A 115,343-nucleotide genomic window follows, 5' to 3' on the forward strand; every position below is an offset into this window, starting at 1 on the left:
GCCGCCGGGGCGGCAGCCTCGGACGCCTCGGACGCCTCCCGCCAGCGGGCCACCGAGGAGGACGGGGCGCTCGCGCTGGTCACCGGGCTCGCTGCCAACCAGTCGTTCGCCGACGGGAAGCCGGTGGCCACGGCGGATCTCGTGGCGCGGTAGCCGGGGAGTTGGGTCCGACGCGGCTCATCCCGCCCCCGGCTGAGGCAGGATGAGCCGCATGGACACGGAAACGATCAGAACACCCGGCGCGCCCCGCTTCCGGGGTGCCGCGCGGCGCCGCCGAAGACTTCTGCCGGTCTCGCTCGCGGCGGCCGGTCTGCTCACCGCCTGCGGTACGCAGACCTCGTCGGGGGCCGCCGCGGTGCCCGACGAGGCCACGTCCCGCCCGTCGGGCCCGGTCGCCGTCGAATCGCTCACCGTCACTCCGCCCACCGCCTCACCCACCGCTTCCCCGGTCTGCCCCGGCTCGGGGGTGCTGCTGCGGGCCGCGGAGGCCGACGCGGCCATGGGGTTGCGGGTGCAGACGGTCGAGCTGGTGAACTGCGGCAAGCGGGACCGTACGGTGAACGGCCACCCGTCCGTCCAGGTCCTCGACGCGGACCTGGAACCGCTGGAGGTCACGGTCGGCCACGGGACGTCGGGCATCGCCACCATCGGCGGCTTCGAGACCGCCACCGGGCCGGTGCGGCTGAAGCCCGGTGAGCGGGCGGTGGCGCGGCTGGTGTGGCGGAACACGGTGACGGAAGGCACGCGCCCCGCCGCCGACGGGCGCTATCTGCGGATCGCGCCGAACGGCGACGGGATGGACTGGCAGACCGTGCCCGACCACATCGACCTGGGCACCACCGGCAAGCTGGGCGTGAGCGCCTGGGCCCGGCCCACGGCGTCCGCCCCGGCCGGGCCCCGCCCGTAGCCCGCCGGTGGCGCCCGCCGGTGACACCTGGCGCCCGGCGTCCGTCGTCGCGTCAGTCCGGGGCGGACAGCCCCCCGGCCTGGTGGGGCGTCAGCTCCAGTCCCATGTGCTGGGCGAGACCTACGGCCAGGGCCGCCACGGTCGGATGCCGCCAGACGAAGTCGCCCGCGAGCTTGATGTCCAGCCCGGTCTCCAGGCGGACCCGCAGCTCCATGGCGAGCAGCGAGTCGAAGCCCAGCGACTTCAGCGGGGTCTGCGGATCGAGGGTGCTGCTGCTGAGCCGCAGCACGGCCCGGATGTGCTCGGTCAGCCAGGACTCCAGCGCGGTGCGGCGGGCCGGACCGGCCGGGAGGGCGGCCAGCCGGGCGCGGATGTCGTCGCCGCCCTCCCCGGTGGCCGCCGGAGTGCCCTCGGCGGAGGTGAGCGGGGCGAACAGGGAGCTGTGGCGGCCGGCGGCGGGGATCCAGGTGTCCGGTTCACCGGGGAGCACACCGGTCCGCACCCGCCGGTGGGCCAGGAGGTCGCCGAGCGCCCGCAGCCCCTCGTCGGTGGCGATGGTCCGGTAACCGCGGTCGGCGAAGCCGGTGGCCACCCCGGTCTCGCCCCACGGGCCCCAGTTGACCGCGAGGGTGGGCAGCCCGCGCGCCGAGCGCCACGCGGCGAAGTCGTCCAGCCAGGCGTTGGCGGCCGCGTAGGCACCTTGTCCGGGGTTGCCGACGAGGGAGGCCATGGAGGAGTACACCGTGAACCAGTCGAGCCGGTGTCCCTCGGTGGCCTGGTGCAGCCGCCACGCACCGGTGGCCTTCGGCGCCCATACGCGGCACAGCTGGTCCTCGCGGAGGGTGGTGACGGCCGCGTCGTCCAGGACCATGGCGCAGTGCACCACGCCGCGCAGCGGCGCCCGGTCCTCGGCGGTGGCGGCGGACACGAGCCGGCCGGCCGTGTCCGGGTGGCCGATGTCGCCGAGCACGACGCTGATCCTGGTGCCGTGGGCGGAGAGTTCGCCGAGCGTCCGCGCGGCGGCGCCGTCCGGCCCGGTGCGCCCGTTGAGCACCAGATGGCCCGCGCCCCGCCGGGCCAGCCAGCAGGCGGTGGCGAGCCCGAGGCCGCGCAGGCCGCCGGTGACGATGTACGTCGCGCCCTCCCGTACGATCGGCGGCCCGTCCGGCAGCACCGCGTCGGCCTGGCCCTCCTGCGGGATGGTCAGCACCAGCTTGCCGATGTGGCGGGCGCCGGCCATCTGCCGGAACGCCTCGGTGGCCTCGGCCAGCGGATAGGTGGTGCAGCGCAGCGGCTTGAGACGGCCCTCGGCGAACGCGGCGAGCACCTCCCGCAGCATCGTGGCGTACACCTGCGGGTGGGCCAGCTGCACCTCTTTGAGGTCCACGGTGGCGAAAGTGATGTTGTGCCGCAGCGGGGCGAGCCCGAGCGGGGCGTCGGAGAGGATGTCGCGCACGCCGAGTTCGACGAAGCGGCCGAAGGGGCGCAGACACTCCACCCCGGCCCGGATGGCCGCCCCGGCGAGGGAGTTGAGCACCAGGTCCACGCCCTCGCCCCCGGTGGCCTCCTTGACCTGGTCGCGGAAGTCCAGCGATCTGGAGTCCATCACCTGGGCGATGCCCATGGCCCGCAGAAAGCGCCGTTTCTCCTCGCTGCCCGCCGTGGCCAGCACCTCGGCGCCCAGCAGCCGGGCGACCGCGATGGCGGCGAGTCCGGTGCCGCCGGTGGCCGAGTGGATCAGCACCCGCTCCCCCGCCGCCACCCGGCCGACGTGGCGCAGCGCGTACCAGGCGGTGAGGAACGCGATCGGCAGTCCGGCGGCGGTGGCCGGGTCCATGCCCTCGGGGAGGGGGCCGATGCGGTCCGCGGGGACGACGAGGAACGATCCGAAGGCGCCGCCGTGCACATCGGCCGCCACCACGCGGTCGCCGGTGCGCAGCTGGTCGACACCGGCTCCGACCGCGGTGACCTCGCCCGCGCATTCGAAGCCGAGCCGGTAGCGGACGTCCTCGTCGCCGGGGAGCAGGCCCATGGCGGTGAGGACATCACGGAAGTTCAGGCCCGCGGCGAGCACCCGCAGTTCCACTTCGCCGGGTCCGGGCGGGCGGCGGGGGGTGACGGTGAGCTCCAGGCTGCCGAGGTCGCCGAGGCGGCCGGCGCGCAGCCGGAAGCCGTCGGTGCCGCAGCGCACGGTGCGGGCGGCGGCGGTGGTCCGCTCGGTGTCGGTGAGGGGCGCGTAGGCCAGCTGGGCGGCGTAGCGGGCCCCGTCGCGCAGCGCGATCTCGTCCTCGGGGCCGTCGGCGAGGAGTTCGGCGGCGAGGGTCTCGGCGAGCCGGTCCGGGGCGGCCGGGTCGGTGTCCACCGAAGTGGCCCGCAGTTCGGGGTGTTCCAGGGCCAGCACCCGCAGCAGTCCGCGCACCGCGCTCTGTCCGGGGTCCGCCGGATCCCCGGGGGCCACGGTGCGGGCGCCGTGGGTGACCACGTACAGGCGGGGCGGTTCGGGGCAGCCGGCGGTGAGTGCCTGAGCGGCGGCGAGCAGTCTGCGGACGCGGCGCAGCCCGTCCTGGGGGCCGCTGTCGGCGGGGCGCCGGCCGCACAGGAGCACCACGGCGCGCGGCCGGGCTCCGGAGCGGGGCAGCCGGCCGGTGAGGGCGTCCCGGAACGTGTCGAGCCCCTCATCGGTCAGGGGCGCGTCCCACACCCGGGCGGTGGCGCCGGCCGCGCGCAGGGCGTCGGCGACGGGGCGGGCGGTGCGGTCCGCCTCGCCGACGAGCAGCCACCGCCCCGGGGGGCGGGTGGCCGGGGGCCGGGTGGCGCGCCGCCAGCCGATCTCCAGGAACCACCGGTCGGTCTCGGCCGTGCGGGGCGCGGTACTGCCGACGGCCCGCAGGCCGTCGATGGCCAGGACCGGCCGGCCGGCCGCGTCGAGCAGGCGGATGTGGCCGACGAGGGCCCCGGGTCCGGCCTCGGTGAGGCGGGCGTGGCAGTACACGGCGGTCTCGGGGTCCCCGAGGACGCGGACGCTGTGGATCCGGGAGGGCAGCATGAGTCTCCGGTCCTCCTCCTCGAGCAGTCCGGCGACGGGGAGTTGGGCGCACAGGTCGACCAGGACGGGGTGGATGCGCAGGCCGTGGCCGGGGGTGCGGGCGGTTTCGGGGATCCGTACCCGGGCCCAGAAGCTGTTGCCCTGGCGGGAGGTGGACACCTCGGTGAGACCTTGGAAGGCCGGTCCGTGTGCCACGCCCCGGGCCCGCAGTCCGGCGTAGAGGGCGTCGGGTTCGACGGGGAGTGGGTGGCGCAGGGCGAGGGTCTCGACGGAGGCGGCGCGGGAGCGCGGAGGTACGGCGAGCCGGCGCAGTACCGCGGTGGCCTGCCGCACCCAGGCGCCGTCCTCGCCACGGCCGAAGATCTCGCATTCGGCGCGGTCGGTCGCGGCGACGGTGACCGTGGTGGACAGGTCGGTGTGCTCGGCGAGCCGCAGCACTTCGTGGAAGCGCAGATCGGTGACCTCGACCTCGGTGGGCGCGGCGGTGAAGACCTCGCAGGCGGCGGTGAGCGCGAGGGCGTAGGAGGCGGCTCCGGGCAGCACGGGCGCGCCGAGCACCCGGTGGTCGTCGAGCCAGGGCAGGGGGCCGGTGCCGGTGCGGGCGCGCCAGGAGTGGCGGAGGGGGTCGCCGGGCACTTCGGTGTGCGCGCCGGGCAGTGTGCCGTCCGCGGCCGGGTCCGCCGGGGCGTCGGAGGGTACGGCCCCGGTGGTGTCGGCCCAGTGGCGGGTGCGGTCGAAGGTGATGGTGGGGACGTCGGCGAGGGCGGCGTCCGCGTACCGGGCGGACCAGTCGACGGGGACGCCCGCGCAGTGCAGGGCGGCCAGTTGGGTGTGGAAGGTGGCCGGCTCGTCCTCGTCGCGGCGCAGTGTGGGCAGGACCACGGGGTTCTCGACCAGTCCGGTCAGACCGCTGTGCAGGGGGTGGGTGACGACCGGGTGGGGGGATATCTCGACGTACACCAGGCGGCGGTCGGCGGCCGCGGCGGCGACGGCGGCGGCGAACCGCACCGGCCGGCGCAGGTTGGCGCACCAGTAGTCGGCGTCGAAGGCGGGCGGGGTGTGCGGATCGTCCAGGACGGTGGTGTAGAAGGGCACCTCCGGCGGGCGGGGGGTGAGGTCGGCCAGCGCGGTGCGCAGATCGGGCAGGAGCGGATCCACCTGGGGTGAGTGCGAGGCGACGTCCACGGCGATCAGGGCGGCGGGCACGGAGCGGGCCTGCCAGTCGGCGACGAGCCGCTCGACCCGTGCGGTGTCCCCGGCCACGACGGTGGAGCCGGGCGCGGCCATGACGGCGACGGTGACCGCCGCCGCGGCGCCACAGGCGTCGAGTTCGGCCTGTATCTCCTCGGCGCCCAGGCCCACGCCGGCCATCGCGCCGTTTCCGGCGACGCGGGTGAGCAGCGCGGAGCGGCGGCAGATCACCTTGGCTCCGTCGGCCGGAGAGAGTGCCCCGGCCACCACGGCGGCGGCGACCTCGCCCATGGAGTGGCCGATGACGCCGGCGGGCTGGACGCCGTGGGCCCGCCAGGTGGCGGCGAGCGCGGTCTGGAGGGCGAACAGCACGGGCTGCACCCGGTCGCAGCCGGTGACCGGCTCACCGGAGCGGACGATGTCGAGCACCGAGAAGCCGGACTCGGCGGCGATGAGGGCGTCGGCCTCGGCGAGCGCCTCGGCGAAGGCCGGTTCGGTCTCCAGCAGCCGCCGTCCCATACCGGGCCACTGGGAGCCCTGGCCGGAGAACACCCACACCGGCCGGCGGGTGACCTCGGCGCCCACCGCGCCGGTGACCACACCGGGGTGGGCCCGGCCGGCGGCGAACTCCCGCAGGGCGCCGACGAGTTCGGCGCGCGAGGTGGCGGTGACGCCGAGCCGGCCGCGCCCGGCGCTGCGGCGCAGCGCGAGGGTGTGGGCGATGTCGCGCAGCGGGGTGTCCGCGCCGTCGCCCTCCAGCCAGTCCGCCATGCGGCGCGCGGCGCCGGGCAGCGCGGCCGGGGAACCGGCGGGCACGAGGAACACCTGCGGGACCGTGCGGGTGGTGAGCCGGGGCCGCCGCGCCGGGCGGGGCGCGGGGGCGGCGGGAGGTTGTTCCAGCACCACATGGGCGTTGGTCCCGGAGAAGCCGAAGGAGGACACGGCGGCCAGCCGCGGGCCGGTGCGCACCGGCCAGGGGGTGAGCTCCCGGGGAATGAAGAAGCGGGTCCCCTCGGCCGTGATGGCCGGGTTCCAGCGGGTGAAGTGCAGATTGGGCGGGATCAGTCCACGCCCCAGGCACAGCACGGCCTTGATCAGCCCGGTGACACCGGCGGCGGGTTCCAGATGGCCCAGGTTGGTCTTGACGGAGGCGAGGGCGCAGCGGTCGCGGCCGGTTCCGTAGACCTGGGCGAGACTGGCGAATTCGACCGGGTCGCCGACGGGGGTGCCGGTGCCGTGGGCCTCGACCATGCCGACGTCGGCGGGGTCGACTCCGGCGCGGCGGAGCGCCTCCTCGTACAGGGCGCGCTGAGCGGTGGCCGAGGGCGCGGCGAGCCCGTCGGAGTGGCCGTCCTGGTTGACGGCCGAGCCGCGCAGCACGGCCAGGATCCGGTCGCCGTCCCGCAGGGCGTCGGTAAGGCGTTTGAGGACGACGATGCCGCAGCCCTCGCCGCGTACGAAGCCGTCGGCGGCGGCGTCGAAGGCGTGGCAGTGGCCGGTGTGCGAGAGCATGCCCATCCGGTCGAACGAGCGGGTGATGCGGGGTTCGAACATCAGGGTGACACCGCCGGCCAGGGCCAGATCGCATTCGCGGGTGCGCAGCGCCTGGGCGGCCAGGTGGACGGCGACCAGGGAGGACGAGCACGCGGTGTCCAGGGCGACGCAGGGGCCGTGGAGGCCGAGGAGATAGGAGATCCGGCCGGCCGCGACGCAGTGCGCGTTGGCCAGAGCGGAGCCCTCGAGCGCACGGGGGTGCCGGTCGAGGCGGTGCATGTAGTCGTTGTAGCTGAGCCCGGTGAAGACGCCGGTGGCGGTGGAGCCGAGCCGGTCGGGGGGCATGCCGGCGTGTTCCAGGGCCTCCCAGGCCACTTCGAGCAGCAGCCGGTGCTGAGGGTCGAGGACGTCGGCCTCGCGTCCGGAGACGCCGAAGAAGTCGGCGTCGAAGCCGGACACGTCGCGCAGGTATCCGCCGCGCACCGGCGGTGCGGCCTGGGGCCGGGCGGTCGTGGCGGGCTCGGCCGCCCAGAGCTCGGCGCGCTCCGGCGGAAGGTCGGTGACGGCGTCACGGCCGTCGGCCAGCAGCCGCCAGAGGGCGGCGGGTGAGTCGGTGTCACCGGGAAGCCGGCAGCCCATGCCGACCACGGCGATACGGTCCGGGGGCGGGCCGGAGGCGGGTGTGTGCTCACTCATCGGGGTCTCCATGGGTGGTGCGCGGCCCGGGGTGGGGGCCATGGGGTGGAGATCGCCGGGGGACGGACTCATATGGTGTCCGGGCCACCCAGCAGCATCGCGTGCTTCACCCCACCGATCTGGTAGTTGAAGCTGAGCGCGTAGTCGAAGTCGAGGGGGCGGGTGCGGGTGCCGGGGATGGGGTCGAAGGGGAGTCCGTCCGCGGGCTGTTCGCAGTTGGTGGTGGGGCACACCTCGCCGAACTCCATCATCATGCAGGTCAGGGCGAGGCCGAGGCAGCCGGCGGCTGCTCCGTGGTGGCCGAAGCAGCCCTCCTGGGACGAGATCAGCACGGTGGAGTCGGGGCCGTAGAGCTCGCGTACGGTGTTGGCCTCCAGCGCGGTGACCGCGGCGCCGCCGTCGCTTGCGCCGTTGATGTACGGCACCTGCTCGATCCGCCACCGGTCGCCCAGGCAGGCACGGACCGCCCTGGCGAGCTGGGTGCCGGTGTCGTCGGTGGCGAGCGGGTTGGCCAGGCCGTCGCGGGTGAGGGCGGTGGCGAGCACGTGGCCGTAGAGGTGGGCGCCGCGCCGCTGGGCGTGTTCCCGGCTCTCCAGGACCACGGTGGCGGATCCCTCGCCGTAGTTGACGCAGTCCGCGCGCCGGTCGTAAGGACGCATCAGGGAGCTCAGGGACGGCAGCAGATCGGGCATTCCGGCGGCGTCCATCGCATCGCAGGCGTGGAGCGCGCCGCGCAGCAGCCGCCGGCCCTTGCGGATCAGGTCGAGGCTGGAGACGTCGACGCCGGTCACCACCGCGATGTCGATCTCGCCGGCCGCGATCAGACGGCGGGCGTTGCCGATCTGCACGGCGGCGGACGAGCAGCCGCAGGACACGGTGAAGCAGGGGCCGACGGTTCGGGTCAGCGCCCCTTGGACGACGGCGACGTCGGAGGGTGACACGGACTGTTCGGCCGCGACGAAGATCTCGAGGGCGTCGAAGGCGGACATGGATGCGGCGTCGAGACCGAGCAGTTTCAGATAGCTGTCCACATTGGCGTCCACGCTGCCGCGCCCGACGAGCACCGCCGCCTCGCGCAGGTCACCGGCGTGGACGTCCAGCTCGGCGTCGGCGCACGCCTCGACGAGGGAGACCAGGCCGTACCGATGGGCGTTGGTGTAGTGGCGGGAGAAGAACTCGGGGATATCGGGGAGGCGTTCCTCGAACTGCCCGGCGCTGAGGTCGACCGAGCCGAAGTGGATGCCGTTCCGGACGAGGACGGTGCGGCCGTGGGAGGCGATGTCCCACACCTGGGCCGCGGTGAAGACGGGTTCGGCGCCGCCCGGCAGACAGAAACCCAGGCCGGTGACGACGGCGTCCCGCGCGTTGCCGGCGCCGCCCGGGTCCGGCCGGGGCGCTTTCACCGTGCCCTGCCGGGGCTGGTCCGTGCCCTGCCGGGACTGGTCCGTGCCCTGCCGGGGCTGGAGAGAATCATGACGGTGTTTCCTTTCGCTCACACCGGAGTGCTGAGTCGCCGGTACGGCGAGTGGCCGGATACACGATGGCACCGCCGGTGGGCCGGAATCGGTGCACCGGCGAATTCGGCGCATGCGGCGCGGCATGGGAAGTACGCGAAGCCTTTTCCGTTGCATCGTGAGCCGGTTCCGCCCGGAGCCGCTCATCGTTCGGAAAGGACGGTGGAATAGCTGAGGCTACGCCTCCGGGGTGCGGTCCGGTAGGTGGTGTCGTATCACCGGAGGCGGATTCGGGCGGTCCGGAGCACCGCTGCCGTACCCCCGGAGCCCATGCCGCGCGACCCCGGCGAAAAAGGGGGCTCGTGTTCGGGTGCACGCCCCCTCTTGCGGAACCTTCCTGAAAGAGCGTACGGAAAAGGGCTCCTCGGGCATTGAATGAGCAGGCGTCGGTTCCTGCGCGCGGAAGAGCCTCTGCGCGCAGGGAGCGAAGAACCGCAAAGGACGGCAAAAGATGACACATCAGCCCGTACCGTTCGACGATCTGGACCGGAAGATCGTCGCGGCGCTGGTCGCCAACGCCAGGACGAGTTTCACCGAGATCGGCGCCGCGATCGGACTCTCGGCCTCCGCGGTCAAACGCCGCGTCGACCGGATGCGGGAGACCGATGTGATCACCGGCTTCACCACCACCGTGCGCCCGGCCGCCCTCGGCTGGCGGACCGAGGCGTATGTGGAGGTGTACTGCGACAGCGCGGCACCGCCCCGGCGCCTCGCGGAGGTCGTACGCGACTATCCGGAGATCATCGCGGCCATGACGGTGACCGGCGGCGCGGACGCCCTGCTGCATGTCATGGCCACCGATGTGGAGCATTTCGAGGAGGTGCTGGAGCGCATTCGGGCCGAGCCCTTCATCCGTCAGACGATCAGTTACATGGTGCTGTCCCATCTGCTGACGGGCAGTCCGGAGGCCGGTGCGGCCCCGCCCTCGACCGCGCCCGCGACCGCGACGCAATGAACCGGCGCGGACCCGCCCCAGCGCGCAGCATCGGTGCGCCAACACGCAGTTTTCTTTTCTTGTCTCCCCTCTCCTCCGCTTTCTACCTTTGAGGCATCCCCGGTCGCCCGCGGCAGCGAGAGGAATTCTCCATGTCCCCCACCCGTGTGTCGCGCCCCAGGCGCTTTTTGACCTGTGCCCCCAGATATTTCGATGTGCGGTATGCCATCAATCCCTGGATGCGTGCGGACACCGAGGTCGACACCGACCTCGCCCGAGCACAGTGGGAGACCCTGATCCGCGCCTACCGCGACCACGGCCACCGGGTGGAGCACATCGAACCGGTGGTGGGACTGCCGGACATGGTGTTCGCCGCGAACTCGGCCCTCGTCCTGGAGGGCCGGGTCTTCGGCTCCCGGTTCCACGCACCGCAGCGCCGGCCGGAACAGCTCGCCTACGAGCGGTGGTTCAAGGCGGCCGGGTTCGATGTCCACCCGCCGGAGTCGGTGTGCGAGGGCGAGGGCGACCTGGTGCCGGCCGGGCCCTTCGTCCTGGCGGGCACCGGCTTCCGGACCACCCGGGCGGCCCATCAGGAGGTCCAGGAGTTCTTCGGGGTGCCGACCATCAGCCTGTTGCTGGTGGACCCGTACTTCTACCACCTGGACACCGCGCTGTTCGTCCTCGACGACCGGTACGACGGCGGGAACATCGCCTACTACCCGGAGGCGTTCTCCCCCGGCAGCCGTGAGGTGCTGCGGCGGCTCTACCCCGACGCGCTGATCGCCACCCGCGACGACGCCATGGCCTTCGGGCTCAACGCGGTCTCCGACGGCCGCCACGTCTTCGTCGCCCCCCGCGCCACCGGCCTCATCGACCAGCTCACCGACCGCGGTTACGTCCCCGTCCCCGTCGACCTGTCGGAGCTGCACAAGGCCGGCGGGGGCATCAAGTGCTGCACACAGGAGATTCGCTGATGACCGCCACCCCGCCCGGCACGGCCGGCACGCCCAGCACGGCCACCGCCGCCGCCTCCGCCACCGCTCGCGCGGCGGGCGCCGACCGCCCTGACCTCCCCGCCCGCTCCTCGCGGGAGCTGATCCGCGCCGAGGAGACCTCGCTGGCGCACAACTACCATCCGCTGCCCGTGGTCGTCGCCCGCGCCGAGGGCGTATGGGTCTGGGACGTCGAGGGGCGCCGCTATCTGGACATGCTGGCCGGCTACTCGGCCCTCAACTTCGGCCACCGCCACCCGGCGCTCATCGAGGCCGCCCACCGCCAGCTCGACCAGCTCACGCTGACCTCACGGGCCTTCCACAACGACCGGCTGGCCGGGTTCGCCGAAGCCGTGGCGGAGCTCACCGGGCTCTCCATGGTGCTGCCGATGAACACCGGCGCGGAGGCGGTGGAGAGCGCCATCAAGGTCGCCCGCAAATGGGCGTACGAGGTGAAGGGCGTCGCCCCGGACCAGGCCACCATCGTGGTGGCGGCCGACAACTTCCACGGCCGCACGACGACGATCGTCGGATTCTCCAGCGACCCCGTCGCCCGCGACGGCTTCGGCCCGTTCGCCCCGGGCTTCCGCGTCGTGCCGTACAACGACCTCGCGGCGCTGGAAGCCGCCGTCGACGCGACCACGGCGGCGGTCCTCATCGAACCCATCCAGGGCGAGGCGGGCGTCGTCATCCCCGATGACGGCTATCTGCGGGGGGTGCGCGAGCTGACCCGGCGCACCGGGACGCTGTTCATCGCCGACGAGATCCAGTCCGGCCTCGGCCGCACCGGCACCACACTGGCGGTCGAGCACGAGTCGGTGACGCCGGACGTCCTGCTGCTCGGCAAAGCGCTGGGCGGCGGCATCGTGCCGGTGTCGGCGGTCGTGGCCGACCGGGCGGTGCTCGGGGTGCTGCGCCCCGGCGAGCACGGCTCCACCTTCGGCGGCAACCCGCTGGCCGCGGCGGTCGGCTCGGCCGTGGTCGATCTGCTGCGCACGGGCACCTACCAGCGCCGGGCGGCGGAGCTGGGCCAGGTGCTGCGGGACGGACTGGCCGCGCTGACCGGCAAGGGCGTCGTGGGCTACCGCTGCCGCGGACTGTGGGCGGGCGTCGACGTGGACCCCGCCCTCGGTACCGGCCGCGAGGTGAGCGAGCGGCTGATGGCCGAGGGGGTCCTGGTCAAGGACACCCATGGCTCGACGATCCGCCTGGCACCGCCGCTGACCATCACCCGCGAGGAGCTGGAGTCGTCGCTGGCGGCGCTGGAGAAGGTGCTCGGCTGATCGATCGGTCGCCCGTTGTGGTGCGCTGGGGGGCGCCCGGGTGCCGGGGATCCGCGCTCGGTGGCAGGGCGCGGGAGGTGTCCAGGCACCGAGGCCGCCCAGGCACGGAGCGCGCCCCAGCGCGAGACGTACCCCAGCACGGGGCGTGCGCGCCAGCGCAGGACGTACCCCAGCACGGAACACACCCCAGCGCGGGACATACCCAGCACGGGACGTGCGCCGGCGCGGGACGTGTCCCGCAGGCGCGCGGGGTCCGGCAGGCCGCGCCGCCGGGCCCCGCGCGCCGCCAGATCGCCGCGCCGCTCCCCCGGTACGCGCCACAGGGCACGGTCTGGCCCCGGAGCGCGGCCGGTGGGCGCGAGGGGAGGCAGAGTGGAAGGTGGTGGGACCCGTGGGGTCCGGCAGGCACCGCCGCCGGGCGGGGCGCCGGCCGCGTCCGCCGGGTCCGTGGCCACCAGAAGCGGCCATTCGCAGGTGAGGAGCAGGCCATGGCGCACACAGTGGAGTGGACGGTCCACCTCTACCTCTCCGAGGACGAGGGGAGGACCACGGCGCGCGTGGAGCTGGAGACCGGGGCCACGGCGCTCACCGGCCGGGGACTGGCCCGGTGCAACCCGGACGACGAGGACGTGCCGGTGATCGGCGATGAGCTCGCGGCCGGGCGGGCGCTCAGCGATCTGGGGCAGCAGCTGGTGCACGCCGCCGAGCGGGACCTGGAGAGCGTGGGCGCGCCCCCGGCCTCGCGCAGGCCGCGGCCCGGCTACGGCTGGATCGCCTGAGGCACCGCGGGTACGGCCGGCGCCCGGACGCCCTCGGCGTCGGGCCGGGCGGGCGCCGCCCGGTCGACGTCCTCGGCCGCCTTGGCGAGCAGATCGAGCATGGCCAGTTCGGCGCCGGGCGCGTCGCGGTCCCGTATGGCCTCCAGCACCCGGCGGTGGCTGGGCACGGGGTCGTCGGCGTCGCCGTGGGCGTGCACCGGGCGGTCGCGCTCCCGCAGTCCGGGCTCCAGGATCAGCTCGAGGCGGGCGAGGAGTTCATTGCCGGTGGCGGCGAGCAGCGCGCGGTGGAAGGCGGCGTCCGCCTCCGCCTCGGCCGCCAGATCGCCCCGGGCGCGCTCCATGGCGGCCAGCGCGGTTTCCAGTTCGGTCAGGTCGGCGTCGGTGCGGCGCAGCGCCGCGCGGTGGGCGGCGGCGGGTTCGACGACGGCGCGGATGTCGGTGAGGTCGCGCATCAGCCGCCGGCCGTCCCCGCCGGCCATGCGCCAGCGGATCACATCGGCGTCGAGGAGGTTCCAGGCGGAGCGGGGTCGGACGAAGGTGCCGCGCTTCTGCCGGGCGTCGATGAGGCCCTTGCCCGCGAGCACCTTGAGGGCTTCGCGCATCACCGTAAGGCTGACGTCCAGCTCCTCGCCCAGCGCGCGGACGTCGAGGATGTCGCCCTCGGCGAAGTCTCCGGTGACGACGCGGGCACCCAGCCGCTGGACCACTTCGCCGTGCACGCCTCGGCCGGCATAGGACGCCATGGGGTCTTCTCCTCGGGGAAGGCCGGATGAACGGGGTCGGAAGCCACCCGTCGTCCGTCCACCCTAGCGTCGGCCATTATTTATGGATACATCTTGACAGTCCGTTGACGCCCCCGGACGATGAACCGATCCCTCATCGCCGAGCCGCCGACCACGGGGAGTCCCCTGTGACGCTGTCGCCGCATCTGCCGGACAAACTGACCATCTCGCTGTGGGACTTCAGCTGGTACACCCGCACCGGCCCGGGTGAGCCCTTCGCCGACCTCGACCGCGCCTTCGAGGAGGCCGTGACGCGCGGCTACAACACGGTGCGTATCTGCGCCATGCCGTTCCTCCTCTTCGGCTCCCGGCTCGACACGGCCAAACTGCGGTTTTCGGGGCTGGGCGGCGCGTACGGGCAGCGGATGCGCTGGTACGACGTGGGCGGTGGCGGCGAGATCGACGGACGCGCCCGGCTGCGCGAACTGTTCGAGGCGGCCCTGCGCCATGACTGCTTCGTCATCCTCTCCAGCTGGGAGTACCAGCAGAGCCCGGCGTTCGGCGAGGGCCGCGCCTGGTTCGACGCGCTGATGGCCGTCGACCCCGAGCGGCGCGCCGAGGTGCTCGCGGACGCGCTCGCCGATCTGATCGACTTCCTGGTGATCCACGGTCTGGACGACCGGATCGCCTTCACCGAACTGCACAACGAGGTCCAGGGCAGCCGGCTCACCGACGGGCTTCAGGGCGCGGACAAGGTGGTCGCCCTGCGGCCGCGGCTGGAGCGGGGCATCGCCCGGTTCAAGGAGCGCCATCCCAACCGGCCGGTCACGGTCAACTACGCCAAGGTGCCGGTCGGTTCGCTGCGCGGGGTGCCCCGCGAGGTGGATGTGGCGGTCTTCCACCCCTATGTCTACGGGGTGCTGGACGAGCTGTTGACCACCTTCGCCCTGCGCGACCGGGGCCGCCCGTTCCCCCAGGAGCCGGTCCGCCGGGAGCTGCTGCGCCCCGGCGCCCCCGATCTGGCCGACTGGGCTCCCCCGCCCGGCGATCGCTGGCGGCTGGAGGCCACCACGGTCGGCCCCCGCGAGATCTACGTCCACGACTGGTGCGACCCCGCCCGCTGGGACGCCTGGCTGTACGACCGCTATGCCGTGCACCGTACGGCGATGGACCAGCGGCTGGTCACCTGGATCGAGGCGGCCGCGGACTGGGCGGCCGGAAGCGGGGTCCCGCTGGTCTTCGGCGAGGGCTGGATCGGCTACACCCCGCTGCACGGGACCTTCGAGGAGGGGCCGGTGGGGGCCGCGTTCTGCCGCCGCGCGGTGGCGGAGTCGGCGCGGGTGGGCGCGTGGGGCGCGGTGGTGTGCTCCAACGCCGCGCCCCAGCACCCGATGTGGCAGGACATCGCGCTCCAGCGGGAGTGCAACGCGGTGCTGCGCGGCTGAGCCGTGCGGCCGCCCACCGGCCGCGGACCCGCTGCCCCCTGCGCATCGGTTTGCGAACCGGTGCTCACTCGTGCGCCGCTGGAGCCGCGCTCGCACCGGTAAGCACCCGCCCCGAGGGGTACGGACATCACATCTCCTGTGGCGGTGACGGCGGAAAGGGCCCGGATGTGACGACGTCCCCAGCGGATTCCCCAGACCGTGCCGCCGGGCGGGTCCGGCGCCGTGCGCTGGTGGCCGGTTCGGTCGGCAACCTCATCGAGTGGTACGAGTTCGGTGTCTACGGCTTCTTCGCGACGATCATCGCCGCGAACTTCTTCACCCCCGACGGGGGCAGTGAGCTCGAGGGCCTGGTCAAAACCTATGCCTCCTTCGGGATCGCGTTCTTCTTCCGTCCCGTCGGCGCCGCCGTCTTCGGCCGGGTCGGCGATCGGATCGGCCGTCGGCCCACGCTGATCCTGGTGCTGCTGCTGATGACCGGCGCCACGACGCTCATCGGCGCGCTGCCCACGTACGACACGCTGGGCGCGGCCGCTCCCTGGCTGCTCACCCTGTTGCGGATCCTCCAGGGGCTGTCCGCGGGCGGGGAGTTCGGCGGCGCGGTGTCGATCATGACGGAGTTCGCTCCCCGGGGCAGGCGCGGGCTGTACGGGGCGTGGCAGTCGTTCACCGTGGCGCTGGGGCTGCTGGCCGGGGCCGGTGCGGCGGGGCTGTCGGCCACCGTGATGAGCGAGGAGTCACTGGGCGACTGGGGGTGGCGGGTGCCGTTCCTGCTGACCCTGCCGATCGGGCTGGTCGCCCTGTGGCTGCGGCTGAGGCTGGAGGAGACCCCGGCCTTCCGGGCGGCGGCGGGCAGGGAGGCCACCGCGGCGGCGGGCGGGGAGGCCACCACCGCGCCGGACCCGGTGGCGCCGCCCACCGGGCCGGAGCGGGTGGCGACCCCCCGCGAGGTGGCCGGGGCCGTCGTCCTGGGCGCCGCGCGCATCATGGGCTGGGCAGCGGCCGGTTACACCTTCCTGGTCGTCATGCCGTCGTACCTCCAGGCCACTGTGCACGCCACCTTCCAGCAGGCGCTGGTGGCCACCGTGGTGGCCAACGCCGGCTTCGCGCTCGCCATCCTCCCGGCCGGTCTGCTCAGCGACCGGATCGGGCGGCGGCCGGTGATGCTGGCCGGGGCGGTGCTGGTGGTGGTGCTGGCCTTCCCGCTGCTCCATGTGGTGCAGGAGCCGGACGGTTCGGCGTTCAGACAAGGAGTGGCGGTCTTCGTCGCGGGCGTGGTGGTGGGACTGATGGCGGGCCCGGGGCCGGCCATGCTCGCCGAGATGTTCCCGACCCGGGTCCGCTACACGGGGCTGGGGCTGGCGTACGCGCTGTCCAACGCGGTGTTCTCCGGCTGCGCGGGGCTCATCATCACCGAGGTCGTCAAGCGCACCGGCGAGGTCGACATCCCGGCCTACTACACCGCGGTGACCTGCGCCGTCAGCGTGCTCGCGCTGCTCACCCCGCGTGCGCGGGACCGCCACGGCGCGCCGCGCGGCCGGGCGCGGGCGGCCGACGGGAACCAGCGGCAGGAGGAAACGCCATGCGGGTGATCGGCCTGATGTCGGGCACGTCCCATGACGCGGTGGACGCCGCGGCAGCCGATCTGGTGCTGGACGGCGACACGGTGGTGCTGGCCCCGCTGGGTCTGGTCAGCGAGGCGTATCCGGAGGAGCTGCGGTCGGCGCTGAGCGCCGCGCTGCCCCCGGCGGCGACCACCATGAAGGAGGTGTGCGCGCTGGACACCCGGATCGGCCAGGCGTTCGCCTCGCTGGCGGCCCGCGCCGACCGGGAGCTGTGCGCCGGGCGCGCGGATCTCATCGGCTCGCACGGTCAGACGGTGTACCACTGGGCCGAGGGCGGGCGGGTGCACGGGACGCTGCAACTCGGCCAGCCCGCCTGGATCGCCGAGGCCACCGGCTGCCCGGTCGTCTCCGATCTGCGCGCCCGCGATGTGGCCGCCGGCGGCCAGGGCGCTCCCCTGGTCAGCCTGGTGGACGCCCTGTGGCTGCGCGGGCGGCCCGGTGTCCGCGCCGCCCTGAACCTCGGCGGGATCGCCAACATCACGGTGGTGTCGAGCGCCGGGGATCCGCTGGCCTTCGACACCGGCCCGGCCAACGCGCTCATCGACGCGGCCGCCCGGGACCTGACGGGCGGTCGGCTGGACCATGACGCGGACGGCGCCATGGCGGCGCGCGGCACCGTCCACGGGCCGCTGCTGGAGCGGCTTCTGGCCGAGCCGTACTATGCGCTGCCCGCGCCCAAGACGACCGGCAAGGAGCTGTTCCACGGGTCGTATCTGCGGGCGGCCCTGGCCGCCGTGGGTCCGGTGCGGGACGACGACGTGGTCGCCACCGTCACCGAGCTGACCGCCCGCACCGTCGCCGACGCGGTGCGGTCGATGCACGCCACGGAGGTGATCGCCTCGGGCGGCGGCACCCGTAACCCCACGCTGATGGGGGCGTTGCGCCGGGCGCTGGGCGGCATCGCGCTGCGGACCTCCGACGAACTCGGCCTTCCGGCGGCGGCGAAGGAGGCGTACGCCTTCGCCGTCCTCGCCTTTCTGACCGCCCATGGGCTGGCCGGTACGGCTCCGAGCTGCACCGGGGCCCGCCATCCCCGCGTGCTGGGGTCGATCACACCGGGGCGCCGCGGCCTCACCCTGCCCGCGCCGGGACAGCAGGCGCCCACCCGGCTGGAGATCTTCCGGCGCTGAGCGACGGTGGCCGAATCTCGTCCACCGACGGTCCGACATCGGTGACGGAGTCTCCCTTCTCCTAGCGCGTCCCGACCGCGCCCGAGGTACGTTGGGAGGGTCTGTTAGCGGATGGGGTGAACGCGACTGAGCGACCCCCTGGTTGCCGGCGGGGGGCCGAGGGGGCTGACGGGGGGACGGGGGCACGTGGCGGAATCCGGAACGGGTGTGGGCTTCAGAGGCCGCAGCGGGATCATCAGTCTGGTCGGTGAATGCCTCAGGCTGGGACCCACCGACGAGCGGCCGGTGACCATGCTGCTGGGGCCGCGCGGCAGCGGGGCCAGCGAGGCCCACGGCGCGCTGATGGAGCGGTTCGGCCCCGAGACACCGTTCGCCTATGTCAATCTCGGCGGTGAGCAGTCCCTGCTGCCGCGGTACGCCCTGGCACTGCTCGCCCGCCAGCTGGAGCGCAAGCTTCCGCGCTATCGCCGCTCCCACTTCCCCCGGCTCACCCTCGGCCTGCTGGCCTCCGACCATCAGCTGCGGATGACCAGCCTCGAGGAGGGGCGGCGCACCATCCGGCGCGAGCTGGACGCCTTCCAGGAGCAGGCGGAGGCGCGCTACGGCGACTACCTCGCCGCCTTCTTCGAGGTGGCCGGGGGCGCCGTGGGCGCCCCCGACGGCGCCTCCACGGCGGCGCTCGCGCTGCTGCGGGACGCGCTGCGGCGCGGGCGAAGACGGCTGCCGGGCCGCAAGTTCACCAGCAGCGCCGCCTGGTACGGCGACCATCGGCTGCTGCGCAGCCGGGACCCGTGGGAGGCCCTGGTCGAGCTCAACCTGTGGCGCCACGACGGGGACGAGGACGATCAGGAGCGGCTGGACCGGGTGCTGTTCTCCGCCCTGCTGGAGGACATGCGCAGCAATGTGCGGCACTCGTTCATGCCCCGCTCCTATCTGCTGCTGCTGGACAACTCCCATACGGAGTACGGGCGCCGGTTCCTCGATCTGCTGATCCGCGCCCGCCATGACGACGTCGTGGTGGCGGGCGCCGACTGCGATCCGCTCACCGTCGTGGCCAGCTCCAACCGGTGGCTGCCCCGCTGGGGCCCGGCCACCGGCGATCAGTGGCCCTGGCGGCTGCGCGGCCCGGACCGGGCCTCCCTGGAGGACTGGCGGGAGCACCGGCCGGGCCGGGACAGCGATGACACCTGGTGGTATCCGCTGCGGCTGCGCGACCTCAATCTGGACGAGGTGCGCGTCCGCATCGAGCTGGAGCTGCACCACCACCCCGACCTCGCGCCGTTCACCCGGCTCGCCCCCTTCATCCACCGGCTGACCGGAGGGCTCCCCCGGGCGGTGAGCCAGATCCTGGAGCTGCTCCGGCACTCGGCCGTGCCCACCGAGGACGGCGCCGAGCAGGACCGCTGGCTGCGCACCCTGCCGGATCGCATCCCACGGGAGGGCGAGGACCCGCGGACGCTGGCGGAGGCCGCCCTGGACCATCTGCTGCGCGGTCTGGGCCCCGCGCAGCGGGCGGCGCTGGAGGAGTGCGCCGCGGCGCGCGACCTGTCCATCGGCACCCGGCTGCTGGGCTCGGGCGACTCGCTGTTCGGCGAGGTCCGCGGCCGCTGGCTGTTACAGAGCCCGGGGATGGTGTCCTCGTCCCTCCACCCCTGGCTGCGGCGGCTGCTGCTGTGGCGGCTGGCCGGGCGTCCGGACGACTGGGACGCGGTGCACGAGCTGCTGGCCGAGCACTTCAGGTCCGAGGGCCGCACCGTCCAGGAGATGTACCACCGGCTGGCGGCGGAGCGGATCGACGAGGTGACCGGGTATCTGGTGGCGCGCTTCCCGGCGGTGCCGGCGGCGCAGTGGATCAGTGAGTTCAACGCCATCACGGCCGCCCCCAACCGGCTGGGCCAGGCCGGCGGACCGCTGGAGCTGCTCGCCGGTCTCGCCCCGGACCACCCCCCGGAGGCGGTCACCGCCGCCTCGGTGGTCCGGGAGCTGATCACGGTGCGCTGGGTGTGGAGCGATCCGCTCGCCGACCCCGGGATGCGGTTGAACAACCTGATCGCCGACGGGTTCAACCAGCTGTCCCGGCTGCGCAGGAACGACGTGGTGTCCCTGTTCAACGAGGCGGAGCGGTACCGCCACTGGCGCCATCCGCTGACGTCCACGAGCGAAGGGTGAGACCGGTGCCGAGACTCGAATGGCCGCTGCACATCGTGCGCCGGGTGGTGATCGGCGTGATCGTCGTCGCGGTGCTCGCGGTGGCTGTCCCGCTCACCGTGAACTGGATCGACGAGCGGCAGGCCCGATGCGGCGACGGCGTCGTCAAGGTGGACGACGACGAGTGCGTGGGCGTCACCGACGGCTCGTACGTTTTCGCCCCGCACCTGAAGCCCGTGGAGGAGAAGGTCAAGGCGGAGAACGACCGGGTGGAGAAGAGCGGTGAGAAGTACGTCAGCGTCGCCTACATGACCTCGTTCACGCTGACCGACGACGACAGCAACTCCGCGGAGTCGGTCCGGCACGAGCTGGAGGGGGCGTATCTGGCGCAGTACCGGCACAACCGCGGAGACCTCTCCTCCTCCCCCAAGATCAAGCTGCTGATCGCCAATATGGGCAGCAACGCGGATCACTGGGAGCACACCGTCGATGAGCTGATCGACCGGAAGACCTCGGACGACGAGCTGGTCGCGGTCACCGGGCTGGGCCCCAGCGACACCCAGAATCTCGACGCGCTGAGGCAGCTGTCGGACCACGGTCTCGCCCTGGTCGCCAGCACCATGACGGCCACCAACTTCAAGGACATCAAGGGGTTCGTCCGGGTCACCCCGACCAATGTGGACGAGGCGTACGCCGCCTCCGCCTATCTGAAGAGGGAGAAGGTCCGTACGGCGGTGGTGGTCCAGGACGACGCGTCGGACAACGACTACGCCAAGACACTGGGGGACGCCTTCACCGAGGTCTTCCAGGACATCAAGGGCCACCGGCTGGTGGCGGACCGGATGACCTATGACTCCTCGGTGCGCGGCACCTGGCAGAACGAGCTGCGCATCATGCCGGGGCAGCTGTGCGACCAGAAGCCGCAGGCGGTCTTCTTCGCGGGCCGCGGCAAGCACCTCACCCGGTTCCTGGACGCGATCGCCAACCGTCCGTGCCAGGAGCGCACGTTCAAGGTGATCACCGGTGACGACACCACCAACCTCACCGCCGAGGACCTCGCCCACGCCGCCGAGAGCAAGGTGGAGGTGTACTACACGGGTCTGGCGCACCCCGATATGTGGAACGAGGACCCCACCTCCGTCTCCGGCCCCTCGGCCCGCCACTTCCAGCCGGGCGGGTCGCTGGACACCTGGTTCCCCACCGATCAGCGCCAGGACGGCCAGGCCATCATGGCGCATGACGCGGTGCTCACCGCCGCCCAAGGCATCCAGATGGCGGCGCTGGGCGAGGTGACCGGGGAATCGGTGGCCCGGATGTTCCACCAGATGAACGCCCGTCAGCGGGTGCCGGGCGCCAGCGGGTTCATCTCCTTCCAGAACGACGGCAATCCGCGCAACAAGGCCATTCCGATCCTGCACCTCAACGCCAAGGGGCAGGCTGAACTCGTGGAGGTCTCGGCGCCGCGGGACGAGCCGGCCAGGAAGCGGTGACGGTCAGCCGGCGTCTCCCTTGGGCTTCTCGTCGTCGACGATCTCCGCGTCCACGACCTCCTCGTCGGACGACGAGTGGGCCCGGCCCCCGCCGTCACCGGAGGAGCCGGCCGCGGAGCCGCTCGGACCGCCGCCGGACGAGGACGGCTGGGCCTGGGCGTAGATGGCCGTGCCGATCTTCTGCCCGACGGCGGCGGTCCGCTCGGTGGCCTCGCGGATCGCGTTGGTGTCCTCGCCCTCGAGCGTCTTCTTCAGGTCCGCCACCGCCGCCTCGGCCTCCTGCCGCACGTCCTGCGGCACCTTGTCGGCCTGGTCGCGCAGCAGCCTCTCGGTCTGGTAGACGAGCGACTCGGCCTGGTTGCGGGTCTCGGCGGCCTCGCGGCGCCTGTGGTCCTCCTCCGCGTAGCTCTCGGCCTCCCGCATCATGCGGTCGATGTCGTCCTTCGGCAGCGCGGAGCCACCGGTGACGGTCATCCGCTGCTCCCGGCCGGTGCCCAGGTCCTTGGCCGAGACGTGCATGATGCCGTTGGCGTCGATGTCGAAGGCGACCTCGATCTGCGGCACGCCGCGCGGGGCCGGGGGCAGGCCGGTCAGCTCGAACATGCCGAGCTTCTTGTTGTACGCGGCCATCTCCCGCTCGCCCTGGAAGACCTGGATCTGCACCGACGGCTGGTTGTCCTCGGCCGTGGTGAAGACCTCCGAGCGCTTGGTCGGGATCGTGGTGTTGCGCTCGATCAGCCGGGTCATGATGCCGCCCTTGGTCTCGATGCCCAGGGACAGCGGGGTGACGTCCAGCAGCAGGACGTCCTTGACCTCACCCTTGAGGACACCGGCCTGGAGGGAGGCGCCGATGGCGACGACCTCGTCCGGGTTGACGCCCTTGTGCGGCTCCTTGCCGGTCAGCTCCTTGACCAGGTCGGTGACGGCGGGCATCCGGGTGGAACCGCCGACCAGGATCACATGGTCGATGTCGGAGGTCTTGATCCCCGCGTCCTTGATCGCCTGGTGGAAGGGAGCCTTGCAGCGCTCCAGGAGGTCCTCGGTCAGCCGCTGGAACTGCGAGCGGGTGAGCTTCTCGTCCAGATGCAGCGGGCCCTCGTCGGACGCGGTGATGTACGGCAGGTTGATCGTGGTCTCGCTGGCCGCGGAGAGCTCGATCTTGGCCTTCTCGGACGCCTCGCGCAGCCGCTGGACCGCCATCTTGTCCTTGGACAGGTCGACGCCGTAACCGCCCTTGAAGCGGGTGACCAGATGGTCCACGATCCGCTGGTCCCAGTCGTCGCCGCCGAGGTGGGTGTCGCCGTTGGTGGCCTTGACCTCCACCACCCCCTCGCCGATCTCCAGCAACGAGACGTCGAAGGTACCGCCGCCGAGGTCGAAGACCAGGATGGTCTGGTCGTTCTCCTTGTCCAGTCCGTAGGCCAGGGCGGCGGCCGTCGGCTCGTTGATGATCCGCAACACCTTCAGCCCGGCGATCTCGCCCGCCTCCTTGGTGGCGGTGCGCTGGGAGTCGTTGAAGTACGCGGGGACGGTGATCACGGCGTCCGTGACGTCCTCGCCGAGGTACGCCTCACCGTCGCGCTTGAGCTTCTGCAGCACCCGCGCGGAGATCTCCTGCGCGGTGTAGCGCTTGCCGTCGACGTCGCCGGTGGCCGGGAACCGCCAGCGGTCCTCGCCCACGTGGCGCTTGACCGAGCGCGCGGTGCGCTCCACGTTCGTCACCGCCTGACGCTTGGCGACCTCCCCCACCAGCACCTCGCCGTTCTTGGCGAAGGCCACCACCGAGGGCGTGGTCCGGGCGCCCTCGGTGTTGGTGATGACGGTCGGCTCGCCGCCCTCCAGGACGGATACGACCGAGTTCGTCGTACCCAGGTCAATACCGACTGCGCGAGTCATCTCAGCACTCCTCCCGGTCTGCCTCCCAGTATCCCAAAAGGGGATATTCAGGATGGCGTACGGAAGCGGGCCGGTCTTCAGTCCCGCAGGTGGTCGACCTCGCGCATCTTGTTGGTGGCGTCCAGCGCGGCGACCTTGTAGGACTCGGCGAAGGTCGGATAGTTGAACACCGCGTCCACCAGATAGTCGACGGTGCCGCCGCAGCCCATCACCGCCTGGCCGATGTGGATCAGCTCGGTGGCGCCGGTGCCGAAGCAGTGCACCCCGAGCAGCCGCCGGTCCTCGGGGGAGACCAGAAGTTTCAGCATGCCGTGCGCATCCCCGACGATCTGGCCCCGGGCCAGCTCGCGATAGCGCGACACGCCGACCTCGAAGGGCACCTTCTGCTCCGTGAGCTGGTCCTCGGTGCGGCCGATGAAGCTGATCTCCGGGATGCTGTAGATCCCGATCGGCTGGAGATCGTGGATCGGGTTCACCGGCTCCTGGCAGGCGTGGTACGCCGCGTTCCGCCCCTGTTCCATGGAGGTCGCGGCCAGGGCGGGGAAGCCGATGACATCGCCGACCGCGTAGATGTGGGGGACGGCGGTGCGGTAGTGCTCGTCCACCGCGATCCGGCCCCGCCGGTCGGCGGTCAGTCCCGCCTTGGCGAGGTCCAGCCCGTCGGTGAGCCCCTGGCGCCCCGCGGAGTACATCACCGCGTCGGCGGGGATCTTCTTGCCGCTCTCCAGGATGGTCAGGGCGCCGCGCGGATGGCGCTCGACCGCCGCCACGGTCTCGCCGAAGCGGAAGGTGACGGCCAGGTCGCGCAGCCGGTACCGCAGCGCCTCGACGATCTCGACGTCGCAGAAGTCCAGCATCCCCTCGCGCTGCTCGACCACGGTGACCTTGCTGCCCAGGGCGGCGAACATCGAGGCGTACTCGATGCCGATCACCCCGGCGCCCACGATGACCATGGAGCGCGGCACCCGCTCCATGGTGAGGACGCTGTCCGAGTCCATGATCGTCCGCTCGTCGAACGCCACGCTCGCGGGGCGGGCCGGACGGGTGCCGGTGGCGATCACGATATGCCGCGCGGTCAGCAGCTGGTCATGACCGGTCGCGTCCGTGACGGCCACCGTGTGGTCGTCCACGAACCGCCCGGTGCCCGGGAACAGCGCGACCCGGTTGCGGGACAGCTGGCTGCGGACGACGTCCACCTCACGGCCCACCACGTGCCGGGTGCGGGCCGTCAGGTCGGCGACGGTGATTTCCTCCTTGAGCCGGTAGCTCTGGCCGTACAGATCCCGCTGGGTCAGTCCGGTGAGATACAGCACCGCCTCGCGCAGGGTCTTCGACGGAATCGTGCCGGTGTGGAGGGAGACCCCGCCCACCATCTCCGTCCGGTCGACGACGGCCACCCGGCGACCGAGTTTGGCGGCGGCGATGGCAGCCTTCTGGCCGCCCGGCCCGGACCCGATCACCAGCATGTCAAAGTCGTTCACGGACCGAGTCTGACATCGGACGACGGCCCGCTGGAAGAGCGAGCCACCGGTCAACCGGCCTTCACGGCAGGCGAGTTGGGGCGCGCTATCCGGTGTGGGGCCACAGCCGGCCGTGGGCGTCCCGGGCCAGCGGGGTCACGGACGTCAGCAGGACGAGGCCGACCAGTGCGACGGGCAGGGCGGGCGCGGCCGGCGCGGCCCAGGACACCAGAACCCCGCCCGCCGCCGCGCCCGCCACCAGGGCCCCCAGCAGCGCGGCGCTGAGCCGGCGCACCTTTCCACTGCGCGCCGCGTCGACCAGCAGCCCGGTCAGGATGCCGGTGAGATAGGTGGTGGAGAGGCCGGGCGGCCCGATGGCCCGCACCAGACCGCTCTGCCCGCCCATGGCGAGCGCGGCCACCGCCAGCAACCCCAGCTGCCGGCCGCCGACGGGGTGGCCGCCGGCGGTCGCCCATCCCGCCCACAGCCCGCCGAGCGCCACCAGCTCCACCGCGAGCGCGCACCGGGCCCGCCACACCGGCCGGGGGCCGCGGACGATCCGGCCGCTCAGCAGCGCCCCCGCGATGTACCCGGCCATGGCGACCGCGGAGTCCCGGGCCCGCGCCGGGTCCGGGGACGCGGTCGACATGCCGAGCAGGGAGAGGTTGGCGGTCATGACGCTGGTGAAGACGCCGCCCAGGGCCAGGAAGCTCATCGCGTCCATCGCCCCGGTCGCCACGGTCAGCGCCACGGCGGCCGCCACTCCCCGGGCGTCGCCGGCCCGGCCCGGACGCCGTCCCTGCGCGGTGGGGCCGGTATCGGTCTGATCGGCCATCGGCAACCCTCCGGTCACCCCGGGTGCCCCCGGCGGCGCACCGGAAACAAGCACACCGGACACAGGCGCGCCGAGGCCGGTCAGGAGCCGGCCGGGGCGGCGGAGGCCCGCCGCTGGCGGTGTTTCGCGGCCTTGGCGCTGTTGCCGCACAGCCGCATGGAGCACCACCGGCGCCTTCGGCCCGGCGTGTGGTCGAGGTAGAGCATGGTGCACAGCGAGGAGTCGCAGGCCCGCAGCGCCCCGCGCCGCTCCGGGTCCCCGAGCAGCGCGATCAGGTCGCGGACCACGACCGACTGAAGCTCCCGCCCGGACAGGGGCCGATCGGCTCCGTCGACCACGACACCGGTGCCGGTGGCCCTCAGCCGCGGCTGCGGCGGGGCGGGGCGGGCCCGGTCGTTGAGCAGCGCCACGGAACCGGCGGACGGGGGCCGGCCGTGGACGACCGCCGCCACCACGTCGTACGCGGCCTCGCGCAGCGTCCGCAGTTCGGCGAGGAAGTCATCGGTGACGTCCTGGTCGCGCAGGACCAGCCCGACGCCCGTGCACCACTCCCGCAGCCGGTCGAGGGTGCCCAGCCGCTCGATCGGGACGCTGCTCCGCCGACCGAGGGTCGCGACCAGGTTCAGGGCGAGGCTGCCGGCGTCGAAGCGCAGTGCCCGCAAGCGAACCGTCACCCGCGGCCGCGGGACCGGCTCCGTCGAGGAATCCATGCGCTTATAGTAACCGCCTGAAGGGTTACAAAGCGGCTGAGGGTGAAGGGGACATCATGCGGATCGCGGTCATCGGCGCGGGTGGCGTCGGCGGGTACTTCGGCGCGCGGCTCGCCGCGGCGGGGGACGACGTGACCTTCGTGGCACGCGGCCGGCATCTCGCGGCGATCCAGGAGAAGGGGCTGACGGTGCGCAGTCCGCTGGGCGAGCTGCGGGTGGCGCCCGAGGCGGTGGTACCGGCCGTCTCCGACCTCAAGGCCCCGGACCTCGTCCTGGTGGCGGTGAAGCTGTGGGACACCGAGGACGTCGCCCGGCAGCTGGCACCCCTCGCCGAGCGCGGCGCCACCGTCGTCTCGTTCCAGAACGGCGTTCAGAAGGACACGGTGCTGCGGCGCCATCTGCCGGCCGCATCCGTCCTCGGCGGAGTCGGCTACATCTCGGCGTTCATCGAGGAGCCCGGGGTCGTGGTGCACAACGGCACGCTGCAACGGCTGGTGTTCGGGGAGTACGACCGCGCCGAGTCCCCGCGGGCCCGCCATTTCCTCGACCGCTGTCTGGCGGCGGGTATCGACGCGGAGATCAGCGGCGACATCGAGCGCACCATCTGGGAGAAGTTCGTCTTCCTGGTGGGCCTGTCCGGCACCACATCGGCGGTGCGCCGGCCGATCGGGGTGGTCCGCGCGCACCCGGGGTCGCGGACCCTGCTGCGCGAGGTGATGCACGAGGTGGTCGCCGTGGGACGGGCCAAGGGGGTGGCCCTGGACCCCGGTTTCGCCGACGACCGGCTCGCCTTCTGTGACGGGCTGCCCGCCACGATGACGTCCTCCATGCACAACGACCTCGTCCACGGCAACCGTCTGGAACTCGGCTGGCTCAGCGGAGCGGTGGCCGAACTCGGCGCCGAGCTGGGGGTCGCGACCCCGCGCAACCGGGCCATCGCCGAGATCCTCTCCCCCTACGCGCTGGGCGATCCGGACGCGGCGGGCGGCGCGGAGGTCACCGCAGCAGGGGCAGCTTCCCGATGAGCTTGCTCACCTTGTTCCGCGGGCCGACGAGGCTGATCGCGAGATAGTCCAGGTCCTCGCTCCTGGTGCCGGCCAGGCTCTCGAGGTACGCGTCGTAGACCCGTGAGGTCTGGGCCTGTCCGGGCATGTCGACCAGGAACAGGTCGTCCTTCCCGGTGGCCTTGGCGCGCAGCTCGCGCAGCGCCTGGGGGCCGGCGGCCAGGATCGAGCAGCCGGCCCACGGCAGCCCCGGGTGGCCGGCTCCGGACCCGTCCGTGCCGTCCGGCCCCAGCAGCTCCGGCATCGCCCGGCCGACGGCGGCGGCCATGCAGGCGGCGGCGTTCACCGCCCGGCCCGCCGGCAGTCCCTCGGCCACGACGATCACCCACTTCAGCTTCGCCTGCCGGGTGGACTGGTCGGTGCGCACGTCCTCAACGGACAGCTGGGGAACGGACACGAGCGGCACTCCTTGTCGATGACTAATGTGGTGGACGGTACCCATCCATCCGTGTCCTGGGGTGGCTCGCCGAATTTCCTCAGGCAAAGGAGCACTTTCGTGGAACTTGATGCACTCGACCGTGCTCTTTTGCGGGAGCTGCAGAACGATGCACGCCAGACCAATCGGGAGCTGGCCCTGCGGACGGGGGTCTCGCCGTCGACCTCCCTGGAGCGGGTCCGGGCACTGCGGGAGCGCGGCATCATCAGCGGGTACCACGCCGCCGTCGACCTGGAGACGGTCGGCCGTCCGGTCCAGGCGCTGATCTCGGTGCGGATCCGCCCGCCGTCCCGGCCGGTCATCGAGGGCTTCCGCGAATGGGCCGCCCGGCTGCCGGAGACCATCGGCCTGTTCGTCACCTCCGGCGCCCATGACTTCCTCATCCACGTGGCGGTGCCGGACACGGGCGGGCTGTACGCGTTCGTGATCGACCGGCTCACCGAGCGCCGCGAGGTGGCGGATGTGCAGACCACGATGGTGTACGAACACACCCAGTCACGGTGTATCGACCCGGCCCCGGCCGAGCGCCCCGCGCCCTCCCACCGCAGGCGCTAGGGCGTGTGGGGAAAGTAGCGCCGTCCACGCCCGGGGGTGCGTACGCCGATGGCGGTCAGGAGCCCGTCGCCGCCGTCGTCTTCTCCGGCCGCGACTCGGGGGTGGCCGGCGCGTGGCGCACCCACAGCGGCCGCAGCCGGCGGGTCAGCAGATAGAGCACCGCGGCGACGGCCGCCGCGACGAACATGCTCAGATCTCCCGCGTGCGGATGGGCCGAGGCGAACGCCCCGGTGTAGAGGTCGGACCGCCAGAACGGCACCGAGGCCAGCACCCCGCCGCCCCAGGCGACGATGCCCCAGGAGAGCACCCGACCGCGGTCGTACAGCTCGGCGATCCGGCCGGGGTCACTGCGGCCGCCCACGTGGTAGTCGAGCAGCAGCACGGTGGCGAACGGCGCGATGAAGTACGCGGTGAGGTTGAGGAACACCGCGAACTTCTGCTCGGTCCCGGAGTGTCCCCACAGGCTGATCCCGTACGCCAGCGCGCAGATGAGGGTGACGGCCTGGGTCCTTGTGACCGGCACCTTCAGCGTCTGGACGGAGATGGCGCCGCCGTAGACGTTGAGGAAGTTCTGGGCGAGGGCCGAGAGCCCGATGGCGATCAGGGCGGGGACGGCGAACGGCCCGGTCAGCTGGTGCAGGGCGGTGATGGAGTCGGTGCTGGTGGCGTTGGAGCCGAGGAGCACACCGAGGATGCCGAGCCAGCAGATGGTGACGAAGTTGCCCAACCCGGTGTACCAGGCGGTGCGGCTCACCACGCGTGGCGTATCGGGCAGATAGCGCGAGTAGTCCGAGGCGAACGGCGCCCAGGCGACGAGGAAGGAGAGGAACCAGCCGCCGAAGGTGATCCAGCCGCCGGTGGAACCGATGTAGTCCGGTGCCTTGGGATCGGCGCCGAAGGTGCCCGCGCCCCGTGCCAGGGCCACCACCGTGATCATGACGAACAGCGGAGTGAGCACATAGGTCAGCACCCGCTGAAGGAAATTGATCATGTTGTAGCCGTAGATGGACACCACCAGCTCGATGAGGGTGAGCGCCAATCCACAGACCCAGAAGGGCAGATGGGTCAGCTCGGAGATCGCCTTGCCGCCGAGGATCACGGTGACGGCGGCCCAGCCGACCCCGGCGAACACGTTGATGTACGCCACCGGCAGGAAGTTGCCGAAGAAACCGAGCGGCCCGCGCGCCTGGATCTGCTGGGGCACCCCCAGCCGTACCCCCATCCGGGACATCACGGCCATCAGCAGTGCGCCGAGCCCCGCGCCGACCACGATCGCGGCGACGGCGGCGCCGAAGCTGAGGCCGAGTCCGACCGCGCTGAACCCGAGCAGGATGACGGGGAAGTTGAGACCGGCGGCGAACCAGACGAAGAACTGCGAACTGGGCTTGCCGTGCCGCTCGTTGTCGGGGATGTGGTCGACCCCGAAGGGCTCCACCTTGGTGACCGCGCTGCCGTACACCGGCGCCGGGTCGTCGTGGGTCATGGGGGTGCTCCTGTGCGGGAGGGGACGTCAGAGGGCGGTGCGGGGCCGGCGGATCCACGGATCGGGGCGGCGGCGTCTCACCACGGCAGGGGCGCGGTGTGGGAGATGTCGAAGAAACCGCCGCCGCTGTAGACCAGCGGGGCCAGCTCCTCATGGCGGGCGGAGACCACCCGGCCGGTGAAGACGGTGTGGCTGCCGGCCTCCAGCCGCTCGCCGATCTCCACCTCCAGCTGGGCGCAGGACCCGTCGATCAGCGGGGCGCCGAAGCCGCCGGGGGTCCAGGACAGCCCGGCGAACTTGTCGTCCGCCTTGGAGGCGAAGGTCTTGGCCACGTCCAGCTGGCCGGCGGCGAGGATGTTGATCCCCAGATGGGTGGCCCGGTGCAGCGCGGGGTGGGTGGCGGAGCTGCGCTGGACGCAGACCAGCACCATCGGCGGGTCCAGCGAGATGCTGGCGAAGGCGTTCACCGCGAGCCCCCGTGGCCTGCCGTCGTCGTCGCAGGTCACCACGGTGACACCGGTGATGAACTTACGGTGCACCCCGCGCACCAGGTCGGCGTCGACGGCCGCCTGCTGGGTGGTGGTGATGATCCCGAGCGCCTCCAGCAGCTGGCGGGGGTCCCAGGTCACCCACTCCTCGCTGACCACCCCGTGGTCGAAGCGGGCGAAGGTGGCGCCGGAGACCTCGACCGGCCGGCCGGTGGCCGGCACCCCGAGGAAGTCGCCGGTGTGACTGCCGGTGCTGCGCCAGCGGATCGCCAGCGTTTCGCCGTCCTCCACGACCTCCTCGATCTCGGTACGGAGATCGGGAAAGGCCTGGCGGATGGCGCGGATGGACTCCTTGAACTGCTCTCGGTCCTGGGGGGCCGCGGCGGGGCCGCGACGGCGTACGTAGGCGGGGCTGAGCAGGTCGTCGAGCGCGTCGACCTGGCCCCGGTCCCAGACGGCCTGCCAGGTGGAGCGGATGCGGGCGGTGCGGTGGGGAGTATGCGTCATGCCGTGTTCCCTCAGTCAGCTCTTGTATGGCAGAGGACCGTAGAAAGGCCATCAGCTGCTGTCAACACCCTGAGCCGAATGAACCGGAAACGGACCCGGGACTCCCTGGTTGAACAGCAAAGACACAGGTCAAATGTTGTTGCCTGGGCCGTGGCCCTTGACGGGGCCAGAAATGGACTCCTAGCCTCCCTGCCATGGCACAGCGTGACCCGGAAGAACAGGACGGACGCTGCATGCGCTTCTCGATATTCCACAATCTCGGTGCCCCGGGCCGTCTCGGCGAGTACGCCGACGTCATGGCCGAGGCACGGGAGTTCGCGGTCGCCGCGGACCAGGCGGGCTTCTGGTCCACCTGGTACACCGAGCACCACTTCGGGCACGAGGCGATCGAGATCACCCCGAACCCGGTGCTGATGGGCGCGGACATCGCCGCGCGTACGACACGGATCCGGATCGGCCAGGCGGCCTCCATCGCCACCTTCTGGCATCCGCTGCGGCTCGCCGAGGACATCGCGATGCTCGACCAGCTCTCGGGGGGCCGGGTCGAGGTCGGTCTCGGCCGGGGGCTGTACGGGCGTGAGGCACTCAACCTCAACGCTCTGGCCGATCCGCGTGACCAGGAGCAGAACCGCGCCCTGTACGACGAGACGGTGGAGGTGCTGCGCAAGGCGTGGAGCGGCGAGTTCTTCGCGCACCGGGGCCGCTTCTACGAGTTCCCCGCCCCCGGGGTGAAGTGGAACCATCCCCTCTCCCCCGCCACCCCGGAGTACACCGAGGCCGGTGTCATCACCAAGATGCAGGTCACGCCGTTTCCGTTGCAGCGGCCGCACCCGCCGCTGTGGCAGGTCATCGACAGCCCCCGCTCGATCAAGGCCGCCGCGGCCGACGGCGTCCAGGGGATGTTCTGGCTGCCGCCGGTCTCCGCGCTCAAGGAGCGGTTCGAGCTCTACCGGGACACCGCGAGCCAGGCGTCCGGCCGCAGTTACGCGCTCGGCGAGGGCATCGGCCTGGTGCGCGATGTGTATGTCGCCGACACCATGGAGCAGGCACGCGCCGAATTCGAAGAGGCGCTGATGACCACCTACCGGTGGATCATGCACTGGCGGGGACTGGCCAACCTCATGGAGGCGGGCGAGGAGCTCACCGACGCCCATGAGCTGTCCTTCGACTTCCTCCAGCGGCGCAATCTGCTGGTCGGCACCCCCGAGTACGTCGCGGAGAAGATCGCCGAACTGCGCGACGAGGTGGGCCTGGAACATCTGCTGCTGTGGACCACCCACCCCGGTCTGCCGCACCGCAACGCCATGCGCAGCCTGGAGCTGTTCGCCGAGAAGGTCATGCCGCAGTTCACCACCGGCGGCGCTCATGGCTGAGGCGCTGCTGCGCAAGGTCGTCACCGTCACCGATGAGCTGCTGCTGGAGCTCGGCCGCCCGGTCGCGGTGCCGGTGCGCCGGGCCGCGGCGGCCGCGGTGATCCGCAACCCCTGGGCCGGGGCCGGCTTCGTCGCCGATCTGGGGCCCGAGGTCGAGCGGATCGCACCGGGGCTGGCCCGGCTGCTCACCGGCCGGATCAGCGAGGCGCTGGGCGGGGTCGACCGGATCGAGTCCTTCGGCAAGGCCGCGATCGTGGGGCTGGACGGGGAGATCGAGCACGGCGGCGCGCTGATCCACACCCCCTTCTTCGGCAATGTCCTGCGTGAGCTGACCGAGGGCACCTCGATCATCGTCTTCAGCGACGACCGGCTCGCGGCCGGTGAGCCGCTGACCGTGCCGCTGTGGCACAAGACCGCGGCCGCGACCCGCTCGCACTACCTGACCTGCCAGATCCGCATCCCCGACGCGCCCCGCCCGGACGAGATCGTCGTCATCGCGGCCGGGGCGTCCGGCCCGCGCCCGAACGCCCGGATCGGGGACCGCTCCACCGACCCCCTCATCCGCCTCGCCGACCTGGACGACCTGGAGACCGTGACGTGAACCTCCGCAAGATCATCACCTACACCGAGGACATCCACAGCGAGGGCGGCCGCCCGGTGGCCCCGCCGGCCCGTACGGCGGTGGTGCTCGCCGTCATCGAGAACCCGTGGGCCGGACAGGGCTTCGTGGCCGATCTGCTGCCCGGGATCGACGAGGTGGCGCCGAAGCTCGGCGAGCTGCTGGCCCCGCGCGTGGTCGAGGCGCTGGGCGCGCCGGTGGAGGCGTACGGGAAGGCCGCGATCGTGGGGCTGGACGGGGAGATCGAGCACGGCTCCGGGCTGATCCACACCCTCAAGTTCGGCGACCACTTCCGGCGGGCGGCGAACGCGACGACCCTGCTGCCGGCCGTGGAGAAGCGGGCCGCCGCGGGAACGGTCTTCGACATTCCGCTCAAGCACGTCACCGACGCCACCATCCGCTCGCACCACCAGAGCATCGAGGTACGGGTGGCGGACGCGCCGCGCGCCGACGAGATCGTCATCGGGCTCGCGGCGGCCGCCCAGGGCCGCCCCCAGGCCCGGCTGGCCCCGCTGTCGACGGAGCGGTGAGCGCGTGGTGAGTGACATGGGCAGGTCCGACGCGGGCGCGCGGGCGCGCGTCCCGGCCTCCCGGGCCGGGCACCGCCCCGCCGCGGCGGCCACGGCCGGCACCGAGCCGGCGGCGCGCACACCTCAGGCGCGCGCCGCGGACGCGCCCGCGGACCCTCCCCGCGCTTCGGCACGGCCGGAGGGCCCCCGCCGGGCGGCGCGGGCCGGTGCCCCGGTGCCGGTGGCGCTGAGCCACGAAGTCCACGGCGACGGCCCCGGGCTGGTGCTGCTGCACGGCGTGGGTCTCGACCGCCGGATGTGGGACCGCTGTCTGCCGGCTCTCGCGGCCCGGCACCGGGTCACGCTGGTCGATCTGCGCGGCCACGGCGACTCCCCGGCCGCGGCGGCCGGGGTGTCCCTCGCCGAGCTGGCCGCGGATGTCGGGGCGCTGCTGAGCGGTCCCACGCATGTCGTCGGCTTCTCGCTCGGCGCCCTGGTCGCCCAGCGGCTGGGGCTGGACCGGCCGGACCTCACCGCCTCGCTCACCCTGGTCAGCTCGGTCGCGGACCGGTCGGCTGAGGAGCGGGCCGCGGTGGTCCGCCGCCAGGAGCTGGCCGCGCAGGACTTCGAGGCGTCCGCGCGGGCGGCGGTCGACCGCTGGTTCTCGTCCGCCTGGCGGGAGCGGGAGCCGCAGCTGGCGCGGCAGGTGCTCGACACCCTGCTGGCCAACGACCGGGCCTGCTACCTCGCCTGTTACCGGGTCTTCGGGACGGCCGACGGCGAGCTGTGGCCGGGGCTGCCCCGGATCGCCGCCCCCACCGTGGCGGTGACCGGCGAGCGGGACCCCGGTTCGACCCCTGCCATGTCGCACCGGCTGGCCGAGCGGATCCCCGGCGGCCGGGCGGTGATCGTGCCCGGCGCCCGCCACCTGCTGCCGCTGGAGTGCCCCCAGGAGCTCACCGACGTGATCCTCGCCCACACCGGAAACGCCGCCGGAAACCCCACCGGAGCCCTCGCCGGAAACCCCACCGGAGCCCTCGCCGGAAACCCCGCCGGAGCCGCAACCGGAACCCCCACCGGACAGGAGTCCCACCGCTCATGAACCCCCTGCCGCGCCATGACCACTACATCGCGGGCGAGTGGACCGCCCCCGCCGACGGCGGCTACTTCACCAGCCTCAACCCGGCCACCGCCGAGCCCTGGTACGAGGCGGCGAGTGGCACCGCCGCCGATGTGGACCGCGCGGTGGGTGCCGCCCGCGCCGCCTTCGAGGATCCGCGCTGGCGCGACCTGAGCCAGACCCGGCGCGGGCGGCTGCTGCGGAACCTGGGCGATCTGATCGGCGAGCACGCCGAGCGGCTGGCCCGTACCGAGACCCTCGACAACGGCAAGCTGCTGCGCGAGATGCGGGCCCAACTCGCCGGACTGCCGGAGTACTTCTACTACTACGCGGGACTCGCCGACAAGATCCAGGGCGAGGTGATCCCCGGGGCGAGCCGCGAACTGCTCAACTACACCCTGCGCGAACCGGTGGGCGTGGTCGGCGCCATCACCCCCTGGAACTCCCCGCTGCTGCTCACCGCCACCAAGCTCGCGCCGGCGCTGGCCGCCGGGAACACGGTGGTGGTCAAGCCCTCGGAGCACACCTCGGCCTCGCTGCTGGCGCTGGCGCCGCTCTTCGCGGAGGCGGGTTTCCCGCCGGGAGTGGTCAATGTGGTCACCGGGTACGGCCCGGACGCGGGCGGACCGCTCACCGAGCACCCGGACGTGGCCAAGGTGACCTTCACCGGCTCCTCGGAAACCGGCCGCCGGATCGCCCGCACCTGCGCCGACCGGCTGATCCGCTGCACCCTGGAGCTCGGCGGCAAGTCGCCCAACATCATCTTCCCGGACGCCGACCTCGGCTCGGCCGCCATGGGGGTGATCGCGGGGATCTTCGCGGCCGCCGGCCAGACCTGTGTGGCGGGCAGCCGGGTGCTGGTGCACCGGGAGGTGTACGACGAGGTCCTGGAGCGGGTGACGGCGCGGGCGGCCACGATCCGGATCGGCGATCCGCTGGCGGAGACCACCGAACTCGGCCCGCTCGCCATCGCCGAGCAGCTGGACAAGGTCGAGTCCTACGTCGAGCTGGGGCGGGCCGAGGGCGGAAAGGTGGTCTGCGGCGGCAGCCGGCCCCGAACCGGCCTCGCCGGGTACTTCTACTCCCCCACCGTCTTCACCGGCACCGACAACGGGATGCGGATCTGCCAGGAGGAGATCTTCGGGCCGGTCGCGACCGTGCTGCCCTTCGGCTCCGAGGAGGAGGCCCTGGCGATCGCCAACGACTCCGCGTACGGCCTGGCGGCGGGCGTGTGGACCCGGGATGTGAACCGGGTGCACCGGATGGCCGCGCGGCTGGAGGCCGGGACGGTGTGGGCGAACACCTATCGCTCGATGTCACCGATGTCCCCCCGGGCCGGGTTCAAGACCAGCGGGATGGGGACCGAGCACGGCACGGAGGTGATCCGGGAGTACACCCGGCTCAAGAGCGTCTGGATCAACACCAGCGAGGAGCCGGCCGGGGATCCGTTCATCCTGCGCTCCTGAGCCGATGTCCGGCCGCCCGGAAGAGGGTTCTTGTATGGCACAACATCCGAGTATGTCCGCGGCTTCCGCCACGGTCCCGTCCTCAGTTGACGGGAAGCGATGGTCACATCTAGGGTCACGTGCCATGCAACGACCCGCCGGAAAGCGGCTTCAGCAGACCAGCATGCAGGCGAGGGTCGCCGAAGAGCTGCGGCAGATGATCATCAGTGGTGAGCTGCCGCCCCGCTCCAGCCTCTCCGAGATGGCGCTGTCCGAGACCTTCGGCGTCAGCCGGACGCCCATCCGCGAGGCCCTCAAACAGCTCCAGATCGAGGGGCTGGTCGAAGTGCGGCCGCGGGTCGGCACGTTCGTCGCCGTACCGTCCCGGCGTGAGCTGACCGAGCTGTTCCAGATGAAGGAGCTGCTGGAGGGGGCCGCCGCCCGGCTGCTGGCCTTCCGCGGGAACGTGCCCGAAGTGGAGCGGCTGGAGGCCACCATGACGGCGGCCGACGCGGCCGTCCGGGACGGCGACGCCGAGCGGTACGCGGCGCTGGTCCACGAGTTCCACGACGTGATCGTGGTGGGTGCGGACAACAGCAAGCTGGAGGCCCACTACCGCACCCTGATGAACCAGCTGGCCTACGCCCGGCTGGTGCGCACCTCGCTGTCCCGGCCCGGCCGGCTGGTCGAGTCCGACGATGAGCACCACCGCGTCCTGAGCCTGATCCGGGCCAAGGACGGCGACGGTGCGGAGCGGGTGATGCGGGAGCATGTGCGCATGAGCCACCAGGCCCTGATGGCGGGCATGGACGAGCGCCGGGCCGACTGAAGCGGACCCCGGCGCCCGTCCGCCGTCACGGCGCCGAGTCGGCCAGCGCGTGTCCGATGTGCCGGGTCGCCTCGTACAGCTCCCGGTACAGCGGGTAGCGGGTGTCGTAGACCGCGCGCCACTCCTGGTCCGGTGCGACGGTCGCGACCACCGGGTTCCAGTCCTCGGTGTCGGCGCCGAGGGCCCCGGCCACCAGGGCGGCGTCGCCGAAGGAGGCGCCGACGGTCTCGGCGGGGACGCACTGCGGCCGACCGGTCGCCGCGGAGACGATGGCCGTCCACAGGCTGCGGGCGCCGCCGCCGACCGCGACCAGCCGGTCGATCCGGGCCCCCGCGTCGGCGAACGCCTCCAGGTTGTGGCGCACTCCGAACGCGGTGGCCTCCAGCGCCGCCCGGTACAGCTCGGCGCGCCCGTGGTGCAGGGTCAGCCCGATGACCGTGCCCCGCGCCCGGGGGTCGAACACCGGGGTGCGCTCCCCGGCGAAGTACGGCAGCATCAGCAGACCGCGCGCTCCGGGCGGGATCCGCTCGGCCTCGGCCAGCAGGGTGGCGAAGTCCGAGCCGGTGAGGTCGCGCAGCCACTCGGTGAGGCTGCCGGAGGTGGCCATGCCGGCCGCGAGGCAGTAACTGCCGGGCCGCACCCCGGTGGTGCCCCACAGCGCGGGGTGGCGCATCGGCCGGTCGCCCATGGCGGTGAGGAACATGGTCGAGCCGTACATCACCATGGTGTCACCGGGGTCCAGCGCGCCCACGCTGGCGGCCTCCGCCCACGCGTCGATGGTGCCCGCGGTCACCGGCGTCCCCTCGGGCAGCCCGGTGGCCTCGGCGGCGGCCGCGTGCACGGTGCCGACCACCTCACCGGGCCAGGCGAGCTCCGGCAGGCCGAGGCCGGGGGCGACGCGCTGGGACCAGTCCTCGTTCCAGCGCCGGGCGTCGAGGTCGTAGAGCGGATCGCACTGGCTGGCCGAGTGGTGGTCCAGCCGGTACTCCCCGGTCAGCCGGTGCACCAGCAGACTGGAGGCCATGAAGAACCGGCGGGTGCGCCGCCACACCTCCGGTTCCCGGCGGGCGAGCCAGCGCAGCTTCGGGCCGACCGCCTGGCTGGTGAGCGGGGAGCCGCCGCGGGCCAGGATCTCCCGTGCGCCGAGTTCGGCGGTGAGCTCGGCGATCTCGGCGGTGGCGCGGGTGTCGACGCCGTACAGGATCGCGGGGCGCAGCGGCCGGCCGGCCGCGTCGGCGGGCAGCAGACACGGCCCGATGCCGGACACCCCGACGCCGGCCACCGCCCGCGCGGCCACGCCTTCGGCGGCCAGCAGTTCGCGGACGACAGCGGTGAAGTCGGCCCACCACACGGTCTCGGCGTCGTGCTCGAACCACCCGGGCCGGGGTGTGGCGGTGCGGTGCGGGCGGGTGGCGCGGACGAGCACCCGGCCGTCGGCGCGGACCGCCACGCCCTTGGACGAGCCGGTGCCGATGTCCACCCCGAGGAAGAGCGGATCACTCATGGCCGGCCGCCGCACGGGCCGAGCGCGGCGCGGAGCGCACCCGGTTCCTGGCGCCGAGGAGGCGTTCGCGCGAGGTGGTCAGGGCGGTCTCGCCGAGGGGCTGCTGCTGCCGCAGCGGGGTGACGGGCACCGACGGGCTCCTTCCGACGGGTTGGCGGCACTGGTCAACGGTTGACCGTTGACCTCATCATCGCCCTTGGCCACCGGCCCGGAACAGTGCCGCCCGGCGGACGCGGGACCCCCGGAAGTACCGGGGCCCGGGCGCCGATCGTGGCGTACGTTGGCAGAAGGCCCACGGCGAAGGTGGCCGCTCCCCTCCCGCACTCGGACTCCTCACGGCCCTCGGGGGCTCTTCACGGGATCACTCGGGGTACTCCTCAAGGGATCAAGACCATGAACGATGTGCGCAGACGTACGGTGCTCGCCGCGGCCGGGGGGACGGCCATCGCGGGCAAGGCCGCGACCGCACGGGCCCAGGGCCCGCCCGCCTCCGCTGACGGGGCCCGGCGGGCGCAGGCGGAGCCCGGTCCCCATGAGGCCAGGATCCAGGCCCTGCTGGGGCGGATGACCGTCGAGGAGAAGCTGGGCCAGCTCCAGCAGCTGGCCTGGACCGGCGCAACCGGACCCGGCGGCGGGCAGACCGCCGCCGCGGAGAAGGCGGCCCGCAGGGGCAGGCTGGGCTCCGTGCTCAACATCTACGGCGCCCGGACCACCAACACCCTGCAACGGATGGCCGTCGAGAAGTCCCGGCTGGGCATTCCGCTGATCTTCGGGCTCGACGTCATCCATGGCATGTGGACCACCTTCCCCATCCCCCTCGCCCAGGCGGCCGCCTTCGACCCCGCGGTGGCCGAGCGGGACGCGGAGGTGTCGGCGAAGGAGGCCCGCTCCAACGGGGTGCACTGGGCGTTCTCCCCGATGATGGACGTCACCCACGAACCGCGCTGGGGGCGGATCGCCGAGGGCGGCGGCGAGGACCCGTATCTGACAGCGGCGCTCGCGGCCGCCAAGACCCGCGGCTACCAGGGCGCGGACCTCAGCTCCCGGCACCGCCTCGCGGCCTGCGCCAAGCACATGATCGCCTACGGGGGCGTCGAGGGCGGCCGCGACTACAACACGGTGGACGTCTCCGAGGCCCGGCTGCGCAACCTCTACCTGCCCCCGTTCAAGGCGGCCGTGGACGCCGGGGTGGCCACCGTCATGGCCGGCTTCAACACCGTCAGCGGAGTTCCCGCCCACGGCTACCGGCACGCGCTGACCGAGATCCTCAAGGAGGAGTGGGCCTTCACCGGCTTCGTCGTCAGCGACTACGACGGCGTCGAGGAAATGATCGTCCACGGCTATGCCGCCGACCGCGCCGACGCGGCCCGGCTGGCCTTCGACGCCGGAATCGACATGGAGATGGCCAGCACCACCCTCAACGAGTACGGCAAGCGGCTGCTGCGCAGCGGGCGGATCACCACCGCCCACCTGGACGAGGCGGTGGCCCGCGTCCTGCGGCTGAAGTTCCGGCTCGGGCTCTTCGACCACCCGTACGCGGACGAACACACGGCGATCACCGGACCCACCAAGGCGTCCCGGGCGGCGGCACGCGCGGCGGCCGCGCGCACCATGGTGCTGCTCAAGAACGAGAAGTCCACGCTCCCGCTCGACAGGTCGGGCTCCATCGCCGTGGTCGGGCCGTTCGCCGACTCCACCGATCTGCGCGGCTCCTGGGCCGGTACCTGGGCCGAGGCGTATCCCCCGGTCACGGTCCTGGACGCGGTCAAGGACGCGGCCCCGAAGGCTCATATCAGCCATGAGCGAGGCGTGGCCGCCTCCGGCCGGAACACCAGGGGCATCGCACGGGCGGTCTCGGCGGCCAGGGCGACGGATGTGACCGTGGTCGTGGCCGGCGAGGCGGCGACACTCAGCGGGGAGGCGGCGGTGCGCAGCGACCTCGGGCTGCCCGGCGCGCAGGAGAAGCTGATCAGCGCCATCGCGGACACCGGCGCGCCGTTCGTGGTGGTGCTGCTGAGCGGACGCCCGCTGACGATGGAGGGCTGGCTGGACCGCACCCCCGCCGTGCTCCAGGCGTGGCATCCGGGCATCGAGGGCGGCAACGCCATCGCGGACGTGCTCTTCGGCACCGTGAATCCCGGCGGCAAGCTCCCGGTGACCTTCCCGCGCACCGTCGGGCAGATCCCCCTCTACTACAACCACGAGAACACCGGACGCCCCTACGACCCGCACAACCACTACACCTCTGGGTACCTGGACCTGGTCAACGGGCCCCAGTTCCCCTTCGGCCACGGCCTCAGCTACACCACCTTCGACATCGGCGAACCCCGGCTCAGCGTGAGCCGCGTCCGGGCCGAGGCGCTGCGCAAGGGCGACACCGTGGAGGTGGCGGTCCCGGTGCGCAACACCGGGCGCCGCAGGGGCGATGAGGTGGTGCAGCTCTACATCCGCGATCCGGTGGCGAGCATCGTGCAACCGGTCCGCAGGCTCAGCGGCTTCCGCCGGGTCAGCCTCGGCGCCGGCCAGGCCACCACGGTCCGCTTCCGGCTGAGCGCCGAGGAGCTGGGCTTCTGGACGCAGGACCCGCACGGCAGGTTCCTGCTCCAGAAGGGCGAGATCCAGGTGTTCGCGGGCAACAGTTCCCGAGCGCACCGGAAGCGGATCCTCACCATCATCTGAACATCATGTGCGGGAACGCCATGCGCGGGAACGTCCTGCGCGGGACGTCATGTGCGTAAGCGACTTCACAGCGCCGCGGCCGCGTTACTTGTAGGGTGCATGCTGACCGCTACGCACCCCGGAAGACGCCCTTGATGACCGCCGCGCCCCCGCCCCCGACCACCACGACGACCGGGCGGGACCCCGCGGCCCACCGCGTGGCCCGCCCCTGCCCCGGTGGGGCGGAGGTCCCGTGGGCGGTGTGATCACCGGCTTCGGCGTCATCGCGACCATCATCGTCACCGGCTATGTCATCGGGCGCCGCGGCTCCTTGGGCGACCACGGCCGGGATGTGCTCACCAAGCTGTCGTTCGATGTCGCCTCCCCGGCCCTGATGTTCACCACGCTCTCCAGGGCCGACCTGTCCGTCATCGTCTCCACCCCGCTGCTGGTGACGGCCCTGAGCACCGTCGTCGTCGCGGGGGCGTTCGTCACCGTCGGCGCCGTGCGGCGGTGGAGCGTCGGCCGGACGACGATCGGCGCGCTGTGCGCGAGCTATGTCAACGCGGGCAACCTCGGCATTCCCATCGCCATGTACGTCCTCGGGGACGCCACCCTGATCGCGCCGGTGCTGCTCTTCCAGCAGCTCGTGATGACCCCGATCGCCCTGACCGTCATCGATCTCAGCCGGCCCGCCCAGCGGACCTCGGCGCTGCGCAGGCTGACCACGCCGTTCCGCAACCCGATCGTGATCGGCTCGCTGTCCGGTGTCCTGGTGGCCGCCGCCGGCTGGCATGTCCCCGGGCCGGTCATGGAACCGCTCTCGCTGCTGGGCGGCATGTCCGTGCCCGCCGTACTGCTGGCCTTCGGGATCTCGCTGCCGGGCAGCGAACTCCCCGGACGTGGCGCGGAACGCGGGCCGGTGCTGCTGTCGGTGGCGCTGAAGTCCTTCGCCCAGCCGGTGGTGGCCTGGGCCATCGCGGCGGGGGTGTTCCGGCTGAGCGGTCCGGCGCTCTTCGCCGCCGTCGTGACCTCCGCGCTGCCGGCCGCACAGAACCTGTTCACCTATGCCGCACGGTATGAGACCGCCACCATCCTGGCCCGGGAGTCGATTCTGCTGTCCACCCTGCTCGCGGCACCGGTGCTGATGACGGTCGCGGTGCTGCTGGGCTGAGTGAGGCCCCGCGGCGGCCGGGCACCGGGGCGTATCGCACCGGTGTGCCGCTCGGCCAACCCGCCGGGAAGAACGCCTGGTTTACCCCTCGGGGCCCAGGGCAGGCGGATACTCGTGCTTCGGACCGCAGGCACGCACCGCGGGAGCAGTCTGTACTGCTCCGGACCGCGGCGGCGCGCCGGTCCGCACGTCCCCGTGAACCTCCCGCGGTGCACCCCAGGTCCCAGGCGACCCGTCAGCCCATCGCAGGAGGTGTGTTCCGTGACGACCGCGACGCAGGACATGGCACGACCCCAGACCGGCCCCGGGAAGCACCCGCACGACGACGCGCCGGACACCAGCGCCGAGTTCGCGCAGCTGGCCCGCCTCCCGGAGGGGCCCGAGAAGGAGGCGCTGCGCGGGCGGGTGGTGGAGGCGTGGATGCCGATGGCCGAGCGGCTGGCCCGGCAGTACCGCAACCGCGGCGAGTCCCTGGAGGACCTCCAGCAGGTGGCGGCGCTCGGCCTGGTGAAGGCCGTCAAGCGGTACGACCCGGAACACGGCACCGCCTTCGTCGGGTTCGCGGTGCCCACCATCGTCGGTGAGATCAAGCGCCACTTCCGGGACCACCTGTGGGTGCTGCACGTCCCCCGCCGGGTCCAGGACCTGCGCAACCGGGTGCGGGCCGCCGACCGGGAGCTGTCCCATTCGCTGGACGACCGGCCGCCGCGGGCCCAGGACATCGCCGAGCGCACCGGTCTGACCGAGAAGGAGGTGCGCACCGGTATGGAGGCCATGGGCAGCTTCACCCCGCTGTCCCTGGACGCCCAGCTGCCCGGCTCCGACGACGGCTACTCCCTGGCCGACACGCTCGGCGCCCAGGAGCCCGCGTACGACCGGGTGGTGGACCGCGAGGCCGTACGGCCCGGACTCACCCGGCTCCCCGACCGGGAGCGGCAGATCCTCTACCTGCGGTTCTTCTGCGATATGACCCAGAGCCGGATCGCCGAGCAGCTGGGCATCTCCCAGATGCACGTCTCACGGCTCATCAACCGCACGTGCTCGACGCTGCGCGCCCAGGCGCTGGCCGAGGCCGGCTGAGCCGAAGCCCCGCGTCGCGCCGGAAACCCCGCGTTGCGCCGCTGGAACGATGTGCATCGCCCCAGTGGGTGACCGCGGCGCCGTGGGGAGCGAGGACTCCCGCCGCCGGCTGCGAGGGTCGGGGCGGCGGATGACGGACGCCCGAACGAAGGAGACGAAAGCCAGTGAACACCCTTCCCGATCGTCCCCCTCCGGTGCACGTCCCGGAACTCCTCAAGGGCCAGAAAGCGCTGGTGACCGGGGCCAACTCGGGAATCGGAAAAGCGACCGCGATCGCCCTGGGGCGCTCCGGCGCGGAGGTGGTGGTCAACTACGTCAGCGACCGGCCCGCCGCCGAGGCCGTCGTCGCCGAGATCAAGAGCCACGGGGTGCGGGCCTACGCCCACCAGGCGGATGTGTCCCAGGAGGACCAGGTCGTCGACATGATGGCCACGATGATCGACCGCCTGGGCACGATCGACGTTCTCGTCAGCAACGCGGGACTCCAGCGCGACGCCCCGACGACGGAGATGACGCTGGCACAGTGGGAGAAAGTGATCTCCGTCAACCTCACCGGCCAGTTCCTGTGCGCCCGGGAGGCGATCAAGGAGTTCCTGCGGCGCGGAGTGGTTCCGGAGGTGTCGCGGGCGGCCGGGAAGATCATCTGCATGAGCTCGGTCCACCAGACCATCCCGTGGGCCGGCCATGTGAACTACGCGGCGGCCAAGGGCGGCGTGGCGATGCTGATGGAGACCCTGGCCCAGGAGTTCGCGCCCCAGCGGATCAGGGTGAACTCCATCGCGCCGGGCGCCGTCAAGACCCCGATCAACCGCAGTGCCTGGGAGACCCCCGAGGCACGGGCCGCGCTCGGGGAGCTCATCCCGTACGGCCGGATCGGTACCCCTGTGGACATCGCCAACGCCGTCGTCGTCCTGGCCTCCGACCTGTGCGACTACGTGGTGGGCACCACCTTCTACGTGGACGGCGGCATGACCCTCTTCCCCGGTTTCGCCACGGGCGGCTGAGCCGGGACGGGGCGGGGCCTGGGAAGGCGGGTGGGGCCCGGGAGGACGGATGGGCCGTCCGGACCACCGGGCCCGGCCGCGTCACTCGTGCGCACCGTTGCGGTTTCCGCGCGGCCGGGTACCCATGTGGTTCCCGCAGACATCGGCGCATCTTCCCAAGGAGCCGCAGTGAGAATCGGCGTGTCCACCTTCGTCACCGACCAGGGCGTCCAGCCCGTCCCCCTGGGGCGGGCCCTCGAGGAGCGCGGGTTCGACTCGCTCTTCATCGCGGAGCACAGCCATATCCCGGTGGAGCGCCGCACCCCCTATCCGGGTGGCGGAGAGCTGCCGGAGATCTACTACCGCACCCTCGACCCGTTCGTCACGCTGAGCGCGATCGCGGCGGTCACCCGGTCGCTGCTGCTGGGGACCGGTGTCGCCCTGGTGGCGCAACGGGACCCGATCATCACCGCCCGGGAAGTGGCCTCCCTGGACCTGGTCTCCGGCGGAAGGGCGGTCTTCGGGGTCGGTATCGGCTGGAACCGCGAGGAGATGGAGAACCACGGCACGGATCCGGCCACCCGGGGCCGGCTGGTGAACGAGCGGCTCCAGGCCATCATCGCGCTGTGGACGAAGGAGAAGGCCGAATTCCACGGGGAGTTCGTGCACTTCGACCCCGTGTACCAGTGGCCCAAGCCGGTCCAGCGGCCGCATCCGCCGATCTATGTGGGCGGCGGTGAGGGCGCGTTCCGGCGGATCGCCGCCCTCGGTGACGCCTGGCTGGCCAACAGCGAGTCGCCCGAGCGCCTGCGTCCGCAGATCGAGCGGCTGCGCGAGGTGGCCGGCCGCGAGGTGCCGGTGACGGTGTACGCGGTGCCCGAGGACCCCGACGCGCTCGAGGGGTATCAGCGCCTCGGTGTGGAGCGGGTGCTGTTCTATCTGCCGACGGTGCCGGAGGCGGAGACGATGGCGCGGCTGGACGCGATGGCGCGGATCGCCGCCCGGTTCCAGTGAGCCGCCAAGGACCACGATGCCGAAGATGACGAGCGCGCAGGCGCGCGAACGTTTCGTACGGGCCCCGCTGGCCCGGCTGGCGACCGTCGGCACCGGGGACCGCCCGCATCTGGTGCCGGTGGTCTTCGCGCTGACCGGTGACACGGTGGTGATGGCCGTCGACCACAAGCCGAAGCGGACGACACGGCTGAAGCGCCTGGACAACATCCGCGCACACCCGGCGGTATGCCTCCTGGTGGACGACTACGACGAGAACTGGGACCACCTGTGGTGGGCGCGGGGCGACGGTACGGCCCGCGTCCTGCCGCCGGCGGACGAGTCGGCGGAGTCCGCGGGTCACGTCCGGCTGCTCGTGGACGCCTATCCCGCCCAGTACCGGGACCGGCCGCCGCGCGGGCCGGTCGTGGAGGTCACCGTCGAGCGGTGGAGCGGCTGGCGGGCCGTGTGAGCCCAGTGTTTGGAGCCGCGTCGGCGCGTGGACTCGACGTCAGGGTGTGGACTCCGCTCGGCGCGAAGCCTCCGCGTCGGCGCGTGGTCTCCGCATCTCCGCGTCAGGGCGTGGTCTCCGCCATCCTCGCGAACTCGCTGCCCAGCTGGGACATGGCGTGGTCGTACTCCTCCCGGGAGACGGCCTCCCGGAGCGTGGCGAGGACCGCCCGGACGCCTCGGCCGGCCTCCGTCTCGGACAGCCCGGTGCGCTCCCGCACCCTGCGGATCGACTCGTCGACGTCGAAGACCTCCATCTCGTCCCGCCCCCGCCGGAGGGCTTCGCGGAGGCGCTCGGGCAGCTCCGAGGCGAGATCGCGGGCCTCGCCCGCGCTCAGCCGGGCCGCGAGGGTCTCGAGCGTGGCGCGGGTGACGTCGGCCGCTTCCTGCCGGGAGAGCTGGGTGCGGTCCGCCACGGTCTGGAAGAACTCCCTGTCGTCCATGCGGGCCTCCCTCTGACGCGCACCAGGAACCGCCTCACCCACCACCTTGCCACGCGCGTCCGCCACCCGCGAGGCACGTCCGGACCCGCCCGGACGCCGGAGGTGTCCCGGTGGCGCGGTGTCATCAGGCGCCGGGACGGGCACGGGGGGACGATGGTGGTGTGGGCTACGGCCGTCATGTTCCCCCAAGGAGGTGGACGACCATGACTTACTCCTCCGACACTCCGCACGGCGCCGGCCGGCCGAGAGAGGAACCCTATGGTCAGCCGGGACAGCGGCCCTTCGGTGAGGGCGACCCGTACGCGACGGTGCAGAACATCCTGTCCGACGCCGCCTGGCAGGTCCTGGTGACCGCCGGTGTGGTGGCGATCGCGCTGGGTGTCATGGTGCTGGCGTGGCCGGGGGCCACTCTGGCGGTGGTCGGCGCCCTGTTCGGCGCCTATCTGGTGATCAGTGGGGCCTTTCAGCTGGCCGGGGCCTTCGGTGCGCACATACCGGGACATCTGCGGGTGCTGAGCTTCATCACCGGGGCGCTGAGCGTGCTGCTGGGACTGCTGTGCTTCCGGGGCCCGGCCCAGTCGATCCTGCTGCTCGCGCTGTGGGTGGGCTTCTCCTGGCTGATCCGGGGCGTGATGCAGACCGCCACCGCCATCTCCGGCGAGGGCATGCCCGCCCGGGGCTGGCAGCTGTTCCTCGGCGCGATCACCATCCTGGCCGGGATCATCCTGATCGTGGCACCCTTCGGCTCGATCACCGCGCTCACCGTGGTGACCGGCATCTGGCTGCTCGCCCTCGGCATCATCGAGGTCATGCACGGCATCCAGTTGCGCACCCGCCTCGGCGGCCGCGGCGCTCCCCGCAAGGAACACCGGGGGCTGCACTTCCCGTTCCGCTCTCAGCCGCATCCTCAGCCGTAGCCCGATCCGCGGCCCGGTCCGCGGGCCGGTCCGGGTCAGCGGGTCTGCACCCACCACGCCATCAGGCCGATGGCCGCGGTGCCGCACGCGTACGACGCGCCTCGGACGAAGTTGGCGGCGGCGAGCCGGCCGTATCGACGCCATCTGCTGCTGGAACGGCTGGGTACCGGTGGGCGAACCTCCATGGTGTGCATATGGAGCCCCTTTCGTGAGCGTACGGACAGTGACTGTCCGACACGAGGGAACGACGCGCTGGAGAAAGCATACAAAAGTGTGAACTTGCACCATGCGCCGGACGCGCCGGGAAAATTCCTTTCGACACGATTTCAGGAAACCGTCGTCCAGCGTGGATTGCGGGCCGCGGGGACGCTACCGGTGGCGGTGTTCCAGTCCGAGATCCCCGGCCACCGGCTCACCGCGTTCCTCACGCGTGCCAGCGCAGCACCGCGCCCAGGCCACCGGCGGGTCCCGGCACTCCCTCGGGCACCAGCAGCACCTCGGTGTCGGCCACCGCCGCGGACCGCATCAGCGCGTCGTCCACGCGCGCCGGTTCGGGCGCGCGGACGCCCATGGCGCGTGCCTGGGACCGCTGCACGGCCAGCTGATCGGCGCCGGGGCCGATCCACACCTCATGGCGCATGTCGCCCCCCTCGTGCCCCAGCAGCAGCGTGGCCGCCTGGTGGCTGCGCATGACCTCCACGACCGCCGGCACCCCCTCCGCCGCCCCGCTGCTCGGCGTCGCGGTGGCGTCGTGCCCGCCCAGGCCCGGTCCGCCGGGGCGGCCCCGCCCGGCGCGGAAGAGGTCGAGGACCGACTCCAGATGGGCACGGGCGTGCTCCGCCCGCGCGTGGGCGATCTCCGTGTCGAGCAGCTCGGAGCAGCCGGCGGCCCTGCTGCCGTGGCGCATCTCCGCCACCTGGTCCCGCAGCGGCTCGGGCAGCCGGTCGCGTACCGCCCGGCGCCCGCGCGGGTCACCGGCCAGGACCAGCAGTTCGGCCTCGCCGTCGGCCCACCGCCGCTCCAGCTCGTCGGCCACCCGGTCGGCGGTCTGCTCCCAGGTGTTCCCGACCCGGTTGCGGTAGTGCCACTCCTGGCGGTCGGCGGGCACCGACCGGTGGCCCCGGCCGTACACCCTGCCGCCCGCGGCGCGGCCCGCCGGGCGGGTACCGGTGTCGTCCCGCAGTTCCAGATCGGCGCCCGCCTGGTCGACGAGGGCCACCAGACAGACCGGCCACTCACCGCGCAACGAGGCCAGCGGCGCCACCCGGGGCAGCGCGGACCAGGACGTCTCGACATCGAGCGGGGCCGTGGCCAGCGGCAGGTCGAGCAGCACCTCGCCGCCCGTCGCGAACAGCGCCCGCCCCGCGGAGGCCCTGGCCTCCTGCTCATCGGCCAGCCGCGCGACCACCGCGTCACAGGTGGCGCGGTCGGCGCCCTGGCCGGCCAGCTGGTCCGCCACGAACCGCTCCCGCAGTCGGCGCCGCCTGGGCGCGTCCTCCATGGTGCGGGAGGTGTCCATGTACACGCACGCCCATGGACCGGGGCGGTCGAACAACGGCTTCAGGAATCCAACGTCCATGACCTCCCCCAAACCCGGGGAACCACACGGCCGGAACCGGTCGACCCGACGTCCTCGGATCACGGTTCCACTCCTGTCCCCAGCATCCCTCCACCTCACCGGGATCGCCAGGGACGACTAGAATCGCTGTCATGGCTCGCTCCAACGAGGAGGTCGAAGCCCTCCTGCGTGAGTACGCCGATCTCCTCCTGATCACGGGCGGGGACGCGTACCGGGCGCGTGCCTATGAGAAGGCCGCCCGCGCGATCGGCGGCCACCCGGCCGACATCTCGCAGTTCGACGCCAAGGGGTTGCGGGAGATCCCCAATGTAGGCCGGTCGATCGCCGACAAGGTGGTCGAGTATCTGCGCACCGGGACCATGCCCGCCGTCGAGGAGGCGCGCGCCGCGATCCCGGCCGGGGTGCGGGAGCTGACCGCCATCCCGGCGCTCGGCCCCAAGAAGGCCATGATCCTCTACGAGGAGCTGCGGATCTCCTCGATCGACCAGCTGGCGGGGGCGATCGAGGAACACCAGCTGCGCGATCTCAAGGGCTTCGGGCCGAAGTCCGAGGAGAACATCCTCCACGGCATCGAGATGATGCGCGCCGTCGGCCGGCGCATCCCGCTCCACGAGGCCATGGAGGTGGCCGATGACATCGTCTCCGCCCTGTCCCGGGTGCCCGGCTGCCGGCGGTGTGCGTACGCGGGGTCGCTGCGCCGGATGAAGGAGACCGTGGGCGATGTGGACATCCTGGTCGCGGCGGAGGAATCCGGCCCGTTCATGGAGGCGTTCACCGGGCTGCCGCTCACCTCCGAGGTGATCGCACACGGCGGTAAGAAGACCTCGATCCGCACCACGAAGGGGCTCCAGGTGGATCTGCGGGTCCTGCCACTGGACTCGTGGGGCGCGGGGCTGCTCTACTTCACCGGCTCCAAGGCGCACAACATCCGCGTCCGCGCGATCGCGGTGCGCCATGGCCTCAAACTCTCCGAGTACGGCCTCTTCGAGACCAAGAGCGGGAAGACCGTCGCCTCACGGAGCGAGGAGGACGTCTACGCCCGGCTCGGCATGGACTGGATCCCGCCGACGCTGCGCGAGGACCGGGGCGAGGTCAAGGCCGCCCTCGAAGGCCAACTCCCCCGGCTGGTGACGGAATCCGATCTGCGGGGCGATCTGCACACCCACACCGATCTCACCGACGGGCTGGAACCGCTGGAAGCCATGATCGACAAGGCGGAGCGGCGCGGATACGCGTACTACGCCATCACCGATCACGCGCCCAAGCTGTACATGCAGCAGATGACCGAGGAGAAGATGCTGGCCCAGCGGGAGCGGGTGCGCCGGCTCGACCGGGGACGCGGCCACCGGGACACCCGGCTGCTGCACGGAGTGGAGCTGAACATCGACGCCGACGGGGACGTGGACTGGCCGCCCGACTTCCTCGACGACTTCGATCTGTGCGTGGCCTCGGTGCACACCCATTTCGGCCAGCCCCGCGACGTCATGACCCGGCGGCTCGTGAGGGCCTGCGAGAACCCGAACGTCCATGTCATCGGCCATCCGACGACCCGGCTGATCGGCAAACGGCCGGGCATCGACGCCGACTTGGACGAGGTGTTCGACGCCTGCGCCCGCACCGGCACCGCGCTGGAGATCAACGCGCATCCGGACCGGCTCGACCTGTCGGACGAGAACATCCTGCGGGCCAAGTCGCACGGGGTGGTGTTCGCCCTGGACAGCGACGCCCACTCGACCCGGGACCTGGACAACATGCGGTACGGGGTGGGCATGGCCCAGCGGGGCTGGCTCACCCCGGACGACATCATCAACACCTGGCCGCTGACCCGGCTGCGGCGTTTCCTGCGCAAGGACACGGGGCACCAGCCTGCCACATGAGCACCTTCGAACCCGCACACTCCTACCCCGCCCGTCAGGCCCCCGCCGCCGGAACCCTCGCCGGGCTGGACGAACGGCTGATCCACTGCCGCGCCTGCCCCCGGCTGGTCGAGTGGCGGGAGGAGGCCGCCCGCACCAAGCGCCGGGCCTTCGCCGACTGGGACTACTGGGGGCGGCCGGTGCCCGGGTTCGGGCCGCCGGACGCCGCGGTGGCGCTCGTGGGGCTCGCACCGGCCGCCCACGGCGCCAACCGCACGGGCCGGATGTTCACCGGCGACCGCTCCGGCGACTTCCTGTACGCGGCGCTGTACGACCTGGGGCTGGCCAACCAGCCCACCGCCACCCACCGCGACGACGGCCTGGAGCTGCGCGGGGTCAGGATCACCTCGCCGGTGCACTGCGCCCCGCCCGCCAACCGGCCCACCCCCGAGGAGCGGGACACCTGCCGCCCGTGGCTGGCCCGGGAGCTGCGGCTGCTGCGGCCGACGCTGCGGTCCGCCGTGGTGCTCGGCGCGTTCGGCTGGCAGGCCGTGATGCCCGCGCTGGCGGAGGCCGGATGGGCCGTGTCCCGGCCGCGTCCGGTGTTCGCGCACGGCGCGCGGATCACCCTGCGAGCGGCCGACGGCGGGGCGCCGCTCACGCTCTTCGGCTGCTATCACGTGAGCCAGCAGAACACCTTCACCGGACGGCTCACCCCGGCCATGCTGCGCGAGGTGCTCGCCGCCGCGGCGGAGGCGGCCGGACTACCGGCCCCGCGCCCCGGCCCGTCCTGACGACGGCGGCCGGATCAGTCGCGTCCCCGGGCCGAACCGCTGCCGGTGTCCCCGGCACCCGCGTCGCCCGCTCCGGCACCGCCCGCCGCGCCACCGGCACCACCGGCGGCGTCACCGCCACCGGCGCCGCCATCGGCGCCGATGACCGCACCGGTGGCCTCCAGCGCGGCGGTCACCGGCTGGAAGAACGTCTCGCCGCCCTGGGTGCAGTCGCCGCTGCCGCCGGACGTCAGTCCGACCGCCGCGTCCCCGGCGAACATCGCACCGCCGCTGTCGCCGGGCTCGGCGCACACATCGGTGCGGATGAGGCCGTTGACGATATCGCCGTCGCCGTAGTTCACCGTGGCGTCGAGGCCGGTGACCGTGCCGTCGGTGACGCCGGTCGTGGAGCCTGAGCGGCGCACCCGAAGGCCCACGCTCGCCTCGACGGCGCGCCCGATCTGCTGGGTGCTGCCGTCCCCCAGGTCGACCGTGCCGGCCGCCTGGGTGGTGGCGTCGTCGTACATCACCAGCGCGAAGTCGCTCTCCGGGAACCGGGAGTCCCGCACCGTACCCACCTGCTGGGCCCCGGCCTGGTCCGAGCTCCAGGTCCGGGACACGTTGCCACAGTGACCGGCGGTCAGGAAGCCCGGTGCGCCGTCCACGCTGACGTTGAAGCCCAGCGAACAGCGGGCGCCGCCGCCGAAGATGGCATCGCCGCCGTCGAGCCCTCCGGCCGCGTCGCCGCCCCCGCCGGCGTCCCCCGCGCCTGCGGCACCGGCACCGTCCGCGCCCTGGTCCCCCGTGCCGCCGTGGTCGCCGGGCCGGGCCGTCCCACCGCCGTCGAACCTCCTGAACTCGCCCTCGGTGCGCTTGACGCTCACCGTGCCCGCCATCCGGTCCGTGGTCCCGGTCAGCGCGGCCCACTTCGCGCCGGTCACCGTACGGTCGGCGGTCACCTGGACCGTGTTGGTCACCGGGTCGATCGACCAGGCGGTGCCGGGGACCGACGCGTCGCTGCTCAGCGTCTTGGCGGCGGCCTTCAGATCGGCCATGCTGTTCCGCACGACCTTCGCCACGGCGCCCTTGGCCCGGACGTCCTCGGCGGCGTCCTCGTTCACCACGTTCATGACCAGTCGGCGGTTGGTGGTGTCGTAGTACCAGCCCGCGCCGTCCGCACCGAGGTCCGAGGCGAGACTTTGCGCGAGCTTCACCGCGACCGGGGACGAGAAGGCCGTGGCGCTCGACGTCCTGTCCTGGCTCGCGTTGGCGTGGGGCAGCGCAATGGCCGCCGCCCCCAGCGCGGCGAGGGCGGCTCCGGACAGGACGAGGGTCCGCTTGTTCACACGTCGATGGCTCAACTCACTGACCTCCAGTCGGGGATGCGCGACGGGCGGGTGCGGAGCGCCTGCCGCGTTCCGCCCCGCCCCGCGCGGGGCCACCACGTCGTACGCGGGGGCGTTGACCCCGTTCTCACCCGTACTCACGGTGTGATGAATGGCTGCGCGGAACGCTCCGGACGGGTAGGCTCCGCCGGTTCGGCCGACCTCGGCCGACCTCGGCCGGATCGTCGGCCTCGGTGGTCGGTAAGGCCACCGCGTTCGACTCCCGAAGCCTCGCATGGCTCCATGAGAGGTTGCGTCACATATCGCGCGAGTTCTGGTGACACATCTTGACGCCCCGTTCAGGTGGATGAAGCATGCATCCGGCAAGAGCGCTCTCAACCCCCCGCATCTTTCACTTCCTGAACTCAGGAGAGTCGTGTCATGACGTCATCCCCCACAGAGTCCTCGTCCCGCCCGGAGCCAACCTCCGCCACGGAGTCCTCTTCTCCGCGCCGGTCCGCGGTCGGCCGCCGGGCCGTCCTGGGCGCCGCGGCGGCCGCATCGGCTCCCGCCCTGCTCGGCCTGTCCACCCCGGCGTCCGCGGCCCCGGCGTCCGCCGCCCCGGCCGCCGCCACGTCGTCGCGCAGAAGCCCGCGGGCCCTGCCGGGCGGCGGCGACCTGGGCCCGAACGTCATCGTCTTCGACCCCTCCACGCCCGGTATCCAGGCCAAGCTCGACGAGGTGTTCAAGAAGCAGGAGTCGGCGCAGTTCGACACGGGACGCTACGCCCTGCTGTTCAAGCCCGGCACCTACAATGGCCTCAACGCCCAGATCGGCTTCTACACCTCGATCGCCGGACTGGGGCTGTCCCCCGACGACACGACCATCAACGGCGATGTCACGGTCGACGCCGGGTGGTTCGACGGCAACGCCACGCAGAACTTCTGGCGTTCCGCGGAGAACCTCGCGGTCGTCCCCGTCAGCGGCACCAACCGCTGGGCGGTGGCGCAGGCCGCCCCCTTCCGGCGGATGCATGTGCGCGGCGGGCTCAACCTCGCCCCCGACGGCTACGGCTGGGCCAGCGGCGGTTACATCGCCGACAGCCGCATCGACGGCCAGGTCGGACCGTACTCCCAGCAGCAGTGGTACACCCGCGACAGCGTCGTCGGCGGCTGGCAGAACGCCGTGTGGAACATGGTGTTCTCCGGTGTCGAGGGCGCGCCCGCGCAGAGTTTCCCCGACCCGCCGTACACCACGCTCGACACCACCCCGGTCTCCCGGGAGAAGCCCTTCCTGTACCTCGACGGCGGCGACTACCGGGTCTTCCTGCCCGAGAAGCGGACCGGCGCCCGCGGTGTCACCTGGGGCAACGGCACGCCCAGGGGCACCTCGCTGCCCCTGTCGCAGTTTTATGTCGCCCAGCCCGACGTCACCGCGGCCACCCTCAACGAGGCGCTCGCCCAGGGCCTCCATCTGCTGCTCACACCAGGCATCTACCACCTCGATCAGCCGATCCAGGTGGACCGGGCGAACACCGTCGTCCTCGGGCTCGGCTACGCCACGCTCGTCCCGGACAACGGTGTCACCGCGCTGAAGGTCGCGGACGTCGACGGGGTGCGGCTGGCCGGTTTCCTCATCGACGCCGGGCCGGTCAACTCCGAGACCCTGCTGGAAGTCGGCCCGGAAGGGGCCTCGGCCGACCACTCGGCCAACCCCACCACCGTCCAGGACGTGTTCATCCGCATCGGTGGCGCGGGCCCCGGCAAGGCCACCACCTGCATGGTGATCAACAGCCGGCACACCATCGTCGACCACACCTGGGTCTGGCGCGCCGACCACGGTGACGGTGTCGGCTGGGAGACCAACCGCGCCGACTACGGAGTCCGGGTCAACGGCGACGACGTCCTCGCCACGGGCCTGTTCGTGGAGCACTTCAACAAGTACGACGTGCAGTGGTACGGACAGCGGGGCCGGACCATCTTCTTCCAGAACGAGAAGGCGTACGACGCCCCGAACCAGGCGGCCATCCAGAACGGCTCCATCAAGGGCTACGCGGCCTACAAGGTGGCCGACTCGGTGACCGAGCACGAAGGATGGGGGCTCGGCAGCTACTGCTACTACAACGTCGACCCGAGCATCGTGCAGCACCACGGCTTCGCCGCGCCGAACGCGGCGGGGGTGAAGTTCCACAACCTGCTGGTGGTCTCGCTCGGCGGCAACGGCCAGTACGAATGCGTCATCAATGACACCGGCTCTCCCACCTCGGGCACCTCCACCGTGCCGTCCACCGTGGTCTCCTATCCCTGATCTACGATGCCTCGCGGGCCGGTGTCCACCGCGCACCGGCCCGCGAAGAGCCGATACCCAGGAAGGACCACCACGCCATGGCCACCACATCCGTGCGCGACCGTTCCACGATCCTGGTCCTCAACGGACCCAATCTGAACCTCCTGGGCCGTCGGCAACCCGAGATCTACGGCACCGACACCCTGGCCGACGTCGAGAAGCTGGTCGCCGAGACGGCCGCCCCGCACGGTCTGACGACCGACTGCCGGCAGAGCAACCACGAGGGCCAGCTGATCGACTGGATCCACGAGGCCCGTGAGCACCACGCGGCCGTCATCATCAACCCCGCGGGCTACTCCCACACCTCCGTCGCCCTGCGCGACGCCCTGGCGACCTGCGACGGTCTGCCGATCGTGGAGGTGCACATCTCCAACATCCACCAGCGGGAGACCTTCCGGCACCACTCCTATGTCTCCGCGCTGGCCGACGGGGTGATCGCCGGATGCGGTGTGCAGGGCTACGCCTTCGCCGTCGAGCGGGTGGCCGCCCTGCTCGCGGCCGCCAGGCAGGCGTAGTCGCCGGGCCGTACCGGGCCGTGGTCGGGGCCCGGTACGTCAGGCCCTGATCACGCGGACACCGGCCTCGGTGTACGGGGCGACCAGCTCCTCACCGGCCCCGGTGTCCGTGACCAGAACGTCGATCTCCTCCAGCGCGCAGATCCGGGCGAACGCCCGGCGGCCCAGCTTGGAGCTGTCGGCCACGACCACCACCCGGGCGGCCCGCGCGGCCATGAGGTGGTTGATGCTGGCCTCGCCCTCATGGTGGGCGGTCGCGCCCTGGGCGGTGTCCAGCGCGTCCACGCCGAGGATCGCCAGATCCAGCGAGACCTGGTCCAGCACCCCGTTGGCCAGCGGCCCCATCAGCTCGAAGGACTGCGGACGGGCGACCCCGCCGGTGAGCACGATCTTGACCTGGGGGCGCACCGCCAGCTCACTGGCGATGTTCAGGGCGTTGGTGACGACCGTGACGGCCGGGCCGCCACCGGGCGCGGACAGATCGCCGCGAGTGGAGAGGGCTCGGGCCACCTCGGTGGTGGTCGTCCCGCCGTTGAGGCCCACGATCGAACCGGGCTCGGCCATACGGGCCGCCGCGGCGGCGATCCGCTGCTTCTCCGAGGCGCGCCGGGCGGTCTTGTAGCGCAGCGGAAGGTCGTACGAGAGGTTGTGCGCGACCGCACCGCCACGGGTACGGCTGAGCATCTGCTGCTGGGCGAGTTCATCCAGGTCACGCCGGATGGTCGCGGCGGACACCGCCAGCTCGGCGGCCGCCTCCTCGACATCGATACTGCCGTCCCTGGCCAGCAGATCCAGCAGGGCGTTCCAGCGCTCGGGCCGTTTCACGCCGCTCACCCTACCCCCTCGCACCCCTCCGCTCTGGACTTCCGTGCGTGATCCTGCGCATTATCGGCTCGTACGAAGCAACTCCGCGCAACAACTCCGCGCAACTTCGGGCGGCGCCGCTGCCCGGGTCATCCGTGCGACGAGGGGAGTCCCATGAGCCACACCGAGGCCGAGATCGCGAGCCAGCCCGATTGCTGGCGGCGCGCCATCGCCCTGGCCCGGGAGCCGGAGGGGCCCGTACGGGAGGCGCTGCCCCGGCCGGGTGAGCGGGTCGCCGTCGTCGGCTGCGGCACCTCGTGGTTCATCGCCCAGTCGTACGCGGCGCTGCGCGAGGCGGCGGGCCAGGGCGAGACGGACGCGTTCGCCGCGTCGGAGATGCCCTCCGGCCGCGCCTACGACCGGGTGCTGGCGCTGTCCCGGTCCGGCACCACGACCGAGGTGCTGAAGCTGCTGGGCGCGGTGCGCGGCCGGGTTCCCACCACCGTCGTCACGGCGGTCCCCGGCTCCCCGGTCGTGGGCGCCGCGGACGCCGCGGTCGTGATGGACTTCGCCGATGAGCGGTCGGTGGTGCAGACCCGCTGGGCCACCAGCGAACTCGCCCTGCTCCGCGCCCACCTGGGCGCGGAGCTGGAGCATCTCGTGGCGGACGGCGCGGCGGCGCTCGCCGAGCCACTCCCCCAGGCGCTCGTGGACGCCGGGCAGTTCACCTTCCTCGGCCGGGGCTGGACCTACGGGGTCGCCCAGGAGGCCGCGCTCAAGATGCGCGAGGCGGCGGGGGCGTGGACCGAGGCGTACCCGGCCAAGGAGTACCGGCACGGCCCGATCAGCGTGACCGGCCCGCGCAGCGTGGTGTGGTGGCTCGGCGAGGGGGCCTCCGATGTGGCGGACGAGGAGATCACCCGGACCGGTGGCCGGGTCGCCGGGCACGGCCGCGATCCGCTGGCCGAACTGGTGGTGGTGCAGCGGCTCGCGGTCGCGATCGCGGCGGCCCACGGGCTCGACCCCGACGAGCCGCGCCATCTCACCCGCTCGGTGATCCTCGGCTGAGCCGGGAGGAGCGGGCGGAGTAGAGGGCCGAAGTCGGAAACGGGCGGAAGGAACCGGGAGATGCCACTGGTGGCCACCGGAGAGATCGTCGGGACGGCCGTGCGGGCCGGACTCGGCGCGGGTGCGTTCAATGTCATCCAGATCGAGCACGCCCAGGCGATCGTGGCCGGGGCGGAGGCGGCGGGCGCGCCGGTGATCCTCCAGATCAGCGAGAACGCGGTGCGGTATCACGGCGCCCTGGCCGCCATCGGGCGGGCGGCGGTGGAAGTGGCCCGCGCGGCCCGGGTGCCGGTGGCCGTGCACCTGGACCATGCCACCGGGCCCGAGCTGGTGCGGGAGGCGGTGGGCCTGGGCTTCGGCTCGGTGATGTTCGACGCCTCGCGCCTGGATTACGACGGCAATGTGGCGGCGACCGCCGAGGTGGTGGCCGACTGCCATGCCCACGGGGTGTGGGTGGAGGCCGAGTTGGGCGAGGTGGGCGGCAAGGACGGGGTCCACGCACCGGGCGCCAGGACCGATCCGGCCGAGGCCGCCGCCTATGTGGCGGCGACGGGCGTGGACGCGCTCGCGGTGGCGGTGGGCACCTCGCACGCCATGGTCGTCAAGGCGGCGGTGGTGGATCTGGCGCTGGTCGCGGCCCTGCGCGCGGCCGTGCCCGTACCGCTGGTGCTGCACGGCTCCTCCGGGGTGCCCGAGGCCGATCTGACCCGGGCGGTGGAGGCGGGGCTGACGAAGGTGAACATCGCCACCCATCTGAACGTGGCCTACACCCGGGCGATCCGCGACCATCTCGCCGGCCACCCCGATGTGGTCGACCCCCGCCGGTATGTCGCGGCGGCGCGTGACGCGGTGGCGCGGGAGGTGACCCGGCTGCTGAGGCTGGTGCGGGCCACGCGCTGAGCGGCGCCGCCGGTGAGCCGATGACTTTCCCCGGGCCGGGCGGTCTCCACCGGTGAACACCACGCCAGGAGGTGGACGTTGGCCGCACCCGAGCCCGAGAACCCGCCCACGCCGTACCCGGCCGTGCTGGTCCTGGACCGGCCGGTCACCCGCGCCGAGGTGGAGCGGCTGTGCGAACGGCTGCACGCCCTGGTGCGCCACCGGCCCGGCGCGGGGCCGGTCACTGTGGACGTGGGCGGGGTGCGCCGGCCGGACCTGACGGTGGTCGAGGCCCTGGCCCGACTGCGGCTGACCGCCCATCGGCTGGGGTGCGGCATCCGGCTCCGCGGCGCAGGCGGCGAACTGCGGCGGCTGCTCGCCTGGACCGGGCTGGACGAGGCCCTGACGGCTCCCGCGGCGTCAGGCCACGCCCTGGGGCTCGAGCCGGGCGGGCAGACCGAACAGCGGGAAGAGGCGCTCGGTGTCCAGGAAGGAGTTGAGCCCGGTGATCCGGCCGCCTGATATCTCCAGGACCTGAAGCGCCCAGGGCTCATGGCGGCCACCGGCGCCGCCCGGACGGTACTGGCCGAAGGCGGGCATGCCGTTGGCCACGGTCGGGACCAGGCGCGAGCCTCGGCAGCCGATGCCATGGCCCACCAGCCACTGGCGGATGTGCTCGGGGCCGCGCAGCCACAGCTCGTACGGCGGCATGGAGAGGGTGGCGTCCTCGTGCAGCAGGGCGGTGAGGGAGTCCAGGTCATAGCGCTCGAAGGCGTCCACATAGCGGGCCAGCAGCGCGCGCTGCGCCTCGTCCAGCGGCTCGGCCGGGTCGGAGTCGCTGATCCCGCTCGCGGCGAGGGTGGCCCGCGCCCGCTGGAGCGCGCTGTTGACGGACGCCACGGTGGTGCCCAGCAGCTCGGCGACCTCGCTCGCCTTCCAGGCCAGCACCTCGCGCAGGATCAGCACCGCCCGCTGGCGGGGGGCCAGATGCTGGAGCGCGGCGATGAACGCGAGCCGCACCGCGTCCCGCTGGGCGGCCACCTCGGCGGGGTCTCCGCCGTCCGGCAGCACCTGGCCGTCGGGGACCGGCCCGATCCAGGTGGCCTCCGGCTGCTCGACGAGGGCGGCCGGGAAGGGGGTGGCCGCGGAGGTCAGATCCATGGGGCGGGCCCGCCGCTTACCGGCGCCCAGCATGTCCAGACAGACGTTGGTGGCGATGCGGTAGAGCCATGATCGCAGCGCGGACCGGCCCTCGAAGCGGTCCAGGCCCCGCCAGGCGCGCACCATCGTCTCCTGCACCGCGTCCTCGGCCTCGAAGGCCGAGCCCAGCATCCGATAGCAGTAACCGGTCAGCTGCGTGCGGTACGGCTCCAGCTGGAGCTCGACACCGGCCGCGCCGTCCACCGCCGCCACATCACCCATCGCCGCACCTCATCACTGCTCGGAACCGCCGCTCGGACTCCCGTGGGTGAGAAACGTAGCGGGCACCACTGACAACGGCGCGGAGCTGGGCGTTCGCGGACGCGTCCGAGCGCGCCGGACGGGTGCCTCAGGTCACCGGGCGGGCGCTGACCATGGCCGCGTGCACCTGGTGCCCGCCACTGGCGATCATCCGCACCTCGGCCCGGTCGCTGATCTCCGCCCGCACGATGCCGGTGTCGTCCGCGTACACCGGGTGACCGCCCGGACCGCTGCTGTCCGTGCGGTGCACCATGACGACGTCCGCGGCCTCCGGGTCCGGGGTGGTCGTATCCACGAAGACCAGCTCATACCTCTCTCGGCTCCGCATCACGTCCTCCTCCGCACCGACCCGCCCCCGCCATCCCAAACCATGACATTCCACACTATCGCTCGGCTCCGGGAGCGCAAGAGGTTCGAAGGACAGGCCGCAAGCGGGCGGCCCCGTACCGCGCGCCCGGTGATCGAGGCGCTGTACGGGGCCGGTCCGGCACTGGGGGAGGTGTCACCGCCCCGCTGGGTTGCCCAGCAGTCGGGAGAGGTCGTCGTCCACGGTGAGGTAACGCCCGGACAGGGAGTCCGCCTCGCCCGCGAGGAGGCGGATGAGCGTGGCGGCCGACCGCTCGGGGTCGGCGAACCGTCCCGCGTCCCGTTCGGACATCATCCACGAGGTGACCTCGTCGCTCCACCGCTCGCCGGTGAACCCCAGGTCGAGCTGCTTCTGCGTGATGCCGAGATTCACCAGCCCCGGGTGGTAGCTGAACACGCTGGTTCCGGTGTCCGCCAGTTCGATGGCCAGGTTCTCCCCGAGCTTGATCACCGCCGCCTTCGACACCGAGTATCCGGAGACGTTGGGCCAGCGGTGCTTGCCCGCCGCACTGACGATGTTGACGATGCGTCCGCCGCCACCTTGGATCATGGTGGGCAGGACCGCGCGGCAGGCGGCGGCGGTGCCACGGAGGTTGACCTCCATCGCGTGCCACCACTCGTCGTCATCGGTCTCCCACAGCGGGCCCGCGGGACCGGTCACCCCCGCGTTGTTCACCAGCGCGTCGATCGCGCCGAACCTCTCGGTGGCCTGGGCGACGAGCCGGGGCAGCGCCGTGCGGTCGCTCAGGTCGAGAGGCAGGCTCAGGGCGTCGGTTCCCCGCTCCTCCAGTGCGGCGGTGAGTTCGCCGAGTCGGCCGGCGTCCCGTCCGGTGAGCACCACATTGGCCCCCGCCGCCCCGATGGCCTTGGCGTACAGCCGTCCCAGAGCGCCGGTGGCTCCGGTCAGCACGACCGTGCGGCCCTCGAGGGGGCGCGAGGCCGCCGGGGCCTCGGGGGCGCCCGCCTCCGCCACGAACGTCGCTCGCGGGAGCACTTCCGCCGGGCGCGGCCGCACGGGCTCCGCCACGGCCGGCCGAGGGGCCGGCTGCTCGGGTTCGCCCAGCTCGGTGTGCAGGTACCGCGCCAGCGCCTCGGGTGAGGGGTGGTCGAAGACGAGGGTGGCGGTGAGGGTTCGGCCGGCCAGCTTCTCGATCCGGTTCCGCAGCTCGAGCGCGGTCAGTGAGTCGAAGCCGATCTCGGAGAAGGCGCGGTCGGGCTCCACCTCGCTCGGATCGGCGTGTCCCAGTACGGCCGCCACCTCTTCCGCGATCACCTGCTGCAACAGCTGGACGCGCGCGTCCGCGTCCAGGCCGGCCAGCCGCTCGGGAAGTGACTTAGCACCGCCGGCACCGGCCACCGGGACGATCGCGTCCGAGGTGAACACGTTGTGCGGGTCCGCGTCCGCCGGGACCGTGTCCGCCGCGCGCCTTTGGTGTTCGCGCAGCAACGGCGTGAGGGCGGTCGGATCGCCGCAGGACAGCCGGCTGGTGTCCAGCCGCACGGGGAAGAGGACCGGGTTCTGGGCGGTCAGGGCCGCGTCGAAGGCCTTCAGCGCGTCCTCGGTGGCCAGCGGAAGGATTCCCAGCCGGGCCAGCCGACGCAGATCCCCCTCGTCGAGGTGGCCGCTCAGTTCGCTGCGTTCGGCCCACAGGCCCCAGCCGAGGGACAGTGCCGCGTGGCCCGCCGCGCGCCGCCGTTGCACCATGGCGTCGACACAGGCGTTGCTCGCCGCGTAGTTGGCCTGCCCGGCGTTGCCCCACCAGCCGGCCGCCGACGAGCAGACGACGAACCAGTCGAGCCCGAGATCGCGGGTGAGGCCGTCGAGGTGGGACACGGCGTCCAGCTTGGCCGGCAGCACCGCCTCCAGTGCCTCGGGGGTGAGTCCGCGGAACATGCCGTCACGTGTCGCGCCGGCCGCGTGGATGACGCCCCGCAGCGGAAGGTCCGCCGGTATCCGGGAGAGCACCCCGGCCACCTGTTCCCGGTCAGTGACGTCGCAGGCTTCGACCGTGACCGAGGCGCCCAGCCCCCGCAGCTCCTCGGCCAGCCCCACCACCGCGGGGGACCGCTCGCCGCTTCGGCTGAGCAGGATCACGTGGCCCACGCCGTAGGCGGTGACCGCGTGCCGTGACAGGGCCGAGCCCACCACCCCGCCGGCGCCCGTGACCAGCAGGGAGCCGGACCCCCACCGAGTGCCGTCGGCCTGCGGGAGCGCGGCCCCCGCCGCCTGCCGGGCGTCGCTCACGGGCGCCGCGGTGATCAACCGGGGAGCGTACGCCTGGCCGTAGCGGACCGCCAGTTGCGGCTCCTCGCCCAGCGGCAGTGCCGTCAGGTGGTCAGCCGCCCGGGGGGCGTCGAGGTCGACCAGCGCGAACTGTCCGGGATGTTCGGTCTGCGCCGTGCGCAGCATGCCCCAGACGGCGGCCTGCGCGGGATCGACCGGCTCCGCCGGCTCTCCCGTGACCACCGCGCCGTGGGTGATCACCACCAGCCGGTCGTGCGTGTTCCGCTCGGCGGCCACCCATGCCTGGGCCTCCGCCATGACGGCACCGAGCGCCGCGCGGACCCGCACCGGGTCCGTGGTGTCCTCGCCGAGGCATTCCAGGGCGCGGACGTGCAGGCCCCTCGCCCTCATCCGGGCGACGGTCTCCGCGGCCCGCGGGTCCCCGGTGAGGACCAGGTGACTGCGGGTCGGAGCGGTCCCCGCCGTGGGCGCCGGCGGCACCGGCACCCACTCCACCTCGAAGAGACAGTCCGGTGACGTGGCCGCCGAAGTCCCCAGCGTCTCCAGTTCGAACGGACGGAGGGTGAGGTTGTCGGCCGTCGCCACCACGGTGCCGTCCGGGTCCCAGGCGGTGAAGGCCACGGCGTTCTCACCGGTCGGGGTCAGCCGGACCCGCAGCTGTGCGGCGCCGGGCCGGTGGATCTCCAGACCCGACCAGGAGAACGGCAGCCTCAGTCCGTCGCCGGGCAGCACGCCGGGCAGCACCAGCGCGTGGAGCGCGGCATCCAGCAGGGCGGGGTGCAGCAGATGCGTCGCCGCGTCCTGTGCCGTGGGCTCGGGCAGGACGACCTCGGCGTAGATCTCGCGCTCACCGCGCCGCACGGAGCGCAGGCCCCGGAAGGCGGTGCCGTACGTCAGGCCCTGGCGGGCGAGGCCGGGATAGACGTCCGTGAGGTCGGCCGCCATCGTCGCGGCGGGTGGCCAGACCGGCATCGCACCGGCCGTCCGGACCGCATCGGCCGATCGTGCCGCGAGCCTGCCCACCGCGTTGTCGGTCCACGGCACGTCGTCCCCGGACCCGGTGGGCCTGGAGTGCACCTGGACCTCACGCACGCCCTGGCGGTCGGCCGGCGACACGTACACCTGGACGTCGATCCCGGCGCCGGCGGGCACCACCATCGGTGCGCGCAGGACGAGTTCCGCGACCCGTTCCGAACCGGTCTGCCGTCCGGCCCTGCCGAGCATCTCCAAGATGGCGGTACTCGGTACCACCACGGTGTCGCCCACCTGGTGTTCCGGCAGCCACGCGAGGTTCGCGGCGGACAGTTCGCCGCGCAGCACCACACCGCCGTGGGCGAGGCGGACGACGGTGTCCAGCAGCGGATACCCCGTCGGAGCGCCACCCGGGACGCCATGGGCCGGTGCGGCGGGCGCCGGGTCGAGCCAGAACCGCTCGCGCTGGAAGGCGTAGGTGGGCAGATCCACCGGCGGCCGCGCGTCCGCCGGCACCTCGAGCACGGTGTCCCACCGTACGGCGGCACCCTGCACGAACAGGCGGGCCGCCGCTTCGAGGACCGACCTGCCCTCCGGACGGCCCTTGCGGAGCAGCGGGACGAGCGTGGCCTCGGCGGACCTGCTCAGGCACTCCGGGACCAGGGCGGACAGTGTGGTGCCCGAGCCCAGTTCGACGAAGGTCCGCACCCCCTCGGTCTCCAGGGCGCGCACCCCGTCGTGGAACCGTACGGCCTCGCGGACGTGCCGCACCCAGTACTCGGCGGAGGTGAAATCACCGGGCCCGGCCGGAGCACCGGTGAGCGTGGAGACCAGCGGGATGCGCGGTGCGCCGAAGGAGATGCCCGACACCACCTCGCGGAACCGGTCGAGCATCGGCTCCATGAGGGGCGAGTGGAAGGCGTGGCTCACGCGCAGCGCACGCGTCCTGCGGCCGCGTCGCTCCAGTTCCCGGACGGCCTCGGCCACCTGGGCGCCCTCACCGGAGAGCACCGTCGCCATGGGTCCGTTGACGGCGGCGACGCCGACGGCCGCACTGCCCGCCAGCAGGGGGCCGACCTCGTCCTCGGACGCCTGGACCGCCACCATGGCGCCGCCCTCGGGCAGTTCCGCCATCAGCCGGCCGCGGGCCGCGACCAGGGCCGCGGCGTCCGGGAGCGACAGGACACCGGACACGTGTGCCGCGGCGATCTCCCCCACCGAGTGGCCCGCCAGGCAGGCCGGGCGCACCCCCCAGGAGGTGAGCAGGTGGTGCAGGGCGACCTGGAAGGCGAAGAGGCAGGGCTGCGCGTAGTCGGTCCGGTCCAGCAGCGCCGCCGCGTCCGGATCGTCGGCGTCGGCGAACAGCACGTCCGCCGGGGAACGGCCGAGGTGGGGTTCCAGGGCGGCGCTCACCGTGTCGAACGCCTCGGCGTACGCGGGGAACGCCCGGTACAGTTCCCGGCCCATCCCCACGCGCTGGCTGCCCTGACCGGCGAACAGGAACGCGGTCTTGCGCGCCCGGCGGGTGGCGTCCGCCGTGACGACGCCCGGGTGCTCGGCGCCCTGCGCGGCGGCGGCGAGGCCCGCCAGCAGGGCGGTCCGGTCGGTGCCGAGCACGACCGCGCGGCGCCGGAACACCGAGCGGTTCGCGGCCAGTGCCACCCCGATGTCCGCGGCGGACACCTCCGGCCGGTCACCGGCGAAGCGGAGCAGCCGGGCCGCCTGGGCCGTGAGAGCGGCGGGGGTCTTACCGCTCAGCACCCACGGCGTCACACCCGCCGCGGGGGCGGCCGGGACGAAGCGCTCCGCCTCGGCCGCGGCCGGCTGTTCGAGGATGATGTGAGCGTTGGTGCCGCTGATGCCGAAGGAGGACACCGCGGCCCGGCGTGGCCGGTCCTCCGCCGCCCAGGCGCGCTGCTCGGTCAGCAACCGCACCGCTCCCCCGCTCCAGTCCACGTGTGGCGAGGGGTTCTCGGCGTGCAGGGTACGCGGCATGACACCGTGCCGCATCGCCATCACCATCTTGATGATGCCGCCGACCCCGGCCGCCGCCTGCGTGTGCCCGATGTTGGACTTGAGGGAACCCAGCCACAGCGGTCGGGGCCGTTCCCGGCCGTAGGTGGCCAGCAGCGCCTGTGCCTCGATCGGGTCGCCCAGAGCGGTGCCCGTTCCGTGTGCCTCGATCACGTCGATGTCGTCGGGGGACAGCCCCGCGTTGTCCAGGGCCTGCCGGATGACGCGCTGTTGCGAGGGGCCGCTCGGCGCGGTCAGACCGTTCGAGGCGCCGTCCTGGTTCACGGCCGAGCCGCGCACCACGGCGAGGACCTGGTGGCCGTTGCGCCTGGCCCGGGACAGCCGTTCGACGACCAGGACACCGGCGCCTTCGGCCCATCCGGTGCCGTCCGCGTCCGCGGAGAACGCCTTGCAGCGCCCGTCCGCGGCCAGCGCCCGCTGCCGGCTGAAGTCGATGAAGGTGCGGGGAGTGGACATCACGGTCACGCCGCCCACCAGCGCCAGCGAGCACTCGCCCTGACGCAGCGCCTGGCTCGCCAGGTGGAGGGCGACCAGCGAGGACGAGCACGCGGTGTCCACGGAGACGGCGGGCCCTTCCAGACCGAGAACGTAGGACACCCGGCCGGACAGCACACTGCCCAGGCTCCCGTTCTGGAGGTAGCCCTCCATGCCGTCCGGAATCTCCTGGAGGCGGGAGCCGTAGTCGTGGTACATCACACCGGCGAACACACCGGTCGGCGAGCCCTTGAGCGCCCGCGGATCGATGCCCGCGTGTTCCAGCGCCTCCCAGGACGTCTCCAGCATGAGCCGCTGCTGCGGATCGGTGGCACGTGCCTCACGCGGCGAGATGCCGAAGAAGTCCGCGTCGAACCAGGCGGCGTCGTGCAGGAAGCCACCGGCGCGGGCATAGCTCGTGCCGGGCTGGTCCGGGTCGTCGGAGAAGAGCGTCTCGAGGTTCCAGCCACGGTCGGTGGGGAAGTCGGAGACGCCGTCGACGCCGCCGGCCACGAGGTTCCACAGGCCGTCGGGGTCCGTGACACCGCCGGGGTACCGGCAGGCCATGCCGACGACCACGATCGGATCGTCCGTCTCCTCCGGGATGGCCACGGGGACGGATTCCGGAGCCGGTTCCGCGTTCGCGTCTGTGGTGTCCGGCACGGCATCGGCCTCCGCGAGGGCTTCCGCCAGGTGGTCCACGACCGCGGGCGGTGTCGGGTGATCGAACAGCAGGGTCGGGGAGAGCTGGAGTCCGGTGGCCGCGCTCAGGTGGTTGCGCAGCTCCAGCATCATCAGCGAGTCGAAGCCCAGCGCCGAGAAGGACTCGGGCAACTGGTCCTCACGGAGACCGTCACGGCCCAGAACGGTCGCCGTCCGCGACCGCACCAGATCCATCAGGTCCTCGTGCCGCTGCTCCGCGGTGCGGACCGGCGGGATGGCGGCCGCGGCGCCCTGGGCCGCTCGGTCCGCCGTACCCGCCCGGTCCGCCGTGGTGACGGTGTTGTCCGCGCGGGTGCGTACCGGCCGTCCGGGCAGCGGTGTACGGGGCGCGAGGAACGGCGGCAGGGTCCGGGCGTCCGAGCCCGGCAGGTCCTGCGTGCCCAGGCGGACCGGTGCGAGGACCGGTTCGCCCAGCCCGAGGGCCGCGTCGAAGGCGCGCAGCGCGTCGGCGGTGGACAGCGGTTCGATCCCGACCCGCGACATCCGCCGGATATCCGCGTCCTGAAGGTGCCCGGAAAGCTCGCTGCGCTCCTCCCACAGTCCCCACACCAGGGAGAGGGCACGGTGGCCGGCCCGGTGCCGGCCCAGCATCAGGGCGTCGAGGCACGCGTTGGCCGCCGCGTAGTTCGCCTGACCGGCGGTGCCCCACCAGCCCGCGACCGAGGAGCACACCACGAACCAGTCCAGGTTCAGTCCCCGTGTGCAGTCGTCGAGGATCGAGACGGCGTCCGCCTTGGCGGTCAGGACCGCGTCCAGCCCCTCCGGCGTGAGCGTCTCCACGACGCGGTCCGCGACACTGCCCGCGGCGTGGATGACACCCGCGAGCGGGCGGGTCGCGGGAACGGCGGCCAGAACCGCCTCGACCTGTGCGCGGTCGGAGACGTCGCAGGCCGCGACGGTGACCGTGGCTCCCAGTCCGCGCAGTTCGGCGGCGAGTTCGGCGACGCCCGGACCGGCCTCACCTCGCCGGCTGGCGAGCACCACATGGCCGATCCCGCGGGTGGCGACGGCATGCCGGGTGAGCGCGGAGCCCACGATCCCGCCGGCGCCGGTGACCAGGACCGACGACGTCGCCCAGCGGGTGTCCGGACCGGCGTCCGGGCCGGCCGAGGTGTTGCCGCCGTCGCCCGCCGCCGACGCGCCGGGGTCAGTGGCCGGCCGGAGCACCGGTACGAGCAACTGACCGGCGCGTACGGCGATCTGGACCGTCCCCGCTCCGAACGACTCGACGGCGGCGGGCAGCGCTTCCGCGCCGTCGGTCTCCTCGTCCAGGTCGACGAGTCCCACCAGGCCGGGGTGCTCGGTCTGCACCGTGCGCACCAGGCCCCAGATGGCGGCGTGGACCGGGTCGACGTGGGTGGGGTCGGAACCGGCCGCGCACGCCCGGCGCGTGATCACCACCAGGCGGTCGTCCGGTGCCCGGGTCCCGGCCAGCCAGGACTGGATCTCCGCGAGGGCCGCGCGCAGCCCCGCACGCACCCGCTCGGGTGCCGTCCCGGCGTCGAGGCCCTCGAGGCGCACCGTGCCGCTCGCGCCGCCGGCCGTCAGGCGGTCGGCGGCGGACGCCGCGACCGGCCCGTCGCCGACCACCAGGTACCGGTGCGTCGCGGGCACCTGACCGGAAGCGACCGCGGCCGGGGCCGGGGCCGACGGTTCCCAGACCATGCGGTACAGGGGCACCCGGTCCATGGCGAGGATCCGCCGCAGCTGGTCCCGTGGCGTGGGCCGCAGGACCACGCCGGCTTCGGCGACGAGCCGGTTCCGCACGTCCCGGGCCACCAGACGGACGGTGTCCGGCCCCTCCTGCCGCAGGCGCACCCGCAGCGCGGAGGCGCCGGAGGTGTGGCGGCGCACGGTGGACCAGGAGAACGGCAGCCGCGGGCAACGCGCGTCGGGCAGCAGTTCGCCGACCGCCGGCGGGTGCAGCACGGCGTCCAGCAGCGCGGGGTGCAGGAGGTACGCGTCGGATCGCGCCGCCGCCGGGTCGGGCAGCCGCACCTCCACGAACAGGTCGTCCCCGGAGCGCCACACGTCCCGCACACCGCGGAAGGCCGGCCCGTACGTCAGGCCACGGCGGTCCAGTTCCGCGTAGTAACCGTCCACGTTCAGCCGCTCCGCGCCCGTCGGCGGCCATTGGGCGGGCGGCTCGTCGCGGGTGACGCCGGTCGGTGTCACGGCGAGGGTGCCCGTGGCGTGGCGGGTCCACCCCTCCGTCCCGGAGGCCGACGCGAACACCTCCACCTGGGCGATGCCGGAGGCGTCGGTCGAGGACACCCGGACCTGGAGGTCGACCGGCTGGTCGGCGGGCACGACCAGGGGTGCCAGCAGCAGCAGTTCCGTGACCTCGGCGTGGCCGGTCTCCTCGGCGGCGCGGGCCACCGCCTCCAGGAGCGCGGTTCCGGGCACCACGACGGTGCCCTCCACCCGGTGGTCGGGCAGCCAGGGGAGATGGCGGGGGCTGAGCCGTCCGGTCAGTACGGTTCCGTCGACACCGGGCACGGCAGCCGCCAGCAGCGGGTGCCGCAGCGCGGTCAGACCGGCGGAGCCGAGGTCTGGTTCCCCGGCGGGTGGCTCCAGCCAGAAGCGTTCCCGCTGGAACGCGTAGGTCGGAAGGTCGACGTCGTCCGTCGCCGCTCCGGCGAAGTAGGCCGTCCAGTCCACCTCGACCCCTGCGGCGTGGAGCCGCCCGGCGGTGAAGGCGAGCGATGCCGTCTCGGACCGATTGCGGTGCAGGGCCGGCAGGATCAGCCGCTCGGCGTCGTCCAGGGTCTCCCGGGCCATGGCGGTCAGCACCCCTCCCGGTCCCAGCTCCACGAAGCGGGTGACGCCCTGTTCGCGCAGCTGCCGGATGCCGTCGGCGAAGCGCACCGTGCCCCGGACGTGGTCGGCCCAGTGGTCCGGGCTGCCGAGCTGTTCGGCGGTGGCGATCCGTCCGGTCAGGTTCGACACCACGGGAAGGGACGGCTCGTCGAAGGTGAGGGTCTCCGCCACCGTGCGGAAGTCGTCCAGCATGGGTGTCATCAGGGGCGAGTGGAAGGCGTGGCTCACGGCCAGCCGGGTCACCTTGCGCCCGCGCGCCTGCCAATCGGAGGCCAGCGCGAGCACCTCCGCCTCGCGGCCGGAGAGGACGACGGACTCGGGGCCGTTGACGGCGGCGACGCTCACCACGTCGGTGCGGCCGTCGAGGAGCGGGAGGACCTCGTCCTCCCGTGCCTGGACCGCGACCATGGCTCCGTCGGAGGGCAGCCGCTGCATCAGCCGGCCGCGCGCGCTCACCAGGAGCGCCGCCTGCGGCAGTGACAGCGCGCCCGACACATGTGCGGCGGTCAGCTCGCCGACCGAGTGGCCGATGAGGTAGTCGGGCCGGACACCCCAGGACTCGAACGTCCGGTACAGCGCCACCTCCAGGGCGAACAGGGCCGCCTGGGTGTATACCGTGCGGTCCAGGGTCTCCTTCTCCTCGCCCCAGACGATGTCGCGCACCGGCTGGTCGAGGTGCCGGTCCAGTTCCTCGGTCACGGCGTCGAAGGCCGCGGCGAACACGGGGTTGGCCGCGTGCAGTTCGCGGCCCATGCCCAGGAACTGCGCGCCCTGGCCGGTGAACATGAACGCCAGCTTGCCGTCCGGGGTGGCGTGGTCCCGTTCGGCAGCGGCGGTGGCACGGCCGTCGGCCACCGCCCGCACCGCGCCCAGCAGGGCCTCGGTGTCCGCACCGACGGCCACCGCGCGGTACGGGAAGGCCGTACGCCGCGTCGCCAGCGCGTGGGCGATGTCCGCGGGCCGCAGTTCCGGCCGTTCCTCGACGTAGGAGAGCAGCGACCGGGCCTGGGCGGTCAGTGCGGCCGGGGACTTGCCGCTGATCACCCACGGCACCGCGACGGGGTGCCGGTCGGCGGACTCGCCTGCCACGGGCTCGTCCCCGGCGGGCCGTTCGAGGGACTCCGCGAGGGGCTGCTCGAGGATGACGTGGGCGTTGGTGCCGCTGATGCCGAAGGAGGACACCGCCGCCCGCCGCACCCGGTCGACCCGCGGCCAGGGCTGTTCCTCGGTCAGCAGCCGGACGGCGCCGGCGGACCAGTCGACATGAGTGGACGGCTGCCCCACGTGCAGTGTCCTCGGCAGCACCCCGTGCCGCATCGCCATGACCATCTTGATGACGCCCGCGATCCCCGCCGCGGCCTGCGTGTGGCCGATGTTCGACTTCAAGGACCCCAGCCACAGGGGACGGTCGGCGTCATGCTCCTGGCCGTAGGTGGCCAGCAGGGCCTGCGCCTCGATCGGGTCGCCCAGCGTGGTGCCGGTGCCGTGTGCCTCGACCGCGTCGACATCGCCGCCACCGAGACCGGCGGCGGCCAGGGCCTGGCGTATGACGCTCTGCTGTGCGGGGCCGTTCGGCGCGGTCAGGCCGTTGGAGGCGCCGTCCTGGTTGACCGCGGAGCCCCGCAGCACCGCCAGGACACGATGCCCCTCGCGCCTCGCTCGCGACAGCTTCTCGACGGCCAGGACGGCGACGCCCTCCGACCACCCGGTCCCGTCCGCGGCGTCGGAGAAGGCCTTGCAGCGCCCGTCCGCGGCGAGTGCCCGCTGGCGGCCGAAGGCGGTGAACATGCCGGGCGTACTCATGACCGTCACCCCGGACGCGAGCGCGAGGGAGCACTCGCCCCGGTGCAGCGCCTGGGCGGCGAGGTGCAGAGCCACGAGGGACGAGGAGCACGCCGTGTCCACGGTGAGGGCGGGGCCCTCCAGACCCAGCGTGTAGGCCACGCGTCCGGACACCACGCTGCCGGCGAGACCGGTGAGGAGATGTCCGGCGACCTGGTCGGGTCCCTCGTGCAGCCGCGGGCCGTAGTCCCCCGCCATGGCTCCGGCGAAGACGCCCGTACGGCTCCCCACCAGGGTTTCGGGCCGTATCCCGGCCGCCTCCAGCGCCTCCCAGGACGCCTCCAGCAGCAAGCGCTGCTGCGGGTCCATCGCGAGGGCCTCACGGGGCGAGATGCCGAAGAACTCCGCGTCGAAATCGGCCGCGTCGGGCAGGAATCCCCCGCGTCGCAGCGGGCCGTCCCCGGCGGGTTCCGGCATGTCCCAGTGGCGGTCGGTGGGGTACTCGCCGATGGCGTCCGTCCCGTCGAGCACCAGGCGCCAGAGCTCCTCGGGGGACCGGACGCCGCCGGGGAAGCGGCAGCTCATGCCGACCACGACCACCGGGTCATCGGACGCGGACCCTTCCGCGCCGCCGGTGGCCCCGGTAACGGCGGTGGCCGTCCCCGACCGCAGGGCGTCGACACGCCGCGCCAGGCGGGCCGGGGTGGGGTGGTCGAAGACCGCGCTGGACGGCAGCTTCAGCCCGGTGACGGCGTTCAGCCGGTTGCGCAGCTCGACGGCCATGATCGAGTCGAAGCCGTGTTCCTTGAAGGACCGGTCCACCCGCACGTCCGCCGCGTCCGTGCGCAGCACCGTGGCGGTCTGCCCCCGGACCAGGTCCAGTGAGCTGACGTCCGCATCGGTCCGGGACGCCTCCGGCGGCGCCGGGAGGTGTTCCGCCGGCAGCGCGGGACGGGCCGGTGTGTCCCCGCCGGTGGCGGGCGGCGCGGCGAGCCACAGCCGCCGTCGCTGGAAGGCGTACGTCGGCAGGTCGCCCGCGGGCACCGGTACACCGCCGTCGGCGAGCAGCGCAGGCCACCGCACGGGCGCGCCGGCCACGTATGCCTCCGCCAGGGAGGTGCAGAAACGTTCCGCTCCGCCGTCGTCACGCCGGAGGGAGCCGGTCACCGTGACGCCGTCCACCGCGGCCTCGTCCGCCGTGTCGGCGATGGCGGCGGCCAGAACGGGGTGGGAGCTGCACTCGACATAGCTGGTGAGACCCTGCCGCAGCAGGTTCCGCACCGCTTCCGCGAACCGCACCGGCTGGCGGAGGTTGCGCGCCCAGTACTCGGCGTCGAGCCCGCTCCCGTCCAGCCAGTCGCAGTCCACCGTCGAGTAGAAGGGCACCCGCGCCCGCGTCGGCGCGATGTCCGAGAGCAGATCGACGAGTTCGGCGCGCACCGCGTCCACCTGGGCGCTGTGCGAGGCGTAGTCCACGGCGAGCCGGCGCACCTTCGTGTCGGAGCGCCTCCATTCCGCCTCCAGAGCCTCGACGGCCCGCGGGTCCCCGGCCACCACGGTGGCATTCGGGCCGTTGACCACGGCGACCGAAACCCCGGAGTACGCCTTGAGCCGGGCCCGGACCGCCTCCTCGGGAAGTCCGACCGACAGCATGGCGCCGTGGCCCGCCAGCCGCTCACCGATCAGCCGGCTGCGCAGGGCCACCGTCCTGGCCGCGTCCTCCGGCGTCAGCGCACCGGCGACGGTGGCGGCGGCGATCTCCCCCTGGGAGTGGCCCACGACGGCGCTGGGCGCGACACCGGCCGCCTCCCACATGGCCGCGAGCGAGACCATGACCGCCCATGAGGCGGGCTGCACGACATCGACCTTCTCCAGGCCCTGCCCGGTGCGCAGGACCTCAGGCAGGGACCAGTCCACATGGGGGGCGAGCGCCTGGCCACAACGCTCCACCCAGGAGGCGAAGACCGGCGAGTGTTCCAGGAGTTCGGCACCCATGCCAGCCCACTGGGCGCCCTGGCCGGGGAAGACGAAGACCTGACGGGTGTCCCGGGCGGGGTCCGCGTGTCCGAGCACCACATGGGGCTCCGGCAGGGCACTTTCCAGGCCGGCCAGCCCGCTCCGCAGGCCGGCCCGATCCGAGGCCAGGACGACGGCCCGGTGCGGGAAGACCGTGCGGCTGCGCAGGAGGGAGCCGGACATCCCCGGCAGGTCCAGGTCGGGCCGCTGCTTCACGAACGCCGCGAGACCGGCCGCCTGTCCCCGCAGCGCCGCCGCGCTCTTCGCGCTGAGTACGACGGGTGTCGGTGCGCCGGCCGGCGTCAGGACCCGGGCGGGCGCGTCCGCTTCATCGGCCGGCTCGGCCGCCTCGGCGGGCGCGGTCGGCTCGGTGGGTGGCGGGCCGGCCAGCACGACGTGGCAGTTGGTTCCCCCGATACCGAAGGAGCTCACCCCGGCCAGCCGTTCATGCGGCGGCTTCCCCCAGTCGCCCAGCTCCGTCTGGACCCGCAAGCCGAGTTCCGCCAGCGGAATCCGGGGGTTGGGGCTCCGGTGGTTCAGGCTCGGCGGGAGCTGGCCGTGCTGGATCGCGAGAACCGCCTTGAGCAACCCGGCGATTCCGGCCGCGCCTTCCAGATGACCGATGTTGGTCTTGACCGATCCGACGGCGAGGGGCGCGTCAACCGGGCGTCCGGCACCGGTCACCGCTCCGAGTGCGCTCGCCTCGATCGGATCGCCCACCTTGGTACCGGTGCCGTGCAGTTCCACGTACTGGACCTCGGACGGCGCGACCTTCGCCCGCTGGTAGGCCGAGCGCAGTACGGCCTCCTGGGCGGCGGCGTCCGGCCTGGTCAGACCGTCGCTCATGCCGTCGTTGTTCACCGCGCTGCCGCGGATCACGCAGTACACGTGGTCACCGTCGGCCAGCGCCCGGGACAGGGGCTTGAGCACGACCAGACCGCCGCCTTCGCCCCGGACGTAACCGTTCGCCCGGTCGTCGAAGGTGTAGCAGCGTCCGTCCGGTGACAGACCGCCGAACGCGGCGGCGACGGCCGTGCTGTCCGGGGCGAGGTTCAGGTGCACACCGCCGGCCAGTGCCGTACCGCATTCGCCGGAGCGCAGGCTCTCGCAGGCCAGGTGGACGGCGACCAGTGAGGAGGACTGTGCCGAGTCCACGGTGAGACTGGGCCCGCGCAGACCCAGCACATGCGAGACCCGGTTGGCGATGAGCCCCCTGCTGAGCCCGGTCATGGTGTGGTGGTCGACCGCGGCCGGGCCCTGCCGCCCCGTGAGCGTCAGGTAGTCGCTCTGGATCGTCCCGAAGAACACCCCCACGTCCGCACCGCTCAGCGTCCCGGGCACGATGCCGGCGTTCTCCAGGGCCTCCCAGCCCAGTTCGAGCATCAGCCGCTGCTGGGGGTCCATGGCGGTGGCCTCACGCGGGGAGATCCCGAAGAAATCGGCGTCGAAGTGCCCGGTGTTCTCGACATAACCGCCCCAGCGGGAACCCGCACCGCCATCGGCTTCTGGCCGTCGGTCGGAGGGAGTCTCGGTGATGGCGGAACCCGCATGGCTGAGCAGCTCCCAGAACGCCTGGGGAGAAGCGGCCCGGGGGAGTCTGCACGACAGGCCGATGACGGCTATCTCATCGGGCGAAGCAGATCCCATGGGGGGAGTTTTCATGCGCTGTGCCTGTCTTTTGCTGTTCGAGTGAGGGTTGTGGGGGGAATGCGGGTCCGTCGAACCCAGGGAAGCAGGTAAGGATCGGGAATTCATGCGGCGGACTCCGATGACGAAACAACGGAACAAGAAACAACGGAAGACGAAGCGATGGAAGGTGAAGCGGCGGCGACGAAAAGACGTCACCCGCCCTCCCTTCCACGCACGCACCGCGGAATCCCGGTTCTGCACGACGGGAGCGCAACCAGCTTTCCCTGGAGGATCACCGCAGGTCAAGGGGGTAACGGTGAACTACATGTATCAGGAAAACAACATGATCCACAACGGCCCCCGACCCGCCCCCACCGCTTTCCACGCAACCGGGATAAGCGCCGCACACAGGCGACCGCTCGGGCGGATGTGGCGTGCCACCGCGAAAGATCACAAGTTGCCCGCAACGGGCAATCACCCCTTCCACCGGAACCCCTCACAACGCCACCCGAGAGCCACGCCCCACCTTTACCGTCGCGTAACGGGAGCCGGTTAGGCTACGGTCTCGTCAGCGGACCTCACGGGCTCTCACCGGGACGCGACGCACCTTTTTTGACAGGTCCCCCTTGGGCACAGCCATGGCGAATAAAAAACGTCCTTCGCCCCGATGGCCACCTCCCCGGCGGGGACGGAAAGGAGTGAACGGCCGCCCGGCCCGGTGGGCGTCGTCAGGGCCGGGCTTCTGCAGGGGCGGAGGTCTTGTCGGTGGCATCGGCGTCCTCCTGCTCCACCGTGACCCTCCCGATGCCCAGCAGCGACGCCAGGAGGGGGCCGAACAGCGTGGCCACGACGATGGAGCCCAGGGTGATGGCCCAGGCGAACGGGCCGAGCGGGGTGCAGTCGAAGAACTGGCTGACGCCCGGGGTCTGGATGAGGGCGACGAGCACCGCGGCGGAGCCCAGACCGGCGATCAGCACATGCCGGTCCCGGCCGCCCGCGGTCAGGGTCTGCGCCAGCTGGGTGCCGACCAGGGCGGCGAGCGCCACCGTACCGGCCCGGCGGGTTCTGCCGGTGACCCGGCCACCGGTCCACGCCAGTCCGGCGCCGGCGGCGGTGATGACGCCCCGCAGCAGCATCTCCTTGGTCAGCGCCACGCCCAGGGAACGGCTGGGGCCCTCCTTGAGCAGCCGTTCGCCGGTGTGCCCGGTCGGCTCGCGCACCGCGATGGCGAGCGCGGGCGCGAGGTCGGTCAGCAGGTTGACCAGCATGATCTGACGGGCGCTCAGGGGTGTGGAGCCGGTGAGGGCGGAGGTCGCCACGCTGAAGGTGACCTCGCCGAAGTTGCCGCCGATGAGGATGGCGAGGGCCACCCGGACCGAGGCCCACATGGCGCGCCCCTCCATCAGGGCCGAGACGATCGTCTCCAGGCGGTCGTCGGTGACGACCAGGTCCGCCGCGGCGGTCGCGGCCGGGGTGCCGCGCCGTCCCAGGGCGATGCCGATGTCCGCGAGCCGGATGGCGGGGGCGTCGTTGGCGCCGTCCCCGGTCATCGCCACCACCCGGCCCAGGCGCTGATACGCCTGGACGATGCGGACCTTGTGGTGCGGGCTGCACCGGGCGATCACGTCCACCGTCGGCAGCAGTTCGTCCAGCCGCGCGTCGTCCATCTCGTCCAGCTCCGGGCCGGTGCACACCATCGGCTCGGGGACGTCCATGATGGTGGCCGCGATGGCGTCCGCGGTGGCCGGGTGGTCGCCGGTGAGCATCACGGTCTGCACCCCGGCCTCGCGCAGCCGCGCGGTGGCGGGGGCGGCGCTGGTGCGGACGGGGTCGGCGAGCGCGATGAAGCCGAGGAACTCCAGGTCCCTGACGGTCTCGTCGGTCAGCTCCTCGTCCTGACGCATCGGGCGCTCCGCCACCGCCAGCACCCGCCGTCCCGCACCGGCCAGCTCCTCCGCGGCCTCGGTCAGCTTCCCGATGCCCTCGGCGTCCAGTTCGGCGGCCCGTCCGGTGCCCGGTACACGCCACCGGGCGACCCGCTCCAGGACGCCCTCGGGCGCCCCCTTGACGCTGAGCAGCGCACCGTGCGTGGTGCGCCCGGCGGTGGCGTGGTAGGCGCGGGAGGGTTCGAAGGGCAGCGCGTCGGTACGCCGCCAGCGGGGCGCTCCGCGCCGCACCCCGACCCCGGCCCGGCGCGCCCCGGTGCTCACCGCGCGGTCGGTCCGGTGCGCCATGGGTTCGGCCTGGCGGGCCGGCGGGGTCGCGCGCAGGGCGGCGGCGAGCACCGCCTTACGGGGCGCGTCGAGCCGGTCGGCGGGGAGCGGGCCGGCGCCGTCGCTGACCGCCGCGAGCTGGAGGTTGCCCTCGGTGAGGGTCCCGGTCTTGTCGAAGCACAGCACGTCGGCGCGGCCGAGCGCCTCGATGGTGCGGGGGTTGCGGACCAGCGCGCCGAGGTCGGCCAGCCGCCGGGCGGCGGCCAGCTGGGCCGCGTTGACCAGGAACGGCAGCCCTTCGGGGACGGAGGCGACGGCGAGGTTGACGGCCGAGGCGAGGTTCTTGGTGAGCGGGAGGCCGTGCAGCAGCCCGGCCCCGGTGACCGCGGCGGCGGAGCCCAGCGCGATGGGCACGCTGGACCGGGTGAGCGAGGTCAGCCGGGCCTCGACACCGGTGACGGGCGCGGCCTGGCGGGCGGTGGCCAGGCTGCGGCCCACCTCGGTGGCCGGTCCGGTGGCCACGACGACGGCCACGGCGCGCCCCGCGGAGACCGTGGTGCCCTCGTAGAGCATCGACCGGCGCTGGGTGATGTGCCCGCCGACGACCGGCGCCGGGTCCTTGGGGACCGGGAGGGACTCGCCGGTCAGCGAGGATTCGTCGGCCTCGAGTCCCTCGGCCTCCAGCAGCCGGCAGTCGGCGGGCACCACGTCCTCGGGGCCCAGTACGACGATGTCGCCGGGGACGAGGTCTCCGGCGGTCACGAGGCGTTCGGTACCGCCCCGGCGGACCCGGGCGCCGATCGCCGACCGGGCGAACAGCTCGGACAGCGCCCGCTCGGTCCTGACCCGCTGGAAACCGCCGACGAGGGCGGAGGTGCCGGTGATGGCGGCCACCAACGCGGCGTCGGTGCGCGAACCCACGGCGGCGGCCAGGGCGGCCCCGGCGGCGAGGACCGGCGTCAGCGGGTTGGCCAGCTCCTCGATGAACGCGGCGGGCAGGCTGGTGCCGGTGGGCTCGCCCCGGCGCGGCCCCTGGCCCGCGCGGGCCGCCGCCTCCTGCGGGGTCAGACCGTCGAGCCCGGTGCCCAGGCGCTCCAGGACGCGCGGTACGGGCATCAGATACCAGGGGGTGGTGGTCACCGGAGGGTCCATGGGGCGGGCGAGGAGCTGGCGCACCCGCCAGTTGCCCAGGGCGAAGGCCAGGGTCCCCGCGGTGGTGCCCGCCGCCGCGCCGCGCGCGGCGGCCTGGTCCGGGGCCGCCTGGAGGGCGGCCACCGCGCCGATGGCGCTGCCGCCCGCGGACAGCAGGGCGCTCTCCCGGTCGACCCGCGCGGCGACCCCCACGGCGTCCACGATGAGCCCGGCCGACTCCAGGTCGGCGCCGACGAGCAGATGGGCTCCCCAGGCCGGGGGCTCGCCCTCGCGGTGCACCCCGATGCCGCAGTCGGCCGCTCCCAGCGCCCGGCGGTTGCCGGAGAGCAGCAGCACGACCGCGCCGTCGGCCTGAAGGGAGCGTACGGAGGCCACGAGACGGCCGCCGGACGGCGCCACCGCGTCGGCGAAGGTGATGCCCGTGGGATGCGGCCGGTCGGTGGCCAGGACGATGCGCGCGCCCGCCCGGCGGGCGGCGGCCGCCACGGCCTCGGCCCCGGGGACGGTCTGCGGCGCGAGGCCCACCACCGCCTGGAGCCTGCGCCCCCGGGCCAGGCCGAGCACCCGCTCGCTGCCCCGGCGGCGGAGCCTCGCCGCGGTCTGCCGGCCGGTGCGGCCGGTCAGCTCGAGACGGTCCAGGGGACCGAGCACCCATCCGTTGTCGCGGCGGATCTCCAGGGGCTGATCGGCGTCGAAGAGGCCGAAGAGCCGCCCGGTGGTCCGCTCGGGTTCGGCGCCGCCGAGGAGTTCCAGGTCGACGGGCTCGTAGCGGTCGCCGCGCAGGGCCTCCTCGTCCAGCACCACGGTGTCCACCCGGCCCAGCCGCCGCAGACAGCTGCGGTCCATGGCCAGGACGCCGCGCAGCGCCAGGAACCGGCCGAGGCTGGTCGCGAACCCCTCCCGGCCGGCCCCCGGCGCCTTGGGCACGGACGCGAAGGCGACGGCCAGGGCGCGCCGTGGGCGGACGAAGGGGGCGGCGAGGGCACCGGCCACGGCCCCGGCGGCCATGGAGCGCTCCGCGAAGCGCTCCACGGTGTCCTGGGGGGACGGTCCCGGCCGCTCGACCACGATCGGCTCGGCCCGCACGTCCTGGGGGCCGTGCACCAGCTGCGGCTCCATCGCGGCCCAGGCCCGGCCCTCCGCCTCCGCCTCCCGCCACAGGGCCATCCGCTGGAGGAGGTCGAGCGCGAGCCCGCCGCCCCGGGTGGCCACGCTCTGGGCCAGCGCGCTCAGCACCGGCAAGGCCGCCTCGGTCGGCTCCCCGCGGGTGATGGCCAGGGCCAGCCGCCGCAGGCGGGGGTGGTTCTGGACGACGGACACGGTCGCGGCCACCTCGGCCGGCAGCCGGAGCCAGGGGGCCAGCCGCAGGGCGGTGGCGACGCTCAGCCCCGCGACGTCCGCGGCCACCACGGCCAGGGACTGGGCCGCCTTCGGGCCGCCGGACGGATGGCGCGGCTCCGGGGCCCACTCGTCGAACTCCTCGGGGTGCACGGCCGGCTCCTGGGCCTCCGCGCGCTCGATCCGGGCGAGCAGGGTCTGCTCGGACGGGGGCGGTCTGTCCACGGCCACCACGACGCGTTCGGAGGGCGCGTTCACCCGCGCCCACCGCACCCGCGGATGCTCCTCGAGGGCCTCTTCCACCCGGCGGGCCACTCGCTCGCCGCCGATCCCGTGCACCCCGCGGACCTCGATGTAGTACCGCCCCGGAGAGGACCAGATCCCCCGCTGGGAGGGCCGGACCAGCCGTGCGACGGCTCCGGCGGCATCCCGCACGCCCGCGGCCACGCCGCCCTTGATGGGGGCGAGCAGCGCGGGCGGCAGGGGCAGACGCAGTGCTGACAGCGGTGACATCGAGGGGACCTCCGCTCTCCGGGCAGCCCGCCCGGTTCATCCCGATTACCCTGAAAAGGGAAGAAGATTCCATTCGCCATCACCGTGTGGACGTGAGACCAGTGACCACTCCCACCCCTTCACGCAAGCGCGGCTCCCCGGCCGCCAAGAAGACGGCCCCGGCGCGCGGCGGCGGCACGTCGTCGAAGTCCAAGGCCGCGTCGGGCACATCGCGGTCCTCGCAGCCGAAGAAGGCGGCGAAGTCCACCTCGTCGTCGCGGAGCACACAGCGACAGCGGACCGCGAAGGCCGCCGCCAAGGCCCCCGTGGAGGTCTCGCGCGGCGACGGCAAGCGCACTCTGAGCGTCACGGTGCCCACGCTCGACACCATGGGCCACGCCACCAAGGAGACCCTCAGCACCGTCGGCCACGCCACCAGGGACACGCTCGACACCGTGGGCCACGCCACGAAGGAGACCTTCGGCACGGTCGGCCACGCCACGACCCGCGCGAGCGGCGGCGCGGCGAAGGCGGCGCTGAAGCCGGTCGAGGTGGCCCGCCGGGTGCTGCCCGCCAAGGGCGGGCTGCCGCTGTACCTGGGGCTCGGCGCGCTGGGTGCCGTGGAGGTCATCGAATGGCCGGTGGCCGTCGGCATCGGCGTCGGTTACGCGGTGCTGCGCAAGGGGGGCATCATGGCCCCACCGGCCGAGAAGCACCCCGAGGGCGGCGCCGAAGGGCGCACCGAGAGCCGTTCGAAGAGCCGCTCCTCGGCCCGCAAGCCCGCCAAGGCCGCGGCGTAGCGCCCGGCCGGCGGCCCCGTACCGGGCCCGGGCCGGAGCGGAAAGCGGGCAGAAAGCGGGCACGACTCTGTGGAAAACGGGCACCCCATAGTCGCCATGGCGTTGGTATACACCAGGAAGCGGACCTAAACACCCGTCACTGAATTCCCCCTGGGGTCCGGCGCGTTGCTCCCCCGTGGCGCGCGGACCCTCCGTCACCTGGGGGTTCACCTGAGGCGGACGACCACTCCGTCAGAAAACGACCGAAAGCGGTGACTCCTCTTGGCCCTCCCCCACAGCGCTCAGGGTCCCTCTCGAGTGCCCGGACAGGCAGCCGTCACCCCGCGGCATGCCACCGGAATGGCCACCCTCGCCCCCGACCTCCATGTGATAGCCGGGGACGAGGACTTCTTCCGGCACTTCGGCGCCTCTTCCGCCGAGTTGTGCGGCCGGAGCCTGTTCGACCTGCTGCATCCCAGCACCCCCTCCGTCCTGCGGGAACACTTCTCGCGGCTGCACGACGGACGGCGCACCCGCTTCACCGAGCGCGTCCTCGGCTACCGCTCCCGCGACCGGGTGTTCTCGGGCAAGCTGACCGGCACGGCCATCCAGGGCCGGTCCGATCGCCTCGCTGCCATCGTCGTGATGGTCAAACCGGATGACGAACGACCCGAGGAGGAAACGACCCCCGCGAACCAGAAGCTGCTGTCGGCGCTGGAGGCCCGGATACTCGAGGGCGTGGCCACCGGCGCGTCCACCGTCCAGATGGCCGCCAAGCTGTATCTCAGCAGACAGGGCGTCGAATACCACGTGGGAGCCATGTTGCGGAAGATGAAGGCACCCAACCGGGCGGCCTTGGTCTCCCGCGCCTACGCGTCGGGCATGCTGACCGTGGGCACCTGGCCGGCCCAGGTGCGTCCGGAATTCATCAAGTGACGTACGCCATCTGAGATCTGACTCTCCGAAAGCCCGGGGCTGGCCGCCCCGGGCTTTCGTGTCCGGCCGCCCGGCCGGTACGTCACCGGGCCCGGCGTGGAACGCCTCCGCCGCTCAGTAGGCTGAGACGGCCATGCGTTCCTTTCCCTCCGGTCCGCGCACCGCGCGACGACGCCCCCGCCACCGGCCGCCACGCGGCCTCGTGTCCGCCGTGGTGGCCGCGTGCGCCGCCGTCGCCGCCGCGGGCTGCACGGCCCAGGCCGGGGTGCGGGACGACGGTGCGGCGCCCACGCTGTCGGCCCCGGCCAGCGCGGTTCCGCTGTGGCCCGGGTACACCCCGCCGGCCGCGTCCGCACCCGCTCAGGAATCCGACCTCGCCCGCTATCTGCCGGTGGACGAGGTCCAGGTGCCCGCGGGCGGGCTGGCCGCCCTGTCCGCGAAGAACCTGCTGCTCCACGACCCCAATGTGCCGTCGCTGGTGCAGAAGGAGATCTCCGCCTGCCCCGCTGACGGCACCTGCCCGCTGCGGGACGCCGTGCACCGCGATCTGACCGGCGACGACCGGGACGAGATGGTGGTGGCGGTCGATCTGCCGAGGTTCGAGCGGACGCTGCTCCAGGTCTACACGGCCTCGGGCCACACGGTCCGCCCCGTGCTGATCTACTGGGGTCCGCAGGGCCTCACCGGCGAGACCCGCGGCCGCGATCTGGTGATCAGCGCGATCGGCGAGGACGGCCGGGTCACCACCCGCTTCCGCTGGAACGGCAGGGTCATGGCGGCCGTGACACCCGCGGGCGGGACGGGCACCCGGCCGGACTTCCCCGGGGCCGTACCGGCCGTGCCGGAGGCGGTATCGACCGTGCCGCAGTCCGTGCCGACCGTGCCGGACGCCGTACCGGAGGACCGCGGCGCAGTGGACACGGCCCCCCGTACGGAGACGAGGACGACGCGATGACCACCGCCTTCACCCCACCCGGCCCCGCCCCGGGCCCCGGCTCCCCGACCGAGGCGCATCTGCTGCTCGTCGAGGACGACGAGGTGATCCGCAATACGGTACGGATGTCTCTGGAGCGGTACGGCTTCACCGTGTCCACCGCGGGCGACGGCCTCACCGGTCTGGAGATCTTCCGGGAGCGACAGCCCGATCTGCTGCTCCTCGATGTGATGCTGCCCGAGCTGGACGGCATCGGACTGTGCCGCAGGGTCCGCGAGTTGAGCCTGGCGCCGATCCTGATGATGTCCGCGCGCGGTGACGCCCTCGATGTCGTCTCCGGTCTCGAGGCCGGTGCCGACGACTATGTCGTCAAACCGTGCGAGTCCGCCGTCCTGGTGGCCCGTATCCGCTCGCTGCTGCGCCGCGCCTCCTTCACCCCGATGGTCCGCGGCCCGCGCGACGAGGCGCGCGGCGGGGCGCCGGAGGCGGACGGCGCGGCCCGGCCGGACACCCTCGTCTTCGGCGAGCTGACCATCGACACCCTTGGCATGGAGGTGTGCCGCGCGGGAGAACCGCTGGCCCTGACCCCCACCGAACTGCGGCTGCTGCTGGAGTTCGCCGGCTCGCCCGGTGTGGTGCTGGAGCGCCGTACGCTGCTCAGCCGGGTCTGGGACCACGCGTGGCAGGGCGACACCCGGGTGGTCGACCTCCATGTGCAGCGGCTGCGCGCGAAGATAGGCGCCGAACGGATCGAGACGGTCCGCGGCTTCGGCTACAAGCTGCGGCGCTGACGACGATGACGCTGAGATGGCGGATCGTCGCGCTGGTGGCGGCGGCGACCTGTGCCGCCGCGGCGGCGGTCGGGGTCCTGGTGCACCACGCCTCACGCGACCGCGAGCTGTCCCAGGCGCGCGACGGGGCCCGCACCACCCTCGACCACGCCGCGCTCATCTACGCCCGCACCGGCGGCGTCCAGGGCTCCGGTGCCGTGCTGGACGCACCCGGGCTCCCCGCCGGGCTGCGGCGCCTGGTGGCCAAGGGGCACCAGGGCACCGAGTTCGTCACCGGCCCGGACGGACCCGCGATGTGGGCGGCCCGGCCCGCCGATGGCCAGGTCCTGTCCGTACGCGTCGACATGAAGACCGCGATGCGCAACATCGGCGCGCTGGACACCAACATCATCCTGGCCGGGCTGATGACCACCGCCGTGGTGCTGCCCCTGGGGGTGCTCACCGCCGAGCGGATGAGCCGGCGGCTGCGGCTCGCGGCCGCCACCGCGCGGCGGATCGCGGCCGGGGACCTGGACGCCCGGATCTCCGCCGCCACCCGCCCGCACGACGAGATCGCCGAGATCTCCGGGGCCGTGGACTCGATGGCCGCCGCGCTCCAGGAACGGCTCCTGGACGAGCAGCGGTTCACCGCCGATGTGGCCCATGAGCTGCGCACTCCGCTGATGGGTCTGGTCACCGCCGCCGAGCTGCTCCCGCCGGGCGAGGCGGCCGGGTATGTGAGCGACCGGGTACGGGTGCTGTCCACCCTGGTCGAGGATCTGCTGGAGATCTCCCGGCTGGACGCGGGGGCGGAGGAGGCCGATCTGTCCCCCTGTCCGCTGGGGCCGGTGCTCGACGAGGCCATCGCCGGCACCGGGCTGCCGGCCCGGCTGCGGACCGGCGCGGCGCCGGACACCGGGCAGGCGGGCACCGGGCAGCGGGACGCCGGGCAGCCGGACGCCGGGGAGGGCCCGAAGGTGTGGACCGACCCCCGCCGGCTGGCCCGCATCGTCGCCAATCTCGTGGTCAACGCCCATCGCCACGGCCGGGAACCGGTCGAGGTGACGGTGGCCGCGGACGGCCGGACCGTGACGGTCCGCGACCACGGCCCCGGCTATCCGGACGACCTGCTGGAGAGGGGCCCGCAGCGGTTCCGCACCGGGGTCCGGGAGCGGGGCCGGGGCCATGGCCTCGGGCTGACCATCGCGGCCGGGCAGGCCAAGGTTCTCGGCGCCACGCTGGAGTTCGGCAACGCGCCGGACGGCGGAGCGGTCGCCACGCTGCGCCTGCCCGAGGGGCCGGAGCCCGGTCCGATACAGGACTGATACATCGTCGAGCGGAAGTCGAGGCGTGTCAGCGCCCCCGCCGAGACCTCCCGTTGCGGTTTCGAAGATCTTCGCTGAGGAGGATGGCGCCGACCCCCGCGAATCCTCGCGGCCGGGATCGACGGAGGAGCAATCGGTATGGCAGGTCCCCTGACGGCCCTACGCGCACGACGCGCACCGGCCCCGGAGTCGGCGCCGCAGGATTCCAGCCCCCCGGGGCGGCGGCGCCGGACGAGGGGACGCGGGAAGGGGAAGCGGACCGGCATCCGGCGGTTCTTCACCTGGCGGAAGCTGATCGCCTATGTGGTCGGTCTGTTCGCCCTGCTGATCGGGGCGTTCACCGTGCTCTACTACTCCATCGAGGTTCCCGAGGCCAACGCCCAGGCGAAGGCGCAGAGCAACGTCTACAAGTACCGCGACGGCACGATCCTCGCCCGCACCGGCGAGATCAACCGCGAGATGGTCTCCCTCGACCGGGTGCCCACGGGCGTGCAGCACGCGTTCGTCGCGGCCGAGAACAAGTCCTTCTACCAGGATCCGGGCGTGGATCCGATGGGCATCGTGCGCGGACTGGTCAACACCGTGACCGGCAAGGGCACCCAGGGCGGGTCGACCATCACCCAGCAGTACGTCAAGAACTACTACCTGAGCCAGGAACAGACCGTCACCCGCAAGATCAAGGAACTGGTGATCTCCCTCAAGGTCGACCGGCGCAGCTCCAAGGAGGAGATCCTCCAGGGCTATCTGAACACCAGCTACTTCGGCCGCGTCGCCTACGGCGTCCAGGCCGCCGCCCGCGCGTACTACGACAAGGACGTGGACGACCTCGACATCGCGGAGGGCGCGTACCTGGCGGCGCTGGTGCAGGCCCCCAGCCAGTACGACTGGGCCGTCGCGACCCCCAAGGCGAAGCGCCTGGTCACCCAGCGCTGGAACTATGTGCTGGACAACATGGTCGACATGCACTGGCTGGACGCCGCACAGCGGAAGCGGATGCGCTTCCCCACGCCGGTCGCCCCCGAGCCCGCCCCCGGCCTCAGCGGCCAGGCCGGCTATCTGGTGGACGCCGCCCGCAATGAGCTGATCGCCGCGGGCGTCAGCGAACAGGAGCTCGCCGCGGGCGGCTGGACCATCACCCTCTCCATCGATCCGGCCAAGCAGCGGGCGCTGGAGGAGACGATGCGGCAGGGCCTGGACGGCTCCGCCAAGGGCAAACAGGGCCGTGCGGACGCCGCCGCCACCCAGGGCGGCGCGGTCTCGATGAACCCGGAGAACGGGCACATCGTCGCCCTCTACGGCGGCCGGGACTACACCGAGCACTATCTGTCCAACGCGACCCGCGGCGACTACCAGGTGGGTCCGGTTTTCGAACCGGTCATCACCGCCGCGTCCATCGACACCAAGGCGCGGAAGAAGCCGACCGCCGACAGGCTGGGCGCCGTCAAGAGCACCGCCCGTGCGCTCGGCATGGACACCGACAGCGGCGGCTTCGACAAGGAGCAGTCGGTCGAGCTGGGGCTGATGGGGTCCAGTCCGCTGAGGATGGCCGGTGTCTACGCCTCCTTCGACCACGAGGGCAAGCGGATCACCCCCAGCATCGTGCAGTCCGCGCGGCGCGGCGACGAGACGGCCGATCCGCCGGACGCGGTGGGCGATCGGGCGATCGACCCGACGGCGGCCCGGCTGATCAGCCGGAGTCTCATCGACGGCGACGGCGGACCGGACGCGGTACGCGCGATCAAGCGGCCCGCGGCGGGCAAGGGCGGGGTGTCCGACGACAAGCGGGCGGCCTGGTACGTCGGCTACACCCCGGACCTGGTCACCGCGGTCGGCCTGTTCGGCGAGGACCCCACCACGCGAAAGCAGATCCGGTTGCGGAACGCCGGTGTCCAGCGGGTCGCCGACCTGTGGAACCGCTACACCGACAAGGCGCTGAGCGGGGTGCCCGCCGCGTGGTTCGACTTCGAGGAGGGCTCGGTTCCGGTCCCGGCCCAGACGGTGGCTAACGCACGGTGAGGGTGGCGGCCAGGCCGCCGGAGACAAGCGCGGCCCCGAGGAGAGTGGCCAGGAGCAGCCGGCGGCGCAGCGTCCGGTAGACCTCCTGGTACTCCGCCCGCAGCTGCTCGCAGCGCCGCACCACCGTGCGCAGGTTCCGCTCGGTGACGGCCAGCTGGTCCTGGACGTAGAGCCGTTCGACCTCCGCCCGCTGGGCGGAGGTCAGCCAGTCGAGCCGGCCGGTGAAGCGGCGGGCCCGCTCCCGGGCCGCGTCCCGCTCCGTCTGGAGCAGCAGATAGCCCTCGATCTGGTTGATTCCGGCGGCGATACCGGGGGACTCGGCGGCTCGGGCCATGCTCACGCCACACTCTCCTTCTGACCGACATCGGGATGGTGCAGATCGAACGCGGGGGATTCGGAACGGATCTTCGGCAGGCTGACGAAGTTATGGCGCGGCGGCGGACAGGAGGTCGCCCATTCCAGCGAACGGCCATAGCCCCAGGGGTCGTCGGCCTCGATCTTCTTGCCGTACTTGGCAGTCTTCCAGACGTTGTAGAGGAACGGCAGGAACGACAGGCCGAGGACGAAGGAGCTGATGGTCGAGATGGTGTTCAGCGTGGTGAAGCCATCGGCGGCCAGATAGTCGGGAATTCTGCGGAGCATTCCCTCGGCGCCGAGCCAGTGCTGCACCAGGAAGGTGCCGTGGAAGCCGAGGAAAAGGGTCCAGAAGGTGATCTTGCCGAGCCGCTCGTCGAGCATCTTGCCGGTGAACTTGGGCCACCAGAAGTGGAATCCGGCGAACATCGCGAAGACGACGGTGCCGAAGATGACGTAGTGGAAGTGAGCCACCACGAAGTAGGTGTCCGAGACGTGGAAGTCCATCGGCGGCGACGCCAGGATCACACCGGTCAGACCGCCGAAGACGAAGGTGATGAGGAAGCCGACCGCCCAGAGCATCGGGGTCTCGAAGCTGAGCGACCCCTTCCACATCGTGCCGATCCAGTTGAAGAACTTGATACCGGTGGGCACGGCGATCAGGAACGTCATGAACGAGAAGAACGGCAGCAGCACACCGCCGGTGACATACATGTGGTGCGCCCAGACGGTGACCGAAAGGCCCGCGATGGAAATCGTCGCCGCGATGAGCGAGACATAGCCGAACATCGGTTTCCGGGAGAAGACCGGAATGACCTCGGAAACGATGCCGAAGAACGGCAGGGCGATGATGTAGACCTCCGGGTGGCCGAAGAACCAGAAGAGGTGCTGCCAGAGCAAGGCCCCGCCATTGGCCGCGTCGAAGACGTGCGCCCCGAATTGGCGGTCCGCCTCCAGGGCGAACAGCGCCGCCGCGAGCACCGGGAAGGCCAGCAGCACCAGCAAGCCGGTCAGCAGCACGTTCCAGGTGAAGATCGGCATCCGGAACATCGTCATGCCCGGGGCGCGCATGCAGATGATCGTGGTGATGAAGTTGACCGAGCCGAGGATCGTGCCGAAGCCGGAGAGGGCCAGACCCATGATCCACATGTCCGCGCCCACCCCCGGTGAACGCACCGCGTCCGACAGCGGGGAGTAGGCGAACCAGCCGAAGTCGGCCGCGCCCTGCGGGGTCAGGAAGCCGCCCACCGCGATCAGCGAACCGAACAGGTACAGCCAGTACGCGAACATGTTCAGCCGCGGGAACGCCACATCGGGCGCACCGATCTGCAACGGCATGATCCAGTTGGCGAACCCCGCGAACAGCGGGGTGGCGAACATCAGCAGCATGATCGTGCCATGCATGGTGAACGCCTGGTTGAACTGCTCGTTCGACATGATCTGCGTCCCCGGACGGGCCAGCTCGGCGCGCATCAGCAGCGCCATCACCCCGCCGAGGCAGAAGAAGGCGAACGAGGTGATCAGGTAGAGCGTGCCGATCGTCTTGTGATCGGTGGTGGTCAGCCATTTCACGGCCGTGGCCCCCGGCCCGGGGCGGCGTGACGGCGGGGCGGCCGGCGCCGCCGCGACAACGGTGTTGTTCCTCATGATCGCTAGGTGTCCGGCACCCCGTGGATCGTCACTCCGACGGCCGGTCAGGATTTCTCGCCGCGAGGTGTGATGATCTGCGGTGTGCCGGACACCTTCGGATCATGAGCACCGACGACGCCTTCGACGCCGCCTACCGTGAGCATTACTGGGCGGTCAGCCGTTTTGTGGCACGGCGGCTGGACGACCAGGCATGGGACGTCGAGGAAGTGGTCGCCGAGGTCTTCGCGGTGGCCTGGCGCCGCCGGGCCGAACTGCCCGGGTCACCACTGCCGTGGCTGTACGGGGTGGCCCGGCACTGCCTGGCCAACACCGTGCGCGGCAAGGGCCGTTACCGCAGACTGCTGCTCAAACTGGGCCACCACGAGGTGACGCGCGGCGGGCACACCGTGGCGAGCCCGGACGCGGAACGGCCCGGCTCCTGGGTGCTGGAGGCGCTGTCCCGGCTCGCCGAGGCCGATCAGGAGGTGCTGCGGCTGACGGCGTGGGAGGAGCTGACCGTCGAGGAGCTCAGCACCGTGCTGGGGTGCGGCCGGTCCGCCGCGGCCATGCGGCTGCACCGGGCGCGGCGGCGGCTGCGGGAGCAGATAGAGACCCTGCGCCGGGACGACCGGGTCTCGCTGGGGTGCACGAGCGGCAAGGGCGAGATGGCCGATAAAGCCAATAAGGCCAATAAGGATGGACACGCATGACCGACGAACTGGATCTGCTCCACGAGGCCGACCCCGTGTCCGCCGACACCGGCCGTTGGCGGGACCGGCCGCTGGACGCGCGCGCCGAGCTGCTGCTGCGACAGCTGCCGTCCCGGGACCGGGGGCGCCGTACCGTCCGGCGCGTGGTCTGGAGCCTGGAGGCCGCGGCGGCCGCGACGATCCTCGCCCTCGCGCTGACCGTCCCGGGCACCGGCTCCTCCCCCGCCGTGGCCGCGTCCAGGCCACTGCCGCTGGTGGCACACGCCTCCCGCGCCGACGTACCGCTCGCCGCGATCGTCCGGCGGGCGCGGGCGGCGGCCGAGGAGTTCCCGGCGAAGAGCGAGCGAGGCAGCCATATCCAGTCCTGGTCGCTGGGGATGGCGTCGGGGAAGGACCCGGTGACGCTCCCCCAGGAGTCACTGACCCGCTGGAACGCGGACGGCAGCGGTTCGCTGCTGGTGGTGGCCACCGATCCGCGCCACCCGGGCCGCCCGGTGATCGAGGACGGTCCCCCGCCGCGCACCGTCAACGACGGCAAGGTGCTGCGCAACGAGCACTATCCGGCCGGTATCGGCGGCGCCAACGAGAACTACTTCGAGGACCCCCCGTCCGGTGCCCAGGCGCTGCGCGAGTATCTCGCCGTCTGGACGCCGGGCGCGGACCGCGACCCGGCGGACCTGATCTCGGCCGTGCGGTCCTTCCTCTCGGTGTGGACCCCGGGGCCGCGCCAGAGGGCGGACATCCTCACCCTGCTGTCCGGGATCGAGGGGCTGCGCCCGGCGGGCAAGGTCACCGACCGGCTGGGCCGGGAGGGGCAGGGGTTCCGGTTCACCACCGCCCTGGGGGGCCGCTATCTCATCGTCCTCGACCCGGACGACGGCAGGGTGCTGGACGTCGAGGAGACCGTCACCCGGGACGATCCCGAGTACCGGGTGAAGGCGGGCGATGTCATGTCCTACACCGCCTGGATCTCCTGACCGGGCAGGACGAGCGGCGGACCGCGCGGGCGGGCGTCAGGCGTCGTCCTGCTGGCAGTGCGGGCACCACAGGGTGGTCCGCCCGGCGATCCGGGCGCGGTGCAGCGGACGGCCGCAGCGGGGGCAGTGCGGGTCCGGATCGTCACGCCGTCCGGTGAGCCAGTCCGGGTCGTCCGGCACCCGCCCCACCCGCACCGAAGCGCGCAGCACCTCGCGCATCGCGGTGTGCAGCCGATCGTGCTCCTCGTCGGTGAGCGTGTTCACCGGCCGCCGCGGATGGATCCGCGCCTGCCACAGGATCTCGTCGCCGAGCAGATTGCCGAGTCCGGCGATCACCGCCTGGTCGGTCAGGGTGGCCTTGACGCGTCCGTGCCGCCCCGCCAGCAGCCGGTCGAGCCCGGCCCGGCTCAGGGAGAGCGCGTCCGGGCCCTGGTCGCCGAGGATCCGGTCGACGTCGGCGTCGCCGGCGGCGAGCCAGACGCCCTGGAGCTTGCGCTGGTCCTCGTAGCCGAGGCGGTGTCCGTCGTCGAGGTCGAAGGCGACGCGCTCGAACCGGCCGACCGGTTCGGAGTCCGCCCCGCAGACCAGCCGCCCGGTCATGCCGAAGTGCAGTACGAGCGTGGGGCCGTCGGTGGGGGCGATCAGCCACTTGCCGTGGCGGCGCGGCGCGGCGAAGCGGCGGCCCTTGAGCTCGCGCTTCAGCCCCTGCGCGGTCACCCCGTGCAGTACCCCCGGATCGGCCACCTCGGCCCGCTCGACGCGGCGGCCCTGGGCGCAGGAGACCAGCGTCCGCCGGAACCCCTCGACATCCGGTAGCTCGGGCATAGCGTCAGGTTACGTCAGGGGCTTACATCCCGCGTCGCCAAGAAACATCCCTTTCGGGTGGTTTCATCGTATAAAGTACCGAAATATGCGATGCATGCGCTCCGGCCGGAGGGCGAGCGGTCGCAGCCAGACGCTTTTCGCGGTCACCCGGTGTCTGCCGTTTCTGGTCCTGGCGACGGTGCTCGGCATCGAGCTCTCCCCCGCCCACGTCGTCTACACCGGCCCCCTGCTCTCCCCGGCCCCGGCGCTGGCGGCGGTGACCATGGGCCCGGTCGGCACCGGCGGGGTGGCGGGCCTGGCGGGCGTGGTCAGCGCGATCACCGCCACCCACAACCACGCCTGGGGCAGCCAGCAGGTGTACGCGAATCTGCTGGCCCTGCTGGTGGTGGCGGTGGCGAGCGTGGCCACCAGCGCGGTGCGGGTGCGCCGGGACCGTGAGCTGACCCGGGTCCGCCGGATCGCCGAGGTGTCCCAGAACGTGGTGCTGCGGCCGCTGCCCGCCCGGTTGGGCGCGGTGAACACCGCGAGCGTCTATCTGGCGGCCGAGCGCGGCGCGCGGATCGGCGGGGACCTCTACGAGGCGATGTGCACCCGCTACGGGGTGCGGCTGATCGTCGGGGATGTGCGGGGAAAGGGGCTTGCCGCGGTGCGGTCCGCCGCGGCCGTCGTGGGCGCCTTCCGGGAGGCGGTGCACTACGAGACGGACCTCGCCGAGGTGATGCGCCGCTGCGCGGCCGCACTGGCGCGCGAGTACGAGCTGTTGGACCGCTCCCAGCTACGGGACGCGCGGGAGCTGGAGGAGCAGTTCGTCACCGTGGTCCTCGCCCAGGTGCCGGACGAGTCGATGGTCCAGCTGATCAACCGGGGCCATCCGCCGCCGCTGATGATGCGCCACCGCGAGGTGCGCGCCCTGGGCCCGGTGCGCCCGCTGCCGCCGCTCGGCCTCGAGGAGTTCCTCACCCCTCCCCCGATCGGCGTCGAGACCTTTCCGTTCCTGCCCGGTGACCGGCTGTTGCTGCACACCGACGGAGTGATCGAGGCCCGTAACCGCCGCGATGAGTTCTTCCCGCTGGCCCGGACCATGGCGACGCTGGACGGCACCACCCCGGCCGAGTACCTGGACCGGCTGCGCCAGGCCCTGGTCCGGCATACCGGGGGCCGGCTGGCGGACGACGCGGCCATGGTCCTCGTCGAGCGGGCCGCCGACGGCACGCCGCCACCGGCCCGCGTCGACCACGTGGGCATGGACTGAGCACATGGGCATGGACTGAGCACATGGGCTGGGACTGAGCACATGGACTGGGACTGACCACGTGGGCTGGGACTGAGCACGTGGGCATAGGGTTGACGCCCTCGCGGAGCGCGACGACACTGTCAGGGACGGTCACGATGGTCAGCGCCCGCCGTGCGGAATCCCCGCTGAGGTGGGTCATCGGCCCCGGCTCGCTGACAGGCAACCCTTCTCCCGCGACGGGGTGCCCCCGGGTGACGACCGGGTCTCGTCGACGTGGACGGGACAAGCGCGGTCTCGCTGCCTCGCGAGCCCGATGATGATGGGATCGGTGGAGATGCCCAGGACTGACAGCCACGGGGAAGGCGCCCGTCGGCGTTCCCGGCCGTCGTCCCCGTTCCGCCGTCCCCGTCCCCTGACCCGGCGCCTGCACATCGATCTGCTGCGCATCTGCAGCGCCTCCAGTCCAGCCGGCTGAATCGACACGGTCACCGAGCGCGGCCCCGCGCATCGGCGGGCCGGGTGTGTCCCGGCACCGCCCCCGGCGGGTGCGCCGCGCGGGTTTCCCTTCCATCGCGCCATCGGCGCCGCCCAGGCCGGCGGGGCCGGGGCTCCTTCACTGCCTTGGAGAGCCATGTCCGAGACGTCTCCGCTCAGTTCAGGTCCTGCCGCTCTTCTCGATCCCGACCCCTGCCGGCCCCGCCCCCGGACCGCCCCGCCCACTCCGCCGCACCGCTTCCGCAGCCGCATCGGCGTCGACCTGGCCGGGGGCTTCTATCCGGCGCCGCATCGCTATCGGCTCTATCTCTCCGCGAGCTGTCCGCTGTCGCTGCGCATCTCCATCACCCTGGATCTGCTCGGGCTGCGGGACACCATCACCACCACCCTCCTCGGGCTCCCGGGCGAAACCCCCGCGGCGTTCGCCTCGCTGCGCGGTGCGTACGAGGCCACCTGGCACCGCTACAGCGGGCCGGTGGACGCGCCCGCGCTGTGCGACCGCTGGACCGGACGTGTCGTCAGCAATCACACGCCCGACATCCTGCGCGACCTCGCCGGCCATCTGAGCGACCACGTCGGAACCGACCGTCCCCGGCTGCGTCCGGCGGCCCTCGCTGCGGACATCGACGCCCTCCGCGAACTCCTCGACACGGACATCACCCATGCCGCGCGGCAGGCCGGGACCGCGCCCGAGGCGGAATGCCGGGACGCGGCGCTGGAGCGGCTGCTGACGGCCCTCGGCCGGCTCGACCACAGGCTGGCGTCCGCGCCGTACGCACTGGGCGACGAGCTGACCGCCGCCGATGTGGACCTGTGGGTGGCCCTCGTCCAGCTCGACACCGAGCACCGGCTCCAGCTGGCCGCCGACGCGGCCCACCGGGTCTCCCGCCACGAGCGGCTGCGCGCCTATGTGCGGCGGCTGCACGCCCATCCGGCCTTCCACACCACGCTTCCGGAGGCCCTCCGGGCCGGTGTGGCCTAAAGTCCGCCGCTCCGGTCGCCGCCGGCCGTGACGGCCGGGGGCGACCGGAGCGACCAGGGCGACCAGGGCGTTCAGGCCGCTCAGGACAGGGCGGCGCGGGCGCCGCCGAACTCCCCCACCGCGCGGGCCACGATGGCCTCCAGCCGGGCGTGGTGGGCGCCGCGCCAGTAGACCCGGTCGCAGACCGTGCAGCGGGCGAAGACGTCGTAGGTGCGCCGGGTCCCGTGCTGGAGCCGCTCCCGGACCGCCTCCTTGTCGGCGTCCTCCAGCGAGCCGTTGCAGGCGGTGCAGCGGGTCCAGGGGGCCAGGCTCGGGGTGAACCGGCCGAGGACGTCCCGCAGCTGCTCATCGGGACGGTCGCTGTAGACGTACGCCCCGGCCCACAGCTCGCGGCGGCGCAGCAGCCCCCGGTCGCGGGAGAGCAGCACCCGGCGCTGGGCGGCCGAGCGCGCGGCCAGCTCGGGGTCGCCGACGTCCTCGCTCTCGTACGCGGCGTCCACGCCCAGCAGCCGCAGCCGGCGCGCGAGCGTGCCCAGGTGCACATCGAGCAGAAAGCGCAGCGGCGCCCCCGGCACCCGCTGCGGGCGGACCACCGGGTGGACCTCCACGGTCTCCCCCGCGCCCGGCACATGCGAGACGGCGGTCTCCTCGCCGTCCACCAGCAGCCGGCCGACCTCGGTGAGTGGGACCCCGAGCGACTCGACGACATGGCCGAGGGTGGAGACGCCGTCGGTGGCGACCGCCGTCCAGGGGCGGCGCCGCTCCGGGACGGCGAAGAAACGCAGTTCAGGGGCGAGGCTGAGATGGATCTCGGGTCCGTTCACACCGCCAGCATGCCAGGCGTGCCCGGCCGGGGCGACGGCGTTTCTCCCGGGCGGCGCGACGGGCCCCGTGGTCGCGGGCCGGGACGTCAGCGCGCCGGCGGGGCCGCCTTGGCCCGGTCGCGCCGTCGTTTGCGGCGCCAGGCGACCATCCGCAGACACTCCTCGTGCGTCACCCGGCCCAGGAGCGCCCCGCCGAACACCACGAATCCGACCCCGACCAGCCAGGACTGGACGACCAGCACGGTGCCGACCGGACCGTAGGAGACCGCGCTGGAGGCGATCAGCGGGGAGAACACCAGCTGGGAGAAGAACCGCAGCCCCAGCAGCCCGACGCTGGTGGCCAGCGCGCCCGGCAGCAGGGCGCCCCAGCTGATCCGCCCGCCCAGCAGCAGCCGCTGTGACCACCAGAAGAACAGCACCGTGCCCACCACCGCCACCAGCAGCCGGGAGACGCCGGGGGCCAGATGGGCGGAGAGCAGCAGATAGCCGATCAGCGCCACGAGCCACACCAGATGGCGCCAGACGGTGTGCCAGCGGCCCGCGGGCAGCTCCCACACCTTCTCGTAGCCGACCTGGAGCACGGTGCCGAAGCGCAGTCCGAAGATGGCCAGCGTCGCCAGACCGAAGGCGGTGGTGGACTCCAGTGCCTGCTTGGGCGGGGCGAACAGCCGCTGCACCTCGTCCCGCGAGGTCGGGGAGAGTCCGAGCCCCTCGGCCAGCCACTGGGCGAACCCGAGCCGGTTCACCGGATCCGCCGCGGCGACCACGATGAGCAGGGGCACCAGGGTGAGAAAGCCCAGGGCGGCGAAGCCCATCGCGCGGTGCAGCAGCTCGAATTCGCTGCCCCGCCGCCATCCGCGTCCGACCGCGGACCGCTGGACCGCGTCACGCAGCCGCCGCCACCACGCCAGGGGCCCCCGGGCGCCGGACGCGGACGGATTCTCGGACATGCCCACGGGTGCCGGTCAGTACGGGTGCCGGTCGGGCTTGTCCGTCCACGCCTGGTACGCCTCGGCACCCATCTCCGGGTGGATCTGCTCGATCAGGATGGAGCGCTGGTCCATGGGCTTGCGGAAATCGTCGTACATGAACGAGTCGTCGAAGCCGATCTTCGCGGTGGCGGCCGGATCGCAGCTGAAGTAGACGGCGTCGATCCGCGACCAGTAGATCGCGCCCAGGCACATCGGGCACGGGGCGCCGCTGGTGTAGAGCGAGCAGCCCTGGAGCATCCGGGCGCGCTCCGGCACCGGGTCGGCGGACCCCTCGGGGCGCGGCACGAGCGCCAGTGTGCTCTCGTCGACGTGTTCCGGGGCTATCGCCGGCGCTTCGGGGTTGAGCACCTGGATCGCCTTGCGGATGGCCTCCACCTCGGCGTGTGCCGTGGGGTCGCCGGTGAGCAGCACCCGGTTCTGCCCGCGGGCGATGATGTCGCCGTCCCGGCTGATCACCGCGCCGAACGGGCCGCCCCAGCCGTTCTCCACCGATTCGGTGGCCAGCCGTACCGCTTCGGCGAGGAACTCCCGCTTCGCCATCCGCACCTCCGCTCGGCGTTGTCGTGCCTGTGCCGGACACACTGAGGAACGCTCGATTTGTCCAGGAACGTGACCAAGAGTACTCGCCATGGATGTCGGTGCAACCCTCGGCCGCGGCCCCGGACCTCACGGTGGGTCAGGGCCCGGACGGGGGTCAGGGCCCGGACGGGGGTCAGGGCCTGGACGGGGGTCAGGGCCCGCACATCATGCCGGGGCCGTGACCGGGGCACCGCTGTCCGCGTCGATGACGCTGACCCGGACGGCGGGCTCGTCCACCGTGTCCAGGCTGGCCGCGGCGTCCACCGCGAACAGCACCAGAACGGGCCGCGCGGCCGCGCCGCCCCCGTACACCCCGGCGAACTGGAGGATGCGCCAGCCGTCGTCGTCCCAGTGGTCCAGCAGCGCCGACCGCACCATGCGGGAGGCGCTCTGCCAGGCCCGCGAGCGCTCCAGCAGTTCGACGGTCGCGGCGAGCGGGACCGCCGCCGACGCCGCGGTCCCGGCGAGCGGATGTCCGGCGATCCGCAGCCGCAGCCGGCGCAGCGGCATCCGCCACCGGCGGTCCACATCCGCGGTGAGGCCCGTCAGCACCGCCGCCGCGGCCAGGACCAGGCAGGACGCCGCGGCCGGACGGCGGGCCGCCGCGTCCCACCAGGGCTGCTGGGCCTGGGCCGCCGCGATCCCGCCCGCGAGGACCACGGCGGCGCGGGCGAAGGCGCGCCAGGTGGGCGGGGCGTCCTGCCGTGCCGTACAGCCGCAGGAGGATCCGGGCGCCGCGGCGCGGGCGTAGCCGAGGTAGCCGAGGAAGGCCGCGCCGAGGAGGGCGGCCGCCACCCCCGGGAACGGGGTGGCGGGCGGCGCCGGCAGCGCGGCGGCGAGGAGGAGTTCCGCCGCGCCGAGGACGCGGAGGACCGGCGCGGCCCGGCGGCCGTCGCCCAGCAGCCGCGCGAGCGCCGTACGGGGCGCCTGCCGGGCGACGCCCCGGCCGAACAGCTTGCCCGCACCGGCCGGGCCCAGCACCCCGGCGAGCAGCAGCGGGGCGAGGGCACAGACCAGGGCGCTCACCGCCGGCTCCCCGCGGCGGGGGCGACCGTGACCCGGACGAGGTCCACGGAACCGTCGGACGGCCGCCAGGCGCCCAGCACCTGGGCGCTCTGCCCGATGGTGAGCCGGGACAGATCGGCGGTGGGCGAGGCGCCGCCGTACGAGGCACTGGTCCGCTCCGGCATGAGGTTGCCGACGATCTCGTGCTGCCCGTGGGCGAGATGCAGCCGGGCCTTCTCGATGCCGCGGATGGTGGCGTGCAGGTTGACGATGTTGACCCACACGGCGTCGGCGGCGAGGGTGCCGTCGGGCAGCGGGACGCCGCGGGCGTAGAGCCCGTCGCCGGTCTCGATGTCGCCCGCGGTGGTGGCCCGCGCCTTCCAGACGCTGGTGGCGCCCGTGACCCGCACCCGGAAGTGGTCGCCGTAGGAGCCCGCGACCCGCAGGACGTCGTGATCGATCCCGGTGATCCGCCCCTCGGCGAAGGCGCTCTCGGCCACCGCGGGGTCCAGCGGGCGGATGGGCGCGGCGAAGGCGGCGTCGGCGTCCACCGCGCCCAGGGCGGTCGCCCCGACGACTCCGGTGCCGAGGACTCCAGCGCCCAGAGCCCCCGTGCCGACGACTCCGGTGCCGATGACGGTGGCGCCGCGGAGGGCGGCGGCGGTGAGGAAACGACGGCGGTCCAGGGGGTCGCCGGTTCGGTACGCGCTCATGGGCGGGCCCGCCTCATTCGAAGATGGAGACCGGCAGGGTGCCGGAGCTCAGGCTGCCGATGGCGGAGAAGGCCGCGGGGGTGAGGTCGATGACCCGGTTGGTGCGGCATACGTCGTCGCAGCAGGTGGACTCGGAGCAGAAGCTGCGCGTGCGCGGACCGCAGTCGCTGACGGTGACGCAGACGCTCGCGCCCGAGCAGTCGTGGCGCACCTTCATCACGGAACCGCAGCCACGCCGTGGTATGTCCTCGCCGCACAGATCCGGCCGGGTGATGTCCCAGCACGCCTTGGAGGCGTTGGGCCAGGCGGCCTGAAGCGCGCTGGACCGGCAGGTGCCGCACGCCCCGCCGCCCGCCGCGGCGCACGGACCCCAGGCGTTGCCACAACAGAACCAGGTGGCCTCGCCGTTCCAGAGTTTGGTCGATCCGCACGCCATGCCGCAGTCCTCCCGGCTTCGGTCCGGCCCCCCGGAGCAGCACCATCATGCGTGGGGCCGGGAGCCACCGCCACGGGAAGGCGCCCGGTCGGAGTCCTCACCGCCACTCGACGATCGTCATGCCGACGGCGGCCCGCCCCTCACAGCCGCTCGACAACCGTGACGTTCGCCTGCCCACCCCCCTCACACATCGTCTGAAGTCCGTAACGGCCGCCGGTGCGTTCCAGTTCGTGCAGGAGGGTCGTCATCAGCTTGGCGCCGGTGGCGCCGAGCGGGTGGCCCAGGGCGATGGCGCCACCGTTGACGTTGACCCGGCCGGGGTCGGCGCCGGTCTCCTTCAGCCAGGCCAGGACGACGGGGGCGAACGCCTCGTTGATCTCGACCAGGTCGATGTCGCCGATGGTCAGTCCGGTCTTCTTCAGCGCGTGCGCGGTCGCCGGGATCGGCGCGGACAGCATCCGGATCGGGTCCTCGCCGCGCACCGAAAGATGGTGCACCCGGGCACGCGGGGTGAAGCCGTGCTCCCGTACGGCCCGTTCGGAGGCGAGCAGCAGGGCCGCGGCGCCGTCGGAGACCTGCGAGGCGAGCGCGGCGGTGAGCCGGCCGCCCTCGATGAGCGGCTTGAGGCCGGCCATCTTCTCCAGGCTGGTGTCCCGGCGCGGCCCCTCGTCCACCGTGACCTCCCCGTAGGGGACGATCTCGCGGTCGAAGCGGCCCTCGTCGATGGCGCGCAGCGCCCGCTGGTGCGAGCCCAGCGCGTACTCCTCCATCGCCGCCCGGGTGATGCCCCACTTCTCGGCGATCAGCTCGGCCCCGTGGAACTGGCTGACCGGCCGGTCGCCGTAGCGCGCCCGCCACCCTTCCGAGCCCGCGAAGGGGCCTTCGGTCAGCCCCAGCGGCTCGGTGGCCTGGCCGCCGGCGTAGCCGATGGGCACCGTGGACATGTTCTGCACCCCGCCCGCGACCACCAGGTCCTGGGTGCCGGAGAGCACCGCCTGCGCGGCGAAGTGCAGGGCCTGCTGCGAGGAGCCGCACTGCCGGTCGACGGTCACGCCCGGGACCTCCTCCGGGAGCCCGGCGGCCAGCCAGCAGGTGCGCGCGATGTCCCCGGCCTGCGGGCCCACGGTGTCCAGACAGCCGAAGACGACGTCCTCGACGGCGGCCGGATCGGCGCCCGAGCGTTCCATCAGCGTGCGCAGGACATGCGCGCCGAGGTCGGCGGGGTGGACGGCGGCGAGCCCGCCGTTCCGCCGCCCCACCGGCGTCCGCACCGCTTCGACGATGTATGCCTCGGCCATGGCAGCTCCTCGGGGTCCCTCAGGTCATGACGGTCCTGCGGTCGTGGTCGCGCGGGCGGTCGTGGTCGCGCCGAGGGCCGAGGTGGTGCTGACGGCCGTGGTCGCGCTGACGGTCGTGGTCGCGTCGCGCGGAGTGATGCCGTCCAGGACCATCGACAGGTACTGGCGGGCGATCTCCTCGGGGCTGTGCTGCCCGCCCGGCCGGTACCACGACGCGGCGACCCAGACGGTGTCGCGCAGAAAGCGGTACGCCAGCCGGATGTCGAGGTCGGCGCGGAAGACCCGCTCGGCCACTCCGCGCTCCAGGGCGCCCAGCCACGCCCGCTCGAACTTCCGCTGTGACTCGGTGAGATAGCCGAAGCGCGGCTGCGCGGACAGGTGCTTGGACTCCTTCTGGTAGATCGCGACGGCGGCGCGGTGCCGGTCGATCTCCCGGAAGGACTCGGTGACGAGCGCCTCGACGGTCTCCCGGGGACCGAGCCCGGCGCCGAGCACCGCCTCGTATCCGGCCCAGAGCTCGTCGAGGAAGGTGGAGAGGATCTCGTCGACCATCGACTCCTTGGAGTCGAAGTGGTAGTAGAGGCTGCCGGCGAGCATCCCCGCCTCGTCCGCGATCCGGCGGACGGTGGTCGCGTTGTACCCGTGCGCGGCGAAGACCTCCGCCGCGGTCGAGAGCAGTTCGCGCCGTCGCTCGGGGGACGCGCTCACGGTCGGCTTCTTCCCACCGTTCTTCCGAGTGCTGTTCCTCTGGCTGTTCTTCTCGTTGTTGTTTTCGTTGTTCTTCTCGCTGTTCTTCGCACTGTTCCCGGTGGAAGCGCGGTTCCTGGTGGAGTTCGGCACCTTCTCATTCTCGCCCCATGGGCGCGGGGCCCGCGCGCCGCGCTCCGCCCGGGGTCCCCGGTGGTCTGCCGTGCCCGCGTCCTCGCGCCCTGACCGGTTGTGATCCATGCTGTATCGACCGTAGTTGAGCGAACAGCGAGGTATGCGCGGATGCACCGGCCCCGGCCCACTCTGGAGAACGTGGCGCGGCGTGCGGGTGTCTCGCGCGCCACGGCCTCCCGTGTCGTCAACGGTTCCACCAAGGTCGGCGAGGACAGCCGTGAGGCGGTGCTGAACGCCATCCAGGAGTTGGGCTACGTCCCCAACCAGGCCGCCCGCAGCCTGGTCACCCAGCGCACCGACTCCTTCGCGCTGGTGCTCCCCGAGGAGCCGGGCCGGGTCTTCTCGGACGACCGGTTCTTCCCGGGCGTGGTGCGCGGGGTGAGCCAGGAGCTGGAATCCGCCGACAAGCAGCTGGTGCTGATGATGGCCCGCTCCCCCGCCAGCCGTGACCGTATCGAGCGCTTCGCCCTGGCCCGCCACGTCGACGGGGTCATGGTCGCCTCGATGCACGGCGCCGATCCGCTGCCGGCCGCGCTGGCCCGGATGGGTATCCCGGTGGTCTGCAACGAGCGGGTGCTGGGTCCGGCCTCGCCGCCGTACGTGGGGGTGGACAACGCGGCGGGTGCGGCGCTGGCCGTGGAGCACCTGGTCCGCTCCGGGCGCAGCCGTATCGCCACGGTCGCGGGCCCGCAGGACATGGTGGCCGGGATCGACCGGCTCGCGGGCTACCGGGCGGCGCTGGCCGGGGCGCGGCTGGAGGCGTGCGTGGCGGTCGGGGACTTCACCCAGGAGTCCGGGGCGGCCGCGATACGCGAACTGCTGGACCGCCGGCCGCGGCTGGACGGCGTGTTCGTGGCCTCCGACCTGATGGCGATCGGGGTCCTGCGGGCGCTGCGCCGGGCCGGCCGGCGGGTGCCGGACGACGTGGCGGTGGTCGGCTTCGACGACATCGAGCCCGCCCGCTACACGGAGCCCGCGCTCACCACCGTGCGTCAGCCGATCGGCGGCATCGGTCGCCGGCTGGCCCGCCAGCTGCTGCGCCTGGCCGCCGGAGAGACCATTGAACCGGCACTGGTGCTCCCCACGGAGCTGGTGGTGCGCGAGTCGGCGTAGCCAAGCCGCACCACGGAGCGCCGCTCCGGGCGCGAGGGCCCGGGGCAGCGCCCCGGTACCCATGCCATCGCGCCACCCCGGCGTCCCAGGGGCGGCGCTCCGGCCCGCGAAGCGGCACCCGGGCTGAGGCGGCACCCCCGGCGGCCACCCGTACCCCCCGTAACGGCGGCGCCCCCGCACCCTGCGGCAATGCCCCGACGTCCGCGACACGTCCTGGGCGAGGCCGGGCAACGCCCATACGGGACGCGCAGCCAACGTCCCGGGCAACGCCCGGCGGCCCCTTGGACCGCACTCGCGGACGCGCCGCCGCGCCCCCATAGCGGCACCCAGACGTCCGCAGGCCAGCCGTCCAGACCGAGGCAGCACCACCCGGCGGCGCACCGGGCGGGAACCGCCACGCGGGAGCCACCGGACGGGGACCGCCGCACGGGGCCCCACGCGGGGACCGCCACACGAGAACCGCCGCACGGGGCCCCACGCGGGGACCGCCACACGGGAGCCCCACGCCGGAACCCCCACGCGGGAGCCACCCCACGGGGACTGCCACGCGAGCCACCGCACGGGAACCACCACGCGGGAGCCCCACGCGGAGACCCCCACGCGGGAGCCACCACACGGCAACCACCCCACGGGGACCGCCACGCGAGAACCACCGCACGGGAACCACCACGCGGGAGCCCCACGCGGAAACCCCGACGCGGGAGCCCCACGCGGAAACCCCCACGCGGGAGCCACCACACGGGGAACCCCCACGCGGAAACCACGACACGGGAACCACCACACGGAAACCACCACACAGAAACCCCCACTCGGGGCCGCCGTTCCGGTCAGTCGCTCCCGGCGTACCGCGGCAGCAGCGCCCGGAACTCCCTCTCGAACGCGTCGTAGCGGCGCCGCAGCTCCCCGCCCGGCCAGTCCTCGGGCAGCAGCCGGGCGGGGAGGACGGGGTCGGCGAGGAGATGGCGCAGGGCCGCGGCCGCGACGGTGAACCGCTGGGCCGGCCCCTCCGCGTCGTCCAGTGCCGTCCCGAGCAGCCTGGCCTGGCGGGCCCAGCCGTCCAGGTCCCACAGCCGCGCGGCGAGCCCGGCCGGATCGGCCTCCGGCGCGCCGGTGAACCAGCGGCACTGCTCGGCGACGACGTCCGGGCGCGGGCGGACCAGATTGGCGGGGCGCATCCAGGTGCCCTCGCGCAGTTCGGCCAGGCGCAGGGTGGCCATGGCCTGGCGGAGGGCGGCGCGCTCGGCCGCCTGGCGCCGGTCGGAGGTGACGACCGCGATCTCCCAGCCGCCGTCCCAGCGCCGGGTGCGCGGGGCGCGGCTGTCGTCCTGCCGGGCCTGACGGGCCAGCAGCCGCTCGGTGAGCCGGTAGGTGCCGCCGTGCTGTTCCAGGTCACCGGCCGCCACCATGCGGGTGAGCGCGACCCGGATGGTGCCCTCGGCCGTGCCGAAGAGCGCGCCGACGCGGACCAGCGCGCGGGCGGGCAGCTGGGGCGGGTGGTGGCCCAGCAGGGTGCTGAGCACGATGGAGCGCGCGGTCAGCGGCCGCAGGCTGGGCGTTCCGGTGTCGTCCATGGTTACCGGAAACCCTACCCATTACAGTTCTGAGGCGCGCATGATGGAAGTGTAAGACGGATCGACCGGCCGGCCGCAGGAGACCGTGCGGGAGACCGCCGCGAACGAGGAGATGTCTGCCATGAGCGCTACGCACGAGGTCTTCAACCAGGTCCCGCCGCTCGTCGGCTTCAGCACGGCGGACGACCCCGCCCTGATGGAGTCCCTGCGGCGGGACGGCGGCGGCTGGGCCGAGCGGGAGGTGCGGGAGCTGGGCGCGCGGGCCGGTTCCGCCGAGGTCCAGGAGTGGGCGCGGCTGGCCGAGGAGCACCCCCCGGTGCTGCACACCCACGACCGTTACGGCCATCGCGTCGACGAGGTCGAGTACCACCCCGCCTACCACCAGCTGATGGGCGCCGCCGTGGCGAGCGGCCAGCACGCGGCCGCCTGGAGCGAGAGCCGCCCCGGCGCCCATCTGGTGCGCGCGGCCAAGTTCTACGCCTTCGCACAGGCCGAGCCCGGCCATGGCTGTCCCATCTCCATGACGTACGCCGCGGTCCCGGCGCTGCGCGCCGAACCGGAGCTCGCCGCCCGGTACGAACCGCTGCTGGCCGCCCGCGCCTACGACTTCGGGCTGCGGCCGCCGCTCGGCAAACAAGGTCTGATCGCGGGCATGTCGATGACGGAGAAGCAGGGCGGCTCGGACGTCCGCGCCAACACCACCCGGGCCGTGCCGACCGGGGACGGCGGCTATGTCCTCACCGGCCACAAGTGGTTCACCTCCGCGCCGATGAGCGACGTCTTCCTGACGCTGGCCCAGACGGAGGAGGGGCTGACCTGCTTCCTGGTGCCCCGGGTACTGCCGGACGGCAGCCGCAACCCGCTGCGGCTGATGCGGCTCAAGAACAAGCTGGGCAACCGCTCGAACGCCTCGGCCGAGATCGAGTACGAGTCCGCCGTGGCCTGGCGGGTCGGCGAACCGGGCCGCGGGGTGCGGACCATCGTGGAGATGGTCAACGTCACCCGGCTGGACTGTGTGATCGGCTCGGCCGCCGGTATGCGGGCCGGACTGCGGCAGGCGCTGCACCACGCCGAGCACCGCCGGGCGTTCGGCGCCGAGCTGGTCGACCAGCCGCTGATGCGCAACGTACTCGCCGATCTGGCGGTCGAGTCGGAGGCGGCCACGACGCTCGCGATGCGGCTCGCGGCCGCCCTGGACCGCGCGGAGGCGGGGGACGAGGGCGAGGCCGCGCTGCGCAGGCTGGGGCTCGCGGTGAGCAAGTACTGGGTGTGCAAGCGCGGTTCCGCTCACGCCGCCGAGGCCCTGGAGTGCCTGGGCGGGAACGGCTATGTGGAGGAATCCGGGATGCCGCGCCTGTACCGCGAGGCGCCCCTGCTGTCGATCTGGGAGGGCTCGGGGAACGTCGCGGCGCTCGACGTGCTGCGGGCGCTGGGCCGGGAGTCGGGCGCGCTGGAGGCGTTCCTGGCCGAGGTCGGCGCCGCCGCCGGGGCCGACGCCCGGCTGGACGCGGCCGTGGACCGGCTGCGTGGGCTGCTGCCCCAGCTCGCCGATCCGCAGCGGGCGCAGCTGCTGGCACGCCGCCTTGCCGAGCAGATGACGCTGGTGCTTCAGGGCAGCCTGCTGGTGCGGTACAGCCACCCGGCGGTCGCCGACGCGTTCTGCGCCTCGCGGCTCGACGGCGACTGGGGGCACGCCTTCGGCACCCTGCCGCCGGGGACGGACACCGAGCCGATCCTGGAGCGGGCCCGCCCCAAGGCCGAGCGGTGACGCCGTGAGGTGAAGCCGTGGACCGGGCGGGGTGAAGCCCGTGAACCGGGGGACCTCCTGCGGAATCTCCGTCAGAAGGTCCCTAAACCTCGATGCGCAAAACTTCGCAGGATTCCCCCATTCGGGGGAATCCCGGTGTTCGTACGGCTGGCAGGCGCCCGTTCGGCCGAACATCTCCTCGTGAAACGATGGCAGCGATTATGGCGTGCGGGGGTCCTGACCACTGCCCTTGTTCTCGCCTCGGCGGGGGCGACGGCCCTGGCCGAGGCGGACGGTGACGGCCCGGCGGCCGTGCCCGCCACCCCTGGACCGACGGCCGGCCCCCGGCCAGGGGCCAGGACCGAGGTCCCGGGCGACGGACCGCGCACCTCGGTGAGGATCAGGATCGGTCCGGGCCTGTGTGTCTGCGTCGCCGCCTCGGTGGGCCGGGCCCGGCTCATCGCCCGGTACGGCTGGTGCCCCCATCCGACGCCCACGCCGACCCCTACGCCCACGCCGACCCCCACCCCGACTCCGACACCCACCCCCACGCCGACTCCGACACCCACCCCCACCCCGCCCGACACGCCGAGCCCCACCCCCACCTCGGCCCCGACGTCCACCCCGAGCCCCGCTCCCACACCCACCCGGACGCCCGGGTCCCCTGCGCGGCTCCCCACGCCGGGCCCCACACCCGCGCCCGCGCTTCCGCTGCCGTCACCGCCCCTTCGCAGCACGCCTCCGGCATCGCCCTCCGAGCCGGTTCCCACCCCGACCAGGACCCGTGCCGTCGAGATGCACGCGTATCAGAAACCCGCACGCGCCGAGCCCGACAACGGGACCTCCGTGGTCACCTTCACCCTGCTGCTGACCGCGCCCGCGGTCCTCGCGGCCGCGGCTCTCCGTCCGCGTTCGCGCTCCGCCGCCCGCGGTGGGCGGCGCGGCTGACGGCGCACCACCGAACCGCCGAACCGCCGAACCGCTTGGGAGGCTGTCCATGCCCGAATGGCTGATGATGACCCTGGTGATGGCCGGGACCTGCGCGGTCGTGGTGGCCGGCGCGGTCCTCAACGCCCGCCGATTGGGGAGGGAGGACGATCCGGACGAGACCCCCGATGTCCTGGACTACATGATCATGATGATCGGCGTGGTCTACGCGATCGTGCTGGGCCTGGCGATCGCCGGTGTCTGGGAGTCGCGCGGCGCCGCGCAGGACGGGGTCCGCACGGAGGCGCAGGCGTTGCACGAGGTGACCGAGCGGGCGAGCGTCTACCCCCGCCAGGTGCGCGATCGCATCGGCGACGATGTGGACGCGTATGTGCGCCATGTGGTGCGCACGGAGTGGAAGGTGATGCTCGACAAGGGCGAACTCACCGACCGCGGCGACGAGCTGCTGGCCACTCTGCGCCGCGATGTCACCCACGCGACCCCGCACAGCGCTCTCCAGTCGCAGGCGTACCAGCCGATGGTGGACCAGGTGGCCGCCGTGGACGACGCCCGCGGCGCCCGGCAGCAGAGCGCCGGGCCGACGATGCCCCATCTGGTCTGGTTCGGACTGGTGCTGGGCGCGGCGCTGGTGATCGGGCTGGTCTTCACCCTCCAGATCCGCCGTTCGCCCCGGGAGCTGATGCTCGCGGTGATGTTCACCGCGCTCATCGTCTTCCTGCTGTTCCTGGTGTGGGACTTCGACGAGCCCTTCGGACGGTCGGTCGGCGACTCGACCGCGCCCTTCACCGATCTGTTCCCCAGCGCACGGGGAGGGTCTTGAGCCCGTTCTGGAAGTTGGAGGTGAGCCGCACCGGCTCACCCGCCCGGCGCAGCCCCGGCAGCCGGTCCAGGGCGGCGCGCAGCATGGCCCGCATCTGGACGCGGGCCAGATGCGCGCCCAGGCAGACGTGCGGTCCGAAGCCGAAGCTCAGATGGTCGTTGGGGGCGCGGGCGATGTCGAACCGGTCGGGGTCGGTGAAGACCGTCTCGTCGCGGTTGGCCGAGGCGTGGAAGACGACGACCTTCTCACCGCGCCGGATGAGCCGTCCGCCCAGCTCCACATCGCGGGTCGCGGTGCGCCGGAAGTCGATGACGGGCGGCCAGAAGCGCAGCATCTCCTCCACCGCCGAGCCGGTGAGCTCGGGCCGGTCGCGCAGCAGCCGCAGACTCTCGGGATGGTCGAGCAGGGTGAGCAGCCCGCCGGGGATGCCGTTGCGCAGCGTCTCGTTGCCCGCCACGGCGAAGAGGAAGAACATGTTCTCGAACTCGTCCCGGCTCAGTCCGCCCTCCCGCATCCGCGCCATCACACTGCCCGGCCGCGGCCGCTCGGCGAGCGCGTGGGCGTAGGCGAACATATCGGCCAGGGCCTCACGGGAGCGTGGGTTCATCGGCCGGCCGTCGGGACGTCGCGGCGGCCGGGCCGGCCGGTGGGCGAGGGCGGCCCGCCCCATGGGGCTCAGCTGCTCCCCGGCCGCGGTGGACGATCCGGCGTGGTCGGCGTCCTGGTAGCCGATGACACGGCTCGCCCAGTCGAAGAGCAGCCGACGGTCCCCCTCGGGGACGCCCATCACCTGGGCGAGGGTCCACACCGGCAGATCGGCGGCGAGCTCGACGAAGTCGGCCTCGCCGCGCGCGGCCACGGAGTCCACGAGCGCCACCGCCCGCTCCTCGATGACCGCCTCCAGCTCCCGTACGGCGCGCGGGGTGAAGGCCGCGGCGACGATGCGGCGGGTGCGGGAGTGGTCGGGCGGGTCCTGATTGAGCATCATCGCCCGTACGAACTCCAGATCGGCGGGGGTGTCGGGGTCGCGGATCTGGGTGGCCCCGAGGTGGGAGGAGAAGACCTCGGGGGTGCGCAGGACGTACTTGACGTCGGCGTGCCGGAACACGGCCCAGAAGCCGGGGCCGGCGGGCCAGGCCCCGACCGACGGTTCCTCGATCCGGCAGACGGGGCGGGTGGCGCGCAGCTCGCGGAAGAGCGCGTAGGGGACGCCGGTGGCGTAGGTCTCGGGAAGGAACGCCTCGACAGGGTGCACAGCCGAGACCGTACGGCGCCGCCCTCCGGGCCCGTCAAGACGCCTGAGCCCGCGGCCTGGACGCCCCGGGCCCACCGGACCCGTGCGCCGGCCGGATCCGGGAGGCCCCTGCGCCTCACCGGGCCCTACGGCACGGGCACCGGGAGGATCCGGCGCAGCGGGTCCTCCGGCAGTCGGCCGTGGGCCTTCCACTCCCGCGGATAGCCGACCGAGACCTCCTGGAACTTCACCCCGTCCTCGACCGTGGTCCGGGGGATGTGCAGATGGCCGTAGACGACGGTCTCGGCCCGGAACCGCACATGCCAGTCGGCGGTCAGCTCGGTGCCGCACCACAGCGCGAAGTCGGGGTAGCGCAGCACCCGGGTGGGCAGCCGGGTCATCGGCCAGTGGTTGATGAGCACGGTCCGCAGCTCCGGGTCGACGGCCGCCAGCCGGGCCTCGGTCTCGGCGACCCGGGCCCGGCACCACGCGTCGCGGGTGGGGTAGGGGTCGGGGTGCAGGAAGTGCTCGTCGGTGCAGACCACCCCCACGTCATGGGCGTGGGCCAGCGCGGCCTCCTTGGTGGCCAGGCCGTCGAGGCGGAAGGTGTAGTCGTAGAGCAGGAACAGCGGCGCGACGACCAGCGGTCCGCCGATGCCCTCCCAGAGGGGGTAGGGGTCCTCGGGGGTGACGATGCCCTTCGCCCGGCACATCTCGACCAGTGCCTCGTAGCGCGCCACCCCCCGGGCTTCCAAGGGGTCCTTGGGATGGGTCCACAGCTCGTGGTTGCCCGGGGACCAGATGACTTTGGCGAACCGCTCGCTCAGCAGCCCGAGGACCTCCTCGATCTCGGAGAACACCTCTCCGACGTCCCCGGCGACGATCAGCCAGTCGTCGTCGGAGCCGGGCCGCAGCCGCTCCACGATCGCCCGGTTCTCCGGATAGGCCACATGCAGGTCACTGATGGCGAGGAGTTCGCCCCCGTGGGTGCCGCCCATTGTCTCTCCTGTCGTACGGTGGCGGTCATGACGCGGTCGCCGGTGTGCCGGCCCCGCGGTACGGGCCGGGTGATCACCGGACCGTACCTGGCGCTAGCCTCGCAGATGTGGTGGACAAACTCCCTCCGTCTTTCGAACGCGGAACCGACGGACCCAAGGTCATCGTCGCCGGACTGGACGGTTCCGAATCCTCCTGGCGTGCCACGGCCTACGCCGCCGGGCTGGCCAGACGCCAGAACGCGCTGCTCGTCGTGGTCTATGTGCAGCCGGTGCTGGCCGCCGGGGCGGCGCTGGGGGCGTCGGTGGCCGACACCACCGGTGAGGTCGCCGAGGAGCTGATGCGCGAGATGCGGGAGGCCACCGAGCGGCTGCGCGGGGTGTTCGAGGTGCGCTGGGAGTTCCACACCTTCCGCGGCGATCCGTACAACGGTCTGGTCCAGGCGGCCGATGAGCTGAAGGCCGACGCGGTGGTGGTGGGCGCGTCCGAGCAGGCCGGGCACCGCTTCGTCGGCTCGGTGGCCGTGCGGCTGGTCAAGACGGGGCGCTGGCCGGTCACCGTGGTGCCCTAGGGCGTGTTTCGAAAGTCCCGCCTGCCCCGCGACGCCTGGCACGCGCGCTCGCCGCGTTGTCGGGATCGTCCGAGTAGGCCCACTACGAGGACGACCCTCCGCCTTGCGATCACACGCACCAGACGCCGCGGGGCCCGCCCTCCGGGCGGACGGCGCTACTTTCGAAACACGCCCTAGGGGCGCGGCCGGCTCGCGGAGCCCGGCGCGGTGGGGCACGGTGGGAGAGGTGACCGGACCGCCCCGGGCACCGGGCGGACCGCCCTGCCCGGAGGGTGCGTACGGGCGTGTCAGCCGGCCTTGTCCTCCAGCCGGAATCCGACCTTCAGTCCCACCTGGTAATGCGCGATGCGCCCGCCTTCGAGGTGCCCGCGGATCTCCGTGACCTCGAACCAGTCCAGCTCGCGGAGCGTCTGGGAAGCCCGGTTGATGCCGGTCCTGATCGCGTCGTCGACGCTCTCGGTGGACGAGCCGACGAGTTCCGTCACTCGGTAGGTGTGGCAGGACATACGCCTCTCCCCTCAACACGCCCCCCCTCCACCGTGCACCGCGCAGCCTGACTCCGCGACTTTACAGGGGGTACGCGGGCCGCGAGCCATGGCGGCCGCGGTGCGCGCCTTCCGCGCCTTCGTCGCTGCCGCCGTCCGTGGGCTCGGCCTGTGCTCAGCCGCGGGGGATCACGGTGGAGAGCACCGACGGCAGCGGGTACCAGTCGGCGGTGGCGAAGCTGGCGTGTCGCGCGGCGAGTTCGGACACCCGGGTCCGCGCCTGGGCCTCGGTGGGGCTGGTGCCGTCGATGGCGGGGGCCACCTGGTGCGCGTCGGTCATGATCAGCAGGTAGTGGCGGTCGTCGTACCAGGCGGTGTCGATACCGCCGGTGACATACGCGGACGCGTCCCCGTCGTAGAGCACGAACCACGGCCGGAGGGTGGCGTCGGTGTAGCGGGTGCGCGGATCGTCCGGGGCGGCGCCGTGGACGGCGGGGAAGGCGGCGGCCTGGGCGAGCTTCCCGGCGGCGGACAGGTCCCGCAGATGGGTGGCGTACTCCCGGTCGGTCCACAGGGTGTCCAGGGGGTTGTTCTCCTCGACCGTGCCCGGGATCAGCTCGACGACGAACTTACCCGCGAGCGCGGAGCGGGACGGCCAGCCGTCCGCCCGCACCGCCTCGTCCAGGTCGGCGTGGCCGCCCACCACGTCCGCCGGGCGCAGCAGCGCGTCGCCCAGGGTGGCGCCGAGGAGGGCGTCGAGGTCGGCCGGGCCGCGCCCCGCCTTGCCGTAGAAGCCGTCCTTCATCTCGACCTTGACGAGGATCGGGCGGTGTCCCGGATGGGCCTCGTGCCAGGCCCTCATGTCGGCGAGGCAGCCGGCCAGGCTCTGGTTGCGGGCCTTGGTGCGCAGCTCGGCCGGGCCGGCGGCGTTCTCGCAGTTGTTGGCGTTGCCGAGCGGGTTGCTGTGCGAGACCCGCCAGCCGGGGCCGAACACATTGGTCCATACGTCGAGTTCCAGGAGCGAGGCCCCGGAGTCCAGTGCGTCGGCGAAGTACGGGTACGTGGCCTGTTCGTACGCGTTGTGCACACCCACCGAGGTGGTGGCGGAATACGCCGGATCGTCCGCGGCGGCGGACGCGGCCCCCGCCGGTGCCGGTGTCGCCAGACACAGTGCGGCGGCCGCCGCGGCGACCGCCACCTTTCCCGTGCGCTGGACATGACCGCGCGCCTGTCTCCCCGCCCTGCCCATGTGTCCCCACCCTTGTCGACGTCCCGGCCAACTGGGCAGCAGCGTACGGGAGTCGGCTCATGGGTGACGAGGGGCACCGGGCACAGCGGACCGGGCCCGGCGGCGGGTACCGCCGCTGAGCCCGGCTGAGTCCGTGTCATGTGCCGTGTATCACACGGCGGGAGTCGTGCTGTTCGGCGGTCGAGGGCGCTCCCGTCCGGGGCGCTCCCGTCCGGGAGTCGATGACGGTCCGTCCGGGGTCAGGGGCGCTCGCCCACACCGGTCGTGGCGGCCTCGCGCGGCCGTCCGCCGGGCAGCTTGGAGGCCAGCGGGGCGGTCTGCTCCATACCGGTGCCGCGCCGCAGCCCGGTGAGGAACTCCCGGAGCGTCTCGACGGCGGTGTGCCGGGGCCGCCAGCCCAGTTCCCGCTGGGCGCGGGTGGTGTCCATCAGCGGGAGCCGCAGGGCGGCGTCGAACAGCTGGGGCGAGGGCGGCAGCAGATGCAGATGCCAGGCCGTGGCCATGGCCGAGCGGGCGGCGGCACGCGGAATCCGCACCGACCGGGCGTCGAGGAGGCCGGCCAGCGTCTCGCCGTCGACCGGCGGTTCGGCCGCGAGGTTGAAGGCGCCGCGCACCTCCCGGCCGAGCGCGAGCCGGTACGCCTCGGCGACGTCGTCGGTGTGCAGGATCTGCAACCGCAGACCGGGCAGGTCGAAGACGGCGGGCAGGAGGGTGGAGCGGATCAGCCGCCGGGGCAGCAACGGCCCCATGAACAGCCGGCGCTGCTCGGCCGCCGACTCCTCCTTGAAGAGGAAGCCGGGCCGCATCCGCACCACCCGGATCTGCGGATGCTCCAGCTCGAAGGCGTCGAGCAGCCGCTCCACATACGCCTTCTCACGGCAGTACGCGGCCTCCGGCCAGCCGTGGGTGGGCCAGGACTCGTCCACCGGGCGGCCGTCCTCGGGGCCGGGCGAGTAGGCGCCCACCGAGGACGCGTACACCAGCACCGGCACCTCGGCCCGCGCCACCGCCTCGAAGACCCGGGTGGCGCCCAGGACGTTGGTGTCCCAGGTGACGGCGGGCCGGTGGCTGGGCTGGATCAGCCAGGCGAGGTGGATGACCGCGTCGGCGCCCTGGAAGTGCCGTACGAGACCGGCCTCCTCACCGGCGTCCCGCCCGATGTCCGCCCGTGCCCAGGTCGTCTTCGGCGGCGCCCAGTTCGGCACCCTGCGGGCGATGCCCACGATCGACTCGATGTCCGGGTCCTCGCCGAGCGCGCGGACCACGCTCGTACCGGCGTTGCCGGTGGCCCCGATCACCACTACGCGCATTCCCTGCTTGCTGCCCATGTGTCCGCTCCTTCCGGCCGCGTCGTGCCGTCAGCCGTCCCGGCCGACCAGATCCCGCGCGGCCGCCACGATCGCGTCCGCGTCGATCCCCGCGTCGTGCAGCTGCTCGGCGGGGCTGGAGGAGGCCGGCATGGTGCGCACCGCGAGCCGGACCAGCCGGGGCACCGGACGGCCGTCGCCGAACGCCCCGAGCACCGCGTCGCCCAGTCCGCCCTCGGGGTGGTGGTCCTCCACGGTGATCAGTCGCCCCGTCACCTCGGCGGCGGTGCGCAGCGTCTCGGCGTCCACCGGCTTGAGCGAGTACAGGTCGATGACGCGGGCGGGGATGTTCTCCTGGGCCAGCCGGTCGGCGGCCTCGATCGCCTCGTGCAGGGTGACCCCCGCGCCGATGAGCGTGACCCGGTCGTCCTCGGTGGCGCGGACGACCTTGGAGCCGCCGATGGGGAAGGTCTCCGAGGGCGGGTAGATGACGGGCGTTCCGCCGCGGCTGGTGCGCAGATAGCGGATGCCGGACCGCTCGGCCATGGCCGCGGTCAGCTGGGCCGTCTGGTTGGCGTCGCACGGGTAGAGCACCGTGCTGCCGTGCACCGCCCGCAGGGCCGCCAGGTCCTCCAGGCCCATCTGCGAGGGCCCGTCCTCGCCGATGGCCACCCCGGCGTGGGAGCCGATGAGGTTGAGGTCGGCGTGGCTGATGGAAGCCATCCGGATGAAGTCGTAGGCGCGGGTGAAGAAGGCCGCGAAGGTGGCGACGTACGGGTTCCAGCCGCGGGTCTGCATGCCGACGGCGGCGGCCACCAGCTGCTGCTCGGCGATGAAGAACTCGAAGTACCGCTCGGGGTGCTCCTTGTGGAAGTACTCCAGGCGGGTGGAGTCGCCCACCTCGCCGTCGAGTGCCACCACATCGCCGCGAGCGGTGCCGACGGCGGCCACCGCCTCCCCGAACGCGTCACGGGTGGGGACCGAGTCGCCGGTGTTGTAGCGCGGCAGGGCCAGCGGGCCCTCGGCGGAGGGCCGGGTGGGGGTCACCGTGGGCGGGCCGAGCACCGGCACGGCCAGGTTGCGTACGCCGCCGAGCTCGGCGATGGCCTCGTCCGCGTTCTTCAGCGGTTTGCCGTGCATGCCCTCGCGGTTCTCCACCGAGGCGACGCCGCGGCCCTTCATGGTGCGGGCGATGATGGCGGTGGGGCGGCCGACGGTGGACAGCGCCTCGCCGTACGCGCGGTCGATGGCCTCGATGTCATGGCCGTCGATCTCGACGGTGTGCCAGTCGAAGGCGCGGATGCGCCGGGCGTAGGCGTCCAGGTCCCATTCGTGGCGGGTGGGTCCGCGCTGGCCGAGCCGGTTCACATCGATGATGGCGATCAGGTTGTCGAGCCGCTCGTAGCCCGCGTGCTCGAACGCCTCCCACATCGATCCCTCGGCCATCTCGCTGTCCCCGCACAGCACCCAGACGCGGTAGGGCAGATGGTCCAGCCGTTTGCCGCTCAGCGCCATGCCCACGCCGTAGGGCAGGCCCTGGCCGAGCGATCCGGTGGCCACGTCCACCCACGGCAGCCGGGGGGTGGGGTGGCCCTCCAGCCTGCTGCCGCGCTTGCGGAAGGTGAGGAACTCCTCGTCCTGGAGGGCGCCGGCCGCCTTGTAGAGCGAGTAGAGCAGCGGGGAGGCGTGGCCCTTGGAGAAGATCAGGTGGTCATTGCCCGGGTGGTCGGGCTGCTCGAAGTCATAGCGCAGATGGTTTCCCATCAGGACGGCCATCAGGTCCGCCGCCGACATCGACGACGTGGGATGGCCGGACCCGGCGGCCGCGGCGGCGCGCACCGAATCCACACGGAGCTGCTGCCCGAGCTCGCTGAGCTGTTCGTGTCGCATTGTTCTCCTTCCAGGTATGCGCCGGGAGTCAGCCGCTGCCCGCGCGCACCGTCTGCGCGACCTCGGGCGACTCGGTGTCCAGCGGCACCGCCCACGGCGGGATCACGCCCAGCTGCACCCCCTGGCGTGGCAGCACCGCGTCGAGCAGCCAGTCGGCGGTGACCCGCACACGGTTCCCCGGCATCGCCATCAGGTGGTAGCCGCGGGTGACCGCGTTGGCGACCGGCCCGGACAGCGGTATGTGCAGCGGGTCCGCGGCGGCCTGCACCCCGCCCAGGTCGACGGTGAACCCGAGGTCATGGTGTTTGTACGGCTTGGGGGTGCCGCGCCCGAGGGAGGCGAGCACGTTGTGGCCCGCGATCTTCCCCTGTCGCTGGGCGTGCTGCGCGGTCATCGGGGTGAACTGGCCCGGCCGGGTCAGATCGGGCACCGCGGCGGCGTCTCCGCAGGCCAGCACGTCCGGGTAGCCGGGCACGGCCAGATACTGGTCGACCCGCAGCCGGCCGCGTTCGGTCGGCAGCCCGAGCTGCTCCACCAGCGGGTCGGGGCGTACCCCGACACACCAGATCAGCGACCGGGTGTCGATGAACTCGCCGTCGTCCAGCAGCACCCCGTCCTGGGTGGCCTCCTTGACGGTGGTGCGGGTGCGTACCTCCACACCGCGTTCGCGCAGCACCCGGTCGGCCGTGCGGGACAGCTTCTTGTCCAGCTCCGGCAGCACCCGGGGGGCGATGTCGAGCAGCAGCCAGCGGGGGTGCGGCGCGCCGCGCAGGGTGGTGTTCTTCCGCGCGATGGAGTCCGTGAAGAGCACCCCGTGGGCGGCCACCTCGGTGCCGGTGTAGCCGGCGCCGACCACCACGAAGGTGCGCCGGGC

Annotated in this window: 87 protein-coding genes, 1 pseudogene and 1 riboswitch (2 of these 89 running past the window's edge); of the genes and pseudogenes, 49 read left to right on the top strand and 39 right to left on the bottom strand. The window is 72.9% G+C overall.

Annotation, left to right across the window (positions count from 1 at the left end):
* Positions 1 to 153, top strand: partial view of a Gfo/Idh/MocA family protein gene (locus tag N6H00_RS03550; protein WP_268970050.1) — the end only. It extends 1,206 nt beyond the left edge of the window; the window shows 153 of its 1,359 coding nt (coding positions 1,207-1,359); the start codon falls outside the window, past its left edge; it ends in the stop codon at positions 151 to 153.
* 58 nt (positions 154 to 211) lie between these two features.
* Entirely contained in the window at positions 212 to 907 is a 696-nt protein-coding gene (locus tag N6H00_RS03555) for a DUF4232 domain-containing protein (RefSeq protein WP_268970051.1), read from the top strand.
* Positions 908 to 959: 52 nt separating this feature from the next.
* Here N6H00_RS03555 and N6H00_RS03560 read toward each other — a convergent pair whose 3' ends face one another.
* Both N6H00_RS03560 and N6H00_RS03565 read right to left on the bottom strand, forming a co-directional pair.
* A complete protein-coding gene (locus tag N6H00_RS03560; RefSeq protein WP_268970052.1) occupies positions 960 to 7,334 on the bottom strand; it encodes a type I polyketide synthase in 6,375 nt (2,124 codons plus the stop codon).
* 68 nt (positions 7,335 to 7,402) lie between these two features.
* Positions 7,403 to 8,737, bottom strand: a complete 1,335-nt coding sequence (locus N6H00_RS03565; RefSeq protein ID WP_443073193.1) for a beta-ketoacyl synthase N-terminal-like domain-containing protein — start codon at positions 8,735 to 8,737, stop codon at positions 7,403 to 7,405.
* Positions 8,738 to 9,299: 562 nt separating this feature from the next.
* Between N6H00_RS03565 and N6H00_RS03570 the strand changes: the two genes are divergently transcribed.
* The 4 genes from N6H00_RS03570 to N6H00_RS03585 all read left to right on the top strand — a co-directional run bounded on the left by N6H00_RS03570 (position 9,300) and on the right by N6H00_RS03585 (position 12,836).
* A complete protein-coding gene (locus tag N6H00_RS03570; RefSeq protein WP_268970053.1) occupies positions 9,300 to 9,803 on the top strand; it encodes an Lrp/AsnC family transcriptional regulator in 504 nt (167 codons plus the stop codon).
* A gap of 131 nt (positions 9,804 to 9,934) precedes the next feature.
* Positions 9,935 to 10,756 carry a dimethylargininase gene (gene ddaH, locus N6H00_RS03575; protein ID WP_268970054.1) on the top strand — a complete coding sequence of 274 codons (822 nt, stop codon included), beginning with the start codon at positions 9,935 to 9,937 and terminating at the stop codon, positions 10,754 to 10,756.
* Positions 10,756 to 12,057: an ornithine--oxo-acid transaminase gene (gene rocD, locus N6H00_RS03580; RefSeq protein ID WP_268970055.1), complete on the top strand. Its 1,302-nt coding sequence runs from the start codon at positions 10,756 to 10,758 to the stop codon at positions 12,055 to 12,057. The genes ddaH and rocD overlap by 1 nt, the downstream gene beginning before the upstream one ends.
* Before the next feature lie 488 nt (positions 12,058 to 12,545).
* Complete coding sequence (locus N6H00_RS03585) at positions 12,546 to 12,836, top strand: DUF1876 domain-containing protein (protein ID WP_268970056.1); 291 nt, start codon at positions 12,546 to 12,548, stop codon at positions 12,834 to 12,836.
* On the opposite strand, the gene N6H00_RS03590 is transcribed toward N6H00_RS03585, so the two are convergent.
* Entirely contained in the window at positions 12,818 to 13,579 is a 762-nt protein-coding gene (locus tag N6H00_RS03590; protein WP_268970057.1) for a FadR/GntR family transcriptional regulator, read from the bottom strand. The two genes, N6H00_RS03585 and N6H00_RS03590, sit on opposite strands and share 19 nt — an antisense overlap.
* Before the next feature lie 167 nt (positions 13,580 to 13,746).
* Between N6H00_RS03590 and N6H00_RS03595 the strand changes: the two genes are divergently transcribed.
* The 5 genes from N6H00_RS03595 to N6H00_RS03615 all read left to right on the top strand — a co-directional run bounded on the left by N6H00_RS03595 (position 13,747) and on the right by N6H00_RS03615 (position 21,393).
* Positions 13,747 to 15,003: a cellulase-like family protein gene (locus N6H00_RS03595; protein WP_268970058.1), complete on the top strand. Its 1,257-nt coding sequence runs from the start codon at positions 13,747 to 13,749 to the stop codon at positions 15,001 to 15,003.
* A gap of 167 nt (positions 15,004 to 15,170) precedes the next feature.
* A complete protein-coding gene (locus N6H00_RS03600; RefSeq protein WP_268970059.1) occupies positions 15,171 to 16,592 on the top strand; it encodes an MFS transporter in 1,422 nt (473 codons plus the stop codon).
* Positions 16,583 to 17,755 carry an anhydro-N-acetylmuramic acid kinase gene (locus N6H00_RS03605; protein ID WP_268970060.1) on the top strand — a complete coding sequence of 391 codons (1,173 nt, stop codon included), beginning with the start codon at positions 16,583 to 16,585 and terminating at the stop codon, positions 17,753 to 17,755. The genes N6H00_RS03600 and N6H00_RS03605 overlap by 10 nt, the downstream gene beginning before the upstream one ends.
* Before the next feature lie 207 nt (positions 17,756 to 17,962).
* Entirely contained in the window at positions 17,963 to 19,924 is a 1,962-nt protein-coding gene (locus tag N6H00_RS03610) for a hypothetical protein (RefSeq protein WP_268970061.1), read from the top strand.
* 5 nt (positions 19,925 to 19,929) lie between these two features.
* Positions 19,930 to 21,393, top strand: a complete 1,464-nt coding sequence (locus N6H00_RS03615; RefSeq protein WP_268970062.1) for an ABC transporter substrate-binding protein — start codon at positions 19,930 to 19,932, stop codon at positions 21,391 to 21,393.
* A gap of 3 nt (positions 21,394 to 21,396) precedes the next feature.
* On the opposite strand, the gene dnaK is transcribed toward N6H00_RS03615, so the two are convergent.
* From dnaK to N6H00_RS03635, 4 genes are all read right to left on the bottom strand, one after another.
* On the bottom strand, positions 21,397 to 23,289 hold the full coding sequence (gene dnaK, locus N6H00_RS03620; protein ID WP_268970063.1) for a molecular chaperone DnaK: 1,893 nt from the start codon (positions 23,287 to 23,289) through the stop codon (positions 21,397 to 21,399).
* A gap of 77 nt (positions 23,290 to 23,366) precedes the next feature.
* Positions 23,367 to 24,770, bottom strand: a complete 1,404-nt coding sequence (gene sthA, locus N6H00_RS03625; RefSeq protein WP_268970064.1) for a Si-specific NAD(P)(+) transhydrogenase — start codon at positions 24,768 to 24,770, stop codon at positions 23,367 to 23,369.
* 85 nt (positions 24,771 to 24,855) lie between these two features.
* Positions 24,856 to 25,584, bottom strand: coding sequence for a YoaK family protein (locus N6H00_RS03630; protein WP_268970065.1), 729 nt, complete (start codon positions 25,582 to 25,584; stop codon positions 24,856 to 24,858).
* 80 nt (positions 25,585 to 25,664) lie between these two features.
* Positions 25,665 to 26,294 (bottom strand): CGNR zinc finger domain-containing protein, encoded by a 630-nt coding sequence (locus N6H00_RS03635; RefSeq protein WP_268970066.1) that lies wholly within the window; start codon positions 26,292 to 26,294, stop codon positions 25,665 to 25,667.
* Positions 26,295 to 26,350: 56 nt separating this feature from the next.
* On the opposite strand from N6H00_RS03635, the gene N6H00_RS03640 reads away from it, so the two are divergent.
* On the top strand, positions 26,351 to 27,319 hold the full coding sequence (locus N6H00_RS03640; RefSeq protein WP_268970067.1) for a ketopantoate reductase family protein: 969 nt from the start codon (positions 26,351 to 26,353) through the stop codon (positions 27,317 to 27,319).
* On the opposite strand, the gene N6H00_RS03645 is transcribed toward N6H00_RS03640, so the two are convergent.
* The gene (locus tag N6H00_RS03645) at positions 27,291 to 27,755 is read right to left on the bottom strand and encodes a DUF2000 domain-containing protein (protein WP_268970068.1); all 465 of its coding nucleotides are present in this window, start codon (positions 27,753 to 27,755) and stop codon (positions 27,291 to 27,293) included. The two genes, N6H00_RS03640 and N6H00_RS03645, sit on opposite strands and share 29 nt — an antisense overlap.
* A 99-nt stretch (positions 27,756 to 27,854) precedes the next feature.
* Between N6H00_RS03645 and N6H00_RS03650 the strand changes: the two genes are divergently transcribed.
* Positions 27,855 to 28,349: an Lrp/AsnC family transcriptional regulator gene (locus tag N6H00_RS03650; protein ID WP_268970069.1), complete on the top strand. Its 495-nt coding sequence runs from the start codon at positions 27,855 to 27,857 to the stop codon at positions 28,347 to 28,349.
* 55 nt (positions 28,350 to 28,404) lie between these two features.
* Here N6H00_RS03650 and N6H00_RS03655 read toward each other — a convergent pair whose 3' ends face one another.
* Positions 28,405 to 29,832, bottom strand: coding sequence for a purine-cytosine permease family protein (locus N6H00_RS03655; RefSeq protein ID WP_268970070.1), 1,428 nt, complete (start codon positions 29,830 to 29,832; stop codon positions 28,405 to 28,407).
* 77 nt (positions 29,833 to 29,909) lie between these two features.
* A complete protein-coding gene (locus N6H00_RS03660; RefSeq protein WP_268970071.1) occupies positions 29,910 to 30,827 on the bottom strand; it encodes a flavin reductase in 918 nt (305 codons plus the stop codon).
* A gap of 194 nt (positions 30,828 to 31,021) precedes the next feature.
* On the opposite strand from N6H00_RS03660, the gene N6H00_RS03665 reads away from it, so the two are divergent.
* The 6 genes from N6H00_RS03665 (at position 31,022) to N6H00_RS03690 (ending at position 36,722) form a co-directional block, all read left to right on the top strand.
* The gene (locus tag N6H00_RS03665; protein WP_268970072.1) at positions 31,022 to 32,200 is read left to right on the top strand and encodes an LLM class flavin-dependent oxidoreductase; all 1,179 of its coding nucleotides are present in this window, start codon (positions 31,022 to 31,024) and stop codon (positions 32,198 to 32,200) included.
* Complete coding sequence (locus N6H00_RS03670; protein WP_268970073.1) at positions 32,193 to 32,801, top strand: amino acid synthesis family protein; 609 nt, start codon at positions 32,193 to 32,195, stop codon at positions 32,799 to 32,801. The genes N6H00_RS03665 and N6H00_RS03670 overlap by 8 nt, the downstream gene beginning before the upstream one ends.
* Positions 32,798 to 33,349, top strand: a complete 552-nt coding sequence (locus N6H00_RS03675; RefSeq protein ID WP_268970074.1) for an amino acid synthesis family protein — start codon at positions 32,798 to 32,800, stop codon at positions 33,347 to 33,349. Before N6H00_RS03670 ends, N6H00_RS03675 begins: the two co-directional genes overlap by 4 nt.
* Positions 33,350 to 33,365: 16 nt before the next feature.
* On the top strand, positions 33,366 to 34,430 hold the full coding sequence (locus tag N6H00_RS03680; RefSeq protein ID WP_268970075.1) for an alpha/beta fold hydrolase: 1,065 nt from the start codon (positions 33,366 to 33,368) through the stop codon (positions 34,428 to 34,430).
* Positions 34,427 to 35,914 (top strand): aldehyde dehydrogenase, encoded by a 1,488-nt coding sequence (locus N6H00_RS03685; RefSeq protein ID WP_268970076.1) that lies wholly within the window; start codon positions 34,427 to 34,429, stop codon positions 35,912 to 35,914. Before N6H00_RS03680 ends, N6H00_RS03685 begins: the two co-directional genes overlap by 4 nt.
* Before the next feature lie 124 nt (positions 35,915 to 36,038).
* Positions 36,039 to 36,722: a GntR family transcriptional regulator gene (locus N6H00_RS03690; RefSeq protein WP_268970077.1), complete on the top strand. Its 684-nt coding sequence runs from the start codon at positions 36,039 to 36,041 to the stop codon at positions 36,720 to 36,722.
* Between the two features lie 25 nt (positions 36,723 to 36,747).
* Here the strand turns inward: N6H00_RS03690 and N6H00_RS03695 are convergent, their stop codons facing one another.
* Both N6H00_RS03695 and N6H00_RS03700 read right to left on the bottom strand, forming a co-directional pair.
* Complete coding sequence (locus N6H00_RS03695; RefSeq protein WP_268970078.1) at positions 36,748 to 38,226, bottom strand: FGGY-family carbohydrate kinase; 1,479 nt, start codon at positions 38,224 to 38,226, stop codon at positions 36,748 to 36,750.
* Positions 38,219 to 38,356, bottom strand: a complete 138-nt coding sequence (locus tag N6H00_RS03700; protein WP_268970079.1) for a hypothetical protein — start codon at positions 38,354 to 38,356, stop codon at positions 38,219 to 38,221. Before N6H00_RS03700 ends, N6H00_RS03695 begins: the two co-directional genes overlap by 8 nt.
* Before the next feature lie 263 nt (positions 38,357 to 38,619).
* Here N6H00_RS03700 and bglX point away from each other — a divergent pair, with 263 nt between their 5' ends.
* The 6 genes from bglX to N6H00_RS03730 all read left to right on the top strand — a co-directional run bounded on the left by bglX (position 38,620) and on the right by N6H00_RS03730 (position 45,583).
* Positions 38,620 to 40,905: a beta-glucosidase BglX gene (gene bglX / locus N6H00_RS03705; protein ID WP_268970080.1), complete on the top strand. Its 2,286-nt coding sequence runs from the start codon at positions 38,620 to 38,622 to the stop codon at positions 40,903 to 40,905.
* Positions 40,906 to 41,137: 232 nt separating this feature from the next.
* Positions 41,138 to 42,058, top strand: a complete 921-nt coding sequence (locus N6H00_RS03710; protein ID WP_268970081.1) for an AEC family transporter — start codon at positions 41,138 to 41,140, stop codon at positions 42,056 to 42,058.
* Between the two features lie 261 nt (positions 42,059 to 42,319).
* The gene (locus N6H00_RS03715; RefSeq protein WP_268970082.1) at positions 42,320 to 43,138 is read left to right on the top strand and encodes a SigB/SigF/SigG family RNA polymerase sigma factor; all 819 of its coding nucleotides are present in this window, start codon (positions 42,320 to 42,322) and stop codon (positions 43,136 to 43,138) included.
* A gap of 164 nt (positions 43,139 to 43,302) precedes the next feature.
* Complete coding sequence (locus N6H00_RS03720) at positions 43,303 to 44,142, top strand: SDR family oxidoreductase (protein ID WP_268970083.1); 840 nt, start codon at positions 43,303 to 43,305, stop codon at positions 44,140 to 44,142.
* Between the two features lie 168 nt (positions 44,143 to 44,310).
* Positions 44,311 to 45,135 (top strand): LLM class F420-dependent oxidoreductase, encoded by an 825-nt coding sequence (locus N6H00_RS03725; protein ID WP_268970084.1) that lies wholly within the window; start codon positions 44,311 to 44,313, stop codon positions 45,133 to 45,135.
* Between the two features lie 16 nt (positions 45,136 to 45,151).
* Entirely contained in the window at positions 45,152 to 45,583 is a 432-nt protein-coding gene (locus tag N6H00_RS03730; protein WP_268970085.1) for a TIGR03668 family PPOX class F420-dependent oxidoreductase, read from the top strand.
* Positions 45,584 to 45,686: 103 nt separating this feature from the next.
* Here N6H00_RS03730 and N6H00_RS03735 read toward each other — a convergent pair whose 3' ends face one another.
* A complete protein-coding gene (locus tag N6H00_RS03735) occupies positions 45,687 to 46,064 on the bottom strand; it encodes a DUF2267 domain-containing protein (RefSeq protein ID WP_268970086.1) in 378 nt (125 codons plus the stop codon).
* Between the two features lie 203 nt (positions 46,065 to 46,267).
* On the opposite strand from N6H00_RS03735, the gene N6H00_RS03740 reads away from it, so the two are divergent.
* Complete coding sequence (locus N6H00_RS03740; protein WP_268970087.1) at positions 46,268 to 46,981, top strand: HdeD family acid-resistance protein; 714 nt, start codon at positions 46,268 to 46,270, stop codon at positions 46,979 to 46,981.
* Between the two features lie 424 nt (positions 46,982 to 47,405).
* On the opposite strand, the gene N6H00_RS03745 is transcribed toward N6H00_RS03740, so the two are convergent.
* Positions 47,406 to 48,560, bottom strand: a complete 1,155-nt coding sequence (locus N6H00_RS03745; RefSeq protein WP_268970088.1) for a baeRF2 domain-containing protein — start codon at positions 48,558 to 48,560, stop codon at positions 47,406 to 47,408.
* A gap of 131 nt (positions 48,561 to 48,691) precedes the next feature.
* Between N6H00_RS03745 and polX the strand changes: the two genes are divergently transcribed.
* The gene (gene polX, locus N6H00_RS03750) at positions 48,692 to 50,437 is read left to right on the top strand and encodes a DNA polymerase/3'-5' exonuclease PolX (protein ID WP_268970089.1); all 1,746 of its coding nucleotides are present in this window, start codon (positions 48,692 to 48,694) and stop codon (positions 50,435 to 50,437) included.
* Positions 50,434 to 51,210, top strand: coding sequence for a uracil-DNA glycosylase (locus tag N6H00_RS03755; RefSeq protein ID WP_268970090.1), 777 nt, complete (start codon positions 50,434 to 50,436; stop codon positions 51,208 to 51,210). Before polX ends, N6H00_RS03755 begins: the two co-directional genes overlap by 4 nt.
* 14 nt (positions 51,211 to 51,224) lie before the next feature.
* Here N6H00_RS03755 and N6H00_RS03760 read toward each other — a convergent pair whose 3' ends face one another.
* On the bottom strand, positions 51,225 to 52,676 hold the full coding sequence (locus N6H00_RS03760) for a S1 family peptidase (RefSeq protein WP_268970091.1): 1,452 nt from the start codon (positions 52,674 to 52,676) through the stop codon (positions 51,225 to 51,227).
* Between the two features lie 279 nt (positions 52,677 to 52,955).
* Between N6H00_RS03760 and N6H00_RS03765 the strand changes: the two genes are divergently transcribed.
* Both N6H00_RS03765 and aroQ read left to right on the top strand, forming a co-directional pair.
* The gene (locus N6H00_RS03765; RefSeq protein WP_268970092.1) at positions 52,956 to 54,821 is read left to right on the top strand and encodes a coagulation factor 5/8 type domain-containing protein; all 1,866 of its coding nucleotides are present in this window, start codon (positions 52,956 to 52,958) and stop codon (positions 54,819 to 54,821) included.
* 77 nt (positions 54,822 to 54,898) lie between these two features.
* Positions 54,899 to 55,375: a type II 3-dehydroquinate dehydratase gene (gene aroQ / locus N6H00_RS03770; RefSeq protein ID WP_268970093.1), complete on the top strand. Its 477-nt coding sequence runs from the start codon at positions 54,899 to 54,901 to the stop codon at positions 55,373 to 55,375.
* A gap of 39 nt (positions 55,376 to 55,414) precedes the next feature.
* Here the strand turns inward: aroQ and N6H00_RS03775 are convergent, their stop codons facing one another.
* Positions 55,415 to 56,200, bottom strand: coding sequence for a DeoR/GlpR family DNA-binding transcription regulator (locus N6H00_RS03775; protein ID WP_268970094.1), 786 nt, complete (start codon positions 56,198 to 56,200; stop codon positions 55,415 to 55,417).
* A gap of 153 nt (positions 56,201 to 56,353) precedes the next feature.
* Between N6H00_RS03775 and N6H00_RS03780 the strand changes: the two genes are divergently transcribed.
* The 3 genes from N6H00_RS03780 (at position 56,354) to N6H00_RS03790 (ending at position 58,648) form a co-directional block, all read left to right on the top strand.
* A complete protein-coding gene (locus N6H00_RS03780) occupies positions 56,354 to 57,247 on the top strand; it encodes an SIS domain-containing protein (RefSeq protein ID WP_268970095.1) in 894 nt (297 codons plus the stop codon).
* Between the two features lie 60 nt (positions 57,248 to 57,307).
* The gene (locus N6H00_RS03785) at positions 57,308 to 58,147 is read left to right on the top strand and encodes a class II fructose-bisphosphate aldolase (protein WP_268970096.1); all 840 of its coding nucleotides are present in this window, start codon (positions 57,308 to 57,310) and stop codon (positions 58,145 to 58,147) included.
* A 78-nt stretch (positions 58,148 to 58,225) separates the two neighbouring features.
* Positions 58,226 to 58,648, top strand: a complete 423-nt coding sequence (locus N6H00_RS03790; RefSeq protein ID WP_268970097.1) for an STAS domain-containing protein — start codon at positions 58,226 to 58,228, stop codon at positions 58,646 to 58,648.
* On the opposite strand, the gene N6H00_RS03795 is transcribed toward N6H00_RS03790, so the two are convergent.
* From N6H00_RS03795 to N6H00_RS03810, 4 genes are all read right to left on the bottom strand, one after another.
* A complete protein-coding gene (locus N6H00_RS03795) occupies positions 58,547 to 59,548 on the bottom strand; it encodes a sigma-70 family RNA polymerase sigma factor (RefSeq protein ID WP_268970098.1) in 1,002 nt (333 codons plus the stop codon). The two genes, N6H00_RS03790 and N6H00_RS03795, sit on opposite strands and share 102 nt — an antisense overlap.
* 127 nt (positions 59,549 to 59,675) lie before the next feature.
* The gene (locus N6H00_RS03800) at positions 59,676 to 59,915 is read right to left on the bottom strand and encodes a DUF6296 family protein (RefSeq protein WP_268970099.1); all 240 of its coding nucleotides are present in this window, start codon (positions 59,913 to 59,915) and stop codon (positions 59,676 to 59,678) included.
* Between the two features lie 174 nt (positions 59,916 to 60,089).
* The gene (locus N6H00_RS03805; RefSeq protein ID WP_268970100.1) at positions 60,090 to 74,666 is read right to left on the bottom strand and encodes a type I polyketide synthase; all 14,577 of its coding nucleotides are present in this window, start codon (positions 74,664 to 74,666) and stop codon (positions 60,090 to 60,092) included.
* A gap of 710 nt (positions 74,667 to 75,376) precedes the next feature.
* Complete coding sequence (locus N6H00_RS03810) at positions 75,377 to 79,864, bottom strand: cation-translocating P-type ATPase (protein WP_268970101.1); 4,488 nt, start codon at positions 79,862 to 79,864, stop codon at positions 75,377 to 75,379.
* A gap of 92 nt (positions 79,865 to 79,956) precedes the next feature.
* Between N6H00_RS03810 and N6H00_RS03815 the strand changes: the two genes are divergently transcribed.
* The 6 genes from N6H00_RS03815 to N6H00_RS03840 all read left to right on the top strand — a co-directional run bounded on the left by N6H00_RS03815 (position 79,957) and on the right by N6H00_RS03840 (position 86,603).
* Complete coding sequence (locus N6H00_RS03815; protein ID WP_268970102.1) at positions 79,957 to 80,643, top strand: hypothetical protein; 687 nt, start codon at positions 79,957 to 79,959, stop codon at positions 80,641 to 80,643.
* 297 nt (positions 80,644 to 80,940) lie between these two features.
* Positions 80,941 to 81,558: a helix-turn-helix transcriptional regulator gene (locus N6H00_RS03820; RefSeq protein WP_268970103.1), complete on the top strand. Its 618-nt coding sequence runs from the start codon at positions 80,941 to 80,943 to the stop codon at positions 81,556 to 81,558.
* 133 nt (positions 81,559 to 81,691) lie between these two features.
* A complete protein-coding gene (locus N6H00_RS03825; RefSeq protein WP_268970104.1) occupies positions 81,692 to 82,513 on the top strand; it encodes a hypothetical protein in 822 nt (273 codons plus the stop codon).
* Positions 82,510 to 83,283 (top strand): two-component system response regulator CseB, encoded by a 774-nt coding sequence (gene cseB, locus N6H00_RS03830; RefSeq protein ID WP_268970105.1) that lies wholly within the window; start codon positions 82,510 to 82,512, stop codon positions 83,281 to 83,283. The genes N6H00_RS03825 and cseB overlap by 4 nt, the downstream gene beginning before the upstream one ends.
* 5 nt (positions 83,284 to 83,288) lie before the next feature.
* Positions 83,289 to 84,587, top strand: coding sequence for a sensor histidine kinase (locus tag N6H00_RS03835; RefSeq protein WP_268970106.1), 1,299 nt, complete (start codon positions 83,289 to 83,291; stop codon positions 84,585 to 84,587).
* Between the two features lie 138 nt (positions 84,588 to 84,725).
* Positions 84,726 to 86,603 carry a transglycosylase domain-containing protein gene (locus tag N6H00_RS03840; protein WP_268970107.1) on the top strand — a complete coding sequence of 626 codons (1,878 nt, stop codon included), beginning with the start codon at positions 84,726 to 84,728 and terminating at the stop codon, positions 86,601 to 86,603.
* Here the strand turns inward: N6H00_RS03840 and N6H00_RS03845 are convergent.
* Together N6H00_RS03845 and ctaD are read right to left on the bottom strand one after the other, a co-directional pair.
* On the bottom strand, positions 86,590 to 86,937 hold the full coding sequence (locus tag N6H00_RS03845; protein ID WP_329618653.1) for a hypothetical protein: 348 nt from the start codon (positions 86,935 to 86,937) through the stop codon (positions 86,590 to 86,592). The genes N6H00_RS03840 and N6H00_RS03845 overlap by 14 nt on opposite strands.
* 2 nt (positions 86,938 to 86,939) lie before the next feature.
* The gene (gene ctaD / locus N6H00_RS03850; RefSeq protein WP_268970109.1) at positions 86,940 to 88,604 is read right to left on the bottom strand and encodes an aa3-type cytochrome oxidase subunit I; all 1,665 of its coding nucleotides are present in this window, start codon (positions 88,602 to 88,604) and stop codon (positions 86,940 to 86,942) included.
* Between the two features lie 104 nt (positions 88,605 to 88,708).
* Between ctaD and N6H00_RS03855 the strand changes: the two genes are divergently transcribed.
* Entirely contained in the window at positions 88,709 to 89,296 is a 588-nt protein-coding gene (locus N6H00_RS03855) for an RNA polymerase sigma factor (RefSeq protein ID WP_268970110.1), read from the top strand.
* Positions 89,293 to 90,273, top strand: coding sequence for a CU044_5270 family protein (locus N6H00_RS03860; protein WP_268970111.1), 981 nt, complete (start codon positions 89,293 to 89,295; stop codon positions 90,271 to 90,273). Before N6H00_RS03855 ends, N6H00_RS03860 begins: the two co-directional genes overlap by 4 nt.
* Before the next feature lie 36 nt (positions 90,274 to 90,309).
* On the opposite strand, the gene N6H00_RS03865 is transcribed toward N6H00_RS03860, so the two are convergent.
* On the bottom strand, positions 90,310 to 91,098 hold the full coding sequence (locus tag N6H00_RS03865) for an Fpg/Nei family DNA glycosylase (RefSeq protein ID WP_268970112.1): 789 nt from the start codon (positions 91,096 to 91,098) through the stop codon (positions 90,310 to 90,312).
* Positions 91,099 to 91,183: 85 nt separating this feature from the next.
* Here N6H00_RS03865 and N6H00_RS03870 point away from each other — a divergent pair, with 85 nt between their 5' ends.
* On the top strand, positions 91,184 to 92,350 hold the full coding sequence (locus N6H00_RS03870; protein ID WP_268970113.1) for a PP2C family protein-serine/threonine phosphatase: 1,167 nt from the start codon (positions 91,184 to 91,186) through the stop codon (positions 92,348 to 92,350).
* Positions 92,351 to 92,480: 130 nt separating this feature from the next.
* A riboswitch (SAM riboswitch) is annotated at positions 92,481 to 92,627 on the top strand.
* Between the two features lie 336 nt (positions 92,628 to 92,963).
* Entirely contained in the window at positions 92,964 to 93,809 is an 846-nt protein-coding gene (locus N6H00_RS03875; protein ID WP_268970114.1) for a glutathione S-transferase C-terminal domain-containing protein, read from the top strand.
* Positions 93,810 to 93,889: 80 nt separating this feature from the next.
* Here N6H00_RS03875 and N6H00_RS03880 read toward each other — a convergent pair whose 3' ends face one another.
* The 8 genes and pseudogenes from N6H00_RS03880 to N6H00_RS03915 form a co-directional block, all read right to left on the bottom strand.
* Complete coding sequence (locus N6H00_RS03880) at positions 93,890 to 94,633, bottom strand: Mut7-C RNAse domain-containing protein (protein WP_268970115.1); 744 nt, start codon at positions 94,631 to 94,633, stop codon at positions 93,890 to 93,892.
* An 86-nt stretch (positions 94,634 to 94,719) separates the two neighbouring features.
* A complete protein-coding gene (locus N6H00_RS03885; protein ID WP_268970116.1) occupies positions 94,720 to 95,583 on the bottom strand; it encodes a ribonuclease BN in 864 nt (287 codons plus the stop codon).
* Between the two features lie 15 nt (positions 95,584 to 95,598).
* Entirely contained in the window at positions 95,599 to 96,165 is a 567-nt protein-coding gene (locus N6H00_RS03890; RefSeq protein ID WP_268970117.1) for a nucleoside deaminase, read from the bottom strand.
* A 204-nt stretch (positions 96,166 to 96,369) separates the two neighbouring features.
* Positions 96,370 to 97,230, bottom strand: coding sequence for a MauE/DoxX family redox-associated membrane protein (locus tag N6H00_RS03895; RefSeq protein ID WP_268970118.1), 861 nt, complete (start codon positions 97,228 to 97,230; stop codon positions 96,370 to 96,372).
* Positions 97,227 to 97,922 (bottom strand): cell wall protein, encoded by a 696-nt coding sequence (locus tag N6H00_RS03900; RefSeq protein WP_268970119.1) that lies wholly within the window; start codon positions 97,920 to 97,922, stop codon positions 97,227 to 97,229. The genes N6H00_RS03895 and N6H00_RS03900 overlap by 4 nt, the downstream gene beginning before the upstream one ends.
* A gap of 13 nt (positions 97,923 to 97,935) precedes the next feature.
* Complete coding sequence (locus N6H00_RS03905) at positions 97,936 to 98,358, bottom strand: septal ring lytic transglycosylase RlpA family protein (protein ID WP_268970120.1); 423 nt, start codon at positions 98,356 to 98,358, stop codon at positions 97,936 to 97,938.
* Positions 98,359 to 98,498: 140 nt separating this feature from the next.
* Entirely contained in the window at positions 98,499 to 99,656 is a 1,158-nt protein-coding gene (locus tag N6H00_RS03910; protein WP_268970121.1) for an acetyl-CoA C-acetyltransferase, read from the bottom strand.
* 126 nt (positions 99,657 to 99,782) lie between these two features.
* Positions 99,783 to 100,364 (bottom strand): annotated as a pseudogene (locus N6H00_RS03915) (TetR/AcrR family transcriptional regulator); the annotation flags it as partial.
* Positions 100,365 to 100,392: 28 nt separating this feature from the next.
* Here N6H00_RS03915 and N6H00_RS03920 point away from each other — a divergent pair.
* A complete protein-coding gene (locus tag N6H00_RS03920) occupies positions 100,393 to 100,599 on the top strand; it encodes a hypothetical protein (RefSeq protein ID WP_268970122.1) in 207 nt (68 codons plus the stop codon).
* 47 nt (positions 100,600 to 100,646) lie between these two features.
* Positions 100,647 to 101,651, top strand: coding sequence for a LacI family DNA-binding transcriptional regulator (locus N6H00_RS03925; RefSeq protein ID WP_268970123.1), 1,005 nt, complete (start codon positions 100,647 to 100,649; stop codon positions 101,649 to 101,651).
* An 827-nt stretch (positions 101,652 to 102,478) separates the two neighbouring features.
* On the opposite strand, the gene N6H00_RS03930 is transcribed toward N6H00_RS03925, so the two are convergent.
* Positions 102,479 to 103,222 (bottom strand): PaaX family transcriptional regulator C-terminal domain-containing protein, encoded by a 744-nt coding sequence (locus N6H00_RS03930; RefSeq protein ID WP_268970124.1) that lies wholly within the window; start codon positions 103,220 to 103,222, stop codon positions 102,479 to 102,481.
* 121 nt (positions 103,223 to 103,343) lie between these two features.
* On the opposite strand from N6H00_RS03930, the gene N6H00_RS03935 reads away from it, so the two are divergent.
* The 3 genes from N6H00_RS03935 (at position 103,344) to N6H00_RS03945 (ending at position 106,737) form a co-directional block, all read left to right on the top strand.
* Positions 103,344 to 104,990, top strand: coding sequence for an acyl-CoA dehydrogenase family protein (locus N6H00_RS03935; RefSeq protein WP_268970125.1), 1,647 nt, complete (start codon positions 103,344 to 103,346; stop codon positions 104,988 to 104,990).
* A 774-nt stretch (positions 104,991 to 105,764) separates the two neighbouring features.
* Positions 105,765 to 105,917 carry a hypothetical protein gene (locus N6H00_RS03940; protein WP_268970126.1) on the top strand — a complete coding sequence of 51 codons (153 nt, stop codon included), beginning with the start codon at positions 105,765 to 105,767 and terminating at the stop codon, positions 105,915 to 105,917.
* A 49-nt stretch (positions 105,918 to 105,966) separates the two neighbouring features.
* Positions 105,967 to 106,737, top strand: coding sequence for a bestrophin-like domain (locus N6H00_RS03945; protein WP_268970127.1), 771 nt, complete (start codon positions 105,967 to 105,969; stop codon positions 106,735 to 106,737).
* Here the strand turns inward: N6H00_RS03945 and N6H00_RS03950 are convergent.
* Entirely contained in the window at positions 106,700 to 107,992 is a 1,293-nt protein-coding gene (locus N6H00_RS03950; protein ID WP_268970128.1) for a cytochrome P450, read from the bottom strand. The two genes, N6H00_RS03945 and N6H00_RS03950, sit on opposite strands and share 38 nt — an antisense overlap.
* A 125-nt stretch (positions 107,993 to 108,117) precedes the next feature.
* Positions 108,118 to 108,969 (bottom strand): metallophosphoesterase family protein, encoded by an 852-nt coding sequence (locus tag N6H00_RS03955; protein ID WP_268970129.1) that lies wholly within the window; start codon positions 108,967 to 108,969, stop codon positions 108,118 to 108,120.
* 107 nt (positions 108,970 to 109,076) lie between these two features.
* On the opposite strand from N6H00_RS03955, the gene N6H00_RS03960 reads away from it, so the two are divergent.
* On the top strand, positions 109,077 to 109,538 hold the full coding sequence (locus tag N6H00_RS03960) for a universal stress protein (protein WP_268970130.1): 462 nt from the start codon (positions 109,077 to 109,079) through the stop codon (positions 109,536 to 109,538).
* A 287-nt stretch (positions 109,539 to 109,825) separates the two neighbouring features.
* Here N6H00_RS03960 and N6H00_RS03965 read toward each other — a convergent pair whose 3' ends face one another.
* The 5 genes from N6H00_RS03965 to N6H00_RS03985 form a co-directional block, all read right to left on the bottom strand.
* Positions 109,826 to 110,044 (bottom strand): dodecin, encoded by a 219-nt coding sequence (locus N6H00_RS03965; RefSeq protein WP_268970131.1) that lies wholly within the window; start codon positions 110,042 to 110,044, stop codon positions 109,826 to 109,828.
* Between the two features lie 154 nt (positions 110,045 to 110,198).
* Positions 110,199 to 111,272 (bottom strand): phosphatidylinositol-specific phospholipase C domain-containing protein, encoded by a 1,074-nt coding sequence (locus tag N6H00_RS03970; protein ID WP_268970132.1) that lies wholly within the window; start codon positions 111,270 to 111,272, stop codon positions 110,199 to 110,201.
* 239 nt (positions 111,273 to 111,511) lie between these two features.
* Entirely contained in the window at positions 111,512 to 112,600 is a 1,089-nt protein-coding gene (locus N6H00_RS03975; protein WP_268970133.1) for an NAD-dependent epimerase/dehydratase family protein, read from the bottom strand.
* Positions 112,601 to 112,630: 30 nt separating this feature from the next.
* Positions 112,631 to 114,469 carry a transketolase gene (locus N6H00_RS03980; protein ID WP_268970134.1) on the bottom strand — a complete coding sequence of 613 codons (1,839 nt, stop codon included), beginning with the start codon at positions 114,467 to 114,469 and terminating at the stop codon, positions 112,631 to 112,633.
* Between the two features lie 28 nt (positions 114,470 to 114,497).
* A protein-coding gene (locus tag N6H00_RS03985) for an NAD(P)/FAD-dependent oxidoreductase (protein ID WP_268970135.1) crosses the window boundary here: on the bottom strand, positions 114,498 to 115,343 show its 3' portion. The gene runs 474 nt beyond the window's last position; only the last 846 of its 1,320 coding nucleotides appear in the window; its start codon lies off the right edge, out of view; it ends in the stop codon at positions 114,498 to 114,500.

The sequence above is a fragment of the Streptomyces sp. S465 genome (genome assembly GCF_026898115.1).
GTDB classification, from domain to species: domain Bacteria; phylum Actinomycetota; class Actinomycetes; order Streptomycetales; family Streptomycetaceae; genus Streptomyces; species Streptomyces luomodiensis.

Coding starts and splice junctions, on each gene's coding strand:
- N6H00_RS03555 (WP_268970051.1), top strand. CDS start 212: ATGGACACGGAAACGATCAGAACACCCGGCGCGCCCCGCTTCCGGGGT.
- N6H00_RS03560 (WP_268970052.1), bottom strand. CDS start 7,334: ATGAGTGAGCACACACCCGCCTCCGGCCCGCCCCCGGACCGTATCGCC.
- N6H00_RS03570 (WP_268970053.1), top strand. CDS start 9,300: ATGACACATCAGCCCGTACCGTTCGACGATCTGGACCGGAAGATCGTC.
- ddaH (WP_268970054.1), top strand. CDS start 9,935: ATGTCCCCCACCCGTGTGTCGCGCCCCAGGCGCTTTTTGACCTGTGCC.
- rocD (WP_268970055.1), top strand. CDS start 10,756: ATGACCGCCACCCCGCCCGGCACGGCCGGCACGCCCAGCACGGCCACC.
- N6H00_RS03585 (WP_268970056.1), top strand. CDS start 12,546: ATGGCGCACACAGTGGAGTGGACGGTCCACCTCTACCTCTCCGAGGAC.
- N6H00_RS03590 (WP_268970057.1), bottom strand. CDS start 13,579: ATGGCGTCCTATGCCGGCCGAGGCGTGCACGGCGAAGTGGTCCAGCGG.
- N6H00_RS03605 (WP_268970060.1), top strand. CDS start 16,583: ATGCGGGTGATCGGCCTGATGTCGGGCACGTCCCATGACGCGGTGGAC.
- dnaK (WP_268970063.1), bottom strand. CDS start 23,289: ATGACTCGCGCAGTCGGTATTGACCTGGGTACGACGAACTCGGTCGTA.
- N6H00_RS03630 (WP_268970065.1), bottom strand. CDS start 25,584: ATGGCCGATCAGACCGATACCGGCCCCACCGCGCAGGGACGGCGTCCG.
- N6H00_RS03635 (WP_268970066.1), bottom strand. CDS start 26,294: ATGGATTCCTCGACGGAGCCGGTCCCGCGGCCGCGGGTGACGGTTCGC.
- N6H00_RS03640 (WP_268970067.1), top strand. CDS start 26,351: ATGCGGATCGCGGTCATCGGCGCGGGTGGCGTCGGCGGGTACTTCGGC.
- N6H00_RS03655 (WP_268970070.1), bottom strand. CDS start 29,832: ATGACCCACGACGACCCGGCGCCGGTGTACGGCAGCGCGGTCACCAAG.
- N6H00_RS03660 (WP_268970071.1), bottom strand. CDS start 30,827: ATGACGCATACTCCCCACCGCACCGCCCGCATCCGCTCCACCTGGCAG.
- N6H00_RS03665 (WP_268970072.1), top strand. CDS start 31,022: ATGGCACAGCGTGACCCGGAAGAACAGGACGGACGCTGCATGCGCTTC.
- N6H00_RS03670 (WP_268970073.1), top strand. CDS start 32,193: ATGGCTGAGGCGCTGCTGCGCAAGGTCGTCACCGTCACCGATGAGCTG.
- N6H00_RS03680 (WP_268970075.1), top strand. CDS start 33,366: ATGGGCAGGTCCGACGCGGGCGCGCGGGCGCGCGTCCCGGCCTCCCGG.
- N6H00_RS03685 (WP_268970076.1), top strand. CDS start 34,427: ATGAACCCCCTGCCGCGCCATGACCACTACATCGCGGGCGAGTGGACC.
- N6H00_RS03690 (WP_268970077.1), top strand. CDS start 36,039: ATGCAACGACCCGCCGGAAAGCGGCTTCAGCAGACCAGCATGCAGGCG.
- N6H00_RS03695 (WP_268970078.1), bottom strand. CDS start 38,226: ATGAGTGATCCGCTCTTCCTCGGGGTGGACATCGGCACCGGCTCGTCC.
- bglX (WP_268970080.1), top strand. CDS start 38,620: ATGAACGATGTGCGCAGACGTACGGTGCTCGCCGCGGCCGGGGGGACG.
- N6H00_RS03730 (WP_268970085.1), top strand. CDS start 45,152: ATGCCGAAGATGACGAGCGCGCAGGCGCGCGAACGTTTCGTACGGGCC.
- N6H00_RS03735 (WP_268970086.1), bottom strand. CDS start 46,064: ATGGACGACAGGGAGTTCTTCCAGACCGTGGCGGACCGCACCCAGCTC.
- N6H00_RS03740 (WP_268970087.1), top strand. CDS start 46,268: ATGACTTACTCCTCCGACACTCCGCACGGCGCCGGCCGGCCGAGAGAG.
- N6H00_RS03745 (WP_268970088.1), bottom strand. CDS start 48,560: ATGGACGTTGGATTCCTGAAGCCGTTGTTCGACCGCCCCGGTCCATGG.
- polX (WP_268970089.1), top strand. CDS start 48,692: ATGGCTCGCTCCAACGAGGAGGTCGAAGCCCTCCTGCGTGAGTACGCC.
- N6H00_RS03755 (WP_268970090.1), top strand. CDS start 50,434: ATGAGCACCTTCGAACCCGCACACTCCTACCCCGCCCGTCAGGCCCCC.
- N6H00_RS03765 (WP_268970092.1), top strand. CDS start 52,956: ATGACGTCATCCCCCACAGAGTCCTCGTCCCGCCCGGAGCCAACCTCC.
- aroQ (WP_268970093.1), top strand. CDS start 54,899: ATGGCCACCACATCCGTGCGCGACCGTTCCACGATCCTGGTCCTCAAC.
- N6H00_RS03780 (WP_268970095.1), top strand. CDS start 56,354: ATGAGCCACACCGAGGCCGAGATCGCGAGCCAGCCCGATTGCTGGCGG.
- N6H00_RS03785 (WP_268970096.1), top strand. CDS start 57,308: ATGCCACTGGTGGCCACCGGAGAGATCGTCGGGACGGCCGTGCGGGCC.
- N6H00_RS03795 (WP_268970098.1), bottom strand. CDS start 59,548: ATGGGTGATGTGGCGGCGGTGGACGGCGCGGCCGGTGTCGAGCTCCAG.
- N6H00_RS03800 (WP_268970099.1), bottom strand. CDS start 59,915: ATGCGGAGCCGAGAGAGGTATGAGCTGGTCTTCGTGGATACGACCACC.
- N6H00_RS03805 (WP_268970100.1), bottom strand. CDS start 74,666: ATGGGATCTGCTTCGCCCGATGAGATAGCCGTCATCGGCCTGTCGTGC.
- N6H00_RS03810 (WP_268970101.1), bottom strand. CDS start 79,864: ATGTCACCGCTGTCAGCACTGCGTCTGCCCCTGCCGCCCGCGCTGCTC.
- N6H00_RS03825 (WP_268970104.1), top strand. CDS start 81,692: ATGCGTTCCTTTCCCTCCGGTCCGCGCACCGCGCGACGACGCCCCCGC.
- cseB (WP_268970105.1), top strand. CDS start 82,510: ATGACCACCGCCTTCACCCCACCCGGCCCCGCCCCGGGCCCCGGCTCC.
- N6H00_RS03835 (WP_268970106.1), top strand. CDS start 83,289: ATGACGCTGAGATGGCGGATCGTCGCGCTGGTGGCGGCGGCGACCTGT.
- N6H00_RS03840 (WP_268970107.1), top strand. CDS start 84,726: ATGGCAGGTCCCCTGACGGCCCTACGCGCACGACGCGCACCGGCCCCG.
- N6H00_RS03845 (WP_329618653.1), bottom strand. CDS start 86,937: ATGGCCCGAGCCGCCGAGTCCCCCGGTATCGCCGCCGGAATCAACCAG.
- ctaD (WP_268970109.1), bottom strand. CDS start 88,604: ATGAGGAACAACACCGTTGTCGCGGCGGCGCCGGCCGCCCCGCCGTCA.
- N6H00_RS03855 (WP_268970110.1), top strand. CDS start 88,709: ATGAGCACCGACGACGCCTTCGACGCCGCCTACCGTGAGCATTACTGG.
- N6H00_RS03860 (WP_268970111.1), top strand. CDS start 89,293: ATGACCGACGAACTGGATCTGCTCCACGAGGCCGACCCCGTGTCCGCC.
- N6H00_RS03865 (WP_268970112.1), bottom strand. CDS start 91,098: ATGCCCGAGCTACCGGATGTCGAGGGGTTCCGGCGGACGCTGGTCTCC.
- N6H00_RS03870 (WP_268970113.1), top strand. CDS start 91,184: ATGCGATGCATGCGCTCCGGCCGGAGGGCGAGCGGTCGCAGCCAGACG.
- N6H00_RS03875 (WP_268970114.1), top strand. CDS start 92,964: ATGTCCGAGACGTCTCCGCTCAGTTCAGGTCCTGCCGCTCTTCTCGAT.
- N6H00_RS03885 (WP_268970116.1), bottom strand. CDS start 95,583: ATGTCCGAGAATCCGTCCGCGTCCGGCGCCCGGGGGCCCCTGGCGTGG.
- N6H00_RS03890 (WP_268970117.1), bottom strand. CDS start 96,165: ATGGCGAAGCGGGAGTTCCTCGCCGAAGCGGTACGGCTGGCCACCGAA.
- N6H00_RS03900 (WP_268970119.1), bottom strand. CDS start 97,922: ATGAGCGCGTACCGAACCGGCGACCCCCTGGACCGCCGTCGTTTCCTC.
- N6H00_RS03905 (WP_268970120.1), bottom strand. CDS start 98,358: ATGGCGTGCGGATCGACCAAACTCTGGAACGGCGAGGCCACCTGGTTC.
- N6H00_RS03910 (WP_268970121.1), bottom strand. CDS start 99,656: ATGGCCGAGGCATACATCGTCGAAGCGGTGCGGACGCCGGTGGGGCGG.
- N6H00_RS03925 (WP_268970123.1), top strand. CDS start 100,647: ATGCACCGGCCCCGGCCCACTCTGGAGAACGTGGCGCGGCGTGCGGGT.
- N6H00_RS03930 (WP_268970124.1), bottom strand. CDS start 103,222: ATGGACGACACCGGAACGCCCAGCCTGCGGCCGCTGACCGCGCGCTCC.
- N6H00_RS03935 (WP_268970125.1), top strand. CDS start 103,344: ATGAGCGCTACGCACGAGGTCTTCAACCAGGTCCCGCCGCTCGTCGGC.
- N6H00_RS03940 (WP_268970126.1), top strand. CDS start 105,765: ATGCACGCGTATCAGAAACCCGCACGCGCCGAGCCCGACAACGGGACC.
- N6H00_RS03945 (WP_268970127.1), top strand. CDS start 105,967: ATGCCCGAATGGCTGATGATGACCCTGGTGATGGCCGGGACCTGCGCG.
- N6H00_RS03955 (WP_268970129.1), bottom strand. CDS start 108,969: ATGGGCGGCACCCACGGGGGCGAACTCCTCGCCATCAGTGACCTGCAT.
- N6H00_RS03965 (WP_268970131.1), bottom strand. CDS start 110,044: ATGTCCTGCCACACCTACCGAGTGACGGAACTCGTCGGCTCGTCCACC.
- N6H00_RS03970 (WP_268970132.1), bottom strand. CDS start 111,272: ATGGGCAGGGCGGGGAGACAGGCGCGCGGTCATGTCCAGCGCACGGGA.
- N6H00_RS03975 (WP_268970133.1), bottom strand. CDS start 112,600: ATGGGCAGCAAGCAGGGAATGCGCGTAGTGGTGATCGGGGCCACCGGC.
- N6H00_RS03980 (WP_268970134.1), bottom strand. CDS start 114,469: ATGCGACACGAACAGCTCAGCGAGCTCGGGCAGCAGCTCCGTGTGGAT.